This window comes from Salinifilum aidingensis (genome assembly GCF_054782015.1).
The window spans coordinates 1-115,343 of record NZ_BAAGTH010000003.1 but is presented as its reverse complement, the minus strand read 5'-3'; the positions used below and the strand labels follow the sequence as shown (position 1 = coordinate 115,343).

91 protein-coding genes are annotated in these 115,343 nt (G+C 73.2%); 50 read left to right on the top strand and 41 right to left on the bottom strand.

Annotation, left to right across the window (positions count from 1 at the left end; genetic code table 11):
• Nucleotides 1-15: 15 nt before the first annotated feature.
• Complete coding sequence (locus tag ACYVJE_RS05610; protein ID WP_461143601.1) at nt 16-1,353, bottom strand: aminotransferase-like domain-containing protein; 1,338 nt, start codon at nt 1,351-1,353, stop codon at nt 16-18.
• A gap of 446 nt (nt 1,354-1,799) precedes the next feature.
• Here ACYVJE_RS05610 and ACYVJE_RS05605 point away from each other — a divergent pair, with 446 nt between their 5' ends.
• Entirely contained in the window at nt 1,800-2,429 is a 630-nt protein-coding gene (locus ACYVJE_RS05605) for a GNAT family N-acetyltransferase (protein WP_461143600.1), read from the top strand.
• A gap of 34 nt (nt 2,430-2,463) precedes the next feature.
• Here the strand turns inward: ACYVJE_RS05605 and ACYVJE_RS05600 are convergent, their stop codons facing one another.
• The 9 genes from ACYVJE_RS05600 to ACYVJE_RS05560 form a co-directional block, all read right to left on the bottom strand.
• Nucleotides 2,464-3,612, bottom strand: a complete 1,149-nt coding sequence (locus ACYVJE_RS05600) for an N-acetylmuramoyl-L-alanine amidase (RefSeq protein WP_461143784.1) — start codon at nt 3,610-3,612, stop codon at nt 2,464-2,466.
• 343 nt (nt 3,613-3,955) lie between these two features.
• The gene (gene trxA / locus ACYVJE_RS05595; protein WP_459157774.1) at nt 3,956-4,282 is read right to left on the bottom strand and encodes a thioredoxin; all 327 of its coding nucleotides are present in this window, start codon (nt 4,280-4,282) and stop codon (nt 3,956-3,958) included.
• Nucleotides 4,283-4,320: 38 nt separating this feature from the next.
• The gene (gene trxB, locus ACYVJE_RS05590) at nt 4,321-5,313 is read right to left on the bottom strand and encodes a thioredoxin-disulfide reductase (protein ID WP_459157773.1); all 993 of its coding nucleotides are present in this window, start codon (nt 5,311-5,313) and stop codon (nt 4,321-4,323) included.
• Nucleotides 5,314-5,577: 264 nt separating this feature from the next.
• On the bottom strand, nt 5,578-6,492 hold the full coding sequence (locus ACYVJE_RS05585; protein WP_461143599.1) for an anti-sigma factor: 915 nt from the start codon (nt 6,490-6,492) through the stop codon (nt 5,578-5,580).
• On the bottom strand, nt 6,489-7,115 hold the full coding sequence (gene sigM / locus ACYVJE_RS05580) for an RNA polymerase sigma factor SigM (RefSeq protein ID WP_461143598.1): 627 nt from the start codon (nt 7,113-7,115) through the stop codon (nt 6,489-6,491). The genes ACYVJE_RS05585 and sigM overlap by 4 nt, the downstream gene beginning before the upstream one ends.
• A gap of 82 nt (nt 7,116-7,197) precedes the next feature.
• The gene (locus ACYVJE_RS05575) at nt 7,198-8,754 is read right to left on the bottom strand and encodes a protein kinase family protein (RefSeq protein WP_461143597.1); all 1,557 of its coding nucleotides are present in this window, start codon (nt 8,752-8,754) and stop codon (nt 7,198-7,200) included.
• 104 nt (nt 8,755-8,858) lie between these two features.
• Nucleotides 8,859-10,550 (bottom strand): murein biosynthesis integral membrane protein MurJ, encoded by a 1,692-nt coding sequence (murJ, locus tag ACYVJE_RS05570; RefSeq protein WP_461143596.1) that lies wholly within the window; start codon nt 10,548-10,550, stop codon nt 8,859-8,861.
• Nucleotides 10,551-10,871: 321 nt separating this feature from the next.
• Entirely contained in the window at nt 10,872-13,091 is a 2,220-nt protein-coding gene (locus ACYVJE_RS05565) for a DUF6049 family protein (RefSeq protein ID WP_461143595.1), read from the bottom strand.
• Entirely contained in the window at nt 13,088-13,672 is a 585-nt protein-coding gene (locus ACYVJE_RS05560) for an NUDIX hydrolase (RefSeq protein ID WP_459157767.1), read from the bottom strand. The genes ACYVJE_RS05565 and ACYVJE_RS05560 overlap by 4 nt, the downstream gene beginning before the upstream one ends.
• On the opposite strand from ACYVJE_RS05560, the gene ACYVJE_RS05555 reads away from it, so the two are divergent.
• Complete coding sequence (locus ACYVJE_RS05555) at nt 13,671-15,257, top strand: CCA tRNA nucleotidyltransferase (RefSeq protein ID WP_461143594.1); 1,587 nt, start codon at nt 13,671-13,673, stop codon at nt 15,255-15,257. The two genes, ACYVJE_RS05560 and ACYVJE_RS05555, sit on opposite strands and share 2 nt — an antisense overlap.
• Nucleotides 15,258-15,937: 680 nt before the next feature.
• A complete protein-coding gene (locus ACYVJE_RS05550; protein WP_461143593.1) occupies nt 15,938-16,510 on the top strand; it encodes a YqgE/AlgH family protein in 573 nt (190 codons plus the stop codon).
• Nucleotides 16,511-16,595: 85 nt separating this feature from the next.
• Here the strand turns inward: ACYVJE_RS05550 and ACYVJE_RS05545 are convergent, their stop codons facing one another.
• Entirely contained in the window at nt 16,596-17,036 is a 441-nt protein-coding gene (locus ACYVJE_RS05545; protein ID WP_459160111.1) for an SdpI family protein, read from the bottom strand.
• 206 nt (nt 17,037-17,242) lie between these two features.
• Entirely contained in the window at nt 17,243-17,887 is a 645-nt protein-coding gene (locus ACYVJE_RS05540; RefSeq protein ID WP_461143592.1) for a class I SAM-dependent methyltransferase, read from the bottom strand.
• 235 nt (nt 17,888-18,122) lie between these two features.
• Here ACYVJE_RS05540 and leuS point away from each other — a divergent pair, with 235 nt between their 5' ends.
• The 8 genes from leuS to ACYVJE_RS05500 all read left to right on the top strand — a co-directional run bounded on the left by leuS (nt 18,123) and on the right by ACYVJE_RS05500 (nt 30,163).
• The gene (gene leuS / locus ACYVJE_RS05535; RefSeq protein ID WP_461143591.1) at nt 18,123-21,008 is read left to right on the top strand and encodes a leucine--tRNA ligase; all 2,886 of its coding nucleotides are present in this window, start codon (nt 18,123-18,125) and stop codon (nt 21,006-21,008) included.
• A gap of 395 nt (nt 21,009-21,403) precedes the next feature.
• Nucleotides 21,404-23,305, top strand: a complete 1,902-nt coding sequence (locus tag ACYVJE_RS05530) for an acyl-CoA dehydrogenase family protein (RefSeq protein ID WP_461143590.1) — start codon at nt 21,404-21,406, stop codon at nt 23,303-23,305.
• A gap of 823 nt (nt 23,306-24,128) precedes the next feature.
• Complete coding sequence (locus ACYVJE_RS05525; protein WP_461143589.1) at nt 24,129-24,890, top strand: DeoR/GlpR family DNA-binding transcription regulator; 762 nt, start codon at nt 24,129-24,131, stop codon at nt 24,888-24,890.
• Nucleotides 24,887-25,840 (top strand): 1-phosphofructokinase, encoded by a 954-nt coding sequence (gene pfkB, locus ACYVJE_RS05520; RefSeq protein ID WP_459157760.1) that lies wholly within the window; start codon nt 24,887-24,889, stop codon nt 25,838-25,840. Before ACYVJE_RS05525 ends, pfkB begins: the two co-directional genes overlap by 4 nt.
• Complete coding sequence (locus ACYVJE_RS05515; protein WP_461143588.1) at nt 25,837-26,295, top strand: PTS sugar transporter subunit IIA; 459 nt, start codon at nt 25,837-25,839, stop codon at nt 26,293-26,295. Before pfkB ends, ACYVJE_RS05515 begins: the two co-directional genes overlap by 4 nt.
• On the top strand, nt 26,292-27,791 hold the full coding sequence (locus tag ACYVJE_RS05510) for a PTS fructose transporter subunit IIC (protein WP_461143587.1): 1,500 nt from the start codon (nt 26,292-26,294) through the stop codon (nt 27,789-27,791). The genes ACYVJE_RS05515 and ACYVJE_RS05510 overlap by 4 nt, the downstream gene beginning before the upstream one ends.
• Before the next feature lie 182 nt (nt 27,792-27,973).
• The gene (locus ACYVJE_RS05505; protein WP_459157757.1) at nt 27,974-28,255 is read left to right on the top strand and encodes an HPr family phosphocarrier protein; all 282 of its coding nucleotides are present in this window, start codon (nt 27,974-27,976) and stop codon (nt 28,253-28,255) included.
• A 336-nt stretch (nt 28,256-28,591) separates the two neighbouring features.
• Nucleotides 28,592-30,163: a glycoside hydrolase family 32 protein gene (locus tag ACYVJE_RS05500; protein WP_461143783.1), complete on the top strand. Its 1,572-nt coding sequence runs from the start codon at nt 28,592-28,594 to the stop codon at nt 30,161-30,163.
• Between the two features lie 347 nt (nt 30,164-30,510).
• On the opposite strand, the gene ACYVJE_RS05495 is transcribed toward ACYVJE_RS05500, so the two are convergent.
• Nucleotides 30,511-30,753 carry a hypothetical protein gene (locus ACYVJE_RS05495; protein WP_461143586.1) on the bottom strand — a complete coding sequence of 81 codons (243 nt, stop codon included), beginning with the start codon at nt 30,751-30,753 and terminating at the stop codon, nt 30,511-30,513.
• Nucleotides 30,754-30,912: 159 nt separating this feature from the next.
• On the opposite strand from ACYVJE_RS05495, the gene ptsP reads away from it, so the two are divergent.
• The gene (gene ptsP / locus ACYVJE_RS05490) at nt 30,913-32,529 is read left to right on the top strand and encodes a phosphoenolpyruvate--protein phosphotransferase (RefSeq protein ID WP_461143585.1); all 1,617 of its coding nucleotides are present in this window, start codon (nt 30,913-30,915) and stop codon (nt 32,527-32,529) included.
• Between the two features lie 101 nt (nt 32,530-32,630).
• On the opposite strand, the gene ACYVJE_RS05485 is transcribed toward ptsP, so the two are convergent.
• From ACYVJE_RS05485 to ACYVJE_RS05475, 3 genes are all read right to left on the bottom strand, one after another.
• Nucleotides 32,631-33,326, bottom strand: a complete 696-nt coding sequence (locus ACYVJE_RS05485) for a response regulator (RefSeq protein ID WP_459157754.1) — start codon at nt 33,324-33,326, stop codon at nt 32,631-32,633.
• Complete coding sequence (gene macS, locus ACYVJE_RS05480; RefSeq protein ID WP_461143584.1) at nt 33,323-34,528, bottom strand: MacS family sensor histidine kinase; 1,206 nt, start codon at nt 34,526-34,528, stop codon at nt 33,323-33,325. Before macS ends, ACYVJE_RS05485 begins: the two co-directional genes overlap by 4 nt.
• Nucleotides 34,529-34,612: 84 nt before the next feature.
• Nucleotides 34,613-35,773 carry an AI-2E family transporter gene (locus tag ACYVJE_RS05475; protein WP_459157752.1) on the bottom strand — a complete coding sequence of 387 codons (1,161 nt, stop codon included), beginning with the start codon at nt 35,771-35,773 and terminating at the stop codon, nt 34,613-34,615.
• A gap of 256 nt (nt 35,774-36,029) precedes the next feature.
• Between ACYVJE_RS05475 and ACYVJE_RS05470 the strand changes: the two genes are divergently transcribed.
• Nucleotides 36,030-37,352, top strand: a complete 1,323-nt coding sequence (locus ACYVJE_RS05470) for a DNA polymerase III subunit gamma/tau domain-containing protein (protein ID WP_461143583.1) — start codon at nt 36,030-36,032, stop codon at nt 37,350-37,352.
• A 123-nt stretch (nt 37,353-37,475) separates the two neighbouring features.
• Complete coding sequence (locus tag ACYVJE_RS05465; protein ID WP_461143582.1) at nt 37,476-38,996, top strand: hypothetical protein; 1,521 nt, start codon at nt 37,476-37,478, stop codon at nt 38,994-38,996.
• Between the two features lie 76 nt (nt 38,997-39,072).
• Here ACYVJE_RS05465 and ACYVJE_RS05460 read toward each other — a convergent pair whose 3' ends face one another.
• Complete coding sequence (locus ACYVJE_RS05460) at nt 39,073-40,398, bottom strand: glycosyltransferase 87 family protein (protein ID WP_459157749.1); 1,326 nt, start codon at nt 40,396-40,398, stop codon at nt 39,073-39,075.
• Between the two features lie 482 nt (nt 40,399-40,880).
• Here ACYVJE_RS05460 and ACYVJE_RS05455 point away from each other — a divergent pair, with 482 nt between their 5' ends.
• The gene (locus ACYVJE_RS05455) at nt 40,881-41,699 is read left to right on the top strand and encodes a GGDEF domain-containing protein (protein WP_459157748.1); all 819 of its coding nucleotides are present in this window, start codon (nt 40,881-40,883) and stop codon (nt 41,697-41,699) included.
• Nucleotides 41,700-41,893: 194 nt separating this feature from the next.
• Here the strand turns inward: ACYVJE_RS05455 and ACYVJE_RS05450 are convergent, their stop codons facing one another.
• On the bottom strand, nt 41,894-42,973 hold the full coding sequence (locus tag ACYVJE_RS05450; protein ID WP_461143581.1) for an inositol-3-phosphate synthase: 1,080 nt from the start codon (nt 42,971-42,973) through the stop codon (nt 41,894-41,896).
• A 20-nt stretch (nt 42,974-42,993) separates the two neighbouring features.
• Nucleotides 42,994-43,566, bottom strand: coding sequence for a PadR family transcriptional regulator (locus ACYVJE_RS05445; RefSeq protein WP_461143580.1), 573 nt, complete (start codon nt 43,564-43,566; stop codon nt 42,994-42,996).
• 199 nt (nt 43,567-43,765) lie between these two features.
• Here ACYVJE_RS05445 and ACYVJE_RS05440 point away from each other — a divergent pair, with 199 nt between their 5' ends.
• The gene (locus tag ACYVJE_RS05440) at nt 43,766-44,170 is read left to right on the top strand and encodes a DUF5318 family protein (protein WP_459157745.1); all 405 of its coding nucleotides are present in this window, start codon (nt 43,766-43,768) and stop codon (nt 44,168-44,170) included.
• A 501-nt stretch (nt 44,171-44,671) separates the two neighbouring features.
• On the opposite strand, the gene ACYVJE_RS05435 is transcribed toward ACYVJE_RS05440, so the two are convergent.
• On the bottom strand, nt 44,672-45,589 hold the full coding sequence (locus ACYVJE_RS05435; RefSeq protein WP_461143579.1) for a hypothetical protein: 918 nt from the start codon (nt 45,587-45,589) through the stop codon (nt 44,672-44,674).
• On the opposite strand from ACYVJE_RS05435, the gene ACYVJE_RS05430 reads away from it, so the two are divergent.
• From ACYVJE_RS05430 to ACYVJE_RS05390, 9 genes are all read left to right on the top strand, one after another.
• On the top strand, nt 45,581-47,971 hold the full coding sequence (locus ACYVJE_RS05430; protein WP_461143578.1) for a transglycosylase domain-containing protein: 2,391 nt from the start codon (nt 45,581-45,583) through the stop codon (nt 47,969-47,971). The two genes, ACYVJE_RS05435 and ACYVJE_RS05430, sit on opposite strands and share 9 nt — an antisense overlap.
• A gap of 99 nt (nt 47,972-48,070) precedes the next feature.
• Nucleotides 48,071-49,702: a glycosyltransferase family 87 protein gene (locus ACYVJE_RS05425; RefSeq protein WP_461143577.1), complete on the top strand. Its 1,632-nt coding sequence runs from the start codon at nt 48,071-48,073 to the stop codon at nt 49,700-49,702.
• A gap of 95 nt (nt 49,703-49,797) precedes the next feature.
• Nucleotides 49,798-50,898 carry a hypothetical protein gene (locus ACYVJE_RS05420; RefSeq protein ID WP_461143576.1) on the top strand — a complete coding sequence of 367 codons (1,101 nt, stop codon included), beginning with the start codon at nt 49,798-49,800 and terminating at the stop codon, nt 50,896-50,898.
• A gap of 364 nt (nt 50,899-51,262) precedes the next feature.
• Nucleotides 51,263-51,592, top strand: a complete 330-nt coding sequence (gene rpsF / locus ACYVJE_RS05415; RefSeq protein ID WP_459157740.1) for a 30S ribosomal protein S6 — start codon at nt 51,263-51,265, stop codon at nt 51,590-51,592.
• 57 nt (nt 51,593-51,649) lie between these two features.
• The gene (locus ACYVJE_RS05410; RefSeq protein ID WP_459157739.1) at nt 51,650-52,129 is read left to right on the top strand and encodes a single-stranded DNA-binding protein; all 480 of its coding nucleotides are present in this window, start codon (nt 51,650-51,652) and stop codon (nt 52,127-52,129) included.
• A 54-nt stretch (nt 52,130-52,183) separates the two neighbouring features.
• Nucleotides 52,184-52,423, top strand: a complete 240-nt coding sequence (gene rpsR, locus ACYVJE_RS05405; RefSeq protein ID WP_459157738.1) for a 30S ribosomal protein S18 — start codon at nt 52,184-52,186, stop codon at nt 52,421-52,423.
• Between the two features lie 28 nt (nt 52,424-52,451).
• Nucleotides 52,452-52,904 carry a 50S ribosomal protein L9 gene (gene rplI, locus ACYVJE_RS05400; RefSeq protein ID WP_459157737.1) on the top strand — a complete coding sequence of 151 codons (453 nt, stop codon included), beginning with the start codon at nt 52,452-52,454 and terminating at the stop codon, nt 52,902-52,904.
• Between the two features lie 583 nt (nt 52,905-53,487).
• Nucleotides 53,488-55,296 carry a replicative DNA helicase gene (gene dnaB / locus ACYVJE_RS05395; RefSeq protein WP_461143575.1) on the top strand — a complete coding sequence of 603 codons (1,809 nt, stop codon included), beginning with the start codon at nt 53,488-53,490 and terminating at the stop codon, nt 55,294-55,296.
• A 182-nt stretch (nt 55,297-55,478) separates the two neighbouring features.
• On the top strand, nt 55,479-57,851 hold the full coding sequence (locus tag ACYVJE_RS05390; protein WP_461143782.1) for an ATP-binding protein: 2,373 nt from the start codon (nt 55,479-55,481) through the stop codon (nt 57,849-57,851).
• Between the two features lie 413 nt (nt 57,852-58,264).
• Here the strand turns inward: ACYVJE_RS05390 and ACYVJE_RS05385 are convergent, their stop codons facing one another.
• Complete coding sequence (locus ACYVJE_RS05385; RefSeq protein WP_461143574.1) at nt 58,265-59,692, bottom strand: M20/M25/M40 family metallo-hydrolase; 1,428 nt, start codon at nt 59,690-59,692, stop codon at nt 58,265-58,267.
• Nucleotides 59,693-59,746: 54 nt separating this feature from the next.
• Entirely contained in the window at nt 59,747-60,403 is a 657-nt protein-coding gene (locus ACYVJE_RS05380) for a GOLPH3/VPS74 family protein (protein ID WP_459157734.1), read from the bottom strand.
• A 328-nt stretch (nt 60,404-60,731) separates the two neighbouring features.
• Between ACYVJE_RS05380 and pdhA the strand changes: the two genes are divergently transcribed.
• The 5 genes from pdhA to ACYVJE_RS05355 all read left to right on the top strand — a co-directional run bounded on the left by pdhA (nt 60,732) and on the right by ACYVJE_RS05355 (nt 66,271).
• Complete coding sequence (pdhA, locus tag ACYVJE_RS05375) at nt 60,732-61,958, top strand: pyruvate dehydrogenase (acetyl-transferring) E1 component subunit alpha (protein ID WP_459157733.1); 1,227 nt, start codon at nt 60,732-60,734, stop codon at nt 61,956-61,958.
• Nucleotides 61,958-62,977, top strand: coding sequence for an alpha-ketoacid dehydrogenase subunit beta (locus tag ACYVJE_RS05370; RefSeq protein WP_461143573.1), 1,020 nt, complete (start codon nt 61,958-61,960; stop codon nt 62,975-62,977). The genes pdhA and ACYVJE_RS05370 overlap by 1 nt, the downstream gene beginning before the upstream one ends.
• Nucleotides 62,978-62,988: 11 nt before the next feature.
• Entirely contained in the window at nt 62,989-64,524 is a 1,536-nt protein-coding gene (locus ACYVJE_RS05365) for a dihydrolipoamide acetyltransferase family protein (protein WP_461143572.1), read from the top strand.
• Nucleotides 64,525-64,703: 179 nt separating this feature from the next.
• On the top strand, nt 64,704-65,579 hold the full coding sequence (locus ACYVJE_RS05360) for an SAM-dependent methyltransferase (protein WP_461143571.1): 876 nt from the start codon (nt 64,704-64,706) through the stop codon (nt 65,577-65,579).
• 266 nt (nt 65,580-65,845) lie between these two features.
• Nucleotides 65,846-66,271, top strand: coding sequence for a VOC family protein (locus ACYVJE_RS05355; RefSeq protein ID WP_459157729.1), 426 nt, complete (start codon nt 65,846-65,848; stop codon nt 66,269-66,271).
• Nucleotides 66,272-66,375: 104 nt separating this feature from the next.
• On the opposite strand, the gene ACYVJE_RS05350 is transcribed toward ACYVJE_RS05355, so the two are convergent.
• From ACYVJE_RS05350 to ACYVJE_RS05335, 4 genes are all read right to left on the bottom strand, one after another.
• Nucleotides 66,376-67,404, bottom strand: coding sequence for a CapA family protein (locus tag ACYVJE_RS05350; protein ID WP_461143570.1), 1,029 nt, complete (start codon nt 67,402-67,404; stop codon nt 66,376-66,378).
• A 362-nt stretch (nt 67,405-67,766) separates the two neighbouring features.
• Nucleotides 67,767-68,159, bottom strand: coding sequence for a hypothetical protein (locus tag ACYVJE_RS05345; protein ID WP_461143569.1), 393 nt, complete (start codon nt 68,157-68,159; stop codon nt 67,767-67,769).
• A gap of 389 nt (nt 68,160-68,548) precedes the next feature.
• A complete protein-coding gene (locus ACYVJE_RS05340) occupies nt 68,549-69,757 on the bottom strand; it encodes an acyl-CoA dehydrogenase family protein (protein WP_461143568.1) in 1,209 nt (402 codons plus the stop codon).
• 2 nt (nt 69,758-69,759) lie between these two features.
• The gene (locus tag ACYVJE_RS05335; protein WP_461143567.1) at nt 69,760-70,317 is read right to left on the bottom strand and encodes an SCP2 sterol-binding domain-containing protein; all 558 of its coding nucleotides are present in this window, start codon (nt 70,315-70,317) and stop codon (nt 69,760-69,762) included.
• 177 nt (nt 70,318-70,494) lie between these two features.
• Between ACYVJE_RS05335 and ACYVJE_RS05330 the strand changes: the two genes are divergently transcribed.
• Complete coding sequence (locus ACYVJE_RS05330; RefSeq protein ID WP_461143566.1) at nt 70,495-71,154, top strand: TetR/AcrR family transcriptional regulator; 660 nt, start codon at nt 70,495-70,497, stop codon at nt 71,152-71,154.
• A 586-nt stretch (nt 71,155-71,740) separates the two neighbouring features.
• Here ACYVJE_RS05330 and ACYVJE_RS05325 read toward each other — a convergent pair.
• Together ACYVJE_RS05325 and ACYVJE_RS05320 are read right to left on the bottom strand one after the other, a co-directional pair.
• Entirely contained in the window at nt 71,741-72,571 is an 831-nt protein-coding gene (locus tag ACYVJE_RS05325) for a MaoC family dehydratase (RefSeq protein ID WP_461143565.1), read from the bottom strand.
• 1 nt (nt 72,572) lies between these two features.
• Entirely contained in the window at nt 72,573-73,919 is a 1,347-nt protein-coding gene (locus ACYVJE_RS05320) for a 3-oxoacyl-ACP reductase (RefSeq protein ID WP_461143564.1), read from the bottom strand.
• A gap of 236 nt (nt 73,920-74,155) precedes the next feature.
• Between ACYVJE_RS05320 and ACYVJE_RS05315 the strand changes: the two genes are divergently transcribed.
• Both ACYVJE_RS05315 and ACYVJE_RS05310 read left to right on the top strand, forming a co-directional pair.
• Entirely contained in the window at nt 74,156-75,448 is a 1,293-nt protein-coding gene (locus ACYVJE_RS05315) for an acetyl-CoA C-acetyltransferase (RefSeq protein WP_461143563.1), read from the top strand.
• A gap of 298 nt (nt 75,449-75,746) precedes the next feature.
• Nucleotides 75,747-76,754 (top strand): pentapeptide repeat-containing protein, encoded by a 1,008-nt coding sequence (locus ACYVJE_RS05310; RefSeq protein WP_461143562.1) that lies wholly within the window; start codon nt 75,747-75,749, stop codon nt 76,752-76,754.
• Nucleotides 76,755-77,514: 760 nt separating this feature from the next.
• Here ACYVJE_RS05310 and ACYVJE_RS05305 read toward each other — a convergent pair.
• On the bottom strand, nt 77,515-78,504 hold the full coding sequence (locus tag ACYVJE_RS05305; RefSeq protein WP_461143561.1) for a pirin family protein: 990 nt from the start codon (nt 78,502-78,504) through the stop codon (nt 77,515-77,517).
• The gene (locus ACYVJE_RS05300) at nt 78,501-78,914 is read right to left on the bottom strand and encodes a MarR family winged helix-turn-helix transcriptional regulator (RefSeq protein ID WP_461143781.1); all 414 of its coding nucleotides are present in this window, start codon (nt 78,912-78,914) and stop codon (nt 78,501-78,503) included. The genes ACYVJE_RS05305 and ACYVJE_RS05300 overlap by 4 nt, the downstream gene beginning before the upstream one ends.
• Nucleotides 78,915-79,171: 257 nt before the next feature.
• Here ACYVJE_RS05300 and ACYVJE_RS05295 point away from each other — a divergent pair, with 257 nt between their 5' ends.
• Both ACYVJE_RS05295 and ACYVJE_RS05290 read left to right on the top strand, forming a co-directional pair.
• The gene (locus ACYVJE_RS05295; RefSeq protein WP_461143560.1) at nt 79,172-80,149 is read left to right on the top strand and encodes a ring-cleaving dioxygenase; all 978 of its coding nucleotides are present in this window, start codon (nt 79,172-79,174) and stop codon (nt 80,147-80,149) included.
• Nucleotides 80,146-80,772, top strand: coding sequence for an alpha/beta hydrolase (locus ACYVJE_RS05290; protein WP_461143559.1), 627 nt, complete (start codon nt 80,146-80,148; stop codon nt 80,770-80,772). Before ACYVJE_RS05295 ends, ACYVJE_RS05290 begins: the two co-directional genes overlap by 4 nt.
• Before the next feature lie 212 nt (nt 80,773-80,984).
• Here ACYVJE_RS05290 and ACYVJE_RS05285 read toward each other — a convergent pair whose 3' ends face one another.
• Nucleotides 80,985-81,932: a phosphotransferase gene (locus ACYVJE_RS05285; RefSeq protein ID WP_461143558.1), complete on the bottom strand. Its 948-nt coding sequence runs from the start codon at nt 81,930-81,932 to the stop codon at nt 80,985-80,987.
• 442 nt (nt 81,933-82,374) lie between these two features.
• Here ACYVJE_RS05285 and ACYVJE_RS05280 point away from each other — a divergent pair, with 442 nt between their 5' ends.
• The 4 genes from ACYVJE_RS05280 (at nt 82,375) to ACYVJE_RS05265 (ending at nt 89,760) form a co-directional block, all read left to right on the top strand.
• Complete coding sequence (locus ACYVJE_RS05280) at nt 82,375-84,240, top strand: NHL domain-containing thioredoxin family protein (RefSeq protein ID WP_461143557.1); 1,866 nt, start codon at nt 82,375-82,377, stop codon at nt 84,238-84,240.
• 123 nt (nt 84,241-84,363) lie between these two features.
• Nucleotides 84,364-84,684, top strand: a complete 321-nt coding sequence (locus tag ACYVJE_RS05275; protein ID WP_459157710.1) for a GroES family chaperonin — start codon at nt 84,364-84,366, stop codon at nt 84,682-84,684.
• Nucleotides 84,685-84,980: 296 nt separating this feature from the next.
• Nucleotides 84,981-87,290: a VanW family protein gene (locus ACYVJE_RS05270; protein WP_461143556.1), complete on the top strand. Its 2,310-nt coding sequence runs from the start codon at nt 84,981-84,983 to the stop codon at nt 87,288-87,290.
• A gap of 187 nt (nt 87,291-87,477) precedes the next feature.
• Complete coding sequence (locus tag ACYVJE_RS05265; RefSeq protein WP_461143555.1) at nt 87,478-89,760, top strand: AsmA family protein; 2,283 nt, start codon at nt 87,478-87,480, stop codon at nt 89,758-89,760.
• 230 nt (nt 89,761-89,990) lie between these two features.
• On the opposite strand, the gene ACYVJE_RS05260 is transcribed toward ACYVJE_RS05265, so the two are convergent.
• From ACYVJE_RS05260 to ACYVJE_RS05240, 5 genes are all read right to left on the bottom strand, one after another.
• Nucleotides 89,991-91,220: an ROK family transcriptional regulator gene (locus ACYVJE_RS05260; RefSeq protein ID WP_459157707.1), complete on the bottom strand. Its 1,230-nt coding sequence runs from the start codon at nt 91,218-91,220 to the stop codon at nt 89,991-89,993.
• A gap of 724 nt (nt 91,221-91,944) precedes the next feature.
• Nucleotides 91,945-93,762 (bottom strand): phosphoenolpyruvate carboxykinase (GTP), encoded by a 1,818-nt coding sequence (locus ACYVJE_RS05255; RefSeq protein WP_461143554.1) that lies wholly within the window; start codon nt 93,760-93,762, stop codon nt 91,945-91,947.
• Nucleotides 93,763-94,257: 495 nt separating this feature from the next.
• Nucleotides 94,258-95,205, bottom strand: coding sequence for a DUF6802 family protein (locus tag ACYVJE_RS05250; protein ID WP_461143553.1), 948 nt, complete (start codon nt 95,203-95,205; stop codon nt 94,258-94,260).
• Nucleotides 95,206-95,458: 253 nt separating this feature from the next.
• Nucleotides 95,459-97,438 (bottom strand): dynamin family protein, encoded by a 1,980-nt coding sequence (locus tag ACYVJE_RS05245; RefSeq protein ID WP_461143552.1) that lies wholly within the window; start codon nt 97,436-97,438, stop codon nt 95,459-95,461.
• Nucleotides 97,439-97,553: 115 nt separating this feature from the next.
• Nucleotides 97,554-98,054: a MarR family winged helix-turn-helix transcriptional regulator gene (locus tag ACYVJE_RS05240; protein WP_459157703.1), complete on the bottom strand. Its 501-nt coding sequence runs from the start codon at nt 98,052-98,054 to the stop codon at nt 97,554-97,556.
• Between the two features lie 53 nt (nt 98,055-98,107).
• Here ACYVJE_RS05240 and ACYVJE_RS05235 point away from each other — a divergent pair, with 53 nt between their 5' ends.
• Nucleotides 98,108-99,490 (top strand): chloride channel protein, encoded by a 1,383-nt coding sequence (locus ACYVJE_RS05235; protein WP_461143551.1) that lies wholly within the window; start codon nt 98,108-98,110, stop codon nt 99,488-99,490.
• Between the two features lie 61 nt (nt 99,491-99,551).
• Here the strand turns inward: ACYVJE_RS05235 and ACYVJE_RS05230 are convergent, their stop codons facing one another.
• Nucleotides 99,552-99,977: a nucleotide exchange factor GrpE gene (locus ACYVJE_RS05230; protein ID WP_461143550.1), complete on the bottom strand. Its 426-nt coding sequence runs from the start codon at nt 99,975-99,977 to the stop codon at nt 99,552-99,554.
• Between the two features lie 87 nt (nt 99,978-100,064).
• Nucleotides 100,065-101,624, bottom strand: a complete 1,560-nt coding sequence (locus ACYVJE_RS05225) for a dynamin family protein (RefSeq protein WP_461143549.1) — start codon at nt 101,622-101,624, stop codon at nt 100,065-100,067.
• 257 nt (nt 101,625-101,881) lie between these two features.
• Here ACYVJE_RS05225 and ACYVJE_RS05220 point away from each other — a divergent pair, with 257 nt between their 5' ends.
• The 5 genes from ACYVJE_RS05220 (at nt 101,882) to ACYVJE_RS05200 (ending at nt 106,632) form a co-directional block, all read left to right on the top strand.
• Nucleotides 101,882-103,099, top strand: a complete 1,218-nt coding sequence (locus ACYVJE_RS05220; RefSeq protein ID WP_461143548.1) for a sensor histidine kinase — start codon at nt 101,882-101,884, stop codon at nt 103,097-103,099.
• A gap of 100 nt (nt 103,100-103,199) precedes the next feature.
• Nucleotides 103,200-103,856: a response regulator gene (locus tag ACYVJE_RS05215; protein WP_459157698.1), complete on the top strand. Its 657-nt coding sequence runs from the start codon at nt 103,200-103,202 to the stop codon at nt 103,854-103,856.
• Between the two features lie 37 nt (nt 103,857-103,893).
• Complete coding sequence (locus tag ACYVJE_RS05210; RefSeq protein WP_459157697.1) at nt 103,894-104,676, top strand: HAD family hydrolase; 783 nt, start codon at nt 103,894-103,896, stop codon at nt 104,674-104,676.
• 278 nt (nt 104,677-104,954) lie between these two features.
• Nucleotides 104,955-105,896, top strand: a complete 942-nt coding sequence (locus tag ACYVJE_RS05205) for an ABC transporter ATP-binding protein (RefSeq protein WP_461143547.1) — start codon at nt 104,955-104,957, stop codon at nt 105,894-105,896.
• 1 nt (nt 105,897) lies between these two features.
• A complete protein-coding gene (locus ACYVJE_RS05200; RefSeq protein ID WP_459157695.1) occupies nt 105,898-106,632 on the top strand; it encodes a hypothetical protein in 735 nt (244 codons plus the stop codon).
• A 436-nt stretch (nt 106,633-107,068) separates the two neighbouring features.
• Here the strand turns inward: ACYVJE_RS05200 and ACYVJE_RS05195 are convergent, their stop codons facing one another.
• Nucleotides 107,069-107,533, bottom strand: a complete 465-nt coding sequence (locus tag ACYVJE_RS05195; protein ID WP_461143546.1) for a universal stress protein — start codon at nt 107,531-107,533, stop codon at nt 107,069-107,071.
• Between the two features lie 235 nt (nt 107,534-107,768).
• Between ACYVJE_RS05195 and ACYVJE_RS05190 the strand changes: the two genes are divergently transcribed.
• Both ACYVJE_RS05190 and trmB read left to right on the top strand, forming a co-directional pair.
• Nucleotides 107,769-108,359 (top strand): hypothetical protein, encoded by a 591-nt coding sequence (locus ACYVJE_RS05190; protein ID WP_459157693.1) that lies wholly within the window; start codon nt 107,769-107,771, stop codon nt 108,357-108,359.
• 192 nt (nt 108,360-108,551) lie between these two features.
• Entirely contained in the window at nt 108,552-109,196 is a 645-nt protein-coding gene (gene trmB / locus ACYVJE_RS05185) for a tRNA (guanosine(46)-N7)-methyltransferase TrmB (RefSeq protein WP_459157692.1), read from the top strand.
• Between the two features lie 20 nt (nt 109,197-109,216).
• Here the strand turns inward: trmB and ACYVJE_RS05180 are convergent, their stop codons facing one another.
• Nucleotides 109,217-109,357, bottom strand: coding sequence for a hypothetical protein (locus tag ACYVJE_RS05180; protein WP_459157691.1), 141 nt, complete (start codon nt 109,355-109,357; stop codon nt 109,217-109,219).
• Nucleotides 109,358-109,770: 413 nt separating this feature from the next.
• Here ACYVJE_RS05180 and ACYVJE_RS05175 point away from each other — a divergent pair, with 413 nt between their 5' ends.
• The 3 genes from ACYVJE_RS05175 to ACYVJE_RS05165 all read left to right on the top strand — a co-directional run bounded on the left by ACYVJE_RS05175 (nt 109,771) and on the right by ACYVJE_RS05165 (nt 113,870).
• Nucleotides 109,771-111,621, top strand: coding sequence for a sensor histidine kinase (locus ACYVJE_RS05175; protein ID WP_461143545.1), 1,851 nt, complete (start codon nt 109,771-109,773; stop codon nt 111,619-111,621).
• Entirely contained in the window at nt 111,618-112,274 is a 657-nt protein-coding gene (locus tag ACYVJE_RS05170) for a response regulator (RefSeq protein ID WP_461143544.1), read from the top strand. The genes ACYVJE_RS05175 and ACYVJE_RS05170 overlap by 4 nt, the downstream gene beginning before the upstream one ends.
• Before the next feature lie 261 nt (nt 112,275-112,535).
• Nucleotides 112,536-113,870 carry an amidohydrolase family protein gene (locus ACYVJE_RS05165; RefSeq protein ID WP_461143543.1) on the top strand — a complete coding sequence of 445 codons (1,335 nt, stop codon included), beginning with the start codon at nt 112,536-112,538 and terminating at the stop codon, nt 113,868-113,870.
• A 53-nt stretch (nt 113,871-113,923) separates the two neighbouring features.
• Here the strand turns inward: ACYVJE_RS05165 and ACYVJE_RS05160 are convergent, their stop codons facing one another.
• Nucleotides 113,924-114,607, bottom strand: a complete 684-nt coding sequence (locus tag ACYVJE_RS05160; protein WP_461143542.1) for an SDR family oxidoreductase — start codon at nt 114,605-114,607, stop codon at nt 113,924-113,926.
• Nucleotides 114,608-115,343: the final 736 nt, after the last annotated feature.

Below are 115,343 nucleotides of genomic sequence, written 5' to 3'. Positions count from 1 at the left end.
TGGCGGGCGTTCGCACTACGCGGTGTCCGGGGAGGGCGCCTGGGGGCCGCGCCGCGGACCACCCTGCGCCGAGGTTCCGAACGTGCGCACCAGATCGAGCTCCTCGGAGATCGTGTGCGCCAACCGCCGCACTCCTTCGCGGATCCGCTCGGGAGTCGGGTAGCAGAACGCCAGCCGCATCTGCTGGCCGCCGCTCCCGTCGGTGTAGAAACCCGTTCCGGAGGTGTAGGCCACGCGCTCGTTGATCGCGCGGGGCAGCATCTCCTTGGTGTTCACGCCCTCCGGGGCGGTGCACCAGACGAAGAAGCCGCCTTCCGGCACGGTCCACGTCGTGCCCCGGGGCATGTGCTGCTCCAGCGCGGAGAGCATGGCATCGCGCCGCTGGCGGTACTGCTCCTGGAAGGCCTTGATCTGCCCCTTCCAGTCGTGCGTGCTCAGGTACCGCGACACGATCATCTGGTTCAGCGTCGGCGGGCACAGCGTGGCCGACTCCGCCGCGAGCACGAGCTTCTCGCGCACCGCCGGCGGCGCGAGCACCCAGCCGACCCGCAGGCCCGAGGCGAGGACCTTCGAGAACGAGCCGAGGTAGACCACGTTGTCCGGGTCCAGGCTGCGCAGCGCCGGGTGCGTCTGCCCGTCGAAACCGAGCAGGCCGTAGGGGTTGTCCTCGAGCACGAGGATGCCGTTGCGCGAGCAGATCTCGAGGACCTCGGCCCGCCGGTGATCGGCCAGCGTCACGCCGCCCGGGTTGTGGAAGTTCGGGATGGTGTAGAGCAGCTTGATCCGCTTGCCCGCGGAGCGCAGCTCGTCGATCGTCTGCTCGAGCAGGTCGGGCCGCAGGCCCTCGTCGTCCATGGGCACGTGGGCGACCTCGGCCTGGTAGGCGGAGAAGGAGCTCAGCGCGCCGACGTACGAGGGGCCTTCGGCCAGGACCACGTCGCCCGGGTCGCAGAAGATCCGCGTGACCATGTCCAGCGCCATCTGCGAACCGACGGTCACCATCACGTCGTCCGCGTGCGCCTCGATGCCCTCCAGGGACATGACCTCGCAGATCTGCTCGCGCAGCTCGGGAACACCGTGCGCGGAGCCGTACTGCAGGGCGCTCTGGCCCTCGCGGGCCACGAGATCGCCGATCTCGGCGGAAAGGGAGTCCAGCGGGAGGTCCGCGAGGTTCGGCATCCCCCCGGCCAGCGACACCACCTCGGGGCGGTTGGCCACGGCGAACAGCGCGCGCACCTCGGAGGCGGTCATCCCGGTCGCTCGCTGCGCGTACAGCGCGCGGTGCGCGTCGAGGTTGCGGGCCGGGGAGTCTTTGTCCGGTGTGCCCTCCGGCTGACTTTCCTGATCAGACATGTCCCGCTCCGATCCGATGTGTGCGCCGTGCTCGGTATGCTACCGGCGGCGGTGGTGGCGTGATTCTAGTCTTCCTATCGCTGCACCTTGTTCAGGTGTGACACGGGTTCAGGTGTGACACGGGTCGAGCTGCGACACGGGTCGAGCTGCGACACGGGCCGGCGCGCGGCACGGCTCCTGGTGCGCCCGGGCCTCGCGCACCCGGCGCCCCGGCTGCGCGACCGCTCCCCCGCAGGTCGAGCGCGGTGTCCCGGTGCGACACGGAGCCATGGTGCGCCCGTCCGCCGGCGCCCGCCCGCGCGGCCGTGCGTGCGCCCGCACCGTCTCACTCCATCGGGGCCGGTGGGCACTGCGCGCGACTTTCCCGTGGTGAAAGCCACATCGTATGCTGTGCCCTGCGCGGTTCGTGCCGGCGATCGCCCGCATCGCCATCCCTGGGAGGTTCGGTGTCCCGACGTGTTGTCGAGGTCACGCTGGACAACCTCGACCAGCTGCCGCCGCGGTGCCGTCGTTGCGTGTTCTGGGAGCTCGGCAGCACCGGTCAGCAGGCCGAGGAGTTCGGCGCGACCGAACTGGAGAAGGAGGCGTGGGTCTCCGGTGTGCTGCTGGACTGGGGCGTCTGCGGCCACCAGCTGCTCCTCGGCGACACCCCTGCCGGCTACGCCTTCTACGCGCCCCCGGCGCGGGTGCCGGCGGCGGGGACCTTCCCCACGGCGCCGGTCAGCGCGGACGCGGTGCTGCTGACCGCGCTGCACGTGGTGCCGGAGCGGCGGCGCCTCGGCCTCGGGACGCTGCTGGTGCGCAACGTCGCGCGCGAGCTGAGCCGCCGGGGGGTGCGCGCGGTGGAGGCCTTCGCGGACGCCGCGGGCGAGCGCTCGTGCGTGATCCCCGCGGACTTCCTGCAGCGGGTCGGGTTCCACACGGTGCGGGCACACGAGCAGTGGCCGCGGATGCGGATGGAGCTGCCGGAGGAGCCGACGTGGAAGGCGGACGTGGACGCGGCGCTGCAGAACCTCACCGCCACGATGACGGTCTCCACCGCCCGGCCGCACGCGGAGCCGTCCACGTGCCGCTGAGCCGCCCGCACGGGCCCGCGGCCGGAACTCCGGGTCAGGCGCCCTCGGCGCGGGCGTACTCGTAGCGCAGCAGGTCGTCGAAGGTGAACGTGCCGGTCGGCTGGTCGTTCTGCCCCAGCAGGTACAGCCGCTTGATCGCCACGAGCAGCCCCTCGGCGACCACGTCGCGGAAGCCGGGGTCGAGCAGCCGGTACCGGTCCTGGGCGTTGCTCAGGTAGCCGATCTCCATGCGCACCGCGGGCATCCGGGTCAGGCGCAGCACGTCCCACGTCTTCGGGTGGGTCTTGCAGTCGGTCATGCCGGTGCGGGCGACGAGCTCGCGCTGCAGGAACCCGGCCAGCGCCTCCCCGACGGTGGAGGTGGTGCCGTTGCCCGTGCCGAAGTGGAACCCGGCCACGCCCTGCGCCAGCGCCGAGCGGTTCGCGTCGATGTGCAGCGACAGGAACATGTCCGCGCCCGCCTCGTTGGCGAACCGCGCGCGGTCGGCGTCGGGCGGGCAGCCGTGCGGGCCGCGCGTGATGAGCGCTTCCATGCCGGTGGCGATCATCCGGCCCTCGAGGCGGCGCGCGAGGTCCCAGGTCAGGTCCGCCTCGCTGACCGAGCCCCACTGGGCGCCGCGCTCGGGCCCGCCGTGCCCGGGGTCGATGACGATGCGCTTGCCGCTCAGCCGCGGGCCGGAGCGGCGCACCTTCTCCTGCTCGCGCAGGTACACGGGCCGGCCGCCGCGCACCTTCGGGGCGAGCTGCTTCAGCGCGCGCAGCGTGCTCGGGCCGCAGATGCCGTCCGCGTTCAGGCCGTAGTCGCGCTGGAAGCTGCGCAGGGCCTGGTCGGTTTCGCGCCCGAAGATCCCGTCGGGACGCCCCGCGTCGTAGCCCAGTTCGAGCAGCCGTTCCTGGAGGGTGAACACGTCGTCGCCGCTCATGGGCTTGCTCACGAGGAAGGTCAGCGAGCGGTCGCCGAGCTGCCAGCGCGCGTCGGTCAGCGCCCGGTAGGTCGCGGGGCCGACGACGCCGTCGGTGATCAGACCGCGCTGCTGCTGGAAGATCCGCACCGCGTGCTCCACCGCCTCGTCGAACACGGTGGCACCGCGCCCGTCCTGGGCGGGCAGGAGTCCCAGCGTGGCCAGCGTGTTTCTGATCTCGGTGACGCCCGGGCCGACGTCACCGCGGCGGAGCAGCTGCATGCACTCCTCGCTCGTGTCCGGCGCCGATGAGTGCATCGGCGCGAATGGATGATCGTGCCTCTCCCCGTTCGCGTGGTGCTCGTCCGGGCAACGGGTGGCACAACGCCGATTCCACCTATCTGGGCAGTCATTGTGCCTTGCTCGTCCGGCACCGGCGTTGCGGGCCGAGATCGACACCGCGGCGGCGGGGTCCGCTTCCGCGGAGGTGCGTCGATTCAGCTGAGCAAAAACGCGGCCCCGCCGTCGCTGTGTTCATCGACAGGACGGCGGGGCCGCGTTATTCGGTTGCACGCGGGAGGAGTGCGAACTCACACCCCTCCGCGGGGTCCCGCGGGGCTCGCGGTCACAGGTACTCGGAGAGCTCCTCGAGCATCGCGGCCTTCGGCTTGGCGCCGACGATCTGCTTGACGGGCTCGCCCTGGTTGAACAGCAGCATCGTCGGAACGGACATCACCTGGTAGTCCCGCTGCAGGGTCGGGTTCTGGTCGATGTCCAGCTTGGCGATGGTGATCTGCTCCGGGTACTCGTCGGCGATCTCCTCGAGCACCGGGGCGACCATCTTGCACGGTCCGCACCAGGTGGCCCAGAAGTCCACGAGCACCGGCTTGTCGCTGTTCAGAACGACGGACTTGAAGCTGTCGGCGTCCACGGTCACGGTGTTGCCGGCCATGTCTACTCCCTTGCTCGATCAGTGGGGACGGGGGGCGGTCAGTTCACGTCCGGGCCGTAGCCGCCGCCGACGAGCTCGGCGGCCTTCTCGGCCTGCGACACGGACTCCTGCTCGGCGAGCCACCGCTCGGCGTCGATGGCCGCGGAGCAGCCGGTCCCGGCGGCCGTCACGGCTTGCCGGTAGGTGCGGTCGACCAGGTCGCCCGCGGCGAACACACCGGGGATCTCGGTGCGCGTGGAGGGCGTGTCCACCTGCAGGTAGCCCTCCTCGTCGGTGGCCAGCTGGCCCCGGACCAGTCCGCTGCGCGGGTCGTGCCCGATGGCCAGGAACATGCCGGTCACGTCCAGCTCCGACTCCTGGCCGGTGGCGGTGTCGCGCAGCCGCAGTCCGCTGACCGTGCCCTCCCCCAGCACCTCGGTCGGCGCGGTGCTGGTCAGCCACTTGATCTTCTCGTTGCTGCGGGCGCGCTCCAGCATGATCTTGGAGGCGCGGAACTCCTCCCGCCGGTGGATGATCGTCACCGACCGGGCGAAGCGGGTCAGGAAGGTGGCCTCCTCCATCGCGGAGTCGCCGCCGCCGACGACGGCGATGTCCTGGTCCCGGAAGAAGAACCCGTCGCAGGTGGCGCAGGAGGACACGCCGCGGCCGAGCAGCCGTTCCTCACCGGGGATGCCCAGGTAGCGCGGGGCCGCGCCCATGGACAGGACCACCGCGCGCGCCTGGTACGTCCGGCCGTTGGCCCGCACGGTCTTGACGTCCGCACCGAGGTCCAGCTCCTCGACGTCCTCGGCGCGCAGCTCCGCGCCGAACCGCTCGGACTGGGACCGCATCTGCTGCATCAGGTCCGGGCCCATGACGCCGTCGGTGAAGCCCGGGTAGTTCTCCACCTCGGTGGTGTTCATCAGTTCGCCGCCGAACTGGGTTCCCTCGAAGACCAACGGTTCGAGCTCGGCCCGCGCGGCGTACACCGCTGCGGTGTAGCCGGCCGGTCCCGAGCCGACGATGATCACGTTGCGCACGTCGCCAGTCACCGCGCCCCTTCCGTCGTCGCGTGCTCGCCCGCTTCCCGCGCGCGAGCCTACTCGGCACAACACGGGCGGGGCGTGGCGTGTTCCCGCGCACCACCGAGGGGTGCGGCACCGCACACCGCGCCGGTTCCGGTGCCGTTGCGCAGCTGTTTCCGCCGGATCCGGGGCACCGGAGCGGATGCGCGCCGCTGCACCGCGCCCGCTCCCCGCCTGCTTCGACCACCGTACTGGCGGCGGCGGTTCACACACGAGTGCGATGCGCGGCCGTCATCCGCCGTAGGTGGCCTCGGAGATCGTGGCGGGGTCGTCCGGCCCGCAGTCCGGGCCGACGGCGAGCAGGTGGAACCGGCCGATCTCCCCGGTGGAGAGCACGAACAGCTGGGCCGGCTTCCCGTCGAGGGTGATGGCGTGCGCGCCGAGCGGTTGCTCGCCGCCGGTGCCGTTGGCCCGCAGGCAGCCCGGCCACTGCCGCTCCTCGCGCAGCCCGTCGTAGTTCTGCGCGCGCATCACCCGGGTGAACTGCTCGCCGGTGAGGTCGACCTCGGGACCGGTGAGCGCGAGGGGGGCGGAATCACCGGGTGCGGGGGGCAGACCGGTCTGCGGTTGCTGCCCCGGAGGGGGCTGCTGGGTCGATGGGGGTTGTTGGGCCTGCTGCTGCGTCCTCGGCCAGGGCGAGAGCACGAGGACGAGGACCGCGGCCACCGAGGCCGCGGCGGCGACCGCCGCCACCGCCCAGGCGGAGCGGACGCGGCGACGTCTGCGCGCGGAGAGGTCGACCGCGGGGGCCGGCCGCGCAGCCGTCCCGCCCGCCGGGGCGCCGTCCGCGGTGGGCCGCTCCGCGGCGGGGGCTGCGGGGCCGTGCGGTAGGCGCGGTCCGGGCTGCTGCCCCGCCGGCCGGGCCGTCGGCTGCGGGGCGTGCCGCTCGTGCGCGGCCTCGCGCAGCGCCCCGTCGATGCGCGAGGCGACCGCCTCCGGGACGGGTTCGGCGCCGAGCTCGCCGAGCTGCTCTGTGGTGGTCCGCAGCGCGGCGAGCACCTCCCGGGCCGCCGGGTCCGCGGAGACCTGCTGCCGCAGCTGCTGCGCCGCGTCCTCGTCGAGCGCCCCGGCGTGCAGGTCGGCCAGCGACTCCGGGGACCACGACGGGTCCTGCGGCGCGGATCCGCGCCGGTCGTGACCGCTCATCGCCCCTCCCCTTGCTGCTTCGACTCCGCTCGTGCCGGAGCACCCGCGGGACCTGGGACGTCCGGGTGCGCGCTCGGGTTCCGCAGATGCCCGAGAAGTTTCGCCATGCGCAGCCGTCCCCGCGCGCAGCGGCTCTTCACCGTGCCGGAGGCGACGCCCAGCATCGCGGCCGCTTCGGCCACCGAGCAGCCCTCGACGTCCACCAGGACGATGGGGGCCCGTTGATCCTCCGGCAAGCTGGCCAGCGCGTCGCGCACCTCCATCCGCGTGTCCTGGACGGCGAAATCATCTCGTTGCACGGCGGGCTCGCCCGGTCCGGTTTCGGCGAGGGGGACGCTGGGGCGTGCGCGGCGGCGCCGCATGCGGTCGACGCAGGCGTTCACCACGATGCGGTGCAGCCACGTGGTGACCTGGGATTCGGAGCGGAACGATGCGGCGTTGCGGAAGGCCGACAGCATCGCGTCCTGCAGCGCGTCGGCGGCTTCCTCGGGGTCGCGCATCGTGCGCAGCGCCACGGCCCACAGCCGGTCGCGATGCCGGCGGAACAGCTCGGAGAACGCGTGCGGATCTCCGCCGAGGTGCGCCGCGAGAAGATCGGCATCCGAACTGACAGGCACAGACACGATCTCGCACTGTACTGTTCACGCGACGGAGAATGATCCCCCGTGTTCCGCAACCTCGATCGTGCCTGCTCACCTGGGCGGTTCAGCCCGCGGAACCGGTCACCTCGATCTCGCCGATCTCCGCGCTGTAGTTCCCGCCGGACTCGGCGAGCTTGGTCAGCACCACGAGCACGCGGTCGGTGGGCTGGGCCGCCTCGATCGGGATCGTCGTCCGCCCGTCCTGCAGCGTCGCCGAGCCGAGCACCCGACCGCCGTCCAGGGCGGGTTCGCCGTCGACCGTGCGGATCTCGACCTGCGCGCCCCCGCTGGGGGAGTTGATGGTGACCTCGCCCAGCACGGCGGGCCGGTCGAGGGTGAGCACCGCACCGGTGCCGTTGCTGATCCCGCCCGGGCCGAGCTGCTGGAAGTAGTCGAAGGTCTTCCACGCGGTGCTCGGGTCGCCGTCGTAGAGGTTCGGGATCCGGTGCGGCGCATCGGGTTCGCCGTTGTCGTTGTACGCGGTGCCCTGGCTGACCGCGAGCGGTTCCGCCGGTGGCGGGGGTTGCGTGGAGGTGCCGTCGTTCGCGTTGCCGGACTCGTCGATGACCTGGCTGTCGCCGGGGTTGACCGGGTCGGTGAACACGCCGATGAGGCTGGCCGCGATCCAGCCGACCACCAGCAGCGTGGCGACGCCGAGCACGCTCACGCTGAGCACGAGCTTCTTGCGCTTCGCCCGGTCGGGTTTGGGGTCGTCGGTGCTCCACACCGCGGTGCTCGACGCGCCGGCGTTGGCGACGGCCGCGGAGTGCTCGTCGGTGGCGTGCTGCTCCAGCACGCGCAGCACGGCCGCGCCGGTGCGCACTCCGCCGGTGGTGCCGGAGTTGTCCGCCGGGCCGAGCGCCCGGGAAGCCACTGTGGACAGTTCCATGGGGACGGTCGGGCGCAGCGTGCGCGGCGGCACGACGCCGCCGTCCTGGCCGAGCGGGGCGGAGCTGAGGCCACCGGGGGCACCGGCCAGGGGCCAGCGCGCCGTCAGCATCAGGTACAGCACCGCGCCGAGCCCGGCGACGTCCTCGTTCGACGTCGCGTGCGCCAGCGGGCCGGGGAAGGCCATCCGCACCTCGCCCTCCGGGGTGACCCGGATGCGCTGCGGGTGGTCCACGCCGAGGACGAGCCCCGCGTGGTGGCCGGCCTCCACGGCCGCGGCCAGCGGTTGCAGCAGCCGCGCCGCCGTGCCCGGAGCCAGCGGGCCGTTCTCGACGAGTTCCACGAGGTCGGTCCCGTGGGTCCACTCGGCGATGACGATGCCGAGCACGCCGTCGGGATCGCCGGGGGACGGTGCGACCACGTCGAGCACGCGGGCCACGCCGAGGTGGTTGAAGGTGCTCGCGTGCATGGCGCGTTCCAGGGTCCGGCGCGCGCCGGCCGCCGCGTCCGTGTCGGAGCGGTCGCCGACGAGGACCGTCAGCGCCACGTCCCGGCCGAGGACGCCGTCCTTCGCCCGCCACAGCTGGGCGTTGCAGCGCGTGTCCGCGCCGACCTGGGCGAGCAGCCGGTACCGGCCGTGGTCGAGCACCGTCCCGGGAGTGAGGTTCACCCCGCTCCCGCCGGCGTCCCCGTCGTCCTCCGGCGTCATCTGCTCGGTCTGTTCGCTGGTCACCTTCCCTCTCCCGCTCCTTCCGGTCCGCTCTCGGGGGCTGGAGGCGCCCCTGACTACTCCCCCACGGAAGGAGACTTCCACGACGAGGGTACGTGACGCGTGTGTCAGCGACGACGCAGCAGACCGGCGAGCCGCCCGATCGCGGGGTTCATCTCGCGCACGCGCAGCAGCGCCATGCCGCCGAACGCGACGGCGAGCCCGGCGAGGCCGCCGAACACCAGCTGCAGCCAGCCCGTGCCGCCGCCGGCCTCGCCGGGGACGGCCGCACCGATCGCCAGCGTCACCAGCCACGCCACCGCACCCCCGACCGCGGAGGCCAGCAGCGTCTTGCCCAGCGTGACGGCGAACCGCCCCGTGCCGAGGGGGCCGAGCCGGTGCCGCAGCCAGAGCTCGCCGATGATCCAGCCGACGAGGAAGCTCGCCGAGTTGATGATCGACAGCGCGTACAGCACGTCCTCGGTGCTGCCCAGCGTTCCCGCCCACATCGACGCGGGGATCTTGAACGCCGTCATCAGCACCATGATCAGCGTGGGCGTGCGCGCGTCCTTGAGGGTGTAGAACACGCGCATCTGCAGCATCGTCAGCGCGTAGGGCAGCACGCCGAACGCGCTCACCGCCAGCGCCGTGCCGACGGTGCCCGCGTCCCCGGCGCTGCGGCCGAGGGAGAACAGCGCCAGCCCCAGCGGCGGCCCCACAGCGGCCATGACCGCGCTGACGGGCAGCAGGCTCACCGTGGACAGCCGGTTGCCGAGCGAGAGGTCGTCGATGACGCGCTGGTGGTCGCCGTCGGCCGCTGCGGCGCTCATCCGCGGCAGGATCGCGGTCATCACGGAGAAGCCCAGCACGCCGTAGGGCAGCTGCAGCAGCATCCAGACGTACTGGTACATCGACCAGGCCCCGGCCTCGGTGCCGGCCTTGCTCATCGCCATCAGCCCCAGCTGGCTGACCGCGACGTAGCCGACCATCCACGCGGCCAGGCCGCCGAACTCGGTCAGGCGCGAGTCCCAGCCCCAGCGCCACCGCAGCCGGATCCCCGCCCTGCGCAGCGCGGGCAGCTGGATCGCGGCCTGCGTCAGCACGCCGAACGTGACGCCGATGCCCAGGGTGAGCAGGTGCGCGTCACCCATCTCCACCGGGTCGAAGGTCAACCGGCCGGGGATGAGCCAGTACGCGCCGAGCGTGGCGATGACGACGAGGTTGTTCATCACCGGCGCCCAGGCGGGCACGGCGAACTTCTCCTTCGACTGCAGGATCGCGCCGATGAGCGCGCTGATCCCGTAGAAGAAGATCTGCGGCAGCAGCAGGTAGGCGAACGCCGTCGCCAGCTCCGGATTTCCCGAGCCCTCGTCGGCCGCGTAGCGGGCGACCAGCCACGAGGCGCCGACCAGGGACAGCGCGGTGCCGACGCCGAGCACCACCACCGACAGCGTCAGCAGGCGCTGGATGTACCCCTCGCCCCCGTCGGGATCGGACTTCTGCGCGCGCACCAGCACGGGCACGATCACGCTGGTCAGCACCCCGCCGAGGAGCAGCTCGAAGATGCTGTTCGGCAGGTTGTTGGCGACCATGAACGAGTCGTTGACCACGCCGTAGCCGATCGCCCAGGCCAGCATCACCTTCCACAGGAATCCCGTGAGGCGGCTGAACAGCGTGGCCACGGCCATCGAGCCCGTGGCGCGCAGCAGCGACCTTCCGCCGCGGCCGGACTCCTCCGCGCCGCCGGGGACGGGGTGGATGACCTGCGTCCGGTCCGAGACGTGCTCGGTGGCCTGGTCGATGCCCGGTTCCGGGGGCACGGTCGGGATCGGCTCGGTCGGAGCGGCGTGCCACCCCCGGGCCGCCTGCGCGTTCGGGCGGGTGCTCTCGGGGTCGGACGCGCCCGGTGGACGCGTGGACGCGGTGGGTGCGCCGGACGGGTGCTGCTCGGTCCCGGGTGCCGGTGCCGCCCCGTTCCCGGTGGCGGGAGGCATCCGCCGCGTCCCGGCCGGGGTCGGCCTCGCGGGCCGCTGTCCGTTCTCTCGCACTCCTCGCGTCCCTTCCTCAACGGTCACCGCGCGACCCGCTGCCGCGGGGTCGCGCGGGGTGCCGGAGCACCGGAGGATGACCGCGCCAGGATCTCAGTTCCCGGTTCGATCGCCGTCCGCGGTGGCGTCACCGGGCGGAAACTCGGTGGTGGGCGTTTCGTCCGGCGTCCCCCCGCGTCCGGCGCGCATGCGCCGCACGATGCGCATCGCGGACAGCACGACGAGCAGACCGCCCGCGGTGATCGTGATCGCCGGGATCAGCGGGCCGTAGGCGCTGGAGTCGACCTGCAACCGCTTCGGGCGCCCGAGGGGCGTGCCGCCCTCGGTCACGGCCGCGACGTCGAGGTTGAACTCGCCGACGCGGTGCACCGAGACCTCGGGCCAGAACTGCCGCCTGCTGTGCGCGGGGATGCGCAGCGTCCCCAGGTCCGACACCTCCACGCCGGGCGTCGGACCGACGCGCAACCGCAGGCTGACCGTAACCGGCAGGTCGTTGACCACCGTCAACGGGATGGCGCTGTTGGAGGAGGCCAGTGCGATCTTGCCCTGGAACTCCTCGATGTAGACGTGCGAGAGGGTGTTGCGCACCGCCGCTCGCCCGAGGCCGGTCCAGCGGCGCGCCCCCGTCGGGTCGCCGCGCCACGCGCTCGACACGCCGCGCAGCAGGCCGTTGCGCAGCGGAGTGGTGACTTGGGCCGGGTCGACGTGGCGTGCCTGCTCCTCCGAGGAGGACCGGTACAGGTCGCCGACCGCGTAGTTGGCGCGCGCCAGCGTGCGCAGCACCGGCTGCGGGATCTCGGCGCTCGCCGCGGTGTCCGGGTAGGTCAGCTCCGCTTCGGGCAGGCGGCCGCCGGGGTGCGGCAGCGCGGTGGGTTCGACGTAGCCGGCGTCGGTGAGCGCGCGCATCCCGTCGAGCAGGCCGCGCAGCTGCTCGCCGTTGATGTTCCACCGGCGCGGTGGGGCGAGCACGGAGGTCGAGTCGGGCAGCGAGCCGAGGGTGGAGCGGAACAGCAGCGAGCCGAGCGCGTCCTGCGCGGTGGCCGACTCCTCCGTCGGCGGGGACTTCGCCGAGGACTGCCGCGGCGTGCCGCGGAGCGGGTTGAGCGCGCTGCTCAGCAGCGGGTCGAGCGGTTGGGCGGTCAGGTCGGTGCCCCGGATCCTGGCCGGTGCCAGCGTGCCCGCGGGCACGTCCAGCGAGCGGGTGTCGAGCAGGGCCGTCTCCGTGCGGGGGAGGTCCGCTGCGGTGCGCTGGTCGAGCGCACCGGAGATCGGCCAGGTGGCGGGGCGCGGGTCCACCGTGGCGTTGCCGCCCTCGTTGAGGATGCGGCCGACGACCCGGCTGCCGTCCACCGCTCCCCTGGTCACGTCGGGCAGCCCCGCCCTGCTGAGCGCGACCAGGTCGGCGTCGGCGTAGGGCAGCGCGAGCACGCAGCGCCCGTCGACGGCTTCGCGCAGCTTGCTCAGCCACAGCCCGGCCGCCTCGCCGCCGATGCCGGGTTCGGTGCCGCCGTTGGAGGTGCGCACCAGGTACCCCTCGGAGCGGCTCATCGCCTTGGCGGTGGCCAGCAGGTCCGGGTCGATGGCGAAGCACAGCGCGCTGCCCAGCGGTGATCCGTTGTTGACGCGCTCGTTGACGGCCTGCACCAGCTCGTAGAGCCGCCCGCCGGGGGAGAGCTCGCCCGCCAGCCGGTCGTCGGTGAGGATCGCGCGGTTGCCCGGGGAGGTGGAGCGCTCCATCCGCGGGTAGTCGACCAGCGGCACGAGCAGCGAGGTGGGGGTCGGTGCTGGCGGCGGTTGCGGGGTGCCGCCGGGCGGGGCCTGCACCGGCAGCAGGAAGTTCGCCTCGGCGATGCGGGCCCGCGAGCTCGACTCGGGCTGGCCGTTGACGTTGACCAGCAGCGGGTACGTGCCCGGTTCGGTGATGTCCAGCGAGTCGGGGCCGGAGAAGGGGATGCGGATCTCCACCGGCACCTGCTCACCCGGGCGGATCCGGTCGACGACCGGGGTGAACTGCGGGTCGGTGGTGATGTTCGCCTCGCCGCGGAGGGCCTGCTGGACCCCGGGCTCGGTGGTCGGGGCCTCGCCGCGCTGGACGCGGGCCTCGACGTCGTCGATGACGTGGTCGCTGGTGTTGGTGAGCCGCCCGCTGACGACCAGTTCGCCCGGAGCGCGCTCGGTCACCACGTTCGGAGCGACCCCGGTCACCTCGAATCGGGTGAGCTGCTGGGCCTGCGCGTGCGCGCGGGGCGCCGGGACAGCCGGCAGCAGCGCGAACACGAGCGCGGCGACCAGCGCGGCCAGTAGAAACCTCACCCCGGCTCCGTTCCACTACCTCGTGCCGGTTCGATGCGAAAACCGCCCACCGGTCCCCGCGGGCCGGACGTCCGGGGGCCGCGCGCGCCGCGGTGCTCGTCGCGGTCCAGGGCCCGCCGCACGAGCCGCCGCTCGTCGGTGTAGGCCAGGACCTCGTCGAGCTCGCCCAGCGGCACCCACGCCACCTCGGTGACCTCCACATCCTCGTCGGACAGCTCGCCGCCCACCGCTTCCAGCAGGAAGTGGTGCACGGTCTTGTGCACGCGCCGGTTGCCCGCCACGAACCAGTAGTCGATCGTGCCGATCGGAGCCACCACGCTGCCGGTGATGCCCGTCTCCTCGGCGACTTCCCGCGCCGCCGCCTGCTCCGGGGTCTCACCGGCCTCGATGTGGCCCTTGGGCAGCGACCACAGCAGTCGCCCCTTCCGATCCAGCCGCCCGATGATCGCAGCCATCCCCTCGCCGCCGGCGATCACCAGCCCACCCGCCGATGTTTCCTCGAACGTCCGCAGCCGACGCCGGCGGCGTCGGTTCCGACGCCCCGGTTGGCTACCGCCGGAGCGGCCGGGCGACGGGGGCATGCCGCCGATACTAGGCCGTTCACTCAACTGGTCGGCGTTCCGGCGGGCCGACACGCCACGGGGTCCGAGGAGCCGCCCAGTACCCTGGAGAGCCGTGTCCAGTTCGGAGTACGACGCCACCTCGACCGCAGGCGCACCGCCGGTGAACAGCCGCTCCCGGGAGCAGGCCGTGGACGACATGCTGCGCGCGGCGCCGCTGGCGGGCGAGCTCGGCGAGCTCTTCGCGGCCGCGGGCCACCAGCTGTACCTGGTGGGCGGCAGCGTGCGCGACGCGCTGCTCGGACGTCTCGGCACCGACCTGGACTTCACCACCGACGCCCGCCCCGAGCGGATGCGCGAGCTGCTGACCGGCTGGGCCGAGACCATCTGGGACACCGGCGTCGAGTTCGGCACGCTCGGCGCGCACAAGCGCGGCACCACCGTGGAGATCACCACGTTCCGGGCGGACCAGTACGACCGCGTCGGCCGGAACCCGCAGGTCGCGTTCGGCGACAGCATCGAGGGCGACCTGCTGCGGCGGGATTTCGCCGTCAACGCCATGGCCGTCGACGTGATCGACCGGACCTTCGTGGATCCGCACGGGGGCATGGCCGACCTCACCGCCAACCGGTTGGACACCCCGGCCACCCCGGAGGAGTCCTTCGCCGACGATCCGCTGCGGATGCTGCGCGCCGTCCGGTTCGTCTCCCAGCTCGGCCTGCGGCCGGCCGAGCGCGTGCTGACCGCGCTGCACGAGATGTCCGGCGAGATCGCGCGGATCACCGCGGAGCGCGTGCAGGTGGAACTGTCCAAGCTCGTCTGCGGGGAGCACCCGCGGCGCGGTGTGGAGATGCTCGTCGACACCGGCCTGGCCGAGCACGTGCTGCCCGAGGTGCCCGGCATGCGGCTGACCATCGACGAGCACCACCAGCACAAGGACGTCTACGGGCACTCGCTGAAGGTGCTCGAGCAGGCCGTCGACCTGGAACGCGCCGCCGATCCCGGCGGGCCGCCGGACCTCGTGCTGCGCCTGGCCGCGCTGCTGCACGACATCGGCAAGCCGGCCACCCGGCGGTTCGAGTCCGGCGGCGGGGTGAGCTTCCACCACCACGAGGTCGTCGGCGCGAAGATGGCCCGCAAGCGGCTGCGCGCCCTGCGCTACTCGAAGGACGTCGTCAACGAGGTGTCCGATCTGGTGTACCTGCACCTGCGGTTCCACGGTTACGGCGACGGGCAGTGGACCGACTCCGCGGTGCGGCGCTACGTCAACGACGCCGGTCACCTGCTGCAGCGGTTGCACAAGCTCGTGCGGGCCGACTGCACCACGCGCAACCGGCGCAAGGCGGCCGCGCTGCAGCGCGCCTACGACGACCTGGAAGCGCGGATCGCGCGCATCGCCGAGGAGGAGGACCTGGCGAAGGTCCGCCCCGACCTCGACGGCAACGAGATCATGCAGCTCCTCGACCTCCCGCCCGGTCCGGTGGTCGGTCGTGCCTGGCGGCACCTCAAGGAGATCCGCCTCGACCGCGGGCCGATGGAGCGCGACGAGGCCGTGGCCGAGCTGAAGCGGTGGGCCCGGGAGGACGAGGGCCTGGAGGTCCCGTAGCGCCGGCGATCCTGTAGCGCCGGCCCCGGGGAGGGCGAGCGCTTGATCGCCTCGCCGGCACTGCGAGGCCGCCCCGCCGGGCCCTGCCGGCCCCGGGCTCCCCCGCCGGACCCCCGAACCCCCGGACCCTCCGGACCCTCCGGACCCTCCGGACCTGGGCGATCACCCCACCTGCCCTGCTTCTCCGACGGGCAAGGCCCTCCGCTCAATCTGGACTCGTTCCAGAGAGCGCAATTTTCATGAAAATTGTGAACCATCCCCACACGGATGGGGGACGGGGCATCCACAAGATGCGGCGCGTCGGGCTGGAGTTGCCCCTGGGCCGGGCGAGTCGGGCGGGGCGACGCGGTGGCGGCGCGGGTGCGCGAGGCGGAGGCGGTGGACGAGCTTGTCCTCGTGGTGCGTGCCGCTGCCGCCACATGGCCCCTGCCGCCACATGGCCGCTGCCGCTGCTGCAGATGAGCGCTGCTGCCACATGGCCGCTGCTGCGGGTGGTCACTGCTGCAGCTGGCCGCTGCCCGGGGCGCGTGAGCGCGGAAGCGGATCGTTGCCTCGAATAGTAATACTCGTCGTTATTGTCAGGCATTGCCATTGAAGCGCTGCCTCGGGCGAACCCCGTGGGCACGGCTTTCTTGGTGTTGCCGGATTCGTGCGTGGGCAATGAGTGCGATCATGGGGGCGTGGCATCGGACGCGGACGTGGAACCGGGGACGCTGTTGGTCGCGGCCCCGAAGTTGTTGGACAGCAACTTCCAGCGCGCCGTCGTGTACGTGATCCACCACCGGCGGGAGGGCACGCTCGGTGTCGTGCTCAACCGCCCGAGCGAGGTGTCGGTGGAGGAAGTGCTGCCGAACTGGGCGCCGCACGCCACGCAGCCCCCGTCGCTGTTCGTCGGCGGCCCCGTCGAGCAGCGCACCGCGATCTGCCTCGGCGCGTTCCGCGCCGGCCAGGACGTGGACGCGATGGACGGCGTGGTCGGCGTGCGCGGGCCGGTGGGGCTGGTCGACCTGGACTGCGATCCCGAGCAGCTGGCGCCGCGCGCCCGGGGGCTGCGGTTCTTCGCGGGCTACGCCGGGTGGGAATCCGGCCAGCTCGGCGGGGAGATCGACCGGGGCGACTGGTACGTGGTGCCGGCGCTGCCGGACGACGTGCTCGCGGGCAGCGCGGAGCGCCTGTGGAGCCAGGTGCTGCGCCGCCAGGGACTGCCGCTGGCCCTGCTGGCCACCCACCCGGGCGACGTGAAGCTGAACTGATCCGCGGGGCGGGCCGACTCACCGGGGGCGGGCCGACTCAGCGGGGCGGGGCAACGCCGGTGCCCGCGGCGTGAGCCCGCGCGGCTCAGTCGCCGCAGATCCCGCCGCCGCACCCGGGCGTCGCGGACGCGCCCCGGCACGCACCGGCGAGCGCGCAGCCCCCGCACGGCCCCGCGGGCGCGGGATCGGGCAGCGTCGCCGCGGCCCGGTGACCGGCCACACCGCCCAGGGTCATCAGCGCGAACGCGCCGCCGAACCCCAGCACCGCCACGAGCACCACGCTCACCACCGAGGCCAGCGCGGGCATCGCGGCACCGGCGAGCAGGGCGGCACCACCGCCGGCGAGCAGCGCCGGACCCGCCGCGCGGTTGGCCAGCGCGAAGGCCTGGTCGCTGCGCATGGCCTCCGGGGTGCGCACCCCGGCGTAGCGGTTGCGGGGCAGGGTGCCGCGCGTTCCGCGCAGCCCGACGAACACCAGCCCCGCCCCGGCGAGGACGAGGACCGCGCAGAGGAACACCTGAGCCATCAGCACGCGCCCAGCCTATGCCGTGCCGCGGTGGGCACCGAGCCGGCGGCGCCCGGCCGTGCCCCGGGGCACACCTCCGGGGCGCACCTCGTGCTGCTGCGCACGGCCGGATCGCGGTCCCCGGCCCCGCGGCGGTGCCCCGCGGTCCCCGCTCCCCGAGCGCACCCCGCCCCCGCGGGACCGCGAAGCCCGCCGGGACGCGCGGGTCAGAGGCGGCGCACCCGCGCGAACCACCCGCCGAGGCCCGTCCGCTGCCCGGGCGGGACGCCGAACCGCTCCGCCGTGCGTTCGGTGGCGATGCCGTTCAGCGCGGTCGCGCGCAGCTCCTCGACCTCCCAGCCGGCGCCGAACGCCGCGCGCAGTTCCTCCTCGGTGACCTGGGGCGGCCCGTCGGCCCCCGCGCCGGGGTGGTCGGGCGGCGGGGGCGCGGCGACGAGCACGTGCACCCGCCCGCCGGGGCGGCACAGCCGGTGCAGGTTCGCCACGTACTCCACCCGGTCCTGCCCGCCGAACACGTGGAACAGCGCGCTGTCCACGATCGTGTCGAACGCGTTCGGGCGGTCGAACCGGAGCGCGTCGGCGACCTCGAAGCGGGCCCGCACCGAGCGCGCGGCGGCGTTGTCCCGGGCCCGCCGGATCGCCTGCTCGGAGAAGTCGACGCCGAGCACCTCGTAGCCGCGCTCGGCGAGGTGCAGGGTGTTGTCGCCGGAGCCGCAACCGATGTCGAGCACGCTGCCGCGGATCGCCCCGGCTCGTTCCTGCCGGACGATCTCGGGTTGCGCCTCGCCCAGCACCCACGGCGCGTCGTGCTGGGCGTAGATGTCGTCGAACCACGTCTTGTCGCTGATCATGGCACGAGCGTGATCCATCGAGTGCGCTCGAAGTCAATGCCGCGACCCCACCCTTCTGCGACGGCGGGGGAGCCGGGCAGGCACACTGAACGGTGGAGGTCATCGGACCACGAGCCGGCCGCGTTCACCTGGTTGACGCAGTCAGCCGCCGACCGGGGGGTGCCCGCCACCAACACCGGTGCCGGTGCAGCGCGCGGCGGGAGCCGAAGCTGAGCACAGGGAAGGAACGCACGCGATGAGTGGCCAGGACGGGGCGACGGACGGGACCGCGAACGAGGAGGTCCCGCCTTACCGCTACACGGCGCGGATGGCCGCCGAGATCGAGCAGCGCTGGCAGCGCCGGTGGTCCGAGCTCGGCAGCTTCCACGCCCCGAACCCGGCCGGTCCGCTCCGCGGGGAGGTGCCGGCGGGGAAGCTGTTCGTGCAGGACATGTTCCCGTACCCGTCCGGGGCCGGGCTGCACGTGGGGCATCCGCTGGGCTTCATCGGCACGGACGTCTACGCCCGCTTCAACCGGATGCTGGGCTACAACGTGCTGCACACGATGGGCTTCGACGCCTTCGGACTGCCGGCCGAGCAGTACGCGGCGCAGACGGGCACCCACCCGCGCACGACGACCGAGGAGAACATCGAGCGGTACCTGGCGCAGGTCCGCCGGCTGGGGCTCGGCCACGACGAGCGGCGCCGGATCGCGACGACCGACATCGAGTTCTACCGCTGGACGCAGTGGATCTTCCTGCAGATCTTCAACGCCTGGTACGACTTCGACGCCGACGGCGGCCGCGGGCGGGCGCGCCCGATCGGCGAGCTGCAGCGGCAGTTCGCCGCGGGCGAGCGGGCCGCGCCGGACGGCCGCGCCTGGGCGGAGCTGTCCGACGTGGAGCAGCGCGAACTGCTCGACTCGCACCGCCTGGCCTACCTGTCCGAGGCGCCGGTGAACTGGGCACCGGGGTTGGGCACCGTGGTGGCCAACGAGGAAGTCACCTCCGAGGGACTCACCGAGCGGGGCAACTTCCCGGTGTTCCGCCGCGACCTCAAGCAGTGGATGATGCGGATCACCGCCTACGCCGACCGCCTGGTCGACGACCTGGACCGGCTGGACTGGCCGGACAAGGTCAAGACGATGCAGCGCAACTGGATCGGCCGCTCGCGCGGCGCCAACGTCCGCTTCGAGGTGGAGGGCCTCGACGAGGCGATCGACGTGTTCACCACCCGGCCGGACACGCTGTTCGGCGCCACGTTCATGGCGCTGGCCCCGGAGAGCCCGCTGGTGGACCGGCTCCTCGCCGAGGAGTGGCCCGCCGGTGCGGACGAGCGGTGGACGAACGGTGCCGCGACCCCGGCCGAGGCCGTTGCGCAGTACCGGCGCCGCGCGTCCACGAAGTCCGAACTGGACCGGCAGGAGAGCCGGGAGAAGACGGGCGTCTTCACCGGCGCCTGGGCGGTCAACCCGGTCAACGGGCGGCGCATCCCCGTGTTCGTCGCCGACTACGTGCTCATGGCCTACGGCACGGGTGCGGTCATGGCGGTGCCCGGCCAGGACGAGCGCGACTGGGAGTTCGCCGAGGTCCTCGGCCTGCCGATCGTGCGCACGGTGCAGCCGCCCGCGGACTTCGCGGGGAAGGCCTACACCGGTGACGGCCCGGCGATCAACTCCTCCTCGGCGGAGACGGGGCTGAACATCGACGGCATGGACGTGGCCGCCGCGAAGGACGCGGTCATCGACTGGCTGGGTGAGCACGGCCACGGCAGCGCCAGCGTGCAGTACAAGCTGCGGGACTGGCTGTTCGCCCGCCAGCGCTACTGGGGCGAGCCGTTCCCGATCGTCTACGACGAGCACGGCCTGCCGCACGCGCTGCCGGAGGAGCACCTGCCGGTGCAGCTGCCCGAGGTCGCCGACTACTCGCCGCGCACCTTCGACCCGGAGGACGCGGACAGCGTGCCGGAACCGCCGCTGTCGAAGTCCACCGAGTGGGTCGAGGTGGAGCTGGACCTGGGCGACGGGCCCAAGACCTACCGCCGCGACACCAACGTCATGCCGCAGTGGGCGGGTTCGTGCTGGTACCAGCTGCGCTACATCGACCCGGACAACGACGAGCGCTTCGTCGACCCGGAGAACGAGCGCTACTGGATGGGCCCGCGGCCCGCGGAGCACGGCCCCGACGACCCGGGCGGTGTGGACCTGTACGTCGGCGGTGTGGAGCACGCGGTGCTGCACCTGCTGTACTCGCGCTTCTGGCACAAGGTGCTCTACGACCTGGGCTGGCTGTCCTCCGAGGAGCCGTACCGCAAGCTGTACAACCAGGGCTACATCCAGGCCTACGCCTACACCGACGCGCGCGGCGTGTACGTCCCCGCCGAGGAGGTCACCGAGTCCGGCGGCCGCTACTACTGGGACGGCCAGGAGGTGTTCCAGGAGTACGGCAAGATGGGCAAGAGCCTGAAGAACTCGGTCTCGCCGGACGAGATGGCCGACTCCTACGGCGCGGACACGCTGCGGCTGTACGAGATGAGCATGGGGCCGCTGGACGCCTCCCGCCCGTGGGCGACCAAGGACGTCGTCGGGGCGCACCGGTTCCTGCAGCGGCTGTGGCGCAACGTCGTCGACGAGCACGGCGGGGAGCTGCGCGTGGTCGACGAGCGGCCGGACGACGAGCTGCTGCGCGCGCTGCACAAGACGATCGCCACGGTGCGCGCGGAGTACTCCGAGCTGCGCTTCAACACCGCGGTGGCCAAGCTGATCGAGCTGAACAACCGGGTGACCAAGACCTGCGCGGGCGCGGGCACGCCGCGCGAGGTCGTCGAGGCGATGGTGCTCATGGTCGCGCCGGTGACGCCGCACGTCGCCGAGGAGATGTGGGCGCGGCTCGGCCACGCCGGCAGTCTGGTGCACGTGCCGTTCCCGCAGGCCGAGGAGGACTACCTCGTCGAGGAGACCGTCGAGTACCCGATCCAGGTCAACGGCAAGGTGCGCTCGCGGGTGACCGTGCCGGCCTCGGCCGACGACGAGGCGGTGCGCGCGGCCGCGCTGTCCGACGAGCGGGTCGCCTCGGAGCTCGACGGCGGTGAGCCGCGCAAGGTCATCGTCGTGCCCGGCCGGCTGGTCAACGTCGTGGCGTGACTCCCGCGGGGCCGGTCGGGAGGGGCGGACTTCTCCTGGCCGGGCGGTCCCGTCCGCGGGCGGCCGGGTCCGGGCAGGGAGGTCCGGCGATCGGGCGGTCCCCGGGTTCGAGCGGAGGGGGATCGCTGCGGGGTGCCGTTCCCGCCGCGACCTCGTCGCGTTCTCGGGCCGGCCCCGCCGTGGCCGGGTGGGTCCTCCGCCGAGCGCGCTCGCGCCGCCGGGGCTGCGGGCGCGGTCGGCGGGCTGCGGCCGCCCCGCCCGGGCGCCGCGGCCGCCGGGTACCCGCGTGCTGGTGGTCCCCGCGGCGCGGAGGCGGAGTCGCGAATGCCACAGTGGCGAAGTTACTCAGTGGTAACTACGCTCGGGGCAGCAGGCCCTGACGTGTGGAGGTCCTCATGACCACGCCGAACACCCCGCGTGCATTCGACACCGCGGCGCTCGCCGACCTGTTCGACGGACGTTGGGCGGACGTGCGCGCGCAGGTCCGCGCGGGCCTCGCCCACGTCGACCTGGCGCCGGACACGGCGGCCGACACCGAGACGCAGCGCACCCGCACCCTCGAGCAGCTGGGGATGCTGGCCAAGACGGGCGTGCAGGAGCTCGGTTTCCCCGCCGAGCACGGCGGCGGCTCCGACGTGGGCGGCTCGGTGGTCTCGCTGGAGATGCTGCCCGGCAACCTCTCGCTCATGGTCAAGGCCGGGGTGCAGTGGGGCCTGTTCGGCGGTGCGGTCGTGGCCCTCGGCACGGAGCGGCACCACGAGCGCTACCTGCGCGACATCATGGGACTCGACCTGCTCGGCTGCTTCGCCATGACCGAGCGCGGCCACGGCTCCGACGTGCAGAGCGTGCGCACCACGGCCGGCTACGACGCCGACACCGGCGAGTTCGTCGTGCACACGCCGGACGAGTCGGCGATGAAGGAGTTCATCGGCAACGCCGCGCGCGACGGGCGGATGGCCGTCGTGTTCGCGCAGCTGCACACCCCCGACGGCGGCGAGCACGGGGTGCACGCGCTGCTGGTGCCGATCCGCGACCGCGACGGCGCCGTGCTGCCCGGCGTGCGCATCGGCGACTGCGGGCACAAGGCCGGCCTCAACGGGGTGGACAACGGCACCCTGACGTTCGACCAGGTGCGCGTGCCGCGGGAGAACCTGCTCAACCGCTACGGCGACGTCGCCGTCGACGGAACCTACTCCAGCCCGATCGACAAGCCGACCAAGCGCTTCTTCACCATGCTCGGCACGCTCATCCGCGGGCGCGTGTCCGTCGCCGGAACCGCGGGCGGCGCGACGAAGCTCGCACTGGAGATCGCGCTGCGCTACGGCGAGCACCGGCGGCAGTTCACCCGGCCGGACACCGGGCAGGAAGTGTCCATCATGGACTACCTGGGGCACCAGCGGAAACTCCTGCCCGCGCTGGCGAAGACCTGCGCGCTGCACTTCGCCCACACCGACCTCGTCGAGACGATGCACGACCTGACCGGCTCCGGCGACGAAGCCGGTCAGCGCAAGCTCGAGAGCGACGTCGCCGGGTTCAAGGCCGTGGCCACGTGGCACGCCACGCGCACGATCCAGACCTGCCGCGAGGCCTGCGGCGGTGCCGGCTACCTGGCCGAGAACCAGCTCGCGCAGCTGAAGGCCGACACGGACGTGTTCACCACGTTCGAAGGCGACAACACGGTGCTGCTGCAGCTGCTGGCCAAGGGCATGCTCACGAACTACAAGGAGCAGTTCGACGAGCTCGGGACCCTCGGCATGGCGCGGTTCATCGCCGACCAGTTCATCGAGGCGGTGGCCGAGCGCACCGCGGCCCGCAACCTCGTGCAGCAGCTCATCAGCTCGGGCAAGGACGACGTGCACGACCGCGGGTGGCAGCTGAAGCAGTTCGAGGAGCGGGAGAAGCACAGCCTCGACGGGCTGGCCCGGCGGCTGCGCCGCGCGGGCGGGGCCAACGCCTTCGACGTGTTCAACGGGGCCCAGGACCACGTGCTGCTGACCGCGCGTGCGCACGTCGACCGGATGGTGCTCGAGTCGTTCGTCGGCGCCATCGACCGCTGCGCCGACGGCGGCACGCGGCAGCTGCTCGAGCGGGTCTGCGATCTCTACGCGCTGTCCACGATCGAGGAGGAGCGCGGGTGGTTCCTCGAGCACGAGAGGATCAGCCCGCGGCGCTCGAAGGAGGTCACGCAGGCCGTCAACGCGCTGTGCCAGTCGCTGCGCCCGCACGCCGTGGACATCGTGCAGGCCTTCGGCATCCCCCGCGAGTGGGTGATGGCCCCCATCGTCGACCGCGGCTGACGGAGCTGTCCGCAGGTGGGCGGGTTGTCCACAACCCGTCCTCCGACAGCTGCGCCGCACGGGCGCGCGTGTGCACGTTGGGAACACGACGCAACGCCGTTGCACCGGGACGAGGGCTCCCCTCGCCTCGTCACCCGCCGGGAAGCGCTCGCCGCGGGGTGGACGGACCAGGACCTCCGCCGGAGCGCGGACATCTACCGCGTGATCCGCGGCGTGTACGCACCGGTGCCGGTCCCCTGACGCACCGCCTCGGAGGCGAGGCCGCAGCGAAGTGCTTTCCGCCGGAAGCCGTCATCACCGGGCGTTCTGCCGCTGTGCTGCACGAGGATCCCGACGGCGTGCTCAGCGGAGTTCGTGACCTGCTGCGATGGCGTCGTCGGTGAACATTCCGCGGGAAATGCACGCACCCCCTCGGGAGCGGAGCCGGTGTTGCGCGGCGCCCGGTAGTCCCCGCTGCTGAGCACTGCGACCCCGCGGGGCGGCGGGTGCGCGGGTGCTTCGAGCGCGGGGCGTTCCCGGAGACCGACCGCACGGGGGGCGTTGCGGTCGGTCCCGGTGAGCCGGCGGTTTGTCGTCGGTTGGCGCGAACCCTGGCAATCCGCGGCACGGCCATTGCAACCCGCCGCCCGTGCTCGGTGGCCGTTTCCGGATCAAGTTCCTACGAACGATGGATCAACGATGCCCGGTGTTGCCCGGTTCCCCCGGGGTGTGGCGGCTCGTGCTGCGGAAACGAGCAGTGGCGCGCAGGCAGCACGCCCTTGACAAGCACGCAAAAAAGGGCAGAATCTCTCAACAACCAACAAGCAATCGGAGGACATCGGGCATGTACGGGGCGGAGCGGCAGCAACTGCTCACGCAGCGGGCCCGGCAGCAGGGCCGGGTCGACGTGGCGGCCACGGCCACCGAGCTCGAGGTGGCTCCGGAGACGATCCGCCGGGACCTCGCCGCGCTGGAACGGCGCGGCATCGTCCGCCGCGTGTACGGCGGTGCGATCCCGGTGGAGCGCCTCGACTTCGAACCGGGCGTGTCCCTGCGGGACCAGACCAACGCCGCCGACAAGGAACGGATCGCCAAGGCCGCGGTCGACCTGCTGCCCGACCGGGGGACGGTGCTGCTCGACGCGGGGACCACCACCGGCCGGCTGGCCACGCACATGCCGCTGGACCGCGAGCTCACGGTGGTCACCAACGCCCTGCCCGCAGCGCAGCAGCTGGCCAGCCGCAGCAACATCACGCTGCACCTGCTCGGGGGGCGCGTGCGGTCGACGACGCTGGCCGCCGTCGAGTCCTGGGCGCTGGACGTGCTCGACGGCCTCACCGTCGAGGTCGGGTTCTTCGGCACCAACGGCTTCTCGGCCGGACGCGGCTGCACCACCCCCGATCCGGCCGAATCCGCGGTCAAGGCCGCCATGGTGCGCGCCTGCCGCCGCCGCGTGCTGCTCGCCGACCCCGCCAAGTACGGCGACGACCAGTTCAGCCGCTTCGCCGAGCTGGCCGAGATGGACACCATCGTCACCGGTGCGGACCTGGACGACTCCGCGCGGGAGGAACTCGACCGCGCCGACACGGAAGTGGTGCTCGCGTGATCGTCACCATCACCCCGAACCCCAGCCTCGACCGCACGATCCAGGTCGACAGCCTCGTGCCCGGCGGCGTCCACCGCGCCGAGCAGGTGCAGCTCGACCCGGGCGGCAAGGGCGTCAACGTCGCGCGGGCGCTCGCCGCGGCCGAGGTGCCGACCGCTGCGGTGCTCCCCTTCGGCGGGGCCGAGGGGCGGCGGCTGGCCGAGCTGCTCAGCCCCGAATCCGTGCCCGTCGTGGAAGTGCCGCTGCGCACGCGCACGCGCAGCAACGTGACCGTGGTGGACCAGGACGGGGTCACCAGCAAGTTCAACGAACCCGGCCCGCAGCTGGACGAGTCCGAGGTGGGCGAGCTGGAGCGCACCGCCGGGGAGCTGGCCGGCACCGCGGACTGGGTCGTCAGCAGCGGCAGCCTGCCCACCGGCTGTTCCGCGGACCTGCACGCGCGGCTGGTCCGCGCCGCGCGCGCGGCGGGCGCGCGCACCGCCGTGGACGCCTCCGGCGCCGCCCTGCGGGGGGCCGTCGCGGCGGGCCCCGACCTGATCAAGCCGAACCTCGACGAACTGGCCGAGCTGGCCGGGCGGGACCTCGCCGACCTCGGCGAGGTGGTCGACGTGGCCCGCGGACTGCGCGACCGCGGCGTCGGTGCCGTGCTCGTGAGCCTCGGCGAACTCGGTGCGGTGCTGGTGGACGAGCACGGCGGCCTGCACGCCACCAGCCCGGTCGCGGAGGTGCGCAGCACGGTCGGCGCGGGCGATGCCGTGCTCGCCGGGTTCCTGCGGGCCGACGCGGCGGGGTGGGGCCGCGGGGAAACCCTGCGCACGGCCGTGGCCTACGGCGCAGCGGCGGTGGGGCTGGCCGGGAGCCGGATGCCGGCCCCCGGGGACGCGCTCGGTCACCGGGTGCGTGTGGACACAGTGGACGAAACAGTGAGCCTGAGTGGAGTGGCGGCATGAGCACCGAGCTGATCACAGCGGACCTGGTGGACCTCGACCTCGACCGGCACGGCGCTGACAAGGACAAGGCCGTGCGCGCGCTGGCCGAGCGGCTCACCGCGGCCGGACGCGTCACCGACCTGGAGCAGTTCCTCGCCGACGTGCGGGAGCGGGAGAGCCAGATGCCCACCGGCATGGAGGGCGGCATCGGCATCCCGCACTGCCGGTCCACCGCGGTCACCGCGCCGACCCTGGCCTTCGGCCGCAGCGCGGGCGGCGTGGACTTCGGCGCCGAGGACGGCCCGGCGCACCTGGTGTTCCTCATCGCCGCGCCGGAAGGCGGCGACTCCGACCACATGACGGTGCTGGCGGCGCTGGCCCGCCGGCTCGTGCGCGCGCAGTTCAAGCAGACGCTGCTGGACACCACCGATCCCGCCGCGGTCGCGGCGTTCATCAGCACGGAGGTAGCGTCATGAGATTCGTCGCGGTGACCGCGTGCCCCACGGGGATCGCGCACACCTACATGGCCGCGGAGGCGCTGGAGCAGGCCGCTGCCGACGCGGGGCACGACATCCAGGTCGAAACCCAGGGCTCCGCCGGGTCCGCAGCGTTGTCCGAAGAGGACATCGGCGCGGCGGACGCGGTGATCTTCGCCGCGGACGTGGGCGTGCGCGACCGCGACCGGTTCGCGGGCAAACCCCTCGTCGAAGGTGGCGTCAAGCAGGCCATCAACGACGCGGCCGGGCTCGTCGAGCAGGCGGGCGCCGCGGCCGGCACGCCCGCCGCGGACGCGGCGGAGTCCGCCCGGACCGAGCCGGCGGCAGCGGCCCCCGGCGGCGGGGGATCCGCCGGTGGAACCAGCTCCGGCCGCCTCGCCGGCTGGGGCGGCCGCCTGCGGCAGTGGTTGATGACCGGCGTCAGCTACATGATCCCGTTCGTCGCCGCGGGCGGGCTGCTCATGGCCCTGAGCTACGCGCTCGGCGGCTACGCGATCACCGAAGCCCCCGACGTGACCGAGCAGTTCGACCCGGCGAGCCTGACCAGCTGGGCGGCGTTGGCCAACCAGACGGGTGAGACCGCGTTCGAGTTCCTCGTGCCCGTGCTGGCCGGGTTCATCGCCTACGCCATGGCCGACCGGGCGGGCATCGCGCCCGGGTTCGTCGCCGGCGCCGTGGCCTCCGCGGTCGGGGCCGGTTTCCTCGGCGGCCTCGTCGGCGGTCTGCTCGCCGGTGGCGTCGTCGCCGGCCTGCGGCGCATCCCCGTGCCCCGCGCGGTCGCCGGGATCATGCCGGTGGTGGTGCTGCCGCTGTTCGGCTCCGCGATCGTCGGCGTTCTCATGTACGTCGTGATCGGACAGCCGATCGCGCTGGTCATGTCCGGCCTGACCGACTGGCTCAACGGTCTGTCCGGCGCCAACGCGGCACTGCTCGGCGCGCTGCTCGGCGGGATGATCGCGCTGGACATGGGCGGTCCGGTGAACAAGGTCGCCTACACCTTCGCCGTCGGCGGGCTGTCCACCGGCACCACGGCCTCGCTGGAGATCATGGCGGCGGTGATGGCCGCGGGCATGGTGCCGCCGCTGGCGGCCGCGCTGGCCACGGCCGTGCGCGGTTCCCGGTTCACCGATTCCGAACGCGCCAGCGGGCGCACCGCCTGGCTGCTGGGCGCCTCCTTCGTCACCGAGGGCGCCATCCCGTTCGCCGCGGCCGATCCGCTGCGCGTCATCCCCTCGGTGATGCTCGGCTCGATCACGACCGGAGCGCTGTCGGTGGGCCTCGGCGCGACGGTGCGGGCCCCGCACGGCGGGCTGTTCGTGCTGCCGCTGGTCGGCGGACCGCTGCAGTACCTGCTGGCCATCGCCGTCGGAACGGTGCTGTCGGCCGCGGCGCTGCTCGTGGTCAAACGGGCGACGGCCGCGTCGCCGCAGAGGAGCACGGCAGCGGAGGCCAGCGGCACCGCCGTGGCCGCCTGAACCGGGGCCTGCCGCGCGGCGCCGGCGTTCCCGCACCGCGCGGCCGAGCCCGCACCACCGGCACCGCGCCGGTCACCCGCGCGGGACGTCCCGCCGCCTGCGCAGCCACACCGGTCCGATCCGGGCCGGTTCCCGAGACCTGACAGCCGACCCCGCACACCGGGGAGAGCGGAGGAGTTGCCATGCGCCGCCGAGTCACCGTCGCCTCGCGCGTCGGACTGCACGCCCGCCCGGCCGGGCTGCTCGCCCAGACCGTGGCCGGCCAGGCCGCACCCGTGCGCATCGCCAAGGTCGCCGACGGCGCCGTCGGCGAGTTCGTCGACGCCGCCAGCGTGCTCGGCCTCATGACCCTCGGTGCCGAGCACGGCGCCGAGGTCGAGCTCGATTCCACCGACGAGGCGGCGCTCGACGCGGCCGCCGCCGCCATCGCCACCGACCAGGACGCCGAAGCCCCCGCGCAGTAAGGGAGTCCGCGGATCGGCCGGCGTTGCGGGTCGGGTGGGAGAACCCCCAGCGGCTCGGTCTGCCTGCGCGGGAAGGGAAGCGGCTCCGGCCGCTTAGGGAGTCCGCGGATTGGCCGGCGTCGTGGGGCCGGTAGCTGGGAGGAACCTCCCGCGGCGGGGCGCTCTGCGTACGTGGCGATGAAGCGGCTGCGCCGCTTGCCTGACGGGCCGGTGCGGTCGAGAACGTGGCCGCCAATCCGCGCGGCCCCCTGAGTCCCCGCTGGTCGGGCCACCCGAACAGCGGAACATCGAGCAGCCCGGGCTGCCCGCCCTGGGGAGTGGAAGGAGATCGACGTGATGTCACAGGACGAGCAGCGGCCGCTCCGGCCGCACCGCAGGGCGTTCCTGACGGGTGCCGGTGCCGTGGCCGGGTTGGGGTTGGTTTCGGCGGCGACCGGTTCGGGCGGCCTCTTCGCACGTGCGGAGCGGGGTGCGCGCTCCGCGCAGGCGACGGAGCAGTGGCGGCCCCGCGTCCGGTTCGCCCCCGCGCGCAACTGGATGAACGACCCCAACGGCATGGTGTGGTTCGACGGCGAATACCACCTGTTCTTCCAGCACAACCCGTACGGCAGCGATCACGACAACATGAGCTGGGGTCACGCCGTCAGCACCGACCTCGTGCGGTGGGAGCAACTGCCGGTCGCGCTGCACCCGGACGAGCTGGGAGCGGTCTTCTCGGGCGGCGCGGTCGTGGACGAGCACGACACCAGCGGCTTCTTCGGCGGCGAAGCCGGTCTGGTCGCCTTTTACACCGCCGACGGGGAGAGCCAGACGCAGTGCCTGGCCCACAGCGCCGACCGCGGCAGGAGCTGGACGAAGTACGAAGGCAACCCGGTGATCGACAACCCGGGGATCGAGGACTTCCGCGATCCCAAGGTGATCCGGCACGAAGCCACCGGCAGGTGGGTGCTCATGCTCGCGGCCGGCGACCGGATCATGTTCTACGGCTCCTCCGATCTCGTGCGCTGGGAGCTGCTGAGCGAGTTCGGCGCCGAGCGGGGCGCGCACGGCGGCGTCTGGGAGTGCCCCGAGCTGTTCGAGCTCCCGGTCGACGGGGGTGGACGCAGCCGGTGGGTGCTCATCGTCAGCATCAACCCCGGTGGCCCCGCGGGCGGTTCCGCGGCGCAGTACTTCCTCGGCGACTTCGACGGCACCACGTTCACCCCGGACGACGACGAGGTGCGGTGGGTGGACCGCGGCGCCGACTTCTACGCGGCGCAGACGTGGTCGGACGAACCGGACGGCCGCCGGCTGTGGGTCGGCTGGCTGAGCAACTGGGACTACGCCGAGCAGGTGCCCACCGAACCGTGGCGGGGATCGATGAGCGTTCCGCGGGAGCTCGGGCTCACCGAGCGCAGCGGTGCCGTCGAACTGGTGCAGCGGCCGGTCCGCGAGTTGGAAGCGGTGCGCGGCAGGCGGCACGGGTGGCGCGGAGCCGTGCGCGGCGAGCAGGAGATCCCCGGGTTGTCCGGTGGTTGCCTCGACATCGACGCGACGTTCCGCCTTCCCGGGGGCAGCGGTGGCGCGTTCGGACTCGACGTGTTCGCCACCGGGAACCACCGGACCCGCGTCGGCTACGACGCGGACGCCGGTGAGCTGTTCACGGATCGGACGGCTTCCGGATCCGCGCAGGTGCATCCGGACTTCCCCGCCCGCCACGGCACGCCGTTGACGTTGCCGGACGGCGGACAACTGCGGATCCGCCTCGTGCTGGACCGCAGCAGCGTGGAAGTGTTCGCCGATGACGGGCGGGCGGTGCTGACGCACCTGGTGCTGCCCGACGCTCCGGAGGAGTCGGTGGTGCGCCTGTTCGCCACCGGTCGCGGAGTCAGCGCGGACGTGCAGGCCTGGGAGCTCGCCGTCGAGTAGGGCGGTCGAGCAGGGGGCCGTCGAGCAGGGCGGGCGCCGCCTTCGCCGAGGTCGCGGCGTCCGCGCGCTCGGCCGGAGCGGCCGGGGCTGTTCCCCGGCCGCGCGGCCCCGAGCCGGTGCGGCGCACGGATGTCGAACCGGCGCGGGGAGAGCGGGCACGTCCGGGTCCACTTGTCTGGACTCGTTCCAGAGAGCGCAATTTTCATGAAAATTGGAACCCATCCCCACACGGGCGGGTGACAAGTTGTCCACAACGAACGTCGTGTCGGGCTTGCCTCGCCGGTTTCGGGGCCCACCGGGTCCCGGAGCACCGGTTCCCGGGGGCATCGGGTCCCCGGGAACCGGTGCTAGGGGGAGAAGCTCGTGTCGACCGGTTCTCCGGGTATCCGCCCACCGGTGCGGCCTCCCCCGCTCGTCCCGGGAGCGCCGGTGCCGCCGGGCACCGGACCGCGGCCGAAGGCGGGAGGGGTGTTCGGCAGGGCGGCGGGCATCATGGTGCCGTGCTGCGCGGTCGCGGGCTGTGCGGTCGCGGGCTGTGCGGTCGCGGGCTGTGCGGTCGCGGGCTGCGCGCTCGTGAACTGCGTGGTCATGGGCACAGCCTGCGGCGTGCCGGGGTGTCCCGGAATCAGTACGCGTACTCAGGTGTTACTCAGCAGTAATCGCCGCGGTGGGCAGTGAGTACCGGAGCGGGCGGCACCGTAGAAGTCCGCTCCGGTCGGTGAAACACCAGGAAAGGTTTGGTCGAACCCATGTCGCGTTTGCGTGGTGTCGGAGTCAGCCCGGGCATCGCCGCCGGACCCGCCGTCCGCGTCACCGAGGCGCTCGGCGAGCCAGCGTCGGGACCGTCCCCGGCCGATGCGGAAGCCGAGGCGGCGCGCATCAGGCCCGCCGCCGACGCCGTCGCCCAGCAGCTGTTCCAGCGCGCCGCGCGCGCCGAGGGCGACGCCAAGACCGTCCTCGAGACCACGGCCGCCATGGCCATGGACCCCGCGCTGCTGTCGCAGGCCGAGCAGCGCGTGCACAGCGGCCTCCCCGCCGCGCGCGCCGTGCACGACGCGGCCGGGGGCTTCACCGAAGCGCTGCGCTCCGCAGGCGACTACCTCGCCGAGCGCGTCCGCGACGTGCAGGACGTGCGCGACCGGATCGTCGCCGAGCTCCTCGGCACCACCCCGCCGGGCGTGCCCGACCTGGACCGGCCGTCCGTGCTGCTCGCCCGGGACCTGGCGCCGGCCGACACGGCCGCGCTCGACCCCGAGCACGTGCTCGCCCTCGTGACCGAGGAGGGCGGTCCCACCAGCCACACCGCCATCCTCGCCCGCTCCCTCGGCATCCCCGCCGTCGTCGCCGTGCGCGACCTGCTGATCACCGGGGGCGTCGGCATCACAGTCGACGGTGGCACCGGCGAGGTGGTGCTCTCCGCCGAACCCGTCACCACCCGCGCGGCCGAGCGGCGGAGCGCGGCGGCGTGGGACGGCACCGGCGCCACCGCCGACGGCCACCCGGTCAAGGTGCTGGCCAACATCGGCTCGGCCGCCGACGCCCGCGCCGCAGCCGAGGCCGGGGCCGAAGGCGTCGGCCTGTTCCGCACCGAGTTCTGCTACCTCGACGCGAGCACCGAACCCGACGTGGCCACGCAGCGCGCCGCCTACGCCGAGGCGCTGACGCCGTTCGCCGGGAAACCCGTCGTCGTCCGCACGCTCGACGCCGGGGCGGACAAACCCCTGCCGTTCCTCGACATGGGAGCCGAGCCCAACCCGGCGCTCGGCGTGCGCGGGCTGCGCATCGCCTTCGACCGCCCCGAACTGCTCGACCGGCAGCTCGAAGCCGTCGCCGCCGCGGCCGCCGACAGCGGAGCCGAGGTCTCCGTCATGGCCCCCATGGTCGCCACTCCGGAGGAGGCGGCCTGGTTCGCCGAGCGGGTCCGCGGCGGCACCGGGCTGCGCGCCGGCGCGATGGTCGAGGTCCCCGCCGCGGCGCTGTACGCCGACGAGCTGTGCCGGGCGGTCGACTTCGTCAGCATCGGCACCAACGACCTCGCGCAGTACCTGTTCGCCGCCGACCGGATGACCGGCGCGCTCGCCGAGCTCAACGACCCGTGGCACCCGGCGCTGCTGCGGCTGATCGAGCGCATCGCCGAAGCCGGGCAGCGCCTCGGCACGCCCGTCGGGGTCTGCGGCGAAGCCGCCGCGGACCCGCGGCTGGCCGGCGTGCTCACCGGGCTCGGCGTGACCAGCCTGTCCGTGGCCGCGGCGGCGGTGGGCGGCGTCGGTGCGGAACTCGCCCGGCACCCGCTGCCCGCGTGGCAGCAGACCGCGCGGCGAGCGGTCGACGCGCCCGATCCGCGGACGGCCCGCACCGCGGGCTGATCCCGTCCCGCTGCCGCGGTGCGCCCCGGAGACCGCCGAGCGGCACCGCCGGCGGCAGCCTCGTCGGGGAGCCCGCGGCTCGCGCAACGCGCGGTCGAGCGTCAACCGGGCTGCTCGCCCCGCTCGTCCTGCGCCGCCTCGGCGCCTTCGGCGAGCCCGTGCTCGATGGCGTAGCGCGCCAGCTCGACGCGGTTGTGCAGCTGGAGCTTCCGCAGCGTCGACTGCACGTGGTTCTCCACCGTGCGGTGCGAGATCACCAGCCGGTTCGCGATCTGCCGCGCCGTCATCCCCTTGGCGACCAGGCGCAGCACCTCCGTTTCCCGGTCGGTCAGCTGCGGCGCCTGCGGCTCGTCCTCCGGTGTCGCGGCCATCCGCCGGTACTCCCCGAGCACCAACCCGGCCAGGCCCGCGGTGAACACGGCGTCACCCGCCGCCGTGCGGTGCACCGCGTCCACCAGCTCCTCCACCGAGGCGGACTTCACCAGGTAGCCGGAGGCCCCCGCCTTCACCGCTTCGAGGACGTCGCTGTGCTCCCCGCTGGCCGACAGCACGAGCACCCGCGTGCCCGGGATCTCCTCGGTGATGTGGCGGGTCGCGGCGACCCCCGAGCTGTCGCCCAGGTTCAGGTCCATCAGCACCACGTCCGGGGTCACCGCGCGGGCGATCCGCAGCGCCGAGGTGGCGTTGTCCGACGTGGCGGGAACCTCGAAGCCGCGCTCGGTGAGATCCCGAGCCACCCCGTCCCGCCACATCGGGTGGTCGTCGACCACCATCACCGACACGGGCGGCCCGCTCATCGAACTCCTCCTTCGGAACCTTCTGCTGCCGATGCTCCGCGTTTCGCCGCGGACGGCGACTGCGGCCGCGGAAGCCGCACCTCCCACTCGGTGCCCTCGCCGGCGGCCGTGTCGAGGTTGAGCTCACCGCCCATCTCGCGCACCCGTCCGCGGATCGACTGGGCCACGCCCATGCGCCCCTCGGCGGCGGCCTGCTGCAGCCGGCCCTCCGGGATGCCCGGACCGTCGTCGCGGACGCACACGACGACCTCCTCCGGCAGCTCCTCCAGCAGCACCCAGCCCTGGGCGTCCCCGCCGGCGTGCTTGGCGACGTTGTTCAGCGCCTCCCGCACCACGGAGAACAGGTCCGAGTTCAGCGGTTCCGGCAGCCACACGGGCGTGGCCGGCACGGACACGTGGGTCCGGCTGGTGCGCAGCACCTGCAGCCGGGCGGCGAAGTCGGTCTCCGCGTCCGAAGTGGACTCCTGCGGCGCGGTCGCGATCAGCGCCCGCAGCGCGATCTCCTGCTCCCCGGCCAGCTTCGCCAGCTCGGCGGCCTCCCCGCCGAGCGCCGAGCCGCGCTGCCGCACCCGCGCCAGCACCTGCAGCACGCTGTCGTGGATGGACCGCGCCAGGCGCTCCCGCTCGGCCGTGGCGGCTTCGACCCGCATCGCCTGCGCCAACCGCTCGGTCGAACGCCGCGCCGTGTTCGACGCCAGGCCGACGACGACGCCCGCCCCGACCAGCAGGACCGCGTCGAACCACATCGACGAGTCGACGTAGCGGCGGATGAGGAAGTCGCACGCCGAGGCCAGCAGCCCGGAGGACACGCCGCCGGGCATCCCCCACCGGGCGGCCGCGGCGGTGACCATCGTGGAGTGCCACACCGTGGTCACCGACGTGTCCCCGCCGAGGCGCTGCGCCTCGCTGAGGACCCACTCGTTGCTCAGCACCAGCGCGGTGACCACGACGAGGTCCGCCGAGACCATCCGGTTCGTCCGGCCGGAGGGGTACCAGTAGCGCCAGACCGTCAGCGCCGTCCACGCCCCCATGGCGGTGATCGTCACCACGGCGAGCCACGGCAGGTCGTAGTCGTCGAACTGCACCGCGACCCACACGCACGCGTAGAGGTACGTCACCACGCGGTACACGTTGTGCGCCCGCCACAGCGGTGTCGCCCCGTCGGTGGGGCGCTGGCTGCGCGTCGTCGCCGTACTCGTCACGATCGTGCTCCTTCCCGGCGGACATCCTCTCCCATTCGGGGCGGGTGCCACGACCGCCGGACCGAGCACGGCGCGTGGCAGTGATCACCGCGCGGGATCGGCGGGGGGTTCCTCCGGATCCCCGTCCGCCGGGCCGGTGCTCGCACCGGCCGGTTCCGGTGGCGCCGTCGGGTCGGGGGACTCCTCGCCGGAGGTGAGCGACCGGACCGCCGAGTTGAGCACCGCCACCACCGGAACGGCCAGCAGCGCGCCGACGATGCCCGCGATGACCACGCCGACGCTGATCGCCAGCACGACGCCGAGCGCGTGGATGCGCACCGCGCGCCCGAGCAGCAGCGGCTGGAGCACGTTGCCCTCCAGCTGCTGCACCAGCAGCACCACGCCGAGCACGATCACGGCGACCAGCCAGCCCTTGGTGACCAGCGCGACGAGCACGGCCACCGTGCCGGAGGCGACCGCGCCGATGATCGGCACGAACGCGCCGAGGAACACCAGCGCGGCCAGCGGAACGGCCAGCGGCACGTTGAGCACGGCCAGACCGATGCCGATGCCGATCGAGTCGATGCAGGCCACGAGCAGCGTGGCGCGGACGAAACCGACGAGCGAACCGAAGCCGCGGCGGCCGGCGAGGTCCACCCTGCCGCGGACCTCGCCGGGCGCGAGCCGCAGCAGGAACGTCCACACGCCGCGCCCGTCGTAGAGGAAGAAGATCAGCGTGAACAGCGCCAGGATCAGGCCCGTGAGGAACTGGCCGAAGGTGCCGGCGGTGGAGAGCGCCCCGCTGGTCAGCCACTCCTGGTTGTTCTCCAGCCAGATCCGCGCCTGCTGCACCAGGTCGTCGATCTGCCGCTGGTTCAGGTGCAGCGGCCCGGTGGTCACCCACGCCCGCAGCGTGGCCAGGCTGCGCAGGACCTGGGCCTGCAGGTCGCCGAAACCCACGATGAACTGGTTGATCACGAAGGTCAGCACGCCGCCGACGGCGGAGACGCCGGCGACCAGGGCGATCGCCGTGCCCAGCGGGCGGGGGATCCGCGCGCGGTTGAGCAGTGACACCAGTGGTTCCAGCAGGGCCGCCAGCAGCAGCGCGATCGCGACCGGGATCACGACGACGTAGAGGCTGGACAGCACCCTCGCCAGCACGTAGACCGCACCGGCGATGACGAGCAGGCGCCAGCACAGCGCTGCCGCGATCCGCAGCGGACGGGGCAGCTCGGCGGCGGCGTTCCCCGGGGGCTCCTCGCTCACGTGGACTCCGATCGGTGGTGGTTTGCCGCCAAGTCTATGGATCACCGGTCGCAGGTCGATGGTCGCTCCCCTCCGGCGGGCGCGCGTCGGGCTCGTGCGGCCGCGCGCGAGGCGCGTAACACGATGTGGCGATCCTGATGCGCAGTGCGTGCGTCGACGAGCGGCGCTCTGGAAGAGTGCCCTCTCGTGATCGGATCGCCATCCGGTCACGCCGGAGACGGGGAGTCGCATCCACCGGAGAAGGAGCGGACCGCGGATGTCGCACCGCGACCAGGAAACACCGGGCCGGTGCCGCCGCGCACTGGTTCGCGGTGCGGTCGCTGCCGGCGCGGTGTTCGCCGGTTCCCTCCTCGCGTGGCTGGTCGGCTCCGGCAGCCCCGTCAGCGCCGAACAGCTCTCGCGACCCGCTCCGCCCGCGGACACCGTGACCGATCGCACCGTGGCCGATCACGCCGCGGCGGTGGTGCGCACCGCCTCGTCGGCGCTCGGGCCCGATGCCGCGGAGGGCTCGGCGCCCGGTGCTCCCGGAGCCGACCGCACCACCGGTGCCGGCACCGCCGAGCCGACCACCGCGCCCGCCGGCCCCGGCGCGGGCCAGTCCGAAACGACGCACTCCGGGACGGCGCCCGGCCCCGGGGAGGGGCAGCACGCAACAGCCCGGCCTGAAATCGTCCAGCCGGAAGCCGTGCAGCCGGAAGCCGTGCAGCCGGAAGCCGTGCAGCCGGAAGCCGTGCAGCCCGCTGCCGAACCCGCTCCTGACCGCGCGGCCCCGCAGTCCGAGCCCGCGCCCGTTGCCGCCCCGTCCGCGGAGCACATGACCGAGTCGCCCGGGGCCGCATCGACCGGAGCCGCCACCGGACCGTCCGAGCCCGCGCAGCCCGGCCCCGCGCACGCCGAAGCCGCCCCAGCCGAAGGCGTCCCAGCCGAAGCAGCCCCAGCCGAAGCAGCCCCAGCCGAACCCGCGACGCGGAGCGGGCCGGTGCGCGGTCTGACCGACGTCGTGGCGGAGACGGACCTCACCGGTGATCAGGGCCTGCTCGGCCGCAGCGCGCTGCCGCTGGCGCAGGAGCTGCTCGACGGGTCGCAGGGCCTGCTCGACGATCGGGGGGCTGTCGGCGCGCTGCTCGCGCCCGTCGAAGGCGCGCTGCACCCGCCGCGTCCCGCGGAGGCCTCCTCCCCGCAGCTCGCACCGGTCGCACCGCAGCGGACGGTGCCGGCGGCCGAAGCGCCGCGGGAGGCACCGAGCGCCCGTGCGAGCGCGGTGCAGCAGGTCCCCACCGGCACTGCGCAGCCGCTGATGCACGCCGCACCCGCGCAGCGCACCGCCGCGGGCGATGCCGTCGTGCCCCGGCATGCCCCGCCGCAGCAGCAGGACCGGAACGCCCCCGCGCCGCTGCCCGCCCCGGCACCACCGGCCCCGGTGGGCAGCGAGGACGCGACCCCGCCGCTCGCGCCGGCGTTCCTCGCCCGGAACACCGCGGTGCCGGGATCCGACGCGGGCGCGCGTCCGACCGCGCGGCGCGGCACTCCCGGACCGCACGGTGCTCCCGCACCGCAGCCGGGCACGACCCCCGACTGAACCCGCAGCGCGCAGCCGAAACCCGTCCGATGTGAACCCCTCGCCGCACGTCGCCCGGCCGTGGCGGCACGCGTCACCTGAGTCGTTCTCCGCGCGGCGGTACCCACCGCGCGGGGAAGACCCGTGAAGGAGAGAGAAGCCATGCAGAACTGGGCCAAGCGGAGCATGCGAGCCGCGCTGGTCACCGGTGGTGTCCTCGCCGTCGGTACCAGCGGTGTCGCCTCCGCCGAGGACGAGTCCGAGCAGCCGACCCTCGGTGACGGGCAGCTGACCTGGGACGAGATCCGGCAGGCGGGCAGCCCGTTCACCCAGCCCGGCTCCACCGTCACCCGCATCAGCGGCACGCTCGACTCCGAGCGCGACCTGCTGCCCGCGGTGGAGAACGACGTCACCCGCGAGATCCCCGCCATCACCGACGATGGGGAGCTCCGCCCGGCCGGTCCCGCCCGCACCTCCTCTCGCGCCGCCTCCGCCGGGCCGCGGCACCGCTTGCAGGAGCCGGTCACCGCACCCGACGCGGAAACGCTGGTGCTGCCCCGGATCGACGCCGTCGAACCCCCCGCGGGTGACGCGGCCCCGGCGGAAGCGGCCCCGGCGGAAGCGGCGGAGAGGAGCGCTGCTTCCCGGGGCGGGCAGCACCGCAGGGAACCCGCGCAACCGACCGAGCGCGCAGCCGCGACCCCGGCCTCCGCGGAGGCCACCCCGGCCACCCCGGCCACCCCGGCCGCCGCGGAGGCCCGGCGGCCGCTGCCGGACGGATCGCCGGCCCGGGGCGTCTACCGCTCGATGAGCTGGACCGGACCGATCGGGGACGTGGTGCGCGGGGGCAGCTCCTCCGCCAGCACCGCAGCCTCCGGTGGCCCGGTGCTCGCGGAACCGCTGATCACCCCGAGCGAGGAGATCGTCTACGCGGACGGCTTCGAGGACTTCGGCCGGTCGACGCGCCCCGCGGGGCCCGACGCGGCCCGGCAGCCGTCCGGCGCGGTTCAGCAGCCCTCCGGCACGACCGGGGCCGAACGGGCCACCGCGCAGCCGGCGCGCGCGAACCCGCCCGCCGGCGGGCTGCTCGGCGGGCTGCTCGACCCGTCCGGCCAGGACCTCACCACCGCCGACCTCTCCCGCGCGACGAAGCTCCACCCCGTGCCGCACGCCGTGCTCAACAAGGCGCTGGCCACGACGGCTCCCCGCTCGGCCGCCCCCTCCGAGCCGCGCACGCTCACGGTGCCGGGGGAGTACCAGGACCGGGTGGACGAGCTGCCCGGTCTGCGCGGGTTGGACAGGGCGCCGCGCGCCGCCGCGATCCCGGAGGGCACCGCACCGCTGCGCGGCGTGGTCGAGGCCGCGTTGAGCGGGACCCTGCCGAGCGGCGCGGACGGGAGCGCCGATGCCGTGCGCTTCTCGCCCGACCCCTCGCGCTCCGCGGTATCGGTGACCACTTTGGACGAGTTGACCGCGGGGATGCCGGAGCGGAACTGGGTCGCCCGCAACCCGTTCCCCACCCGGAAGGCGCTGCCCGCGATGCCCGACCTCGGCATGGCGCTGCCGACGTTCTCGGCACCGCCGAACGCCGGAGCACCGGACGCCGGCCGACCGAGCACCGGCCAGAACGACGAGACGCTCGTCATGCCGGGTCAGCGCGCCTGATCCCGACCAGCGCCGATCCGCGGAGTCCCGCATCCGGCCCCGCGCCCCGCCCGGCGGAGCGCGGGGCCGGTGCGCATCAGCGGTGGGCCGCGCTGCGCAGGGACCCCGGTGCCTCGGCGGGGCCCGACCCGGCGTCCTCGGCGGAGCGCAGCCCCGCGCCGCTCCGGTCGTGCCACCACCGCACGGCCATGTACACCAGCAGCGCCACGCCCAGGTACACGTAGGAATTGCCGAGGGCGTGCTGGAGCACGTTCCACTCCAGCTCCAGGCCGTCGCCCTGCGGCACTCCCCAGTGCGGTCCGATCAGCGCGATCGCCGCGGCCACTCCGGTGGTCAGCAGCAGCGCCCAGTTGCGCGCCGCGAAGGCCGAGCCCGTCAGCAGCACCAGCGCCGGCACCGCCCACGACCAGTGGTGCGACCACGAGATCGGCGAGGCGAGCAGTCCGAACACGGCGTTGATCATCACCGCCATCGGCAGGTCGCCGCGCCGCATCGCGCCGCGCATGCCCAGCACGGTGAGCACGAGCAGCAGCGCCAGCAGCACGGCCAGCACCGCGGACGGCGCCGGGACGTGCGCCTGGACCAGGAACGAGCGCAGCGACTGGTTGCCCGCGTAGACCGAGGCGTCGCCGGTGAACATCGGGCCGAAGGACACGTTGCTGGTCGCCCAGACCTCCCGCGTCCAGAACGTCGCCGCGTCGCGGAAGGTCACCGCGAATCCGAGCGCGGCGGTGGCCGCGAACGTCAGCACGCTGACGGCGATCGTGCGCACGTCCTTGCGCAGCAGCGGGAACAGCAGGAACACCAGCGGGGTCAGCTTGATGCCCGCGGCGATGCCGATGAGCGCCCCGCGCGGGTACGGCAGCGAGCGCGCTCCGCCCGTGCGCCACAGCAGGTCCACCGCCACCAGGGCGATGAGCACGAGGTTGATCTGCGCGTAGGTGAGCGTCTCCACGACCGGTTCGGTCAGCGTGAGCAGCGGCAGCGCCACCGCCGTGCCGAGCAGGATCCGGTCGCGGTTCGCGCGGGTGAACGGCGCCGCGGCGAGCACCACGTAAAGCGTCGTCAGCAGTGCGAGGTGGCTGACCAGCATGATCGCCGCGATGGCGGCCGCTTTCGGCACGTACGCCAGCGGGGCGAACAGCAGCGCGGCGAACGGCGGGTAGATGAACGGCAGGTGCAGCCCGCCTTCGGTGGCGGGCAGGTCGTCGTAGACGGACTGGCCGGACACGAGCGTCCGCGCGCCGAGCTGGTACACCTCGCCGTCGACGTGGGCGTGCGGGTTGATGGTGCCGGTGTACAGCAGGGCGATCAGTTCGGCGAGCGCGATCGCGACCAGCAGCCCGCGCTGTTCGCGCATCCTGGCCCGCAGGCCGAGCTCGGCGCCTCGCGTGGTCGGCACGTGTCACCGTCCCCTGGTGCATCGGATCGGCCGCGGCCCGCGGCGCTCGGTCTGGCGTGCTCGCTGACCACCTTAGAAGGCGGTGGCCGCTCCGGTGAGCCCGGTGCTCCCGCGACGGCTATGGGCGGGATGCCGGGATCAGCGCGTGGTCACGTGATGTGACTCGCTCTCGTGCCAGGACGAATTCCCCTGTCCGGACCAAGAAGGGCGGACCGAGACTCGGAAAAGTCCACATTGTCACGGTTCCCCGGCAACGGGGGGACGGTGCGTGTCACGCGCTCGGCGCAGCGCTCCCCGCTCAGGGGTTCTCATCGGCCGAACCGGGACGGTGCGTGATGCGAGCAGAGTAATACCACCATTACGGGTGGTAGCTGATCTCTTGAATTTCGCCCAGCTGTCAGAGGAACCTCGAACGGGACTGCTCCGTTCGGAGGGGAGGGGAGGGCCGAATGAGTGTCCTCGACATAACCGCACCATCCCCGTTGACACCGGTTTGGGACGAGCTGATCACGGGGCTCACCATGGGGGTCGTCATCGCCGACGAGCGCGGCCAGGTGCACGCCACCAACGACATCGCCGCTGACCTGATGCGCCTCGACAAATCGGATCTTCTCACGGGGAACCGCCCCGACGGCTGGCAGGTGTGGGACGACACCGGAGCGCCGCTGCCGGACTGGGCGGACCTCATCGGCCAGGTGCTCCGCGCCGACGTCCCGATGTCCACGCCGATGATGATCGTCCGCCACGGGCAGCCGACGAGCCGCATCTGGGCCGATTACCGCGCCGTGCGCATCCAGGGCCGCAAACGCGTGCTCATCCTGCTGCAAGCCGTGCAGACCGACGTCGCCCACAACCGCGGGCTCATGGACACGCTCACCGGGCTGCCGGGACGCGTGCTGCTGCTGGACAGGCTCGAGCAGGCCCTGGCGCGGGCCCGCACGCACGGCGTGCTCACCACGCTGGTGCTCATGGACGTGCACCGGCTGGCCGCGTTCAACGCCGAGCACGGCTTCGCCCGGGGCGACGAACTGCTCACCACCCTCGCCGGCAGGCTCCGGGAGGGGCTCGCCGACGACCACACCGTTTCCCGCTACGGCGGTGACGAGTTCGCCGTGATCGCCGAGCACACCGGCGGCGCGGGGGAGGCGCTCGCCGAGCACGCGCGCGAGATCGCGAACTGGCCGATGCGCATCGGGGGCGCGCGCATCCGCCCCGGACTGCGGGTGTCCTGGGTCACCTCCGACGGGCACGCCTCGGTGCATTCCGTCCTCAACCGAGCCGAGCAGCAGCTGCGCCGCTGAGCACCCGGGCGCCCGGATGTTCAACGGGCGCACGGCCCCGGCCCGGCCCCGGAACGCGGCACCGACGACCGCGGAACGTCGGGGTGGGAACGCCGGGCGCGGGAGCCGAGCGAGCACCACCCGAGGAGCGCCCCGGGCCGCGCGGGCAGCCCGGGGCGCGATCGTGCTGGGGGGGCATCGCGCCGGGCGCCGCTTCAGCTCCCGGCGATGAACTCCTCCACCGCCTGGTAGGCCTCCGAGTCGGAGTACTGCTCCGGCGGGGACTTCATGAAGTAGGACGAGGCCGACAGCACCGGCCCGCCGTGCCCGCGGTCCGCGGCGATCTTCGCCGCGCGGATCGCGTCGATGATGATCCCCGCCGAGTTCGGCGAGTCCCACACCTCGAGCTTGTACTCCAGGCTCAGCGGCACGTCGCCGAAAGCCCGGCCCTCCAGCCGCACGTAGGCCCACTTGCGGTCGTCCAGCCACGGCACGTAGTCGGACGGTCCGATGTGCACGGAGTCGTCGTTCATCTGCCGGCCGACCTGGGAGGTCACCGACTGCGTCTTGGAGGTCTTCTTCGACTCCAGCCGGTCGAGCTCCTTCATGTTCAGGAAGTCCATGTTGCCGCCGACGTTGAGCTGCATCGTCCGGTCCAGGTGCACACCCCGGTCGGAGAACAGCTTCGTCAGCACCCGGTGGGTGATCGTCGCGCCCACCTGGGACTTGATGTCGTCGCCGACGATCGGCACGCCCGCAGCGGTGAACTTCTGCGCCCACTCCGGGTCGGAGGCGATGAACACCGGAAGCGCGTTGACGAAGGCCACACCGGCCTGCAGCGCGCAGTCCGCGTAGAACTTCGCGCTCTCCTCCGAGCCCACCGGCAGGTAGGACACCAGCACGTCGGCCCCGGACTCGCGCAGCGCCCGCACCACGTCGACCGGCTCCTCGTCCGACTCCTCGATCGTGTCGCGGTAGAACTGGCCGAGCGCGTCGAACGTGTGCCCCCGCTGCACGGGGACGTCCAGCGGGGGGACGTCGCAGATGTTGATCGTGTTGTTCTCGCTGGCGACGATCGCCTCGGAGAGGTCGCGGCCCACCTTCTTGGCGTCCACGTCGAACGCTGCGACGAAGCGCACGTCCCGCACGTGGTAGTCGCCGAACTGGACGTGCATCAGCCCCGGGACCCGCGCGTCCGGGTTCGCACCGGCGTAGTAGTGGACCCCCTGCACCAGCGACGCCGCGCAGTTGCCGACGCCGACGATCGCCACGCGGACGGGTCGATCTTCGCTCATGGCAGGGGCCTCCTTCTTGGTCATGTGTCGTTCCCTCGCTGCTGTTCCGCGGCCGCTGGGGCGCCCGTCGCGGCGCACTCCCGCTCGCGCTCGATGACCGAGTCGAGCCAGCGGACCTCTTGTTCGCTGTGGTCCAGCCGCAGCCGGTGGAGCTGGCGCAGGTACCCGCTGTCGTCCTCGCAGCACGACAGCGCGGTGCGCAGCGCCTCACCCCGCTGCTGCAGGCGGCGCCGCCGCGCCTGCAGGACGCGCAGCCGCACCTCGGCGGGGGTGTGTGCGAAAAACGCCACGTGCACGCCGAACATCGTGTCGTCGCAGGCCTGCGGACCGCAGGACCCGACGAGTTCGGTGAACCGGTGGTGCCCGCGCTCGGTGAGGCAGTAGACGCGGCGGCCGCGGCGCCCCCAGCCGCGGGAGGAGGCGTCCGACTCGTCGGCGATGAGCCCGTCGCGCAGCATCCGGCGCAGGGTCGGATACAGCGTTCCGTACGACAGCGTCCGGAACACACCGAGTGTCTCGCGCAGTCTTTTTCGCAGCTCGTAGCCGTGCATCGGTGCTCGTTGCAGGAGGCCGAGCACGGCGAGCTCGAGCATGTGCCCCCTCCGCTCGACGGGTGCGAATGGACCGCGAGCGATTGTATCGGGCCGATGCATCGCGCTCGCCGGCAGCCGAGCGCGCCGCCCGGCCGCGGACCACGCCCCACCAGGGGGTCGCCCCGGGCGGGGCGGGCCGCGCGCCCACCTGCCCTGAACGGCGCATGGAGCACACGTCGCGGACACGTACCCTGAGGGCGTGCGGACCCAACGGCATGTGGTCGACTACGCGCTGCGCCGCCGAGCGCTGCTGGCGCAGCTGCGGTCGGGCCGCGTCGACAGGATGGAGGTCTGCGACGCCGACCCGTACCTGCTGCGGGCTGCGGAGTTCCACGGCCAGTCCAGCCAGGTGACCTGCCCCGTCTGCCGGCGGGCGAAGCTCACCATGGTGTCCTGGGTGTTCGGTGACGAGCTCAACAGCGCGTCCAACACGGCGCGCGAACCGGTGGAGCTCGAGCGGATGGCGGCCGTGTTCAAGGAGTTCAGCGTGTACGTCGTAGAGGTATGCCGCGCATGTAGTTGGAACCACCTCGTGCAGTCCTACGTGCTGGGAACCGGCGGGTTGAACAATCCCGGTCGCCGGAGCAAGACTGCTGCCGAGTGAATCCGGCCGCGTCCCCGAGCGGCCGGGCGCCCGGTGCGGCGCACCCCCGACGTAACCGCATCGCTGGCGTCGTGCGCGACGCCTGTCCGAAAGGCCCGACACGTGAACGACGAGCGTGACCAACGCCCGCGCGATGACCGGTATTCCCAGGATGACCGGAATTCGGATCGCGAGGGGCACACCCCCGACTCCGGGTCTGGTCAGCCCAACGGCGCGGACCGGGGCGCACCCCCGCCGCCGGGACAGCCCGGTGGGCCGGCGCAGCCGCCGCAGTCCGGCGGGCCGGCGCAGCCGCCCGGCAACCAACAGCAGCGCGGCAACCAGCCGCCACCCGGCAACCAACAGCAGCGCGGTCCGCAGCAGCCGCCGCAGCCGCCTCCTCCCGGTGCCGCGCCCCGGCCGCCGCGTCCGCACGACACCGGGCAACCCCCCCAAGCTTCGCAAGGGGCACAACCCCCTCCGAACCCGGCGGGCCCTCCGCCGAACCCGCCGCCCGCCGGGTCACCACCTGCCGGGCCCCCGCCCGCAGGCGGTCAGCAGCGGCCCGGGCCGCCGCAGCCGGGGAACCAGCCCGGCCAGGGGCAGCCCGGCCAGGGGCAGCCCGGAGAAGCTCAGCACGCCCCGGGGGCGCAGCCCCCGGGGCCGCACGCGCAGCGCCCGGACCAGCAGCGTCCGGACCAGCCGGGGCAGGCCCGCCCGGCTCCACCCGGCCCCGGCGGCGCGCCGCAGGCGCCCGGAACCGGCGCGCCCGGACGCCCCGGTGCGCCGCAACCGCCGGCCGAGGGCGGACAGCGGCAGGAGAGCCCCGCCGGGGAACCGGGGTGGCCGCAGACCGACCAGGGCTCCGGCGACGATTCCGGTGGGCAGCGTTCCTCGCTGATCAGCAGGCTCACCGGCGAGGACGACCCGGAGGCCACGAACGCGGGGCCGAGCGCTCCCCCGCCGACCGCTCCGCCGCCGATCGACTCGCACACGCGGCAGGCACCCCCGCCCGGTCAGCAGCCGCAGTCCCAGCCGCCGCAGGGCGCTCAGCAGGGTGGCCAACCGCCGCAGGGCCGGCCGGTTCCGCCGCCTCCGGGTGGTCAGCAGCCCGGACCACCGCGTGCGCAGCAGCCCGACGCGGGCGGGAGGCCGCACGGCGCCGCCGAGCCCGGTGCCGGTGACGGGCAACCGCCGCGGCCGCCCGCGGCCGGCCCGCCTCCCGGCGGACCACCACCCGGTGGGCAGCAGCCCGGCGGACCATCGCCTGGTGGACAGCAGCCCGGCGGGCAGCAGCGCCCCGACCAGGGGCAGGACGGCCCAGGCCGGGCGGCTGCAGCAGGTGCCGCAGGCGCAGGAGGTGCCGCAGGCGCGGGAGCAGCAGGAGCGGGTGCCGGTGGCTCGGGCGCCGCGGGGCGCGACCCCGGCCTGGTGACGCACGGCGTCGGCGGGTACGACTACTACGCCGCGGCCGGCGAGGGGCCGGACGACGACCCCTACGGCCCCGCGTCCGACGAACCCGGGCCCGGCGACCCCGGGCCCGACGAGGAAGCGACGCACGTCGCGCACTCCCCGCCACCCGGTGATCCCGCGCGCCGGTCCGCGGCCGGGTCGGGCGCGAAGGCCGCGCGGCGCCGGGCGCTGTGGCGGCGCGTGCGCCGCAGCTGCTACGTCGCCGCGTGCCTCATGTTCGTCGTGCCCGTGCTGGTGTTCGTCTACGGCTACTTCAGCTGGAAGACGCCGACCCAGGAGGACATCACCTCGCAGAAGCAGCCGATCCAGATCAACTACTCCGACGGGAGCCGGCTGACCACGGTCGAGGACGAGGGCTCGCGGCGCATGATCAACAGCCTCCAGGACGTCGCGCCGTCCGTGCGCAACGCCACGATCTCGGCCGAGGACGACACGTTCTACAGCAACCCCGGCTTCGACATCATGGGCATCCTGCGCTCGGCGTTCTTCCTGGTGAGCGGCACCGGCAGCGGCGGCGGATCGACCCTGACCCAGCAGTTCATCAAGCTGCACCTGGAGCTCAACGAGAAGAACTCGGACTACGTCCGCAAGGTCAAGGAGATCGTCCTCGCCTACAAGATGACCCAGCAGCAGGACAAGGACGACATCCTCAAGGCCTACCTGAACACCGCCTACTACGGCCGCGGCGCCACCGGCATCACCGCGGCCTCCGAGGCGTACTTCGGCAAGGCCCCCGACCAGCTCACCCCCTCCGAGGCCGCCGTCCTCGCGGGCACGGTCCAACGCCCCTACGACAACGACCCGCGCGGCAACCGCGAGCAGGCGCAGCAGCGCTGGGACTACGTCATGGGGCGGATGGTCGCCAACGGGTTCATGTCGCAGCAGGACCGCGAGCAGGCCGCCATGCCGCAGACGCGGGACCGCACCGAGTGGCGCAAGGACAACCGGCTCACCCCGGTGCAGTCGGCGATCAAGAACCGCGTCCTCGACGAGCTGGAGCGCGAGGGCTACAACCAGCAGACGCTGTCGACCGGCGGGTACAGCGTCACCACCACCATCGACCCGAAGGCGCAGCAGGCCGCCGAACGCGCGGTGCAGGAGACGCTGCAGGGCGAACCGGAGAGCATCCGCACCTCGCTGGTGGCCGTCGACCCGAAGAACGGGGCCGTGCGCGCGTACAACGGCGGCTCCACCGAGGTCGAAGGGCTCGACTACGCCGACCAGCCGCAGCAACCGGGCTCCTCGTTCAAGCCCTTCGTGGCCGTGGCGGGCCTGCAGCAGGGCCAGGGCATCGGCCGGTTCTACGACGGCACCGCGCCGCAGGAGATCGCGGGCACCGTCTTCGACAACTCGGAAGGCGTGGCCTGCGACGTGCCCGAGCACTGCGGCGTGCGCGAGGCCATGACGAAATCGGTGAACACGGCGTTCGTGAACATGGCCACCCAGTTCGGCCCGGGCAAGGTCGCCGAGGCCGCGCACCAGGCCGGAATCCCCCGCAAGTACGGGGAGAACCCGACGCTGCAGAGCCCGAACGGCGGCGTCGAGTCGGGCATCGCCCTGGGCATGTACCCGGTGCGGCCGACCGACATGGCCGCGAGCTACGCGACCTTCGCCAACGACGGCATGCGGGTCGATCCGCACTTGGTGCAGTCGATCTCGCACAAGGTGGAGGGCGAGAAGCAGAAGACCCAGCTGCACACGGCCCAGCCGCAGCCCGCCTACGCGTCGAACCCGGCCGAGAGCAAGAACATCGCGGCCAACGCGGCCGAGGCGATGATGAAGGTCGCCGAGCACTCCAAGATCCCCCTCGCGGGCGGCCGCCCGGTGGCCTCCAAGACCGGTACGCACCAGTTCGGCGACACCGACGACAACCGGAACGCGTGGATGATCGGCGCCACCCCGCAGATCTCCTCGTCGGTGAGCATGCTCGCCGAGAACGAGCAGGGCGAACCGGTCCCGCTGACCGACAGCTCCGGCTCGATGGTCTACGGCTCCGGCCTGCCCGGCGAGACGTGGCAGCGGTTCATGAACTCCTACCACGAGGGACTGCCGATCGAGCACTTCCCGAAGCCGGACCCCATCGGCCAGTTCCAGGACGTGCCGCCGTCCACGCCGGAGACGAGCTCGACGCCGCCGTCCTCGTCGAGCAGCCCGCCGCCGACGTCCTCGCAACCGCCGACGTCCTCGCAGCCGCCGTCGGAGTCGGAGAGCGAGGAGCCGACCTCCTCGGAGCCGTCCGAGGACAACTGCGGCATCTTCGGCTGCCCGGAGGGCGGCGAGGAGCCCGCCGGCCCGCCCGGCATGTCGCAGCAGCAGCAGCCGAGCCGGACCGGACGGGAAGAGGAGTGACCTCCGCCGGCTGACCGGGGTGCGCGGCGCGTCCGCACGGGCGCGCCGCGCACGACCCCGTCGCGGGGGCGGGGCTCCGCCTGCCAGTAGCATCCGGGCGTGTCCACCTCGCGCGAGCCCGCGCCCCCCGCGGGAACCGGCCCCGCCGAGTCGTTCGTGGACGACGACTCGCTCGGCCCGGAAGACCGGTTCGCCGCCACGTGGACACAACCGCTCGCGGCCGCGGCCGGCCGCATCACCGGAGGCCGCCTCGGCCGGCACGCGCAGGTCGGGCGCCAGTGGTTCTGGACCCCGCTGCGCGTCGTCCTGCTGCTCGCGGTGCTGACCCTCACCGCGGCCTGGCTGTTCAAAGCGCCCTGCCAGGTCACCACCGACACCGGCAGCGGACCCCGGCTCAACTGGGACGACCAGCGCCAGTACTCGGCGATGTGCTACAGCGACATCATCCCCCGCTACGGCATGGGGGACCTGGCCGAGCAGGGCACCTTCCCCTACAAGACCTCGTGGGTGGAGAACCCGGGCACCCCCCAGGAGCAGGTCCGCTACATGGAGTACCCGGTGATCACCGGGCTGTTCCAGTGGGTCAACGCCAAGACCGCCGACGGCTGGGCCACGCTCGCCGAGCACGGCTTGCTGCCGGGCGGGCTGAGCAGCGTGCTCTACTTCAACATCAGCACCCTGTGGCTCGGCGCCGCCTGGCTGGTCACCATCTGGGCCCTGGTCGGACTGTGCCGCAGACGCGTGTGGGACGTGGCGATCGCCGCGATCTCCCCGCTGGTGTTCGTGCACGCCTTCACCAACTTCGACGCGCTGGCCACCGCCCTGGGCACCACGGCCCTGCTGGCCTGGGCGCGCCGCCGCACCGCGCTCGCGGGCGTGCTGCTGGGGCTGGGCGGTGCGGCCAAGTTGTACCCGCTGTTCTTCCTCGGACCGCTGCTCGTGGTCTGCCTGCGCGCGGGCCGGCTGCGCGAGGGGGTGCGCACCACGGCGGCCGCGGTGGCCTCGTGGCTCGCGGTGAACCTGCCGATCATGCTCGCCTACCCGGCCGGGTGGGCCGAGTTCTTCCGCCTCAACAGCACGCGACCCGCGGATCCGGACTCGCTGTACAACGCGCTGATGTACTTCACCGGCTGGGCCGGCTTCGACGGCCCGCTCGCCGAGGGGCAGCCCCCGAGCGTGCTCAACGCGGTCAGCACGGTGCTGTTCCTGGCGCTGTGCCTGGCCGTCGGCTGGCTCGGCCTGGCCGCGCCGCAGCGCCCCCGGCTGGCCCAGCTGTGCTTCCTCGTGGTCGCGGCGTTCCTGCTCACCAACAAGGTGTGGAGCCCGCAGTACTCGCTGTGGCTCGTGCCGCTGGCCGTGCTCGCGCTGCCGCGGTGGCGGCTGCTGCTGGCGTGGATGGCCGTGGACGCGGCCGTGTGGGCACCGCGCATGTACTACTACCTCGGCCCCGGCAACGGCGGTCTGCCGGAGGGCTGGTTCCTGGGGGCGGTGCTCGTCCGCGACGCCGTCGTCGTGGCCCTGTGCGTGCTCGTCGTGCGCGAGGTCCTCCGGCCGCGCACCGATGCGGTGCGGCGCGACCTCCGCGTGCCGGGCCGGCGCGTGCCGGACGCCGCCGACGACCCGACCGGCGGGGTGTGCGACGGCCTACCGGACCGGGTGCGCCTGCCCCTCCCGCGGCGCCCCCGACAGGTGACCGTTGCCCCGGGAGTCGACCCGGCTGTGCAACGCTGAGTAGCCTTCCCCGCGGCACCGTTACTCGAACCGGTGTTGCCCCGTTGAAAGATCTGACAGAGTCGACACGACCCGATCGACGCCGGAGGCCCACGATGGAGCGTTCCTCACGGCCGGCGGACGGCCCCGCCGGGCGGCGCGCCAAGCGCACCCTCGCCACCAGCACCGCGGCGGTCGCGTTCGGCGCGAGCGTGTTCGCCGGTGCCGGGGCCGCCCAGGCCGAGCCCTCCACCGAACCGCTCGTCGTGGACAGGTCCCTGGCCGTCGTCGACGCCACCGTCGGCCAGCCCGTCGCCATCGACCCGGCGACGATGGACTTCAAGGTCCGCGAAGCGGTCCTGCTGGCCCTCCCCCTGGCCTTCGACCAGGCCGACGCGGCCAGCAGCCGCTTCGCCGAGCTCGCCCCCATCTCCCTGGACCGGGCCCAGGAGGGCAGCACCTTCTACTCCGGTTCCGAGATCGCCGAGGCCGCCGCGCCGCAGCTGTCCGAGATCGGCCTGCCCGCGGACAAGGTCGAGGACGTGCGCCGGCACTTCGACAACCTCGTCAGCCTCGGCAACGGGATCACCGTGCGCGGCGAGCAGCCCGCGGAACCGGAGGAACCGGCGCCCGCCCCGGACGAGGGGGAGGAGCCCGCGCCGCCGCCCTCGGAGCAGCCGCCGTCCTCGGAACCGTCCGAACCGGCCGAACCCTCCGAACCGGCCCGGCCGCCGGAGTCGTCCGAACCGGCCGAGCCGGAACCGCGCCCGGACGCGCAGCCCGAACCGCGGACGTCCGAGCCCGCTCCGGCCACCCCGGTCGAGTCGCGCCCGGACGCGCAGCTGCCCGCCTGGGCGCGCGGCGGCCAGGGCGTCACGAGCATCCAGCCGGACATGAGCACTCCTCCCTCCGCGGGCGAGCTGCCCGATCTCGGCGAGCTGCTGGGAGGCAGCGGTGATGCGCCGACCACGCCCGCGCCGGAGAGCTCGCAGGAGGACGGCGCGCGCGGTGCCGCGGGCGGTCAGGACCGGACGAGCGGGCAGGACCCGGGTGCGCAGGACCGCCAGCAGGCCGACGCGCGCGCCGCGGGCCGGGCAGAGGCGGTTCCGACGAGCGCGTCCACCCCGAGCATCACCACGCCGGTCGTGCTCGCCGCGGCCGCGTTGGCCGTGGTCAGCGCCGGTCTGGTGCGCACCTGGGTGCTGCGCCGCCAGTGACCGCCGGTGCGCCACCGGTGATCCGCCGGTGCGCCGGCAGCGCGCCGCCGACGATCCGGCAGTGAGCGGCGGTGCACCCGCCGACGAGGTCGAGCGGTGGACATGTCGCGAGAAATGTCCACCAACTCCGCTCAGGTGAGGTTCTCGCGCAGCCGGGGCAGCGCTGTTCTCCGATGCTGATCACCCGTGCTGATCAGCGGGAACGCCCGTCGGGGCCGGGGTGCGGCGCCGGATCGCGGCAGCCGGGGGTCCGCGGGCCCCCGCGGTGCGGGCGGCGCGTCCTGCCTTGCTAGCCTTGACGGGTTCGTCGATAGACGAGCCTCCTGCCACGGAACGTCCGTGGCCGCGAGTCCATGGGAGGTGAATGGTCTTTATGCGTCCTTACGAGCTCATGGTCATTCTTGACCCGAGCCTCGACGAGCGAAACGTCGGCAAGTCGATGGACCAGTTCCTCGAGGTCGTGCGCAACGGTGGCGGCAGCGTCGAGCAGGTCGACGTGTGGGGCCGTCGGCGGTTGTCCTACGAGATCAACAAGCACGCCGAGGGCATCTACGTGGTGCTGGACGTCAACAGCGAGCCGGCCACGGTCGCCGAGCTCGACCGCCAGCTGAACCTGAACGACTCGGTGCTGCGCACGAAGATGCTGCGGAAGGTCGAGCCGCGCAAGTCCAAGGCCAAGAAGAGCAAGGCCTGACGCCGGTTCGCAGCCCGCGCAGGCGAATCCGCATCCGACTACTGGAGTCTGAAGGCCATGGCTGGTGAAACCGTCATCACGGTCGTCGGCAACCTCACCGCCGACCCGGAACTGCGCTTCACACCGTCCGGTGCCGCGGTCGCCAACTTCACGGTCGCCTCGACACCCCGCACCTACGACCGCCAGGCCGGGGAGTGGAAGGACGGCGAGGCGCTGTTCCTGCGCTGCAACATTTGGCGGCAGGCCGCGGAGAACGTGGCCGAGTCGCTCACCCGCGGCATGCGCGTGGTGGTGCAGGGCCGGTTGCGGCAGCGGTCCTTCGAGACGAAGGAAGGCGAGAAGCGCACCGTGGTGGAGCTGGAGGTCGACGAGATCGGCCCGTCCCTGCGCTTCGCGACGGCCAAGGTCAACAAGGTCGGCCGGGGCGGTTCCTCCGGCGGCGGTGGCGGCGGGGGCTTCGGCGCCTCCGACGACCCGTGGGGCTCGGCCCCGCCTGCGGGCTCCGGCGGCGGATTCAGCGACGAGCCGCCCTTCTAGGCGCGGCTCCCCTCGACACTTGACGACGTTTTTCTCGCACAGGAGGAACAACCGATGGCCAAGGCGCCCGTGCGCAAGCCGAAGAAGAAGGTTTGCGTTTTCTGCACCGACAAGAGCGCGCCGCTGATCGACTACAAGGACACGACGCTGCTGCGGAAGTTCATCTCGGATCGCGGCAAGATCCGCGCGCGTCGGGTGACCGGCAACTGCAGCCAGCACCAGCGCGACGTGGCCACTGCCGTGAAGAACGCGCGGGAGATGGCGCTGCTGCCCTACACCTCGACCGCCCGCTGATCCGCGAGACTGGACAAGGAGACACGTCGTGAAGATCATTCTGACCGCTGACGTGGCGGGTCTCGGCGAGTCCGGTGACATCGTCGAGGTCAAGCCCGGCTACGCGCGCAACTACCTGCTGCCCCAGGAGAAGGCCATCGTGGCCACCGCGGGCGCGGAGAAGCAGGTGCACAACCTGCGGCGCGTCCAGGAGTCCCGCCGCGTGCGGAACCTGGAGAACGCGCAGCAGCTGCGCGAGCAGCTGCAGGAGCTCGGGGACGTCAAGCTGATCGCGAAGGTCTCCCCGAAGGGCAAGCTGTTCGGCTCCGTCACCGCGGCCGACGTGGCCAACGCGGTGCGCGAGGCCGGCGGTCCGCCGCTGGACCGCCGCACGCTCACCCCGCGCGAGCACATGAAGGCCCTCGGCAAGTACACGGTGGACGTGAACCTGCACCCCGACGTGCAGACCACCCTGCGGGTGGAGGTCACCACCGCCAAGTGAGGGCGAACCGGTTCCGGCCGCAGTGCGCTCCGCACCGCGGCCGGAACCGGAGCATCTCCGGCTCGGTCCGGCTCCGCAGAACACCGCGAGCCTGCTTGTGGACAACTCGGGACGGCGTCCCCAAGGAATCCCCAAGGGCGTCCACAGGGTTATCCACAGGGTTTGACCTGCGGTCTCGGCGTTCGACCTGCGCATATCCGCAGTCGATCCCCATCTGATCCGGTGAAGCACCGAATTGTCCCCAGAGTTGTCCACAAGGGGGTCGCACCGGTGGGGACATGTGTCCGCAGCCCCGAGCGCGCACATCCGGACACGTGTGTCGCCGTGCCCGTCCACCCCCGTGGTCCCGCCCGGCCCGGCGGCCCCGTCCCCACCGGTGATGCGCACCGCGCGGCGCAGCAACCCCCCGCGGCTCCCGCGCGCGACAATCGGAGTCGCACACCCGTGCGCCTCGGGGACCGGCTCGCACCGCGGTCCGCCGGCGCACTCCCCCCGGACGCCGCTGAGCGCACCGCGCGGTCGGCGGGTCCGACCCGGATCGACCACGTGGCCACGACACGCCACCAGGAGGTGACCGGTTCCGGTGGCATCGCCTGACTCCCCCGAGACTCTCCCCCCCGAACCGGGCGGCGACAACGGCTCCTTCGACCGCCAGCCGCCGCAGGACATCGCCGCGGAGCAGTCCGTGCTCGGCGGCATGATGCTGAGCAAGGACGCGATCGCCGACGTCGTCGAGGTCGTCCGCCCGAACGACTTCTACCGCCCCGCGCACCAGGCGATCTACGACTGCGTCCTCGACCTGTACGGGCGCGGCGAACCCGCCGACGCGGTGACCGTCTCGCACGACCTCGACCGGCGCCAGCAGCTGCAGAAGGTCGGCGGCGCACCGTACCTGCACACGCTGCTGGCCACCGTGCCCACGGCGGCCAACGCCGGGTACTACGCCGAGATCGTCGCCGAGAAGGCCGTGCTGCGCCGTCTCGTCGAGGCCGGCACCCGCGTGGTCCAGCTCGGCTACCAGGGCGGTGAGGGCGCCGAGATCGACGAGGTCGTCGACCGCGCCCAGGCCGCCGTCTACGACGTCACCGAGCGCCGCGTCAACGAGGACTACGCCGCGCTGGAAGACCTGCTGCAGCCGACGATGGACGAGATCGACGCCATCGCCTCGCGCGGCGGGGAGTCCCAGGGCATCCCGAGCGGGTTCGCCGACCTGGACGACGTCACCAACGGCCTGCACGCGGGGCAGATGATCATCGTCGCCGCCCGGCCCGGTGTCGGCAAGGCGCTCGCCCTGGACACGCCGCTGCCCACGCCGGGCGGTTGGACCACCATGGGCGAGGTCGCCGTCGGCGAGCAGCTGCTCGGCGCGGACGGCTCGCCCACGGCGGTCGTGGACGCGACCGGGGTGCTCACCGAGCGCAGCTGCTACAGCGTCGAGTTCTCCGACGGCGCGGCCATCACCGCCGACGCCGAACACCGCTGGGCCCTGGACGGCGGGCGCGTGCTCACCACCGCCGAGCTCGCCCGGGTCCTCGGCGACGTCCCGGGCGGCGATACCCCGAACGACGAGGCCCCGGTGATCGCCGGCCGCCCGGAGCTGGCGGTCACCGCCGTGCACCCGGTGGACAGCGTGCCGGTGCGCTGCGTGCAGGTCGACGCGCCCGACCGGCTCTACCGGGCCGGCCCCACCGGCATCCCCACGCACAACTCGACGCTCGGCCTGGACTTCGCCCGCGCCGCCTCCATCAAGCACCACATGGGCAGCGTCATCTTCTCCCTGGAGATGGGGCGCACCGAGATCGTCATGCGCATGCTCTCGGCCGAGGCCCGCATCCGGTTGGCCGACATGCGCGGCGGCTCGATGAGCGACGAGGACTGGACCCGGCTGGCGCGGCGGATGAGCGAGATCAGCGAGGCGCCGCTGTTCATCGACGACTCGCCGAACCTGACGATGATGGAGATCCGCGCCAAGGCGCGGCGGCTCAAGCAGCGCCACGACATCCAGCTCGTCGTCGTGGACTACATGCAGCTGATGACCTCCGGCAAGAAGGTCGAGTCCCGGCAGCAGGAGGTCTCCGAGTTCTCCCGGAACCTCAAGCTGCTCGCCAAGGAGCTGGAGATCCCGGTCGTGGCGATCTCCCAGCTCAACCGCGGCCCGGAGCAGCGCAACGACAAGAAGCCCCAGCTGGCCGATCTTCGCGAATCGGGTTCCCTGGAACAGGATGCGGACATGGTCATCCTGATCCACCGGCCGGACGCGTTCGAGCGGGACGACCCGCGCATGGGCGAGGTGGACCTGATGCTGGCCAAGCACCGCGCCGGCCCGACCTCGACGGTGACCGTGGCGCACCAGCTGCACTACAGCCGCTTCGTCGACATGGCCTCCGAGTAGTGGCGCACCAGCTGCCGCCGGCGGCACCCGCGCCGCCGGCACCACCCGCCCGGCCCGGGCCGCGCCCCGCTCCCGGCACGCCTGCGGACAACCCCGCGGACAGCTGAAGCGGAGCTGCTCGGGACGGGCACGAACCGGAGTTCACCGCCTACACTGCGAGCAGAGCTCTGCTGAGGCGGGTGATGGTCATGTCGTCCAGCCGCGAACGCACGATCGAGCCCGGGACGTCCCGGCTCGGGCACGAGGCGGAGCTGACGAGCTTCGTGGGGCGACGTGGTGCCGTCAGCGGGATCAAGCGACTGCTGTCGAACTCGCGCCTGGTGACGCTGACCGGCACGCCCGGGGTCGGCAAGACGCGGCTCGCCCGGCGCGCCGCGCACGACGTGCGCAGGGCCTTCCCCGGTGGTGTGCGCTTCGTCGAACTGGCCGACCTGCCGGAGCCGGCCGATGTCGCCGTCGCGGTGCTCGCCGGGCTCGACCAGGACGCGGAACCGCACCACCCCGTCCCGGGCGGGCGCGCGTCCACCCCCGCTCGCCCGGCCGCCGGGGAGCCGGCCGATGCGGAGACCTGGCTGGCGCGGCACCTGTCCGGGCCGCGCGTGCTGCTCGTCCTCGACGGCTGCGAGCAGCTTGTCGAGGACTGCGGTGATCTCGTGCGCGAGCTGCTCGCCGCGGTGCCCTCGCTGCGGGTGCTGGTCACCAGCCGCAGCCCGCTCGGCATCGCGGGCGAGCAGGTGTGGACGGTGTCGCCGCTGAGCCTGCCAGGGTTCGAGCGCTCGGGCGAGATCGCCGCCTCGGAGGCGGTGCGGTTGTTCACCGCGCGGGCCTCGGCGGTGGCGCCCGGTTTCACGTTGAACGCGGACAACGAGCGGCGCGTGGCCCGGGTGTGCCGCCAGCTCGACGGGTTGCCGCTGGCCATCGAGCTGGCCGCGGGCTGGATGCGCTCGCTGTCGATGGACGACCTGATCGAGCGGCTCGCCGACCCCTACGCCCTGCTGAGCGCGGGGGCCCGGGACGCGCCACCGCGGCACCGCTCGCTGCGGGCCGCGGTGGAGGCGAGCTACGCCCTGTGCACCCCGGTGGAGCAGGCCGTGTGGGCGCGGCTGTCGGTGTTCACCGGCGGGTTCGAGCTGGAGGCGGCCGAGGAGGTCTGCGCCGGGGACGGGTTGAACCGCTCGGACGTGTTCTCCGCGGTGGCGGGGCTGGTGGACAAGTCGGTGCTGCAACCGGAGCCGCAGGACGACCGCGCCCGGTACCGGCTGCTGCGCACGATCGGCGAGTACGGGCGCCACCGCCTGGGCTCCGGGCCGGTGCGCGAGCGGTTGCGGCGGCGGCACCGGGACTACTACCTGCACCTGGCCGAGGACGTCGACGTGGCCTGGCTCGGGCCGAACCAGGTGGAGTGGCTGGGGCGGCTGCGCGCCGACCGGGGCAACTTCGACGCGGCGCTGGACTACAGCGTGACCGAGCCGGGCGAGTCGGACGAGGCGCTGCGGCTGGCGGCGGCGCTGTGGTTCGCCTGGATCGCCAGCGGGGAGCTGCGCGCCGGCTGGGAGTGGTTGACCCGCGCGTGGGAGGCGGCCGACGAGCCGAGTTCCCCCGGGGACGCGGTGGCGGCGCGAGCGGCGGTGGTCACGGCGCTGATCGCGGCGCTGTCGGGGGATGTCGCGGCGTGCCGGCAGGCGTGCGCGGGGGCGCGTGCGGTCGGGGCGAGCGATGACGACCTGGCGCAGGCCACGGGGCTGGCCTCGTTGCTGGAGGGGGATGCTGACGAGGCGTGGCGGTGGCTGTCGCTGGCCGTGTCGCGCTCCCGGGAGCGCGCGGTCAGCGGCGCGCTGGGGATGCCGAACCTGGCGCTGGCCGCCGTGGTGCGCGGGGAACCGGAGCGGGCGCGCGAGCTGTGCGAGCGGTGCCAGGAGCTGTGCGCCGAGCACGGCGAGCTGTGGTGCTGGTCGTGGGCGGATGTGGTGCTCGGGCTGGTCGAGTGGTCGGTGGGGGACGTGGCCGCGGCGTTGACGCGGCTGCGGGAGGCGCTGCGGGTGAAGTACCTGTTCCGGGACGTGCTGGGCATCGTCACCTGCCTGGAGGCGGTGGCGTGGGTGGAGGTCGGCCGCGGCCGGGCCGTGCGGGCGGAGCGGCTGTTCGCGGCGGTGACCGAGCTGGCCCCGGTGGCGGGTGGTTATCCGTTCGCGCTGGGGGCGTTCCGCGCGTGGCGCGCGGAGGCGGTGCAGCGGGTGCGCGCGGCGCTGGCGGAGCGCGATCGGGCTTCGGCGGCGGAGCGGGGCGCCCGGTGCACGGTCGACGAGGCGGTGCGGTTCGCCCTGGGCGGTCGCCGGGCCGATTCCGGTGCGGAGGTCCCGGCGCAGCTGACGCCGCGGGAGCGGGAGGTCGCGCGGTTGGTGGCGCGGGGGTTGTCGAACCGGGAGATCGCCGAGCGGTTGGTGATCGCCAAGCGCACGTCGGACAGCCACGTGGAGCACATCCTGGCGAAGCTGGGGTTCACGTCCCGGGCGCAGATCGCGGCGTGGGTGGCCGAGCAGCGCGTCGAGGCCTGAGAGCCCGTTCCTCGACCTCGCGTACCTGCTGCGCGGGGCCGGGCCGGGGGCCGCGGGATCGCTCGGGGAGGTCATCCGGGACGTCTCGGTATGGATATCGGTACTTCGACCGGTTCCGCCGCGCGGCCGCGAGGGGCGAGTGTGGAGTCACCCGGCGAAGCCGGGTTTCACGTTCCGAGAAGGCGGTACCCGCCTCGGGTGAGGCGCGTGCAGCCAGCACGTTCCGGTCACCGCGACCGCCGGGTGCCCAGCTGTGTACGAGGAGGTACGTGCTCGACCACTGGCCGAGCGGCGGCACCTGCCCCAGCCATCCCGCCGCCGGCCGTCCTGGCAGCGGGGTGGATGCGCAGCATCGACGGCGATGACGGGAATCGCCCCATCCGCCCCGCTGCTCTCATGTCCGCACCCGCGCCTCACTCCTGGGGGCGGTGCGCGTGCGCGTCGAGGACGTGGCCGATCGCCGAGGTGACCTTGGCCGCGAACGGCAGGTTGAGGGCTTCGTCGGGCACGTGCGCGTTGCTTCCCGGGCCGAGCGCGCCGGTGACGACGAACTGCGCGTTCGGGTAGGTGCGCTGCAGCAGGCCCATGAACGGGATGGATCCGCCGAGGCCCATGGTGCGCCAGTCGGCTCCGAACACCTCGCTGCTGGCGGTGTCGAGGGCGGTGCGCAGCCACGGTTGCGGGTCCGGGGCGTTCCAGCCGAGGCCTGCCTCGGTGTGGTCGATGGTGACGTGCGCGCCGGAGGGCACGTCGGTGGTCAGCGCGTCGGTGACGGCCCGCAGCGCGGCGTCCGGGTCGGCGGTGGGCGGCAGGCGGAAGCTGAGCAGCAGCGTGGTCCAGGGCCGCAGCACGTTGCCCGCGTTCACGGGCAGCGGCAGGCCGTCGGCGCCGGTGACGGACAGGGTGGGGCGCCAGGTGTTGTTCAGGTTGAGCTCGGTTTCGTCCTCGGTCACGGGGCGCACGCCGTCGGGCAGGGCGATGGCGTCGCGGACGAGTCCGGGGGCGGCTTCGACGGCGGCGCGGGCTTCGGCGGCGCGGTTGTCCGGGATGGTGACGTTGAGCTCCGGCAGCAGCAGTTCGCCGGTGCGGGAGTCCTCGATGCGGTCGAGCAGCTGGCGCAGCACGCGGAAGGAGCCGGGCACGATGCCGCTGGCGGTGCCGGAGTGCTGGCCGGCGTCGAGCACGCGGACGCTGACCTCGACCTGGGCGAGGCCGCGCAGCGAGGTGGTCAGCCACAGCCGGTCGTAGTCGCCCGCGCCGGAGTCGAGGCAGATGACGAGGCCGACGTCGCCGAGCCGGTCGGCGAGGTGCTCGAGGTAGGCGGGCAGGTCGGGGCTGCCGGACTCCTCGCCGGTCTCCAGCAGCACGACGCAGCGCTGGTGGGCGCCGCCGTGGGCGCGGACGGCTTCGAGGGCGGTCAGCGCGGCGTAGCCGGCGTATCCGTCGTCGACGGCGCCGCGGCCGTGCAGGCGGTCGCCGCGGACGACGGGGGTCCACGGGTCGAGGCCGTCCGACCAGCCGCCGGCCGGGGGCTGCTTGTCCAGGTGGCCGTAGAGCAGGACGGTTTCCTCGCCGGAGGCGCCGCCGTGCGCGGGGACGTCGATGAGCAGCAGCGGGGTGCGCTCGGGCAGGTGCACCACGTCGATGGTGGCGTCGGGCAGGTCGCGTCCGGCCGCCCAGCGGCGCAGGTGCTCGACGGCCGCGTCGAGGTGCCCGCTGGTCTCCCAGTCGGGGTCGAACGCGGGCGAGACGGCGGGGATGCGGACGAAGTCGGACAGGCTCGGCAGGACGTCCGCGTCCCAGGTGTTCTGCACGGTGTTGTTCAGCGCTGCGCGATCCACACCGCGATCCTATGCCCGCCCGCGGCTGCGCGGCCCGTCGCTTCGGGATCTCGCCTACTGGCTGCCGAGGGCGGTGGGGACGACGGCCGCGGCCATGGTGGTGGTGATGGTGCTGTCGATGTGCGCGGGCAGGTTCTCGGCCTTCGCGATGGAGCGCAGCGCGGCGGTCTCGTCGCGGGTGAGGCCGAGGGAGTGGCCGATGCCGGTGCGCTGGACGAGGGCGCACAGCAGCGCTGTGCGGTCGTCGATGGTCTCGGGGTGGGCCAGTGCGGTGCGGATGTCGTTGATGCTCCGGTCCCGGTTGCCCTCGTCCGGGTAGTAGCGGTCGTCGGGGATGAGTCCGAGGAACCGCTTGGGCACGTGCCGCAGCAGGCCGTTCTCGACGAGGTTGTGCCGGTGCGTGCGCAGGGTGCGGGAGCGGTTGGCCAGCCACCAGGACAGGTCGGTGCGCGCGGTGCCGTTCCTGGTGCGCTCGGCCAGTTCGGTGATGATCGCGTCGAGCCAGGGCAGTCCGGTCGTGCCGGTGTCGTGCAGGGCGAGGTCGTGCCCGGTGCGGTGGCGGTGCAGGGTGACGTGCCCGCGCAGCACGAGTTCGCCGATCTGGGCGGCGGCGACGGTGCTGTCGGCGGCCGGGGTGAGGTACTGCGCGCCGTCGGGCTTGTGCAGCAGCAGCGTGATCTCGTCGGGCACGGTGGGGAAGTCGCGGCTCACGGGCACAGTATGCGTCGTGCTGGACGCGGGCGGTAGTCGTTGCTCGTGCGATGGTCGGCCCCCGCGTTAGTCGGATCTCCATTGCTTTGATGACCTGCGGATTCCCCGTCGCCGCGGGGGGCCTACGGTGGCGTCGCCGAACCGTTCAGGACGGGCGGTTCTTGTGGCAGGCCTCACGGAAGCGGCCGAGTTCGTGCAAGGATGGCGGAAAGCGATCCAAGCCCCGGATCGCCCGGCGGAGGGCCCACAGGCCGTCTCCGGCGGCGGTCCGGGGTGTGTCGGAACGGTCGCCACAAGCGGCCTGACCGGCGTGAGCTGAGGAGGCAACATGTCCCCCGAACGTTGGACGCGTGACGGCACCGCCGATCCCGGGAGTTCCGGCCCACCTGCCGCGACCGCAGCAGTACCCACAGGGGAGCAGGTGATCGCCGGTTTGCGGGCGACGAGTGAAGGTGGAGCTGCCCTGGTGCAGCTCCTGACGCCGGAGGGCCAGCGGGTCAGCCCGAGCGATTGGAGCTTGGACGTCTCCGCGGACGAGTTGCGCGGGTTGTACCGCGACATGGTCCTGGTCCGCCGGTTCGACGTGGAGGGCAACGCGCTGCAGCGGCAGGGCCAGCTGGGCATCTGGGTGCCGCTGCTGGGGCAGGAGGCCGCGCAGATCGGTGCGGGCCGCGCGCTGGGGCCGTCCGACATGGCGTTCCCGAGCTACCGCGAGCACGGGGTGGCCTGGTGCCGCGGCATCGACCCGACGGAGCTGCTGGGCATCTTCCGCGGTGTCGACCACGGCAGCTGGGACCCGTTCGAGCGGGGCATGCACCTGTACACGATCGTCATCGGCAACCAGTGCGTGAACGCCGCCGGCTACGCCATGGGGCAGCGGTTCGACGGGCGCGTCGGCGACGACGAGGGCGAAGCGACGATGGCGTTCTTCGGTGACGGCGCGACGAGCCAGGGCGACGTGCACGAGGCGATGGTGTGGGCCTCGGTGTACGAGGCGCCGGTGGTGTTCTTCTGCCAGAACAACCAGTGGGCGATCTCCGAGCCGGTGGAGCGGCAGACGCGCGCTCCGCTGTACCACCGGGCCAGCGGTTACGGCTTCCCCGGTGTGCGGGTGGACGGCAACGACGTGCTGGCGTGCCTGGCCGTGTCGCGGTGGGCGCTGCGCGAGTGCCGCCAGGGCGGCGGTCCGGTGTTCGTCGAGGCGGTCACCTACCGCATGGGGGCGCACACGACCTCGGACGACCCGTCGCGCTACCGGATGGCCGACGAGGCGGAGACGTGGAAGCTCAAGGACCCGATCGAGCGGTTGCGGGTGCACCTGTCGCGGGAGCACCTGGCCGGGCAGGAGTTCTTCGACTCGGTGCAGGCCGAGGCCGACGAGTTGGCGGAGCGGTTCCGCGACCACTGCACGCGGTTGCCGGATCCGGCGCCGGAGCGCATGTTCTCGGAGGTGTACGCCCAGGAGAGCCCGCGGGTGGCGGAGCAGCGGGAGGAGTACCTGCGCTACCTCGCCGGGTTCGCCGATGCCGAGGCGACCGCGGGAGGTGGTCGGTGATGGCCGCTCCGACGACGGGTGCGCAGACGCAGGCGGCGTCCGCGCAGCAGTCGGTGACGCTGGCGAAGGCGTTGAACATGGCGCTGCGCTCGCGGATGGAGGCCGATCCGCGGGTGCTGGTGATGGGTGAGGACGTCGGCCAGCTGGGTGGTGTCTTCCGCATCACCGACGGGCTGCACAAGGACTTCGGGGCGAGCCGCGTGCTGGACACCCCGCTGTCCGAGTCGGGGATCGTGGGCACGGCGATCGGGTTGGCCATGCGCGGCTACCGGCCGGTGTGCGAGATCCAGTTCGACGGGTTCATCTTCCCCGGTTTCGACCAGATCGTGTCGCAGTTGGCGAAGATGCGGTTCCGCTCCCAGGGCAAGGTGCCGATGCCGGTGGTGATCCGGGTGCCGTTCGGCGGCGGCATCGGCGCGGTGGAGCACCACTCGGAGTCGCCGGAGAGCCTGTTCGCGCACGTGGCCGGGTTGAAGGTGGTGGCCTGCTCGAACCCGGTGGACGCCTACTGGATGCTGCAGCAGGCGATCGACTCGGACGACCCGGTGCTGTTCTTCGAGCCGAAGCGCCGCTACTACGAGAAGGCGGAGCTGGACGTGGCGGCGGCTCCGGTGCCGCTGGAGTCGGCGCGGGTGCTGCGCTCGGGCACGTCGGCGACGCTGGCGACCTACGGGCCGATGGTGCGCACGTGCCTGGACGCGGCGTCCGCGGCCGCGGAGGAGGGCACCGAGCTGGAAGTGGTCGACCTGCGCTCGCTGTCGCCGCTGGACCTGGAGCCGGTGTTCGCGTCGGTGCGGCGCACGGGGCGCCTGGTGGCCGTGTCCGAGGCCCCCGGCGAGTCCTCGGTGACCTCGGAGGTCGTTTCGCTGGTGCAGCGGCGCTGCTTCTACTCGCTGGAGGCGCCGGTGCTGCGGGTGACCGGTTTCGACACGCCGTACCCGCCGAGCAAGGCCGAGGACGGCTACCTGCCGGATCTCGACCGCGTGCTGGCCGCCGTCGACGAGGCCCTGGCCTACTGAAGGGGAGTGGCATGATCAAGCGTTTTCCGCTGCCCGACGTGGGCGAGGGGCTGACGGAAGCGGAGGTCCTCGGTTGGCGGGTGAGTCCCGGCGACGAGGTGAGCGTCAACCAGACGATCGTGGAGATCGAAACGGCCAAGGCCACGGTGGAGCTGCCCTGCCCGTGGGAGGGCACGGTCTCCGAGCTGCTGGCCGAACCGGGCCAGACCGTCGCGGTGGGTGCGCCGATCGTGGCGATCGACGTGGCCGGGGAGGCGGGTTCCGAGGAGGCCTCCTCGGAACCGGCCGCGGCGGGGTCGGCGAGCGCGGGCGAGGGCAACAACGGCTCGGTGGCCACGCTCGTCGGTTACGGGCCGCGGGAGAGCTCGACGAAGCGCCGGCCGCGGAAGCGCTCCGGTGCGGCCGGGACTTCCCCGACCGGCCCCGCCGGCAGCGGTCCGGCCGGGAGTGAGGCCGCCGGCAGCGGTCCTGCCGGCAGCAGCACCGCCGGTAGCGGTCCGGCCGGGAGCGACGCCGCCGGCGGCACCGGCAGTGCGGGGGTCGAGCAGCCCCCGGCTGCGGGGGGTTCCGGCGGCGCGGCTGCGCAGGACGGGGTCGCCGCGGGAGCTGCCGCGGCGGGGTCCGGCGGTGCGGCCTCCGGGCGGGACGGCACGGGTCCCGCCGCGGTGCAGGAGGTGCCGCTGGCCAAGCCCCCGGTGCGCAAGCTCGCGCGCGACCTGGGCGTGGACCTGCGGCAGGTGACCGGTTCGGGTGCGGGTGGTGTGATCACCCGCTCCGACGTGCAGGCCGCAGCCGCTCCTGCCGCGGAACCCGCGGCGGCTGCGCCGGAGTCCGCTGTGGACTCCGGGCGTCGCGAGCACCGGGTCCCGGTCAAGGGCGTGCGCAAGGCCACCGCGCAGGCCATGGTGGACAGCGCGTTCACCGCGCCGCACGTCACCGAGTTCCTCGCGGTGGACGTGACCGAGTTGATGCGGTTGCGCGAGCGGCTGCAGGCGCGGTCGGACTTCTCCGAGGTGAAGCTCACGCCGCTGGCCTTCGCCGCGAAGGCGGTGTGCCTGGCGCGGACGCGCACGCCGGACGTGAACGCCGCGTGGGACGAGCAGTCCGGTGAGATCGTGTACAAGGACTACGTGCACCTGGGGATCGCCGCGGCGACCCCGCGGGGGCTCGTGGTGCCGAAGGTGCGCGATGCCGACCGGATGTCGCTGGTCGAGCTGGCGCGGTCCGTGCAGGAGCTGACCGGGACCGCGCGGCAGGGCGCGACCCGCCCGGAGGACATGCTCGGCGGCACGTTCACGATCACCAACGTCGGCGTGTTCGGCGTGGACGCGGGTACGCCGATCATCAATCCGGGCGAGTCGGCGATCCTCGCGCTCGGCGCGGTCCGGGAGATGCCGTGGGTCGTGGACGGCGCCGTGGTGCCGCGGCAGGTGTGCCAGCTGGCGCTGAGCTTCGACCACCGGGTGGTCGACGGCGAGCAGGGGTCGCGGTTCCTGGCCGACGTGGGGGCGCTGCTCTCCGATCCCGGGGTGGCGCTGACGTACTGAGGGAGTCCACCGATGTGGACGATCTCCGTCCGTTTTCTGGCGCGGTGACTGGAATTGCTGGTCACAGCGCCAGAAAACCTCTCCCGGGTGCTGTGTGTGATGCCACAGACGCGGGATGTGCGGTGCCGGTGCATCCGAAACTAGTTCGTGATGCTCACGAACAGTGGAGGAGGTTCGCGGTGACCGCGCAGCACGAGCAGTGGGACATCGTGCACGGTGTCGGCCTCACGGCCCTGGCCGTGGCCGCAGGCCGCGCACTCGAAACCGCACGTCCCGGGGGGATGATCACCGACCGGTACGCCGCGGAGCTGGTCCGCGCGGCGGAACCCCCGGTGCCGATGCCGACCGACCCCCGGCAGGTCTCGGACAACGCCGATCTCTGGGAGTTCCTCTCCGTCCACATGGGTCTGCGCACCCGCTTCCTCGACGGCGTCTGCGAACGCGCCGCCGCCGGCGGCGCCGAGCAAGCGGTCATCCTCGCCGCCGGGCTGGACGCCCGGGCGTTCCGCCTGGAGTGGCCGGAGAAGGCCGCGGTGTTCGAAGTGGACCAGCCCGCCGTGCTGGACTTCAAGGACCGGGCGCTCGGCGAGCTCGACGCCGTCCCGGCCTGCGCGCGGACCAGCGTGCGCGCGGACCTGCGCGAGGACTGGATCGGCGCGCTGACCGAAGCGGGCTTCGACCCGCAGCGGCCCACGATCTGGCTGGCCGAGGGGCTGCTGCCGTACCTGCCCGCGGAGGCCGAGCAGCGGCTGCTGCGGCTCGTCCACGACTCCTCCGCACCCGGCAGCACCCTCGCCGTCGAAGGCGGCTCGCCGAGCGCGTGGCTGGACCACCCGGAGTTCCAGCGCGCGTCCGACTCGTTCGGCATCGACATGGCCGACCTGCTCCACGACGACGAACGCGCCGCCCCCGACGCGCAGTTGGGCGAGCTCGGCTGGCGGACCGCCCGCACCACGATCGGCGAGCTCGGCCGCGACGCGGAACGCGGCACGAACGAGCTCGTGGCGCAGGTGGCCGACTCCCACTACTTCGTCACCGCGGACCTCCCGGGGTGATCCACGGTGCTGCGGGGCCGCGCGCGGCAGCGCTCCGAGGAGCCGTAGGCACCACCCGGGCGGGTCGCAGTCACCCCGCGAGGACGCCCCCGGTGACCCCGAGCGGTTCGCCGCACCCCACCTGACCAGGGGTTTGTGCACTTCCCGAGAAATGCGCGGCGACCTCGACCAGGTGAGCTGCTCGCGCGCCGGGGTGCGCCGCGCACGCAGCGATCCCGCCGACGCGGGGCTACGCTGCGGAAGAACTGTTCCGAGGGGAGCGCACCATGGGTTCTCGGCTCAATCCGTACCTCACCTTCGACGGCACCACGCGGCAGGCGATGGAGTTCTACCGGGAGGTCTTCGGCGGGCGGCTGGACATGAGCACGTTCGGCGAGTTCGGCGTCGGCCGGCACGCCGAGGCGGACAAGGTCATGCACGCCATGCTCGACACCGACCTCGGGTTCACGCTCATGGCCTCGGACGTTCCGGAGGGCATGGAGCTCAAGCCGGGGGACAACATCGCCATCGCCGTCAACGGCGACGACGTCGCAGCGCTGCGGGGCTACTGGGAGCGGCTCGTCGCGGACGGCACGGTCACGATGCCCCTGGAGAAGCAGGTGTGGGGCGACGAGTTCGGCATGTGCACCGACCGGTTCGGCATCCAGTGGATGATCGACATCGGCACTGCCGAGAACTCGCCCTCGTCCTGAGGCCCGACTCCCCGGGCGGGCCGTCGGGCGCTGACCGGCGGGCACCGCGACGCCGGTGCGCGCACGGGGGACCGCCGGCGGGGCGGCGCGCCGCGGCAGCTCCGTCAGTCGCTGCCGAGAACCGACAACCCCGCTTCTGCCCCGCCGCGGCTCTCCACCACCTCGGTGGTGCGCGCCATGGCTTCCTCGAGCCGAGCAGCGCCGGCCGTGCCGACGTCCCCGCCGTCGAGCCCCGCGGCGACGTCGAGCACTTCGAGCGGTGGTTCGTCGGTCTGGTGGAGGGGCAGGTATTCGGCGTCGGTGACGGCGAACTCCCCGGTGCTGACGTCTTCGGTGAACGTGAAGCTGGTCAGCAGTCCCTCGGACTTGGGGCCTTCCGGCTCGGAGTGGTTGGCCACGAGGTTGCCCATGCCGTACACCACCCACTGGCCGTCGAAGTTCTCGATCGGCTGCACGACGTGGGCGTGGTGCCCCAGGAGCAGGTCGATGTCCGGTGACGCGATCAGCTCCGGGGCGAGTGCGCGTTGCTGCCCGTTGGGCTCGTGCTGGTACTCGCCGCCCCAGTGCATCGCGGTGACGACCACCTCGGCGCCCTCCTGCCGGGCGGCCGCGGCATCGTCGAGGATCTTCGCCTCGTCGATCTCGTCGCTCCGCCAGGTTTCGCCGTCCGGGTGCGAAGCGCCGTTGAACCCGAACGTGTAGGAGAGCAGCGCGACCTGCACCGATCCCGATCCGGCGGGGACGTCGAGCATGGTCGTCCGGTCGGCTTCCTGCGCGGTCCGCGCCGAGCCGGCGTGCGCGATGCCGGCTGCGTCCAGCGTGTCGAGGGTGCGGTCCACGCCCGCGGCGCCCTGGTCGAAGGTGTGGTTGGAGGCCGTGGTGCAGGCGTCGTACCCGGTGTCCGCCAGCGCGGTGGCCACCTGCGGCGGGCCGGCGAACCTCGGGTAGCCCTCGTACGGGCCGCCTCCGGCTGCCAGCGGCACTTCGAGGTGGCAGACCGCCACGTCGGCGGCTTCGACGACGGGGGCGATGCCCGCCAGCTGCGGGGCGAAGTTCATCCCCTCGCCGGCACCGGCGTCGCGCTCGGCCTGGTGCCACAGCGGTTCGTGCAGCAGCACGTCACCGGTGCCCACCAGAGTGAACTCCCTGGGCCCTGGACTGGTGCCGGGGTGGGCCGCGGCGCCACGTCCGCCGGCGGGAGTGCGAGCGACCCCCCTGGTTCGTCGGCAGTGCAGCTCGCGGCGGACAGCACGACGACGGCGAGGACGGGCGCGGTGCGACGCCTGGTGAACATTCCGGGGAACGTACCGGCACGTCAGCGGTGGTGCAGGGCAGTGCGCGGGCGTCCCCGACCCCGGCGGTGCTCGAGCTGGCGTCGCGCGGGTCCGGCCAGCACGAGCACGCACGAGCGCTCGACCTCCCCCGGTTCCTCCGCGGGGCCCTCCCCGCTCCGGGGTGCCCGCCCGGCGGGATCAGTTGCGAGCTCGGGGGCCGGTCACCGCCCCTCCTTGCGGCGGCGGCCGCCCTTGCGCGGCGCGGAGTCGTCCTGCTGCTCCCCCCGGGCCTGCTCGCCCGGCGTCTGCTCGTCCTGGGCCTGGTCCCCCGGGGCCTGCTCCAGCGGTTCCGCCACCTCCGGGGTCCGCTCGGCCGGCTCCGCGACGACGCCGAGCTCCGGTCCGGCGGACGGTTCCGCCCGCTCTTCGCCGTCCGCGGTGGTGGGGCCGTCCGCGGTGGTGGGCTCGGGCTGCGCCGCCGCGGGCTCCGCGCCGTCGTTCAGGAACCCGAAGGCGTGCTCCGTGAAGTCGTGGACGTCGATCTCCGGGAGCTCGCCGAGTTCGGCGTTGATCTCCTGGAAGATCGGGGTTTCCGAGTCGGGGATGGTCTGCACGCTTCGCCCTCCCGTGTTGCTTCGCACGCTGCACCGGGCCCGTGAACGCTTCGCGGGTCCGGCCGCCGAACCGCGGGCCACGCCGCCCGGGCTCGGATGACGCGGTGGCCCCCGGGGGCCGCTGGTGGGAACCGCGGGGGTCGCATCACATCATGGGTCACCCCGTGGGGACGCGCACGGATGTTCGGCGTGACGCGACACCACGAGGTTAACTCGTCCGTGTAAACACTCCTGTGCGTACGAGGCCGCACAGGCCCAGGGCATGATGCATTCCCGCGGCGCCGTCCGCTGGGCGGTTGTGCGATTCGGCACCGTGTCAATCGACACGTAACGCGCCGTTCATCTGCCGGTTGCCCCGGGAGGGCGCACCGGCAGTTCCGCGCGGCCGCTCAGTCGATGTGCCGGCCGGAGAGGGCGCGGGCGATGACCAGCTGCTGGATCTGCTCGGTGCCCTCGAAGATGTCGTAGACCTTCGCGTCCCGGTGCATCCGCTCCACCGGGTACTCGCGGGTGTAGCCGTTGCCGCCGAGGATCTGGATCGCCCGCTCGGTCGCCCACGTCGCCACGCGCCCGGCCTTGAGCTTGGACATCGAGCCCTCGCCGTGCTGGAAGCCCTCGTTGCGGCCCTGCCAGGCCGCCCGCCACACGAGCAGGCGCGCCGCGTCGATCTCCGTGCGCATGTCGGCGAGGGTGAACGCGATCGACTGGTTGTCGATGATCGGGCGGCCGAAGGTCTCGCGCTGGCAGGCGTAGCCGAGCGCGTGCTCGTAGGCGGCGCGGGCGATGCCCAGGGCCTGGGCGCCGACCGCGGGCCGGGAGAGCTCGAAGGTCTTCATCGCCGCCTGCTGGGAGGCGCGGGTGCCCTCGCGGGCCCGGGCGAGCCGCTCGTCGAGCTTCTCCTTCTCCCCGAGCAGGCACCGGCCCGGCAGGCGCACGTCGTCGAGGAAGACCTCCGCGGTGTGCGAGGCGCGCAGCCCGTGCTTGCGCAGCTTGCCGGGGGAGCTCAGCCCCTTCGCGCCCGGTGGGACGACGAACGCCGCCTGCCCGCGCGAGCCGAGCTCGGGGTCGACCGCGGCCTGCACGACGTGCACGTTGGCGATGCCGCCGTTGGTCGCCCAGGCCTTCTGGCCGTTGAGCACCCACTCGTCGGTGGCCTCGTCGTAGGTGGCGCGGGTGCGCATCGCGGAGACGTCCGAGCCCGCGCCCGGTTCGGACGAGCAGAACGCGGCGACCTGCGGTTCGTCCTCGTCGCCGTAGCACTGCGGCACCCACTCGGCGAGCTGGTCGGGCGTGCCGGCGGCGAAGATGCCGGCCACGGCCAGCGTGGTGCCGAAGATGGCCATGCCGACGCCGGCGTCGCCCCAGAACAGCTCCTCGTTCGCGAGCGGCAGCGACAATCCGGTGTCGTCGGCCCAGAACGTGGCCAGGGACTCGAAGCCGTAGAGGCCGATCTTGGCCGCCTCCTGGATGACCGGCCAGGGCGTTTCCTCGCGCTCGTCCCACTCCGCGGCGGCGGGGCGGATCGTCTGCTCGGCGAACCCGCGCACCCACTCGCGCAGGTCGCGCTGCTCTTCGCTGAGTTCGAGGGAGAAGGTCATCGCTACGCCTTCGGGATCTGGAACAGTTTGGTCAGGCCGGCGGCGAACCCGAGGTCGCCGGCGACCTTGAGCTTGCCCTTCATGAACAGGGCCGGCGGGGAGGCGTTGCCGGAGGCCAGTTTCAGGAAGTCGGTGCCGCCGAGGGTGATCGTCGCGCGCGGGTCGTGCTGCGGCTCGCGGTTGACCGTGCACTGCCCGCCGCTGAGCACGCACTCGTAGCGGCGGTGCTCCGCGGCCGAGGGCGGGCCGATGCGCCAGCGGATGACCGCTTCGGTGCCGGCTCCCGCCTTGTCGGCGCGGTAGTGCTCGCTCATGCGCCGGAAGACCTCGTCGAGGATCCGGTCGGCGAGGTCGGGGCGCGCCATGACCGCGTCGATCTGCTCGGTCGAGGCGCGGGAGATGAGGCGGGCGAACTGCTCCGGGGGGAGCGTGCTGAGGTCGACGCCGGCGTCGTCGCGGGCGGCCTCGGAGGCGGCTTGCAGCAGGGCGACGAACCGTTCCTGGTCGACCTGTCGGGGGTCGAGGTCGCCGAGAGCGGTGATCGGACCGGGTTCGGGCATGCCCACCTCCATTACCTACTCGCGAGTAAGACTACGTTCGAGTAAGTTGACGTGCAAGCGGGGATCGAGATCCGGTGATCGGCGCCCCGCGCAGCACGCTGCGCTGCTGCGAGCGCGCGTCACCGCGGTGGCGCCCCCGCTGGGCCGAGGATCCGCGCGCCGAACGAATGGGATGGGATGTCCGAACCCGTCGAACGGGCCAAGCCCCGCACCCGCCGCCTGCCGCGCGCCGTGCGCGAACGCCAGATCCTGGACGCGGCGGTGCACGTGTTCGCGGTGCACGGCTTCCACCCGGCCTCGATGGACGAGATCTCGGAGAGGGCCGGCGTGTCCAAACCGATGCTCTACTCCTACCTCGGGGCCAAGGACGAGCTGTTCCTCGCGTGCCTGCGCCGCGAGGGCGCCCGCCTCACCGAGGAGATCAACGCCGCGGTCGACACCGAGCTGGGGGTGGCCGAGCAGCTCTGGCGCGGTCTGCGGACCCTGTTCGAGCACGTGCGGGACAACCCCGACGGCTGGACCCTGCTGCGGCGGCAGACCAACGCCCAGGGCGACCCGTTCCTCGCCGAGCTCGCCCAGTGGCGGCAGAGCATCGTCCGGCTCATCGCCGAGATGCTCGCCCGCGCCACCGAGGGCGGCACCACCCCGCGCAGCCCCGAGCAGCTCGAGCCGTTCTCGGCCGCCCTGGTCGGGGCCAGCGAGTCGCTGGCGAACTGGTGGTTCGAGCACCCCGACCACACCGCCGACGGCATGGCGCGCCGGTTGATGAACATGGTGTGGATGGGGTTCGGCGACCTCGTCGAGGGCAACTACTGGGAGCCGCCGCAGGAGCGGTGAACCGCCCGGCTCCCGCGCCGCGAGGTGCGCTGCGCACGGGAGCGGGCGGGTGGCCGAACACCGCCGGGCCGTGCCGCTCGCGGGGCCGTTCCGGGGAGCGCGGGTGGCTCAGCCGTGCGCCGCTCGCCAGCGGGTGATGCGCCAGGCGGCGAGGAGCAGCAGCAGCGCGAGGGCGGCGCAGCGGCCGAACTCGACGAGCTGGAACGTCTCCAGGCGCGCGGCGGGCTGGTAGTCCTGGTAGTGGGCGGCGACCCCGTGCTGCCGCAGGCACGCGTCGGAGCCACCACCACCGCGATCGAGGCCAGCACCGGGGTTTTGCCGAGGAGCCAGCGAGTGGGCGAGACGTCCTGGATGAAGGTCAGCAGGCGGGTGCGCTGCTCGTGCTCGCGCGCCAGCAGCGGCCCGGCCCAGAACATGGCGATCACCGCGGAGCAGCAGGACGGGGCCGAAGGTCAGCAGGGCGGCCGGCGTCCCCGCACCGGAGCGCAGCGCTCCGCGGCGGCGAGCCGGCAGTGCCCGGGTGCCGACCCGGCGAGCGGGCGTCGCGCCAGCGCTGCACCGGGGTCGGCACCCGCCGCGGGGAGGATCAGTTCCGCAGCGTTCCCACCAGGTGCGGTTTCCCGGAGCGGGAATACACGCCGAAGTCGAAACCGCCGTCCTGCTCGCGCGCAGCGAAGTCCACCGTGGACGGGATCAGGAGCGGTTTGCCGAACTCCACCGAGATCGCGCCGGTCGCGGGCGCGCGCCCCTGCAGGGCGCCCAGGCACCGCGCCAGCGTCCACATGCCGTGCGCGATCGCCCGGTTGAAACCGAAGACCTTGGCGCTGAGCGGGTGCAGGTGGATCGGGTTGCGGTCGCCGGACACCGCCGCGTAGCGGCGTCCGATGTCACCGGGCACGCGCCACTGCGCCGTCGGTTCGCCCGGGTCGACCTCCGCCCGCTCGCCGCGCTGCCCGGAACCGCCGCCGCGGCGCAGGTACGTGCTGCGCTCGCGCCACACGAGTTCGCCGTCCACAGTGGTCTCGGTGCGCACGTCGAACTGCGTGCCCTTCGGGTGCGGGCGCTCGTTGTCCACCCGCACCCGCTGCGTGGGCAGTTCGGTGACCCTCAGCGGGCGGAACTGCTCGATGGTGTTGGCCACGTGCACCAGCCCGACCAGCGGGTGCGGGAACCCGCGGTCGGTCATCAGCTGCACCGACAGCGGGAACGACAGGACGTGCGGGTAGGTCGCGGGGACCTCGTCGCGCACGCCGAAACCGCAGACCCGGTTGTACGCGGCCAGGTGCTCGAGGTCGATCGGCACGTCGCGGCGCACGTACTCCGCGTCCGGCAGGCCGCCCCCGCGGCGGAGCGGCGTGGTGACCGCGGCCTTCGCGTACAGCGCGGCCAGGTTCGGGGCTTTCGTCAGCTCGGTCATGTCAGGCTCCCAGCAGGCTCTGTCCGCACACGCGCACGAGGTTGCCGTTGACCCCGGCCGAGGCCGGGTGGGCGTACCAGGCCACCGTCTCGGCCACGTCCACCGGCAGCCCGCCCTGCGACATGCTGTTCATCCGGCGGCCGGCTTCGCGCACCACCAGCGGGACCGCCGCGGTCATCTTCGTCTCGATGAAGCCGGGGGCGACGGCGTTGATCGTGGCGCTGCGCCGAGCGGCGCGCTCCCCGTGGGCGCGGACGTAGCCGATCACGCCGGCCTTCGAGGTCGCGTAGTTCGCCTGGCCCACGTTGCCGGCGATGCCGGCGATCGAGGAGACGCCGATGATGCGGCCGTCGGCGCGCAGCGGCGAGTCCTCGGCGGTGAGCAGCTGCTCGTTGATGCGCTCCGGGGCGGTGAGGTTGACCCGCAGCACGGCGTCCCACTGCTCGCGGGTCATGCGCTTGAGCGTCTTGTCCCGCGTGATGCCCGCGTTGTGCACCACGACGTCCAGCCCGCCGTGCCGCTCGGCGAAGTGCTCGGAGATGCGCTGCGGCGCGTCCTCGGCGGTGATGTCCAGCTGCAGCGCGGAACCGCCGACCCGGTTGGCCACGGTGGCCAGCTCGCCGCCCTGGGCGGGCACGTCCAGGCACACCACGTGCGCGCCGTCGCGGGACAGCGTCTCGGCGATGGACGCCCCGATGCCGCGGGAGGCGCCGGTGACCAGGGCGGTCTTGCCGCGCAGCGGGGTCTCGTCGGCGAGGTCGCCGGCCACCTCGCCGCGGGCGCCGACGCGCACCACCTGGCCGGAGACGTAGGCCGAGCGCGCCGACAGCAGGAACCGCGCGGTCGAACCGATCGCGCCCTCCCCGCCCTCGGAGACGAGCACCAGCTGGGCCGTGGCGCCGCCGCCGATCTCCTTGCCGACGGTGCGCACGAAGCCCTCCAGGGCGCGCTGGGCGGTGGCCGCGCGGGCGTCGTCGAGCTCCTCGGGCGGCGTGCCGAACACGACGACGCGGCCGCAGCGCCGCACCTGGCGGATCGCGCCGTGCACGAACTCGTACAGCTGCCACAGGTCCTCGCTGGACGTGATGCCCGTGGCGTCGAAGAGGAGGCCGGCGTAGGAGTGCTCGTCCTCGCGGGTCTCGGCGGTCTCCGCGGAGAGCGCGCGCAGCACGCCGCGCAGGCTGTCGCCGAGGCGGCCGTTCGCGGCGCTGCCGAGCAGCACCGGGCCCTGCACCGCGGGCGCGCCGGGCCGGTGCCGCTGCAGCGGGGCGGGTGTCGGCAGGCCCAGCCGCTTGGCGAGCGGACGTCCCAGGGAGGAGGAGGTGAACTGCTGGTACCGGTCGGTCATGCGTTTCTCCTGCGAACGGTTCACGGCGCGGTGCTCGCCGGTGTGGTGGGGTGCTCCGGTGCGCGGGTTCCCTCCGCGGATGCCGCTGCGCGGAACTGGCGCACCATAAGCTACCCATCAGTAGGTTAGTCTGTCGTCGCGGGTCGCACCAGACCGACCGGCGGCTGCCGGCGGCACCGCCCGGCATCCGGTCAGGTGCGCGCGCCACATCGTTCGGCACGCACAAGGAGCCAGGGATGTCCCCACAGCGAGTCGCCATCGTCGGCGGCAACCGGATCCCCTTCGCCCGATCCGGTGGGCCGTACGCGCACGCGTCCAACCAGGACATGCTCACCGTCGCCCTGGACGGACTGATCGCCCGCTACGGGCTGGCCGGGCAGCGGCTCGGCGAGTTCGCCGCCGGGGCGGTGCTCAAGCACAGCCGCGACTTCAACCTCGCGCGCGAGACCGTGCTGGGCTCGCAGCTCGATCCGCGCACCCCGGCGCACGACGTGCAGATGGCCTGCGCGACCGGCCTCGAATCGGTGATCTCGGTGGCGAGCAAGATCGCGCTGGGCAAGATCGACGTCGGCGTGGCCGGCGGCGTCGACTCCGCCAGCGACGCCCCGATCCAGGTCAACGAGGACCTGCGCCGAGTGCTGCTGGACGTCAACCACGCGCGCGGCCTCGGCGGCCGGCTCAAGGCGCTGACCGGCCTGCGGCCCGGGCAGGTCGTGCCGGAGATCCCGCGCAACGCCGAACCGCGCACCGGGCTGTCCATGGGCGAGCACGCCGCGCGCACCGCGCTGGCCTGGGGCGTCTCGCGCGAGGCGCAGGACGAGCTGGCCGCGCGCAGCCACCAGCGCCTCGCCGCCGCCTACGACCGCGGGTTCTTCGACGACCTGGTCACGCCCTTCCACGGGCTCGTCCGCGATCAGAACCTGCGCCCGGACTCCACCGCGGAGAAGCTCGCCGGGCTCAAGCCCGTCTTCGGCGCGGGATCCGGGTCCGGCGAGGGCGCGGGGGCCACGATGACGGCGGGCAACTCCACCCCGCTGTCCGACGGGGCCGCCACGGTGCTGCTGACCAGCGAGGACTGGGCGCGCGAGCACCGGCTGCCCGTGCTGGCCTACCTCAGCGACTTCGAATCGGCGGCCGTGGACTACGTCGACGGCACCGACGGGCTGCTCATGGCCCCGGTGTACGCGGTGCCGCGGATGCTGGAGCGCGCCGGCCTCGGCCTCGGCGACTTCGACTTCTGCGAGATGCACGAGGCCTTCGCCTCGCAGGTGCTGTCCACGCTGCAGGCCTGGCAGGACCCCGAGTTCTGCCGCGAGCGGCTCGAGCGGGGCGCGCCGCTGGGCGAGGTCGACCCGGACCGGCTCAACGTCAACGGCTCGTCGCTGGCGGCCGGGCACCCGTTCGCCGCCACCGGCGGGCGCATCGTCGCCACCCTCGGCAAGCTGCTCTCCGAGAAGGGTTCCGGCCGCGGGTTGATCTCGGTGTGCGCAGCGGGCGGCCAGGGAACCGCGGCCGTGCTCGAGCGGTGAGCGGCGGAGCTCCGCCCCCGGGCGTTCCCCGGTGCGCGCACCACCAATGATGGTGACTCGTGTCACACTCCGGTGAGTGTGTAACGCCCGCCGCGGGGCTGGCGATACACAGGATGACCCCGCGGTGCTGTCGGACCCCCGACCTGGCAGCGCCGCGGGGTTCTCCACGTCCGAGTCCCGTTGCGAGCGGTCTCCGGACTCGTGCGGCCTGGTCCCGGGCGCCCGGCGCGGAGCCCGCCGCGGCTCCGCGGAGCGGAACGCTCCCCGGCTGCGCCGCGCGGCTGCCAAGATCGACCCCATGGAACGATCCGGGCAGTCGAAGGTGAACCCGCCGGTGCTGAGCACGCGGACGATCGCGATCAGCGCCGCCGTCGTCGCGCTCGGCACGCTCGCCGCCGCCACCGCCCTGTTCCTCGTCTACCCGCCGGCGAAGAGCTCGGAGGCCCTCGACATCATCCGCACCGCGGCGGGGCTGGGCGCGGGCACGGGCGGCATCGCCGGGTTGGTCCTGACCGCCCGGCGGCAGCAGTCCACCGAGATCGCCAACCAGGACTCCCGGCACGACGCGCGGGAAACGCGCGTCACGGACCTGTACTTCCGGGCAGCGGAGCAGCTCGACAGCGACCGGGCGCTGGTGCGCTCGGCGGGCATCTTCGCGCTGGAGCGGCTCGCGCAGGAACACCCCTCGCACCGGCAGACCGTGGTGGACCTGCTGTGCCTGTACCTGCGCACCCCGCCCGAGCGGGCCGCGGACGCGGCAGCGGAGACGCCGGTTCGCGCGCAGGAGTGGGAAGTCAGGCAAACGGTGCAGGAAGTGCTCATCGCGCACCTGAGCGATCCGGGCGGCGAGTCGGGCGGCAACTCGCCCGGTGAGCCGGACCGGTTCTGGCCGGACATCCGCGTGGACCTCAACGGGGCGCAGCTGCACCGGTTCCTGTTCACCCACTGCCGCGTGCGTTCGGCGGTGTTCACCGGTGCCCGGTTCACCGGCCCCGCGGTGTTCCGCGGCAGCGTCTTCGACGGCCAGGCGGACTTCCGGGAAGCCGCTTTCGACGGGCTCGCCGACTTCCGCCGCGTCCGGTTCACCGGGCAGGACGAGACGTTCCGCGGCGCGCGGTTCGCCGGTGAAGTGGATTTCGGTACGCACACCGCGGCGAACCTGACCGGTGCGGCCACGTCGACCGGTCAGGAGACGCGGCGGAAGTGGCCGGTCGGCTGGCTGGAGGGATCGCCGGACGTGGCGGGGTGGAGCGTGCTCACGCGCGCCGCCGCGTCGGAGGCGACCGTTCCTGGCGCGGTCGGGTAGCGGTGAATCCTTCCGGCGCGCGGTGGAACCGGAACCGGGATGCGTGCGTCCCAGGGGAGTGCGGTCGATCGCCAGACCGCACCGATCGGAAGGAGAGTTCGCATGCGATGCGGGGTAGCAGCGCCGATCCGATCGGCGTGCTCGCTCGATCGCGCGCTATCGCTCGAGAGTCGGGTGATCTCGCGCAGGGCGGCGAGGGATGTCCCGAAGACGTCGCAGATCGCGAACCCGTTCCGGTGATGCCGCTGCGCGGCTTGGTGGTTGCGTGAAGGCTCGCCGGGCGGTTCGGGGACCTGTCCGGCGTTCGAGTGGACATCCGCGCGGTGTCGTCCGTCGCGGCAGCGCGGCCGACGGGTGGTCGGAGGCGGGTGTCCGCGCGGCTTGGGGGTCGTAGCGCATTCGTCATCCGACTGCACGCGGTGGCGCCCGCGGCGGGCGTGCCGCCGGCACGCGCCCAGATCCAGCCTCCTCCCAGGGCCCCTTCCACCCGGGCCCGGCGCAGGATCTCGCGGGTGGCCGGGGTGTCCCGCGGTGCGCGGGGGCGGTGCGTGTTCCCCCACTCTGGACTCATTCCAGAGAGCGCAATTTTCATGAAAATTGGAAGCCGTCCCCACACGGGTGGAGCACATGTTGTCCACAGGGGTGCGGGTTGTCCCCAGGGTTCCGGCGTGTCGGCGGGGGCACGATCGGGTGTTGTGCTGGGCGCCGTGCCGGCGGCGGAGCTGCCGGGTGCGTCCGCGCTCGGCGGGGCTGACCCGGTTCAGCGCTCCGAACCGCGGGGCTTGAGCCGCGCGGTGGGCAGCTCCGGGGCGGGCAGCGTGCTCTCCCAGGCCGCGGGGAACGCGCCGAAGCGGCCGCCGGCGCTCGGCGCGGCGCGCTCGGTCTGCCACTGCTCGCGGTAGGCGGCGATGTCGTCGTGGCTGCGCCCGACGAAGTTCCACCACATGACGATCCGCTCGTCGAGCGGTGCACCGCCGAGCAGCAGCACCCGCGCTTCGCCCGCGGCCCCCGCGCGCACCGGCAGCACGCGCGCGCCGGCGGACTGGTGGACGAGCTCACCTGCGGTGGCGTCCACGCCGGCTGCGGTGACGTCGCCGGTGTCGACGAGCACGCCGTGCTCGAACCCCGGGTCGACGTCGAGGTCGAGCCGCTGGCCGGGACGCAGGGTGAGCTCCGCGCCGAGCAGCGGGGTCCAGGTGGCCACCGGCGAGGTGTGCCCGAGCAGCGAGCCGAGGAAGACGCGCGCGCGGGCGCCGTCGCGCTCGAGCAGCGGCGGCGCGTGGTGCTCGAAGGCGGGTGCGGTGTGCCGGTGCTGCTCGGGCAGGGCGACCCACAGCTGGACGCCGTGCAGCGTGCTCGTGTCCGCGGTGGAGTGCTCGGAGTGCGCGATGCCCCGGCCCGCGGTCATGAGGTTGAGCTCGCCGGGGAGGACCCGGGCGTGGGCGCCGGTGGTGTCGCGGTGCTCGATGGCGCCGCTGAACAGCCAGGACACGGTCTGCAGTCCCACGTGCGGGTGGCCGGGCACGCGCATGCCGCCGCTGGTGGAGACGTCGTCGGGGCCGTAGTGATCGACGAAGCACCAGGCGCCGGTGAGCGAGCGCGCCCGCTGCGGCAGCGTGCGCCGCACGCGCATGGCGCGGGGGCCGCCGAGGGGGACGTCGCGGGGCTCGATGAGCTGGGCGCGGGGGTGGGTGCCCTCCCGCTCGGTGGTGCAGGTCACCTCGGACGGTGCGGTCTCCAGGTTGCTCAACGGCCCTCCTCCGGGGCGGGGTCCAACCGCTCGAGGACGCGGTCGGCGATGGTTCCGAGGGTATCGACCTCCTCGGCCGTGAGGTGGTCGAACACGAGGCTCCGCACGGTTTCCACGTGGGCCGGGGCGGCCTGCTCGATCGCCGCGCGCCCCGCGTCGGTGAGCGCGATGTAGGCGCCGCGGGCGTCGTCGGCGCACTCCTCGCGGACGACCAGGCCGCGCCGCTGCATGCGGGCCAGGTGGTGCGACAGCCGGCTCTTCTCCCACTGCAGGACTTCGGCGAGTTCGCCGATGCGCATGCGCGGGTCGTTCTGATCGGTGAGCTGGACCAGCACGTCGAAGTCGCTCAGCGAGAGTCCGGCGTCGGCCTGCAGCTGGCGGTGCAGGCGTGCGGTGAGGCGGGCGTTCATGTCGAGGTAGCGGCGCCAGGCGTGTTGCTCGCGCGGGTCGAGCCAGCGGGTCTCCGTCACGCGTCCATCCTATCGAGTTAGTTGACGCATCACCAACTACCGTGCAACATGTATGTGACGCATCAACGAGATGCTCGTGGCGGACCGCGCGCAACGGCCCCGGTCCGCACCGCGACGGGAACGCCGGGAGCTCGCCCACCACGGGGGGCGGTGGGCGCACCCGGCGCACACGTCCCCGGACCCGAAGGAGGCTGGCGATGGCGCTGGCGACCAGCGGACTGCACCACGTGACGGCGATCGCCGGGAATCCGCAGCGCAACGCGGAGTTCTACCTCCGCGCGCTGGGGCTTCGCCTGGTCAAGACCACGGTGAACTTCGACGCCCCGGACACCTACCACCTCTACTACGGCGACGAGGCCGGACGGCCGGGCACGCTGCTGACGTTCTTCCCGTTCGACGGGGCGCCGGCCGGGCGGCGCGGAACCGGGCAGGCCACCACGACGTCCTTCTCCGTGCCCGCCGCCTCGATCGGGTGGTGGCGGCAGCACCTGCAGGGCCTCGGCGTCGAGGTCGGCGAGGTCGCCGAACGCGCCGGCGAAGCCGCGCTGACCTTCCACGACCCGGACGGGCTGGAGATCTCGCTCGTCGCGCACCCGCAACCGGACCCGCGCGCCCCGTGGGACAACGGCGTCATCCCGCCCGAGCACGGCATCCGCGGTCTGCACTCGGTCACCCTGTCCACCGCCGACGAGGACGGCACCGCAGCGATGCTGGAGGAGCTCGGGCTGCGCAGCGCCGGGCGCGAGGGCGACCGCCTGCGCTACGCCGCAGGTGAGGGCGGTCCGGGATCCCTGGTGGACGTGCTGGTCACCCCCGGTGCCGAGCGCGGGCTCGTCGCCGGCGGCACGGTGCACCACGTCGCCTGGCGCGTGCCGGACGAGGCCACCCAGGAGGAGTGGCGCGCCGAGCTCGTCGAGCGCGGGGCCGAGGTGACCGCGATCCTGGACCGGCAGTACTTCCGGTCGATCTACTTCCGCGAACCCGGCGGCACGCTGCTCGAGATCGCCACCGACGAGCCCGGGTTCAACGTGGACGAACCGCTGCTGGAGCTCGGCCGCGCGCTGAAGCTGCCGCCGTGGATGGAGCCCGACCGCGAGCAGATCGCCGCGGCGCTGCCGGCGCTGTCGCTGCCGCAGGAGAACAACCCGGAACTGGCCGGGAGGAGGTCGGCATGACGGCTGCGCTCGACCGCCCGCACGTCTGGCTGCCCGGTGCCGCGGGCACGGCCGAGGCGCCGCTGTTGCTGCTGCACGGCACCGGCGGGGACGAGAACGACCTCCTGCCGCTGCGCGAGCACCTCGCCCCCGCCGCACCGGTGCTGTCCGTGCGCGGCAGCGTGCTGGAGAACGGGATGCCCCGGTTCTTCCGGCGGCTGCGCGAAGGCGTCTTCGACCAGGACGACCTGCGCTCCCGCGTCGACGAGCTCGCCGCGTTCCTCGCGGAGGCCGAGCGCGAGTACGGCGTCGGTCCCGGCACGTGGCGCGCCGTCGGGTTCTCGAACGGCGCGAACATCGCCGCGGCGCTGATGCTGCTGCGGCCCGCCGCGCTGTCCGCGGCGGTGCTGCTGGCCGGCATGGTGCCGTTCTCCGAGCGGCCCGCGGTCGAGCTGGCGGGCAAGCGCGTCGCCGTGGTCAACGGCGCGGCCGACCCGATGGCCACCCCGGAGCACACGGCCGCGCTCACCGCGTGGTTCTCCGAGAGCGGCGCCGAGGTGGCCCGGTTCGACCACGGCGGCGGGCACACCGTCGACCCGGGGCGGCTGCCGGAGGTGGCGGCGTTCCTGGCGCCGCGGGGCTGACGGAGCCGGCGGGACGGACGGTGGTGTCGCTGCGGACTCGTCGGCGGTTCGGCAGCCTTGCGGGAAGCTGCCGGCGAGCGCCGCTCGTGTGAATCGAGGCCGAAAACCTGCAGCGTGCCGGCTCTTTCCGTGCTTCGCGAGCAGCCTCGGCGCTGAGCCCTGCAGAACGCCGGACCCTGCAGGTCGTCGGGCCGATCGAACCACCGGGCCGGTCAGGTCGTCGGGTCGGTCAGACCGCCGGCGAACGGCATCGTGCGCCACTGCTCGATGGCGGGTTTCAGCGCTTCCGCGAGCACGGGCAGCTGTGGCACCAGCGCCAGGCACGCCACTGTCCGGGACATGCCCACGGCGTTGGCAACGCGCAGCGCGCTCTCGTCCAGCTGACGCAGACCCCGGCGCTGTGCGGCGGAGTTGTAGGCGGCCGCGCAATCGGGACCGAGCAACGCCAAGTCCCATTCGACCGGTCCGAGGGTGGCGAGCTCGAAGTCGGAGTACAACGCGCCGCCCGGAGTGGTGACGATGTTGGCCGCAGGGGCGTCGCCGTGGATCGGCTGCAAGTCGATTGCCGGGAACGCCGCCTCGAATTCCGCGCGCGAGCGCACGATCGGTTCCAGGACCTCCCACTCTCGCCGTGCGCGGTCGAGGTCATCCGGGTCGATGAGGCCGGGGAGCTCTTCGAGGGCGGCAAGACCTTCCGAAACCATCCTCGGTTCGGCCGATGACAGGAACGACAGCTCGCCCGGGTAGTCGCGCAGCACGGCGTGCAGATCGGCGGTCAGGCGGGCGTTGCGCACGAGGTCGAGCTCGACGCCGTCGTCCTGTTCGACGAACTGCCAGCACGTCATCGAGAAACCGTTGCGCTGCACGGGTTCCCGCGGCACGAGCGGACTCGGCGGGATCACCGGCTGGCCCCGCTCGGCGAGCCGTGCCACCACGTCGAGCTCCGCCTGCTGCCGCGCCGCCTGGGATTCGAGGTCGGTGTACGAGGGCAGGACGGTGGGCACCCGGACCACCACCGGTGACGGGGCGAGATGCACCACGACGGAAAACATGTCGTGGAGCACTCCCGCGTCGGAGGCCGCGAGGCCGAGATCCCGACCCGCGGCGACGGCCGCGTCGAAAGCGCGTGATGTGCGAGCCGCGAGCTGGTCGGCTGTCATGGCTGCTGGCACTGCGCGATGGTCGCACGCCGCCGCACGGGTTGGCAGCCAGGTTGCAGGTGCGCAGCGAGATCCTCGATGCGGCCCGTGCGGAGCGGGACGAGCAGCCGCACCGCTGGCGCGGCACTCGGCTTTCGGCGCGCGAGCACCCGGCTCTCGAATGCCGGATGCGGCCTCACCCGTCCTGCCCGGGACTCGCAGCGGGAAAACGTTGAGCTGCGGAACCCAGCAATCGGCGGTCGTACGTCACGAACGTGATCTCCTCGTCCGCGCCGTCGAGCAGCTGCGCGGTCGCGAGGTGGATCGCGTCGAGATCACGTCCATGCGACCGCTGCAGAACGAATCGTTCTACATCCCCGTCCCCTCCGCGCGCCGTCCTCTGCTCGCGTGAGCCGGCCCGCCCCGCGGAACACGCGTGCCGCCGGTGTTGTTGACTGCGGACATGAGCACCGCGCAGCAGGAGCAGCAATCCCGGTCCCGCGTCCGAGCCCCCGAGCTCGTCGGCCGACGGTGGTTGAACACCGAGGGCGCGGACTACTCGATCAAGGACTTCCGCGGCAAGGTCGTGCTGCTGGACTTCTGGACGTTCTGCTGCATCAACTGCCTGCACGTCCTCGACGAGCTGCGCCCGCTGGAGGAGGAGTTCGCCGCGGAGCTCGTCACGGTCGGCGTGCACTCGCCCAAGTTCGAGCACGAGCGGCGCGAGCAGGCCGTCGCCGCCGCCACCGAGCGCTACGGCGTGCACCACCCGGTGCTCGACGACCCGAACCTCGAGACCTGGCAGGCCTACGCCGTCAAGGCCTGGCCCACGCTGGTCGTCGTCGACCCGGAGGGCTACGTGGTGCACGTCGCCGCCGGCGAGGGCCACGTGGAGACGTTGCGCAGCGTCATCGCCGATCTCGTCGCCGAGCACGACGCCAAGGGCACGCTGCACCGCGGTGACGGCCCGTACGTGCCGCCGGAGCCGGCCGGGACCGCGCTGCGCTTCCCCAGCGAGGCCATCGCCCTGGACAGCGGGCACCTGCTCGTCGCCGACGCCGCGCACCACTCGCTGGTCGAGTTCGACGCCGACGCGGAGACGCCGCTGCGCCGCATCGGCACCGGTGAGCGCGGCGCGGCGGACGGTGCCGGCGAGGAGGCGAGCTTCTCCGAACCCGCCGGTCTGACCGCGCTGCCCGCGGAGGTCGCCGCGCGCGTCGGCTACGACGTGGTCGTGGCCGACACGGTCAACCACCTGCTGCGCGGCGTGCGCCTGGCGGACGGTCAGGTGACCACCGTGGCCGGCACCGGCCGCCAGTGGCGCGACGAACCCGACGCCGGCGCCGCCACCGAGGTCGCCCTGACCAGTCCGTGGGACGTGGCCTGGTGGGAACCCGCCGGTGGTGTCGCGGTCGCCATGGCGGGCAACCACACGCTGAGCCTGTTCGACCCGCAGCGCGGGACGATCCGCCGGCTCGCCGGCACCACCGTGGAAGGCCTGCGCGACGGTGCTGCGGAGGAGGCGTTCTTCGCGCAGCCGTCCGGTCTCGCCGCGCACGGCGAGCAGCTGTGGCTGGCCGATGCGGAGACCTCGGCGCTGCGGCGGCTCGAGCACGGGGCGGACGGTTGCACCGTGCGCACCGAGATCGGCACGGGCCTGTTCGACTTCGGCCACGCCGACGGACCCGCCGAAACCGCCCTGCTGCAACACCCGCTGGGCGTTGCGGTGCTGCCGGACGGGTCGGTGGCGATCAGCGACACCTACAACGGGGCGGTGCGGCGGTTCGACCCGGCCGCGCGCGAGGTGTCCACGCTGGCCGCGGACCTGGCCGAACCGTCCGGCGGGGCGGTGCTCGACGGGGAGCTCGTCGTGGTCGCCTCCGCCGCGCACCGCCTGGAACGCCCGGTGCCGCCGGGGACGTCGGCCGAGATCGTGCGGGGCGCGAACCAGCAGGTGGCGCGCCCGTCCAGCGACATCGCCCCGGGTGAGGTGGAGCTGGCCGTGGTCTTCACCCCGCCGCCGGGCACGAAGCTGGACGAGCGCTACGGGCCCTCCACCCGCGTCGAGGTCAGCGCGAGTCCGGAGCACCTGCTCGTCGAGGGCGCGGGCGCGGGCACCGAGCTGGCGCGGCGGCTGGTGATCGACGGTGCTGTCGGCGAGGGCGTGCTGCACGTGGTGGCGCAGGCGGCCAGCTGCACCGACGACCCGGAGGTGGAGCACCCCACGTGCCAGCTGAGCAGGCAGGACTGGGGTGTGCCGGTGCGCGTGACCGCTGACGGGCCGCGCCGGTTGCCGCTGGTGATGGGCGGTCTCGACACCGGCCGGTGATCCCGGGCAGCGGCGCCGGTGCCGTGCGGTGCCGGCGCCCGCCCGGGTGCTCGCGCGCCCGGTCCCGGCGCGTCGGGCGGGCCGGGACCGCGCGCCGCTGGCCACGGCGAGTAAACTTTTCGGGTGACCGATGCCAAGCTTGAGATCCAGATGCTGCACGACCGGGTCATGGTGCTCGTGTCGCAGGAATCCGGGGAACGCCGCAGCAGCGGTGGCATCGTGATCCCGGCCACCGCCCAGATGGCCAAGCGGCTCATCTGGGGCGAGGTGTACGGGGTCGGTAGCCACGTGCGCAACGTCCAAGTCGGCGACCAGGTGCTGTTCAACCCCGAGGAGCAGTACGAGGTCGAGGTCCAGGGCCAGGAGTACCTGGTGATGCGGGAGCGGGACCTGCACGCGGTGGCCACCGAGCAGACCGAGCAGGGCACCGGCCTGTACCTCTGATCCCCGGACTAGCCACGAGCGGGTGAACGTGTGCGGCGGCGTGCGGAAACGTGCGCACAGCGCGCGCTTTCGCGGGGCCGCTCGGTCGTTCCCCGGTTTTCGCCGTTTGCGCGGCGGCGCGAACCTTGGTGGAGAACACCGGTGTTGTCCATTTCGGCGCTCGAACGGAGCGCTGTTTATGCAGGTCACGCGGCTTCTTTGGAGTAATGTGCCCCCTGGCCGGGGGAAGTGAGTGCGCACGGCATCCTGGAACGCGGTGCATTCGCACCGCGGGGCCAGCGGATGAAGGGGAAGCGGTGCCGGACAACCACGACGAACGACGCGGTGACGAGCAGTACACCGACCGGGTGTCACCCGAGTCGGGCGAGACCGCGGGTGCTCAGGGCGGTGCGGGCACGCCGGCCTCCGAGACCGCCGCGGAGGCGCCGGCCTCCGAGCACGGCTCGGACACCGTGCGCCTGTCCGGGGCGCTCGACGCCGGGGCGGGCGAGGCCGAGCAGGGTGCCGGCGACAGCACCGCGCGCACGAGCGCGAGCGGCCGCTCCGCCGGTGGCGAGGACGCTTCCGGCCAGGACGCGGCCGGTGGCGACGAGGCCGCGAGCGGTGCGAGCGCTGCCGACGGCACCGCCACGAGCGGCGGGGACGTCGGCGAGGAGAGCACCGAGCGGAACAGCCCGGTGGAGGCGTTCTCCTGGCCCGGTGAGCAGGAGGCCGCGCCGAGCGCGGAACCCGCCGAGTCCGACGCCGAACGGACCGCGCAGATCGCGGCGCTGCCCTCCGACTTCCCCAACCTCTCCGAGACGACGCAGAGCATCCCGGCCGTTCCGGCGGGCACGGCGGTGCACGAACCGCAGCCGGCCGCGGAAACCGGTCCGGCGGGCGGTGCGGACGGCGAGCGCCGCCGCGGCCTCCTGCGCGGCGGGATCATCGCCGGTGCCGTGGTGCTCGTGCTGGGGCTGCTCTACATCGGGGACGTCGTGTTCAGCAGCGGCACCGTGCCGCGCGGCACCGTCGTCGCCGACGTGGACATCGGCGGGATGCAGCCCGCCGCGGCCGAGAAGAAGCTGCGCGAGCAGCTCGGCCCGGAGCTGCACGGGCCGGTCGAGGTCCGCGCGGGCGACAACGTCACCACGCTCGACCCGGACTCCTCGGGGCTGCGGATGGACTGGCAGTCGACCGTGTCCAAGGCCGGTGACCAGCCGCTCAACCCCTTCACCCGGGTGACCTCGTTCTTCAGCGACCGCGAAGTCGCCCCGGTCAGCACCGGCGACCGCCAGCAGGTGGCGGCTGCGCTGCAGCGCATCAAACCGCAGTTGGACCGCGAGGCCCGGGAGGGCACGGTCCGCTTCGAGGGCGCCGAACCGGTGCCCGTGCTGCCGGTGAGCGGGCGCCACGTGGACGTGGAGCAGGCCACCGACGCGGTCATGTCGGACTGGGCGAAGTCCGGGCCGGTGGACGTGCCGTTCGACGAGAACCCGGTGCGCACCACCGCCGAAGGCGTGCAGCGGACGGTCCGGGAGATCAAGCAGGGGCCGCTGGCCGGTCCGGTGCAGGTCACCGGCGAGGGTGCGCAGGCCTCCCTCGACCGGGGGGCGATCGCCGCGGCGCTGCGGTTCGAACCCGGCGCCAACGGCAGCCTCGACTGGCACCTGGACGTCCCCGCCGCGGCGGAGGCGCTCGAACCGCAGCTGGCCGGGACGCTGCGACCGCCGAAGAACGCCGAGGTCGTCCTCGAGGGCGGCAAGCCCACCGTCCGCCCGTCGAAGGCCGGGCGCGGCGTCGACTGGGAGAAGAGCTTCGCGAACATCTCCGAGGTGTTCTCCCGCGACCAGGACCGCTCGGTGCAGGCGGTGTACGAGGAGGTCCCGCCGGAGTTCACCACCAAGCAGGCCCGCGACCTGGGGATCCGCGAAGTGGTCGGGGAGTTCCAGACCGGCGGGTTCGAGAAGGCCTCCGGCGTCAACATCAGGCGCGTGGCCGAGCAGGTCAACGGCGCGATCATCAAACCGGGCGAGACGTTCAGCCTCAACGGCCACACCGGCCGCCGCGGCAAGGCGCAGGGCTACGTCGAGTCCGGCGTGATCGAGGACGGCCGGCCGCAGAAGGCCGTCGGCGGCGGCATCTCCCAGTTCGCCACGACGCTGTTCAACGCCTCGTACTTCGCCGGGATGCAGGACGTCGAGCACAAGGAGCACAGCTACTACATCAGCCGGTACCCGGCCGGGCGGGAAGCCACCGTGTTCCAGGGCGAGGACGGCACGAGCATCATCGACGTCAAGTTCAAGAACGTCTCCGACAGCGGCATCATGATCACCACCGAGTGGACGCCGCAGTCGATCAACGTGAAGCTGTGGGGCACCAAGCAGTTCGAGGTGCAGTCGCAGACCAGCGACAAGCGGAACATCACCCCGCCGCACGAGCAGGTGATCCCGCCCGGCGAGCCGTGCAGCCAGAGCTCCGGCACGCCCGGCTTCACCGTGGTGAACACCCGGACGATCAAGGACCTCAAGGACGGCGGGACCAGCAAGGAGCGGGAGAAGACGGTGTACGAGCCGCAGCCGATCATCCACTGCGGCGCGCCGCCGCCACCCCCGCCGGGCCGCTGAGGCGCCGGCCGGAGCACGGCCGCAGCGGGGCGGGCCGCCAGGCCCGCCCCGCTGCTGTTTTCGGAGGAATTTCCGGCGCGCAAGCGGATCACACCGGTCTCCTGCGCAACCGCAGCCCCGCCGCGGACGTCACCATGAACACGAGTTCGCGGAGGAACTCGCCGGTGCACCTGCGAACGGGGGAGCTGTGCAGGGCAGGAGCAGAGACCACCACGGCGCGCTGACCGAGGCGGAGCGGCGCGTCGACGAGGCGTTGCGCGACCGCAGCGGAGCGGAGTCGCACCACCCCAGGTTGGACGTGCACGCGGCCGAGTTCGACGGCCAGTGCACCGTGCGCGGCGAGTACCTCGCCCGCCGGCTCGTCGAGTCCACCGATGACGGCGGGTGGTGGCCGTTCTCGCGGCGCTCCGGGCGCAGACCGGTGGCCGTGGTGGAGGACGCGGTCATCACCGGCTGCCTCGACCTGCGGGCGATGGAGCTGCCGCACCTGCTGCAGTTCGTCCGCTGCCGCTTCGACAACCCGCCGGACCTGCGGCAGGCCACGCTGCCCGGGGTGATGTTCGGCGAGTGCCGGCTGCCGGGGCTGGAGGCCAGGAACCTGCGCACCGCGCACGACACGGTGCTGCGGAGCTCGCTGTGCGACGGCGTGCTCAACCTCGCCGACGCCGAGTGCGGGGGTTCGCTGCTGCTGGACGACTCGGAACTGCACCGGCCCGGGCGGCGCGCCCTGTACGGCGACCGGCTGTCGGTGGCGGGCGCGCTGCTGGGCCAGCGCCTCAGCGCCACCGGGGAGCTGCGCATGCCCGGCGCGAAGATCGGCGGCAACCTGAACTTCTCGGGCGGTCGCCTGCACCGTCCCGGCGGGCTCGTGCTCAACGCCAACGGTGCGCACATCGGCGGCAGCCTGCGGCTCGACCGGGACCCGCGCAGCGCCGAACCCGCGCGCGCCATCGGGCTGCTGTACCTGCCGAGCGCGCACATCGCCGGCGACATCCGGATGGCCGGGGCGGTGCTCGACCCCGGGGTGCGCCCGTCGTCCCGCGACGAATCGCGCTACGACGACCCGTCGAGCACGCTCGTCGCGGACCGGGCCGACGTCCGGGGCGGCGTGCTGATGCGCGACGGGTTCCGCAGCAAGGGCACGTTGCGCGCCGTCAGCGCCTCCATCGGCGGCGACGTGCGCATGGGCGGTGCCCGGGTGGACCTGACCTGGTCGCGCTCGCCGAGCGAGTTCGCCGTCGACCCGCTGCGCGCGCTGCACTGGGACGGCACGGTCATCCGCGGCAACGTGGAGGCCGAGCGGGCGGAACTGCGCGGCCAGCTCCGGCTCAGCGATCTGCACGTGCACGGGAGCTTCCTGCTCACCGGTGCGCGGGTGCACGCCCCGCGCACGGACGTGATCCGCGCCGGTCGCCTGCAGCTCGGGGGCGATCTCGACGGCCGCTCCGCGGAGGTCACCGGAACCCTGCACCTGCAGGGCGCGCGGATCGGGGCGAGCGTCGACATGCGCGGGGCGCGGCTCGGCAAACCCGCCTGGCATCCGCACCGGTTGAGCTACAAGCCCTCGATCGACCTGCGCACCGCCCGCGTCGAGCGGGACCTCGTCTGCGCCGCGGGCGACCGCCCGTTCAGCGCCGAGGGCGAGGTGCAGCTGCGCCGCGCGGAGATCGGGCGGCAGGCCAATTTCTGGGGGTGCGAGCTGGGCGAGGTCGGCACGGCCACGGCGCTCAACGCGTTCGGCCTGCTGGCCCAGGAGCTGACGCTGCTGCCGGCGGGAGCCCCGGTCGGACGGGTCGTGCTGCGCCAGGCGCAGTGCGAGCTGCTGTCCGACAACGCGGAGCTGTGGTCCGCTTCGGGCGGGGTGCGTGCCGAGGACTTCCGCTTCGACACGTTCAGCACGCCGATCGAGCCCACCGACCGGGCGCGGGTGGTGGAGCGGCTGCGCTGGCTGCGCACCAGCCGCCGCAGGTACGCGCCCGAGCCGTACGACCAGCTCGCCCAGGTGTTCCGGCAGAACGGCACCGAGCAGCACGCCTCGGTGGTGCTCATCGAGAAGCAGCGGCGGCGCTACCAGGCGATCGCGGCCTCCGCGCCGGCACCGCTGCGGTGGACGGTGCGGCTGTGGAGCTTCCTGCAGCGGGCCACCGTCAGCTACGGCTACCGGCCTTCACGCGCGGTGCTGTGGATCCTGGTGCTCGTCGCGCTGGGCACGGCCTGGTTCGCCGAGCACCCGCTGCAGCCGGCCAACCCGCGCGAGCGGCTCGTGTGGAACCCGTTCCTGTACACGCTCGACCACATGATCCCGGTGGTGAACCTGGGGCACGAGACCGTCTGGCGCGCGACCGGGGCCTCGCAGTGGATCACGGTGGCGCTCGTCGCCACCGGCTGGCTGCTGGCCACCACCGCCGCGACCGGCATCACCCGCACCCTCCGGCGCACCGACGGCGGTGACACCCGCTCGCGACCGTAGCGGGACCCGCTCGCGCGGCACCGGACCGCGCCGGCCCCGGAACGGGCCGACCGGTGACCGGGAAACCTCGGCACCGGGACGTACCGGCACCGGGCGGCGCCGGCCAGGCCGAACCCGGGCGCGGCGCGCGGGTCTCGCCTGCCGCGCGGTGCCGCGGGGCGTGCGTTTCCGAGAAATGCACGCCCCGCGGGTGGGGACGGGCGGTGGGAGGCAGCGTGCCGGTGCGGGGGTCACTCCTCGCGGTGCCGGTCCGCCGAGGTCCCGAGCAGCGCGGCGACCTGCGGGGAGTAGGCGTGGTCGAGCACGAGGGCGGCCGCGCCGATCGTGCCCGCGTCGGAACCGGTGGCGGCTGTCTCGACGGTGACCGGGCGGATGTCGGCTGCCCAGGCCACCTCGGCGATCGCCTCCGAGACCTCGTCGCGGACGAGGCCCTCGACCTGGCAGACCCCCGGCCCCCCGAGCACCACCCGGTCCACGTCGAGGACGCTGACCACGGAGGCGAGCGTGCGGCCGAGCCGGTTGGACGCGCGGCGCAGCACGCGGACCGCGGTGCTGTCGCCCGCGGCGGCAGTGCGGCACAGCTGCGCGTAGCCGGTGCTGACGCTGCTGCTCTTCGGATTGCCGCCCGCGGCGCGCCAGTCGGCGAGGATCGCGGGCATGGAGCAGTAGGCGTCGAGGCAGCCGCGCTTGCCGCAGCGGCACCGGCGCCGCCCGCCGTGCGGCACGTGCCCGATCTCGCCGGCGTTGCTGCTGGCGCCGCGGTGCACCTGGTCGTCGAGCACGATGCCGACGCCGACGTTGCCGCCGAGGTAGGCGTAGACGAACGAGCCGCTGCGCACGCCGTTGCCGGACCAGCGCTCCCCGGTCGCGGCGGCGGTGGCGTCGTTGTCCATCACCACCGGCACGGCGGCGCGCTCCTGCACCGTGTCGGCCAGGGCGACTTCGTCCCACCCGTCGAGTCCGGGCGGGGACAGCACGTGCCGCTGGCCGGGGTCGAGCGGGCCGGGCACGGCCAGGCCGAGTCCGAGCACGCGTTCGGCGCCGTCGGTGAGGTAGCGGTAGGTGTGCTCGAGCGCGGTGACCACGGTGCTGGGCCGCGCGTGCGGGGACGTGCGGCGGTGGCTGCGCGCGCGCACGGTGCCGGTGAGGTCGACGAGCGCGCCGTGCACCCGGTCGCCTTCGACGTGCAGCCCGACCGCGTAGGAGGCCTCGGGCACGATGCTCAGCAGCACGCGGCGCTTTCCCCCGGTCGAGGGACCGTTGCCGGTTTCGCGGACGAGGCCGTCGTCGATGAGTTCGCGGACGATGTTCGACATGGTCTGCGGGGTGAGCTGGGTGGCTCGGGCGAGTTCGACGCGGCTGACCTCGCCGTTGCGGCGGATGGCGTCGAGAACCACCGCGCGGTTGAAGTCGCCGACCCGCGGCAGGTTCGTGCCGTGCAAGGACTCTGCGCGCCCCATCGTGGCTCCCTTGTGTCCGTGGCATGCGGGTTGTGTGCTCGCAGACGCGTGGGCCGGTCGACCGGTGGAGCGCTTCATCGAATGGACGAAGCTCACAGGAGTGTGATGCAGATCTCCGCAGCGGCGCAAGCGTTGATCGGGGATCGCTCGCGGCGGCGCTGCGGACGCGGATCCGGGTGTCCACTTTCACTCTACAGTGGACTGGGGGTGACGTGGGTGAACGCGCAGAGCGGGCGCGGAGGACCGGGTTGGGGCGCGCGGTGCGCGGGTACCCCGCGGGCGCGGCGGTGTTCCGCCGCCGGTCCGCGAACCGTGGAGGTGCGCCGTGGAAGACATCGCCTTATGCGTGCTCGTCGCCGTCGCGGTCGTCGCCCTGTTCATGGCGTTGCGCAGCGACGAGGATCCCCGGCCCCGGCGCAGGCGGCTCCCGGGGCCCGGGGCCCGGAGGAACCCGCGCAGGACGCACCGGCGCGTCCGCCGCCCGGGTGTCGGGGGAGCCTGAGCGCGGGAACCGGTCGTCGTCCCCGCGGGGGCCGCGCGGCTCGCGCCGGCCGAACACGACCGGCCGGACGCGGGGCCGGCGGAGCACGAGCCGCGGACTCCCCGCGCGTCCGACGCACGCGCGGGGAGTCCACGGCTGCTCGAGCGGGCTCCGGAGCTCCTCGCGGGACCCGGACCGCGGTCCCCGGTCAGGACTCCCGCGGGGGAGCAGGGCCTCAGCCGGTCAGGAGTTCAGGCGCTGCTTGAGGGCCTCCAGCTCGTCGCGCATCGACGTCGGCAGCGCGTCGCCGATCGTGTCGAACCACTCCTCCACGAGCGGGATTTCGGCCTGCCACTCGGAACGGTCCACGTGCAGCGAGGTTTCCACGTCCTCGCGGGTGCAGTCCAGACCGGACAGGTCCAGTTCCTCGGCGGAGGGGACCCGGCCGACCGGGGTTTCCGAGGCGGCGGCCTTGCCCTCGATCCGGTCGACGATCCACTTGAGCACCCGGCAGTTCTCGCCGAAGCCCGGCCACACGATCTTCTTGCCGGACTCGTCGCGGCGGAACCAGTTCACGTAGAAGATGCTGGGCAGCTTGGTCGAGTCCGCGCTCTTGCCGACGTCGACCCAGTGCTGGAAGTAGTCGCCGACGTTGTAGCCGATGAACGGGAGCATGGCCATCGGGTCGCGGCGCACCTCGCCGACCTTGCCCGCCGCGGCGGCGGTCTTCTCGGAGGAGAGCGTCGCACCCATGAACACGCCGTGCTGCCAGTCGAACGCCTCGTTCACCAGCGGGACGGTGGTCTTGCGGCGGCCGCCGAACAGGATCGCCGACAGCGGCACGCCCTGCGGGTCGTCCCACTCCGGCGCCAGGATCGGGCACTGGCTCATCGGCGTGCAGTAGCGGGAGTTCGGGTGCGCGGCGGGCTCGTCCGAGTCGGGAGTCCAGTCGCGGCCCTTCCAGTCGGTGCAGTGCTCCGGCTGGTTCTCCATCTCCTCCCACCAGACGTCCCCGTCATCGGTGAGCGCGACGTTGGTGAAGATGGAGTTGCCCTTCTCGATGGTGCGCATCGCGTTCGGGTTCGTCTTCCAGTTCGTCCCCGGTGCGACGCCGAAGAACCCGGCTTCCGGGTTCACCGCGTACAGCCGCCCGTCGGAACCGAACCGCAGCCAGGCGATGTCGTCGCCCAGCGTTTCGACGCGCCAGCCCGGAATCGTCGGCTCGAGCATCGCCAGGTTCGTCTTCCCGCACGCCGAGGGGAAGGCGGCGGCGACGTAGTGCACCTTGTTCTCGGGCGAGATGAGCTTGAGGATGAGCATGTGCTCGGCCAGCCATCCCTCGTCGCGGGCCATCGCCGAGGCGATCCGCAGCGAGTAGCACTTCTTGCCGAGCAGCGCGTTGCCGCCGTAGCCCGAACCGAAGCTCCAGATCATGCGCTCTTCGGGGAAGTGCGTGATGTACTTCGTGTCGTTGCAGGGCCACTGCACGTCCTGCTGGCCGGGTTCGAGCGGAGCGCCGACCGAGTGCAGCGCGGGGACGAACTCGCCGTCGCTGCCGAGCCGGTCCAGCACCTTCCGGCCCATGCGGGTCATGATGTGCATGGACACCACGACGTACTCGGAATCCGTGATTTCCACGCCGATTCGCGGCTCGTCCGCGTGCAGCGGTCCCATGCAGAATGGGATGACGTACATCGTGCGGCCACGCATGGAGCCCCGGTAGAGCTCGGTCATGATGGCCTTCATCTCAGCGGGGTCCATCCAGTTGTTGGTGACCCCCGCGTCCTTTTTCTCCCGCGAGCAAATGAACGTGCGTTCTTCGACCCGGGCGACGTCGCTCGGGGCTGAGGCGGCGTAGAACGAATTCGGCTTGTTCTCCACCCGGGTGAAAGTTCCCGCCTCGACCAGACGATCAGTCAGTCGCTGCCATTCATCGGGCGATCCGTCGCACCAGACGACCTGCTCGGGCGTGGTCAGCTCGGCTACGTCGCGTACCCAGGCCAGCAGGTCCTCGTGCTGTGTCGGTGCCTGGTCGAGTCCCGGAATGGTCACTGCGGTCATCGCGTCTTGTCTCCTGACTGGGCGCCACAGCCCGGAATCATGTCGACGGCGTGCCGTCGACGCTTTCTCAGGGAATGCTTCGCCCGCCGGCGTTGCCGGACGAAGCGGGAAGGGATGCACCGAGGTTAACGGGGCAGCGGTGGCAATACGCAGATCAGCCGTGTTCGTTCGATCACAGGAACGATAAGGGGATCGATTCAGTTCCCGGGGCGGACCGGAAATCCGGGCGACCGCACGAGGGTGCGGCGGAGAATTTCCGGCGAAGCGCCGGTGAACCCGCGACCGGGGTCACCGGCGGTGTTCGCCCGTTCGGCGGTCGCGGGAGCGCGGCCCCGCTTCACCCGCGCGGGTGGCTCAGGCAGCACGGGTGGGTGACGTGTGGAACTTTTCTCGAGAAACGTCCGGAAACCGGCGCGGGCGCGCACCTCCGCCGCGGGGGCTGTTCCGGGGCGCGGGGGCTGGCGAGCGCGCCGGCTCCGGGGCAGCGGACCTGCGTCAGCGGGGAGGGGCCCCGGGCTGCGCACCGCGCACGTCGGGGCCGCCGCCGGGGGTGTCGCGGTTCTCGCCGGTCGCGCCGCCGGGGGTCTCGTGGCTTTCGCCGGTCACGGCCCCGCTGGCGCGGCCGCGCTCACCGGCCGCCGGGTCCTGCCCGGGTGCCGAGTCCTGACCGGTCCTCGGGTCCTGCCCGGCGCTCTGCTCCTGGGCCGGTGGCGTTTCCCGGGCCGCCCTCCGCTCCTCGGCGGGCTCCGGTTCCGCGGCGGGTGTCGATTCCTGCCCGGCCGTCGGCTCCTGGGCGGGACCGCCGCCACCGCCGGCCTCGGCGCCCGGCGGTGGGCCGAGGTCCCAGGCGGCGTCGTCGGTGAGCTCCGCCCCCTCGGAGGCGAAGCGCCCCTGCTCGTCGAGGCGACCGCGGTCGACCACGGTCCACTCCCCCGAACCGGTGTGGTGGGAGACGGTGACCGCGCCGTCGGAGGTGATGCGCACGAGCTGGTCGGCGCGGCCGTCGCCGTCCACGTCGGTGGCCAGCATCGTTCCGCTCTCCGTGGCCACGATGCTCGTGTCCGGCCGGCCGTCGTGGTTGGTGTCCTCGGTGGGCGGGCCGATCTCGTGCGGTCCGTCCGGTGCGTGCAGCACCATCGACTCCCCGGCCGGGCGCGGATCGCCGGTGTTCTGCTCGGGCGCTTCGGCCACCCACGTGCCCGCGGTGGCGTCGAAGCGCGCCTGGCCGGTGACCACGCCGTCGGTGTCGACGTGCCGCATCACGTCCGCGCGGCCGTCGGCGTCGGAGTCGACGTAGGCGACGAAGCCGTCGTCGGTCATGATCGTGACGGCCTCGTCGATCCCGTCGCCGTCCAGGTCGCGGTTGGCTTCGGCCGTGTACTCGGCGCCGTCGACGGGGATCGTGATGTCGCCGTCGCCCGGGCCCTGGTCCTCCAGGTACAACCTCGGTACCCCCTCGTGCCGTCGTGTCGCCGTGGTGCTCGTGCCGGGCCGCTGCGCGCGGGGGCCGGCGGTGCGCACCGGCAGTGCCGCTCGCGGCGGCGGACCCCGCACCGGGGAACACGCCCTGGGCACCCGCGGTGCCCCGCCCTGCGGTGTTCCAGGCCCTCGCGGTGTTCCAGTGACGCAGTGTTCCAGTTCTGACGAGCCCGCGGGAGCGCCGGTTCCGCGGGGCCGACGCCCGCGTCCGGTGGGGTCACGCACCGGGTGCGTCCGCGCCGCCCCGCACCGGTGCGGCGCTGCCCGCCGGGGCGTCCTGCCCGCCGTCCGGCGCAGCACCGCCCTGCCCGCCGTCCGGCGCCGGGGTGCCCGCGCGCAGCGCCGCCGCCTCGTGCCCGTCGCGCAGGTTGCGGATGCCGGCCAGCAGGTGCTCCGCCTTCTCCCGACCGGAACGCGCCTGGTCCACGCGCTGCTTGATCTCCCGCGCCTGCCGGCCGCGTTCGGCCGCGTCCATCCGCAGCGCCCGGTCGACCTCGCGCAGCTCCTCGTCGATCGCCTCGATGCGCCGGGTGAGCACGTCGTCCAGGGCCAGCAGCAGCTGTTGCTCGGCCTCGATGAGCTGTTCGGCCACAAGCTGGTCCAGGGCGGAGCGGGCGTCGGTGATGGCTTCGGTGAGCCACTGCTTGAGGTGCTGCTTGTCCGCCGCGTGCCGCCGCGTGCGCGCCATCCACCACCCGGCGCCGAGCCCCAGCGCGATCGACACGGGCAGCACGACCGGGGTCAGCGTCCCGGCGCCGAGCCCCAGCCACGGCAGGGCCACCGCCACGCGGCCGAGCCCCAGCCCGCTCGAGATGCCCATGACCACCAGCAGCTTGTCCTCGGCGGTCGGCGGTCGCTTGTCCGGGGTGCGCAGGGTGACCGGCGGGTGCGCGCCGCGGGCGAACTGGGAGCGGATGACGTCGAGCTCCTCGGCGGAGAACAGCTCGACCAGCGACCTCTCCGCCACCCCCGCCAGCCTGCCGGACAGCAGCGAGGCGGTGCGCGAGGCGACGAGCTGCAGCGCGGAGTCGGCCTGCGCGGGCAGTTCGGCCAGCTCGGCGCGGTCGGCGGCGTCGATGGCGCGGCGGAACCGGGTCTGCACCTGGCGCACCTGGTTGGCCACCTCGTGCCCGATCTCCGCGCGGGCGCGCTGGATCTCCCCGCGCAGCCGCACCTGCCAGCCGCGCGTGGAGGAGCGGCGCGCTGCCTGCAGCTCGTCGCGCCGGCTGCGCAGCGATTCGGCCTCGTGCTCGCCGCAGGTCAGCGCGCGGTGCTCGGCTTCCCAGCGGCCGATCAGCTCGCCGAGGACCGTGGACAGCGCGCGCAGCGTGTTCGCCTCGCCGAGCATGGCCGAGCGGTCGGTGATCGCCGCGCGCACCGCGGTGCTCAGTTCGCCGATGCCGGACTTGCCGCGCAGCAGCTCGCGCGCGTGCTCGTGCGGTGCGGCTTCGGCCTGGTGCAGCATCCGCGCGGACACCGGGTGGATCGGCGCGTGGGCGAACCGCGGTGCGTGCTCGGCCAGCAGCCGCCGGTTCTCCTCCCGGATCTCCCGCCAGCCCCGGTGCCGGTCGGTCTTCGTCAGCGCGAAGAGCACGGTTTCCACGCGCGCGGCGACGGTGTTGAGGAATTCCAGCTCACCGCACGTGATCGGGGCGGAGGCGTCCGAGACGAACAGCAGCGCCGTGGCGGATCCGGCGGCTTCCAGCGCCAGCTCGCCGTGCTCGGCCCGCAGGCCGCCGACGCCGGGGGTGTCCACCACGGTGATCTCGTCCAGCGCGGGCAGCGGGGCGCGCACGCGGACCCGGCGCGGCGGGACGTGCCCCGCGGTGTCCGGGGCGACGACGGTCCAGTCGGCCAGGGCGTCGAAGTCCACGGGCACGGGCTCCTGCCCGGGGTAGCAGGCGTGGGCCTGCCACTGCTCGCCGCGCTCGAACCACAGGTGCGTGGCCGTGGCCCCGCCCGCGTCCGCGCTCGACAGGCCGTCGTGCCCGAGGAGGGCGTTGACCAGCGAGCTCTTGCCCCGGTTGGTCTCGCCGACGACGACCACGGTGGGTTTGTCCGGTCGCGCCCGGCGGATGTCGTCGACCCACGCGGCGACGTCCGGGGCGGTGTCGCGCAGCAGCGTGAACAGCCGGTCGCGGGTCTGCCGGACCTGCTGCGGCAGCGCGGCCGTGAAGGCCACGTCCGGAGAGGTCATGCGTGCACCCCCTGGTCGGTGTCCGCGCGCATTCTCCAGCAGTGCGGTGCGGTCGGTGCACCGTCGGGGTTACCGCCGGGTCACCACTGGGCGCCGGGGGCGGCTGCCCCGGCGCTCACCGCCAGCGGGTCCAGCCGGCGTCGTAGGGGGAGACCCGCGTGGGCGGTTCGCCGCCGGCTTCGCTGAACGCCTGCAGCGCCCGCACGAGCCCTTGGCGCTGCTCGTGCGGGATGCGCTCCACGATCGCCTCGATCTCGCTGCGCCGGTAGTCGGTGACCTGCTCGACGAGGTCGTGGCCGCTGCGGGTCAGCGCGATGGTGACTTCCCGGCGCGATTCGGGGTTGCTCTGCCGCTGCACCCAGCCGGCGTTGACGAGCCGGTCGACGGTGCGCGTGGCCGTCGAGGGGTTCACCCCGAGCAGCTCGGCGAGGGCGACGAGCTTCAGCGGCCCCCGGGAGTCCAGCGCCACCAGCAGCCGGAACTGCGGGAGCGTGATGCTCCCGGCGACGGCGGCGACGGACTTCGCCGACACGCCCACCAGGAGCCGGGAGGCGGTCAGCACGGCCTCGGTGATCGCGTCCACCTCGTCACTGCCGGGGGACTCCGCGGTGCTCATGTCGCCATTGTCACATTGACTTGCAGTGAGCAAGTGTTGCATCATGCAAATCGATGGATCGCGCACAGGTCCTAGCAACGGCCCGCCGATCGCTCACCACCCAGCTGCGGGAGCGCGGCGGCGGCCTGCTCGTCCTGTCCCTGCTCATCGGCCTCGGCGCCGGCCTCGGCGCCGTCGTGTTCCGCTGGCTCGTCGTCACCGCCACCCGGTTCTTCACCGGCCGGGACGAGTACACGACGGCCCCCGGCGCGGCGCACGCCTGGCTCCCCGCGCTCGGTCCGTGGTTCCTGCTGCTGGCCCCCGTCGTGGCCGGGCTGCTGTACGGACCGCTCGTCGCCTGGCTCGCCCCCGAGGCCAAGGGGCACGGCGTCCCCGAGGTGATGTACGCCGTCTCCGAGCGCGGCGGGCACATCACCCCGCAGGTCAGCCTCGTCAAAGCCCTCGCCTCGGCCCTGTGCATCGGCTCCGGCGGATCCGTCGGCCGCGAAGGCCCGATCGTGCAGATCGCCTCCGCGCTCGGCTCCACGCTCGGCCGCATCACCCGGCTCGACGACCGGCGGATGCGGGTGCTCGTGGCCTGCGGCGCGGCGGGCGGCATCTCCGCGACCTTCAACGCCCCGCTGGCCGGGGTGTTCTTCGCGATGGAGCTCATCCTGCGCGCCTTCACCGTCGACGCGTTCGTCGCCGTGGTGATCGCCAGCGTCTCCGCCGACGTCGTCGGCCGGGCCGTGTTCGGCAACGAGGCCTTCCTGACGCTGCCCGCGTTCCACCCGGACAACCCGAGCCAGTTCGCGCTGTTCGCCGCGCTGGGCCTGGTCGTCGGCGCGGTCGGCGTGCTGTTCTGCAAGGTCCTGTACCGCGTCGAGAACTTCTGCGACCGGATCTGGCCCGGCCCCGAGTGGCTGCGGCCCGCCGTCGGCGGGCTCGTGCTCGGCCTGGTGCTGCTCGTGCTGCCGCAGATGTACGGCGTCGGTTACCCCGTGCTCGGCCACGCCGTCGCCGGCGACTACGCGTTCGGCTTCCTGCTCGTCCTGCTCGCCGGCAAGATGCTGGCCACCAGCCTGACCATGGGCATCGGCGGCTCCGGCGGGGTGTTCGCGCCCTCGCTGTTCGTCGGCGCCACCGCGGGCAGCGCGTTCGGCGTCCTCGCGCAGGAGGTGCTGCCCGGCGTCACCGGCTCCCCCGGGCTGTACGGGCTGCTCGGCATGGGCGCGGCCTTCGCCGGCGCGACGCGCGCACCGATGACCGCGGTGATCACGCTGTTCGAGCTGACCGGGCAGTACTCGATCATCCTGCCGCTGATGTTCGCGGTCGCCCTGGCCACGGCGATCAGCCGCGCGCTCAGCCGCGACACGATCTACACCGAGAAGCTCAGCCGCCGCGGCATCGACCTGGACGCCCCGCCCACGCTGATCGCCGCCCACCGGAGGGCGTGAGCTCTGCGGGCCCGTTCCCCGACGTCGCGGCGGGGGAGGTCGGGGAACGGGCCCCGAGCGGTCAGGGCCGGAAGCGGTACACCGTCACCGCCGGTGCGCGCAGCACCTGCGCGCGGTCGGTGAAGCCGGGGACCTCGGTGCCCGCGATCACCCCGTCGAGCGCGGGATCGGCGGTGTCGACCGTGCCGACCGCCTCGTGCTGCGCGGGATCGAACCACGCGCCGTCCGGCCGCAGCGCCACCACGCCGACCTCAGCCAACCCCAGGGTCAGCCGCTCGACCACACCGGCCGAGCGGGCCCGGTCCACCGCGTACAGGCACAGCTCGATCAACCGGGCGCGCTCCTGCACCGCCGAGTCCCACCCGGCCGGTTCCCACCCGGCCGGTTCCCACCCGGCCGGTTCCCGCGGCTGTTCGGCACCGCAGCCCGGCGCGGCGAACGGCAGCACCACCCGGTCCGTGGAGGCATCGCTGGTCGTGGCGGTCATCTCGGTGCCCCTTCCGGTGTCGACGTGCCGATCCCGCCCCTCGGACGTGGCGGGCACCGCCGCGGTTCCCGCGGGCCCGCACCCGCCTCAGGCCCGACCCGACAGCCGCCGCCACAGCAGGAAGTACGCCCGGTGCACCACGTGCGCGACCCGCGACTGCGCCGGCGTCGCCCCGAACGTGGCGAACGAGCGCCACCACTTCGCGCGCTCCAGCGCTGCCGCGGCCACCTCCGGCCGACCCGCCCCGGGCAGTCCCACCCGCTCGGCGTCCGTGGTCGCGCCGCCCAGCCGCAGCACCTCGTCGACGAGGTCCTCCGGGAACTGCACCCCGCCCGAGGACACCAGCGTCAGCGCCTCCAGCACCCGCAGCTGGTGCGCCTCCGGGCGGGCCAGCAGCGCCTCCAGCGCGTCGTGCGCGGCCCGCCACTCCTCCGGATCACCCGACTCGTGCACCAGCGAGGTCAGCGAAGCCAGCGCGGCAGCCGCCTTCAACCCGTCCGCGCGCTCGCGGAACACCGCCGCCACCCGAGCGCGCAGCTCCGCCAGCCCCGAGGCGGTGCCGAGGGCGCGCCGCAGGTCCCCGGCGCTCGCCTCGGAGCAGCGGTCCAGCTCCTGCAGCGCGCACCGGATGCCGTGGAGGTCCAGCCGCTCCACCAGCCGCGTGCGCGCGCTCACCGGAACCGCGCACTCCCACTCGGTGAACAGGTCCGCCGACAGCAGCATCGTCTCGCGCGTGTCCCGGTCCAACCGGGCCAGCTGCCGCAGCGCGTCCGCATCGGCGGCGGTGAACCCGCCGGTCTCGGTGGTCTCCGCGAGCAGCCCCAGCACCGGCAGCACGTCCGCCACCCGCGGGCGCAGCACGCGCGCCTGGCCCTCGGCGAGGATCGACGCGGCCCGCCACACGTCGCCGTCCGCGCCCGCGACCGACTCCGGCTCCACCGCGTCCGCCTTGTTCAGCACGGCCACCGCGTTCACCGGACCGGCGTCCCGGCTGGCCGTGGCGGCGCTGAACGCGGCCAGCGCCTGCTCGTCGTCGGCGCGCACCGCCTGGGTCACCACGTACAGCACGGCCTCCGCCCCGGCCACCGCGCCCCGCGAGACCGGGTCCAGCTCCTCGTCCTCGCCCGCCCCCGGCGGCCGCTCCGCGCCCAGCAGCCGCTCCGCGCGGGTCCTCGCGGTCTCGTTCAACGAGCCCAGCCCCGGGGTGTCGATCACCGTGAGGTCGCGCAGCACCGCGTTGGTCAGGTACGCCTCGACGTGCGACACGCGCTCCAGGTCCACCCCCAGGTCGGCGGGCAGCCCGCCGTCCGGCGCGCAGGGCACCGCCTGCCGCGAGCCGTCGTGGCCGACGACCTCGATGCGGTCGACCGTGCCGTACTGGAACCGCGTGACCAGCCTGGTGCACTCGCCCACGTCCGTCGGCGCCACGCGGCGGCCGATCAGCGCGTTGACCAGCGTCGACTTGCCCGACTTCACCCGGCCCACCACGGCCAGCTGCAGCGGTGCCGACAGGCGCTGCAGCACGCGGTCGATGCCCGCGGCGGTGCCCTCGGACACCTGCTCGCGCAGGTCGCCGCAGAGACGGGCCACGGACTCCGACAGCGGGCCGGGCGCCGCCGGGTCCCCGGGCTGCGTGCGCGAACTCACCGCTGTCCTCTCCGCTCGACCGCGTTCCCGCTCGACCGCGTCCTGGTCCACCGGGGCGCGGCGCCCGGCGGCGGGCCCCGCCGACGACCGCGCCGCGCCACCGCTCCGACGAGCACCCATCCTGCCACGGAGGGCACCACGAGCAGCGCGCACAGTGTTCCCCTCGTCCGGAGGGCTCCCTACGACCTGAGGGGGACGGGCGGTCTCGCGCCGCGGGACGACGCAGCGCAACGGACCGGACGCCTAACCTCGAAGCCGTGCGCCGACTCAGCCTCTGGTTCCGTTCCCACCCGCTGGCCGGTGACGTGCTGCTGGCCGCGTCCGTGGCGCTGTTCGCGCTGTTCGTGTGGCGCCTGTACGCGCCGAGCGACGCCGAGTCGCTCGCCCAGCCGGTGAACTGGCTGCTGTGCTCCCTGCCGCTCGTCGTCCGGCGGTGGTACCCGCTGCCGGCCGCCTACCTGGTGCTGGCGGGAGGGGTGGTCATCTCCTGGATGCACGCCCCCGTGTACGTCGCCGAGCTGAGCACGGCGATCATGCTCTACACGCTCGTGGTGGAGGTGGGCCGGCGGCAGGCGGCGCTGTACGCGGCGTGCCTGGCGGGCATGTCCGCGGTGCGGCCGCTCATCGCGGACTCACCGCTCGGGGTGCTGCCGTTCTTCCTGCTCCTCTCCGGGCTGATCATCGGCACCGCCTGGTCCCTCGGCGAGTTCGTGGGCGCCCGCCGCAGTTACCACGCGGCCGTGGAGCAGCGCGTGCGCAGCCTCGAGTTCGAACGCGACCAGCGGGCGCGGATCGCGGTGGCCGAGGAGCGCAACCGCATCGCCCGCGAGATCCACGACGTGCTCGCGCACTCGGTCAGCGTCATGATCAGCCAGGCCGACGGTGCCACCTACGCCCTGCGCGGTGACCCGAAGGTGGCCGAGCAGGCGCTGCAGTCGATCGGCGACACCGGGCGGAGCTCGCTGAGCGAGCTGCGCAACCTGCTGCGCGTGCTGCGCAACCCCGAGGACGACGCGCAGGCCCCGCGCCCGGACAGCGGCGGGCTGCGCGACCTCGTCGACGGGGTGCGGCGCCTCGGCCTGCGCGTGCAGCTCGACCTGGAGGGCGACTTCGACGAGCTGCCCGCCGGGGTCGTGCTGAGCGTGTACCGCATCGTGCAGGAGTCCCTGACCAACACGCTCAAGCACGGCGGGCAGGCCACCGCGGCCGTCGTCACCGCCCGCAACGACGGCCGGCACGTGGTGCTGGAGGTCACCGACGACGGCGCGCCCGGTGCCGACCCGATCGCCGGGGTCGAGCGGACCGAGCAGGGCTCGGGGCACGGCGTGCTGGGCATGCGCGAGCGGGCCGCGCTCTACGGCGGCGACCTCGAGGCCGGACCCCGTCCGGAGGGCGGCTGGCGGGTGCGCGCCCGACTGCCCCTGCGCTCGGAGAACGCCTGGGACCCGGAGTCGGGAGCCCTGGGGAACACCTGAGCCCCGGGAAGCCGGGCCGCTCCGCCGGAGTGGGGAACGCCACCCGGGCGCAGTGCGCGGGGACCCGCCGCGGCCGCGGCGAGGTCCTATCCTGGGAGGTGTGCTCCGCGTGCTCCTCGTCGACGACCAGCAGCTCATGCGCATGGGTTGGCGCATGGTGCTCGAGGCGCAGGAGGACATGAGCATCGCCGGTGAAGCAGCCGACGGGACCGAGGCGGTCTCCCTGGCCGCCGAGCACCGGCCCGACGTGGTGCTCATGGACGTGCGCATGCCCGGTGTCGACGGGGTCGAGGCCACCCGCCGGATCCTCCGCGAGGACACCGCGCGGGTGCTGGTCATGACGACCTTCGACTTCGACGAGTACGTCCTGTCCGCCCTGCGCGCCGGAGCCAGCGGGTTCCTGCTCAAGGACGTGCCGCCGGAAGGGCTCGTCTCCGCGGTGCGGTCGGTCGCGCAGGGCGATGCGGCCGTGTCGCCGAGCGTCACCCGGCGGCTGCTGGACCGTTTCCTCGGTGCCGACCACGCCCCGTCCCGCGATCCCGAGGTGCTGCGGGCGCTGACCGAGCGCGAGCGGGAGGTGCTCCGCCTGGTCGCCACCGGCCTGACCAACACCGAGATCGCCGAGGCGCTGGTCGTGTCCGAGGCCACGGTGAAGACCCACGTCGGTCGCGTGCTGTCCAAGCTGGAACTGCGGGACCGCGTGCAAGCCGTGGTCCTCGCGTACGAAACCGGCCTGGTGCGACCAGGGGCGGCGTGAGCGCCGCCGAAGCATCCCGACGACGAAGGTGGCTGATGTGTCCGCTCCGCAACTAGTCGCGCTCGACATCGACGGCACCGTGCTCGACCCGGAGACGCAGCGCGTGTCCGCTCCGGTGCGCGAGGCGGTCCGGCGCGTCGTCGCGGCGGGCAGCCACCTCGTCGTCGCCACGGGCCGCAGCTTCCTCGGCACCGTGCCGATCCTCGACGAGCTGGACCTCGACGGCGGTGTCGCGCTGTGCTCGAACGGTGCGATCACCGTGGACGTGGCCACGCGGGAGGTGCTCTCCGTCGAGACCTTCGACCCCTCCGCCGCGCTGCCGGAGCTCACCCGGCGCCTGCCGGGAGCCCGCTACGCCGCCGAGCAGATCGGTTCGGAGAGCCTCGTCACCGAACCGTTCCGCACCGACGAGCTGCACGGGCACCAGCGTGCGGCCACTGTGGAGGAAATCGGGCAGCGGCCGGTACCGCGGCTGATCGCCTACTGGACGGGGCACAGCCCCGAGCAGGCCCGCGCGGCGCTGAGCGGAGCCCGGCTGCCGTGCACCGTCACCATCGACCACGAGTCGGCGTGGGTGACGCTCGTGCCCGAGGGCATCACCAAGGGCAGTGCGCTGGAGAAGCTGCGGGTCGAGCTGGGCATCGACGGCGAGGCGACGTTCGCCGCGGGGGACGGCGACAACGACATCCAGATGCTGCAGTGGGCCGCGCACGGCGTCGCCATGGGGCAGGCTCCCGCGGAGGTGCGGGTCGCGGCGAACGAGGTCGCCGGGCCGGTCGCCGCCGACGGGCTGGTCGACGTCCTCGCCCGCTGGTTCTGAGGGATTCCGTTCTGGGCGTCCCCGTTCTGGGGCCGGAAGGCGCGGGGCGCGTGCCGGCGCGGTGACGTGCGCCGGGAGCCCGCCCCCGGGGAGGTCTCCGGGGCGTCTACGACCTGGGGAGGACGCGGATTCCCGTCCGCAGGCCGATGTCCGCGGAGCGGTGCGTTCGGCATCGTGGGTCCCGATGGCGGTGGCGCGCCGCGGAGGCGGGACCATCGGCGGAACTCGACTCGGGCAGCGCGAGTGACGACGGCCCAGCGAGAAACGGAGAGCAGACCATGATCGAGGCTAACGGCCTCACGAAGCGCTACGGCGACAAGACCGTGGTGCGCGACCTGAGCTTCACCGTGCGGCCGGGCAGAGTGACCGGATTCCTCGGACCGAACGGTGCGGGCAAGTCCACCACGATGCGCATGATCCTCGGGCTCGACCGGCCCACCGCCGGTGACGTGCGCGTGGACGGTGAGCACTACCGGGACCTGAAGCATCCACTGCGGACGATCGGCGCCCTGCTCGACGCGAAGTGGGTGCACCCCAACCGCTCCGCGCGCACCCACCTGCGCTGGCTGGCGCGCAGCAACAGGATCCCGAACAGCCGCGTGGAGACCGTGCTGGAGCAGGTGGGGCTGTCCGAGGTGGCCGATCGCCGCGCCGGCGGGTTCTCCCTCGGCATGTCGCAGCGGCTCGGCATCGCGGGCGCGCTGCTCGGCGACCCGGGGATCCTCATGTTCGACGAGCCGGTCAACGGCCTCGACCCCGAGGGCATCCACTGGATCCGCCGGTTCATGCAGGGCCTGGCCGCCGAGGGGCGCACCGTGCTGGTGTCCAGCCACCTGCTGTCCGAGATGGCGCAGACGGCCGAGGAGCTCGTCGTCATCGGACGCGGCGAACTGCTCGCCCAGTGCCCCACGGAGGAGTTCGTGAACCAGGCGGGTGCGCAGGGCGTCGTCGTGCGCTCGCCCCAGGTGGACCGGCTCGCCGCGGCGCTGCGGAGCGCGGGGATCGCCGCGCAGTCCACCGGGGACAGCGCCCTGGAAGTGCGCGGGGCCAGCACCGACCAAGTGGGGGAGATCGCCGCGCAGCAGGGCTGCGTCGTGCACGAGCTGGCCACGCGGAGCGGATCGCTCGAGGACGCCTTCATGCGCATGACCAGCGAAGCGGTGGAGTACTCCAGCACCGAGGAACCGACCGGCGCGAGCGCGCTCAGCGGGGTGAAGTGACATGACGTTGTTGGCCGTGGAACGCACGAAGCTGTTCTCCACGCGCTCGCCGTGGTGGTGCGCGGTGGTCGCGCTCGCGCTCACCATCGGGTTCGCCGCGCTGCTGGCGGGCTATGCGCGCGGCCCCGTGCCGCTGCAGATGAGCCTCGCCGGTTACCAGCTCGGGATGATGGTCGTCATGGTGCTGGCGGCGCTGGCGGTGACCACCGAGTACCGCTTCGGCACGATCCGCGCCACGTTCCTCGCCGTTCCCGACCGCGTGTCCCCCCTGGTGGCGAAGACCGGCGTGGTCGCCGCGACCGCGTTCGTGATCGGTGAGCTGGCGGCGTTCGGGTCGCTCGGCGTCACCGCCCTGCTCGCGTCCGAATCGGACCTGGCGCTCAGCGGGGTCGGGGAGTGGCGGCAGGTGGCCGGTGTCGGGCTCGTGTACGCCTTCGCCGCCGTGCTCTCCGTGGGTGTCGGCGTGCTGCTGCGCCAGTCGGCCGGTGCCGTGACGCTGCTGCTGCTGTGGCCGTTGCTCGTCGAGTCGCTGGTGATGATGATCCCGCGCATCGGATCGGACCTGTACTCCTGGATGCCGTTCCACGTCGTCGACACGTTCCTCGGATCGGTGCACAGCGGGGGCATGGGCAGCGACGTGCCGTTCGGGCCGTGGGGAGCACTGGCCTACTTCGCCGGTTTCGCGGTGCTCGTGCTGCTCATCGGGCTCGGAGTGGTCCGCCGTCGCGATGCGTGAGCGACGCGAACCTTCCATGATCAACTGATCGAATGTCCTGGCGGGAGGGGTGATGACGAAACGTTACCCATCCCGGCCGAGAGGCTTGTCACGTTGGCCGATAGGATCAGCGCAGAGATCGCGCCAGTGATCTGCCCGTCCACAGTGGTGGGCCCGGAAGCACCGGGGTGAGCCCGGAGCGCCGGCTGGCGCGAAGAAGAACGACCGACTGCACCAGCGCTCGGGGGCGCCGGCGGTCGGACGGGGGAGGACCCGGGCTGTCATTCGGGGGACGGCCCGGGTCCACATTTTTCCGGGGGTGCCGGGCTTTCGAGGTGCCGGGCTTTTCGAGATGTCGGGCGGCGGCGGTGCTCGGTGGCTCAGGTGCTCCCCGCCGCCGCGGCGGGTGCGGGGAACCGGAGCCGGTTCAGGAGCTGCTGGGTCAAAAGCTGTTGTTTCAAAAGCTGGGGCGGGCGATGAGCACGGGGCAAGCGGCGTGCCGCACGCACTGCTCGGCGACCGAACCGAGCAGCAGGCCGGCGAACCCGCCGCGGCCGCGGTGCCCCACCACCAGCAGGTCCGCGTTGCGCGAGGCAGCCAGCAGTGCCTGCGGTGCCGGGGAGTGCACCACGTGGGTTCGCACCGCTGCCTCGGGCACTCCGATCGTCCCGCTGATGATGCGCTCGGTGTCCGCGCGCACCGTCTGCTCGAACTGCTCCATGCTCGGCATGACCTGGGCGGGCACGTCCGCCGGCCGCGGAGCGGTGCGGATGCTCCACGCGCGCAGCACGTGCAGCGCGGCCCCGCGCAGGCGCGCCTCCTCGGCGCCGAGCTCCAGCGCCCGCGCCGCGGAGGCCGACGTGTCCAGTCCGACGACCACACCGCCGTCGATGTGCACCCGTTCCACGGTTTGTTCCGCCATCCGTCCACTGCACCCGGGGCGAGCGGTGTTGTCGAGCGGAAACCCCCGGAGCCGCGACGTCGTTGCGAATCTGTGATTTTGGACACACGCATTTTCGCCGTGCCATGCTCGACTAACCTGGGGATGGGCGACAGCGCGCTCGCCCCAACAACTCCAGCGGCGGGACAACTTCAGCAACGGATCGAGCGCTGCCGCCGGGCACGCGCTCCGCGCCAACAGCAGACGGGGTGGACCGATGACGCGTTCGCGGGAATGGTCGAGAGCTCACGAGCGGCAGTTCGACGAGCACGAACGCCGCACGAGCACGACGGTCCAACTGGAACCGGTGCCCGAGCTGGAGTGGTCGCTGGCGACCGAGGAGCACCCCACCGCGCCCGCCGACTCCCGGCCGGGACCTGCGGCCGTGCGTCGCGGATGGATCCACACCGCCCCGGAGGCGCGCGTGCTCGCGCTCTACCGCGAACTCCGCGACCGCGAATCCGCCGAATCCCCCCTGCCCGCGCCCTGGTGGCTGCGCGCGCTGGACCGGGGCGCGCTCGGTTCCCGCCACGAGGGGTTCGCCTTCGAGGACGAGGTGCACGCGGTGCTGGGGCGGCGCGACGGCTGGGTGTTCGTTCCCTGGACGACCTCCGGCGACACCGGCTACTGGGAGTACGCCCCGTCCGACAGGGAGCCGCGGAAGGCGCCGACCACCGTGCTGTGCACCGACGAGCACCCCGGGTGGCTGAACGTGCTGCCGGCCCACGGTGATGTGGAGCCGCCGGCCGTCCCGCTGGACGGCATCAGCGGGTTGCTCTCGGCGGTCACCCGGATCGAGTCCTGGTGAGCCCGTCGCGCCGGGGTGGCGCGCCGAGGTGGCGGTCGGGGAGCTCGGCGCGTGCGCGGTCTGCCGGGCCGGCCTCCGGCGCGGCCGCCGCCGCGCCGGGCGCGTTTGTCATACTGGCTCCTTGTGAGTTCCTCCGACCAGCGAATTCGTCCTGCCCGATCGATCGTCAGCTACGTCCACCGCGGTGGGCGGATGACCACGGGCCAGCAACGAGCTTGGGACCAGCACTGGTCCGAGTGGGGGACGGAGATCACCGCCCTGCCCGAGGGGCCGGTGGACTTCGAGACCTGGTTCGGCCGGTCGGCACCCCTCGTGCTGGAGATCGGCTCGGGGATGGGGGAGACCACCGCGCAGCTCGTGGAGAACCGCCCCGACGTCAACTACGTGGCCGTCGAGGTCTACAAACCCGGTCTCGCCCAGCTGCTCTCCCGCGCGGTGAACGCGGGCCTGACCAACCTGCGGCTCCTGCGGGGTGACGCGCTGGAGCTGCTGCGGCACCACGTGCCGGAGGACTCGCTGAGCGAGGTGCTGATCTACTTCCCCGACCCGTGGCCGAAGAAGCGGCACCACAAGCGGCGGCTCGTGCAAGGGCCTGCGATGGCGCTGATCGCCTCGCGCATCGCGCCCGGGGGCGTGGTCCACCTCGCCACCGACTGGGAGAACTACGCCGAGCAGATGCGCGAGGTCTGCGATGCCGAACCGCTGCTGCGCAACCGCTACGCGCACGAGTCGGAGGGGTGGGCGCCCCGGCCGGAGTGGCGCCCGGTGACGAAGTTCGAGACGCGTGCTCAGGAGGAGGGGCGCGTCGTGCACGACCTCATCTACGAGCGCCGCTGAGAGCCGTCCGGCGTCGGCGCTCAGTCCTCGCGGCAGCGCGCGGGAGCGCGCCGGGCGGCCAACCACTCGCCCACGTCTGGGAGCGCGGCGCTGGCCGCCATGGCCACGAGGATGACCAGAGCGACCACGGTGCCGATCGCGGACAGGACCTGTACGAACATCGCGGTCTCCTTCAGCGCGCGTGCCCTGCCGGCCGCCGGGGCCGCCTCGTGCGGCTTCCGCGTGCCCGCTCCTGCGCGCTCCCGCGTCGCCGCTGCTCCCCGGTCTCCGGTGGTGCTCCCAGCGTCGCGCTCGGGGAGCTGTTGACGAATCGGCCGAACGGTCACAGGCGCTTGTCCGAAAGGACGGGACAGCGGGGCCGTTCCCCGGGCGCTGCTCCGGATGTGGGAACGGCCGCCCGGGTACCGGGCCTGCCGGGGACCGGCTGCTCCGCGGGGAGCGGGGGAGCGCACCGCGGGGAGGTGGGAGCGGTCTGCCGGACTCGTCCGAGCGGCCGGTGACGATGGCCGACTGGCCGGTGACGATGGCCGATCGGACGGGGTGGGAACCGCCCGGCTCCACTACCGTCGGTGCCGTGTTCAGGCATCCGCGTTCCGGGGCCCCCGCACCGCGGGGTTCTGCCCCGGGGGAGTCCGCACCGCCGGAGGGGAGCGCACCGAACGAGGCGGCCGCGCCGCGCAGCGGCCGCGGGAGGACCCCCGCGGTTCCCTCCGCCCGGCCGGGCCTCGGCTGGCTGGTGGCGCTGCTGCGCGAGCAGTGGATCTTCGCCGCGCTGCTCGGGCTGACCTGGTGCGGGGACGTGCTCCTGCTGGCGAGCGGCGGCGGTGCGCAACTGGTGATCGTTCCGGAGCTGACCGCCCTGGCGGTGCTGGCCCTGCTCGCCCGGCGCGCACCCGTGACGTGCGGGCTGGCGGGCGCGGTCGTGCTGGGCGGCGCGACGCTGCTCGTGCGCGCCGGCCTCCTCCCCGAGCCGGAGGCGTTCGGCCCGCTGCCGGTGCTGCTGGGGACCCGCCCGACGGAGAACCTCGCCGGGCTGCTGCTCGTGCTCGCGCTCTACCGCGGTGCCCCGCTGTCCCGCGCCCTGCCGGTGACCGCCGCGCTGGTGCTCGCCGCGCTCGGGGCGGTGGGCCTGCGCGGTGCGACCGGCTTCGGCATCGACCCGCTGTGGCTGGGGTTCCTCCAGCTCATCCTCGCCGCAGGCACCGGGTTGTACCTGCGCAGCGCGTTCAGCGGGCAGAGCGCCTTCGCCGTGCTGCTGCGGCAGCAGTGGCCCGTCATCGCCGCGCTGTGCATCCTGCTGTTCTTGCAGGTGGCGAGCGTGGAGGCCGGACCGTACACCGTCCTGACCCAACTGCTGGGCTGCGCGGTCATGGGGCTGTTCGCCGTGCTCGCCCCGACGCGCCCGATCGAGGCCTCCGTGCTCGCCGCGGCCGCGCTCGTGACGATGGTCGTGCTGCTGCGGCTGCTGGGCGAGCCGGCCACCGGTCTGCTCGGCCCGGTTCCGGCCACCGCGGTCGGTGCCGGAATGGTGCTGGTGGCCATCACCGTGCGCACCGTCGAACGGGCCCTGGCGGCACGAGTCGTCGCCGGCCTCGTCCTCGTGGCCCTGCTCGCCCTGTTCGGCCTCCCGGGGCGGTCGAACTACCTCGACCCGCGCGTGGCCGCGACCCCGCTGTTCCTCGGGGGCTTGCTGCTGGTGACCGCCATCGGCACCGGCATGTACTTCCGCTCGCGCGACGCGGACCGCGCCCGCTCGGTGGAGGCGGCGATCTCGCTCGCGCAGCAGAACGAGCGCATGGCGCTGGCGCGCGAACTGCACGACATCGTGGCCCACCACGTCACGGGGATCGTCGTGCAGGCCCAGGCCGCGCGCATGGTCGCCGAGCGCGATGCCGCGGCGGCCGGCCAGGCGCTCGACCGGATCGCCGACAGCGGCACCGAAGCGCTCACGGCGATGCGGCGGATCGTCGCGGGCATGCGCGAGGAGGGTGCCGGGGAGAGCGCGAGCACCGATCTCGACTCCGACGTGCGCGCGCTCGTCGACAGCACGCTGGGGCCGCAGGTGCGGCCACGCGTCTCGCTGGGCACGGAACTGGGGGAAACGGTGCCCCAGGAGGTCGCGCGTTCGGCCCTGCGCGTGGTCCAGGAGGCGTTGACGAACGCGGAGAAGCACGCGGCGGACGTCACGCACATCGATGTGCACCTGCGCACTGACGGCAACGACCTGCGCATCCGCGTGCGCGACGACGGCGCGGGGCAGCGGCGCCAACCGGCGGGTGGTTCGGGCGGCTACGGTCTGGTCGGGATGCGTGAACGCGTCGAGCTGCTCGGGGGCACGTTCGAGGCCGGTCCGGCCGAGGACGCCGGCTGGCGCGTCGACGCGGTGATGCCGTTGGCCGAGAAGGACGGGAACCGGGGTTCATGACCCGAGTGCTGATCGCGGATGACCAGGAGATGGTGCGCGCGGGCTTCCGCATGATCCTCGATTCCCAGGAGGACGTCGAAGTCGTCGGGGACGTGGGCGACGGGGTCGACGCCGTGCGCCTGGCCCGGGAGCTCCGCCCGGACGTGTGCCTGATGGACATCCGGATGCCCGGGATGGACGGGCTGGAGGCCACCAGGCAGCTCGCGGGCTCCGACGTCTCCGACCCGCTCAAGGTCGTGGTGGTCACGACCTTCGACCTCGACGAGTACGTCGAGCAGGCGCTCCGCAACGGAGCCAGCGGCTTCCTGCTCAAGGACGCCGGACCGGCCCTGCTGATCGAGGCGGTGCACGCGGCCGAGCGGGGTGACGCGCTGGTGTCCCCGCAGATCACCGTCCGGCTGCTGAAGCACTTCTCCGGCAAGCCGGAGCGGAGGACGCACGCGCCCCCGCCGTCCGAGGAGCTCACGGAGCGGGAACTGGACGTCGTCCGCGCCACGGCGCGGGGTCTGACCAACAGCGAGATCGGCCAAGAGCTGTACATGTCGCTGTCCACCGTGAAAACGCACCTCGCGGCGGCGCAGGGCAAGGTCGGTGCCCGCAACCGGGTGGAGACCGCGGCCTGGGCGTGGCGCCGCGGCCTCGTCGAGGAGTGACCGGCCGCTCCGGTCGCGCGGTTCTGGCCTTCCGGAGGAGGGGGATCAGCCGGAAAGCCGAGGTGCGAGTCCCGCGCAGACGACGATGCTGGAGGTATGCGACTGGGAACTCGTGATGGTGCGTACCTGGCAGTGATCCTGGGGCTGGCCGTGGCGGCAGGACTGGTGATGATGACGACGTTGTCCACGTTCCTCCCGTAGGCCGTGTTCGTCGCGCCAGCTCTCCGGGACCGGTTCGATCGATGCGGCACAATTGCTCCCATGTCGACCACACCTCTGCGTCTGCACGCTCCGCTGGTTCTGCCGTGCGACCAGGCCTGTTCGGTGATCCGGGATGCGGTTGTGGACGTCGATCAGGACGGGCGCGTCGCGTACTGCGGGCCGCGTACCGCGGCACCGGAGCGTTCGCGGGACGCCGCCGTCCAGGACTGCGACGGCATCCTGCTTCCGGGGTTGATCAACGCGCACGCCCACAGCCCGATGACGCTGCTGCGCGGCATGGGCGGAGACCTCCCGCTGCTGCGGTGGCTGCAGGAGGTCATCTGGCCGGCCGAGGCTCGCCTGCGCCCCGCCGACGTGCGCATCGGCATGGAACTCGGGTGCGTGGAAATGCTGCGCGCAGGAGTGACCACGAGCGCCGAGATGTACTTCGCCGGGGAGTCCGTGGTCGAGGGAGCGCTCGCGATCGGATCGCGCGTCGTGCTCGCCGGAGCGGTCATCGACCTGCCCGACCTCAGCGGTACCGGCGGCTGGAGCGGCATGCTCGAGCGGATCGACCGGTGGATCGACGCGGACGGACTCCGGTTCGGGCCGGGGCAGCGCATCGAGCTCGCCTACGGCCCGCACTCCGCGTACATGCTGCCGATGGAGGCCCTCGAAACGATCGGGGAAGCAGCGCAGCAGCGCAACGCGCTCGTGCACACGCACGTGGCGGAGACGGCGGACGAGGACGCGCAGCAGCGCGCCGAGTTCGGCTCGGTGCCCGCGCTGCTGGACAAGCTCGGCGTGCTCAACGGCCGGGTGCTCGCGGCGCACGGCGTGCACCTCTCAGCGGAGGACCGGGCGCTGCTCGCGCGCCGGGGCACCGGTGTCGCGCACTGCCCCGGGTCGAACGCGAAACTCGCCTCGGGGACTGCTTCGCTGGTGGAGCTGCTCGGCGCCGGTGTGCCCGTGGGCCTGGGCACCGACGGGCCGTCGAGCAACGACGACCTCGACCTGTGGGAGGAGATCCGCCTGGCCGGGCTGCTCTCGCGGACGGTGACGGGCGGTGCCACGGCGCTGAGCGCGAAGCAGGCGCTGCTCGCCGCGACGCGGGGCGGAGCGGAGGCGCTGCAGCGCGAGGACCTCGGGACGCTCGAACCGGGCCGCTGGGCGGATCTGGTGCACCTCGACGTGGACACGCCGGCGTTCGCCACCGGCCTGGACGCGCCGGACGAACAGGTGGTGGCGAACGTCGTGTGGGCAGCGGGCTCGCGGTGCGTCCGGGACGTGTGGGTCGCGGGTGAGCAGGTGCTGCACGACCAGGAACCGACCCGGGCGGACCGCCGCCACGTGCAGGCGGCGGCGCGCACGTCGGCGCAGTACATCCGCGGCTGAGCGGCCGCGCGCCGTCACCACCGGCAGCGCGGCCTGCCGTCGGCACCGGGTGCTCAGGCGGGGCGGAGCACGACCTCGGTCAGGTGCGTGTCCTCGTCCGCGTGCACGGACGAGACGATCGACCGGGCCACGGAGTCGGGCCGCAGGTAGCCCTCCGGCTCGAAGGTCCCGCCTTCCTGGCGGCGCACCTCGCGCTGCATGTCGGTCGCGACGCGCCCGGGGAAGATCGACGTGACCTTCACGCCGTGCTGCGACTCCTCCGCGCGCAGCGAGTCGGCGAAACCGCGGAGCGCGAACTTGCTCGCGGCGTAGGCGCCCCAGCCGGGTTTGGCGGACAGGCCCGCGCCCGAGTTGACGAGCACCACGTGCCCGCGCGCGGCGCGCAGCGCGGGCAGGAGCTGCCGGGTGAGCTCGGTGACGGCGAACAGGTTCACGCGGAAGGTGCGTTGCCACGTCTCCGCGGGGGTTTCCTCGATCGTGCCGAGGTCGGCGACTCCGGCGCTGTGCACGAGCGCGTCGAGGCGGTCGAACCGTTCGGCGGCCGCGGCGACGGCCGAGTGGTCGGTGAGCTCGACGGGCCACGCGGTGGTTCCGGGGATCTCCCGGGCGAGCTGCTCCAGCGTGGCGCTGTCACGACCTCCGAGAAGTACGTCGTGCGTTTCGGAGAGGGCACGCGCGGTCGCCGCGCCGATACCGCGGGATGCGCCCGTGACCAGGGCAAGCGGACGTTCGGTCATGGGGGGACGGTATCGCCGCGGGGGTGTTCCGGTGCGCGGACGGGGGATGCGTGTCGGCCGGGACGGTGCCGATCCCGGCGAGCGGGTGCGAGGCGGCGGCTCCTGCCGGGGCTCGCGGTGATCGCGCTCGCGCGGGCGGGACGCGAGCGGGAACGCGTGCGTCCTCGCTCGGGGCCCCGCGTTGGCGGCATCCGTTGCGGACCTGTTCGGATCGCGGAGGGACGCGGACGCGTCGCCGCGGTGACGCCCGCCTGAACGGCGGTGGGCGTCCACACGACAGGGTGTATTCGGATTGACCTGGGATTTCATTTTTCCGGGGGGTGGGTGTCGGTGGGGGTGCGGCGGTCGTGTAAATTGTTTCGTGCCGGCGACGGAGCGGGCCGATTCCCTGTGCGGCGTTTGGGTTTCCGGGTGGAAGCTCGGGCGTGCTGGGGTGTGGTCGGTGAGTTGTCCGGTGGGTTGTTTGAACAATGCGAGTGGAAATCGGTGGTGCCGTCTGGTGCCGCGGTGGTGGCCTCGTGGTGGGGTGCTGCTGGTGGTGCTGGGTGCGGGCGACCCCCCGGGTGTGGGGGGTGGTTGGCGGGTGCTAGGGTTTTTGCTCGGGAGATGCCGCCGGTTCGGTGGTGTGTTCTTTGAGAACTCGACAGCGGATGCTTGTTGAATGACGCGTGTGCGTGGTTCTTGTTTTTTGTTTGCTGGGATTTGTTGTTGGAGAGTTTGATCCTGGCTCAGGACG

Bases quoted from the DNA above. Each gene is read 5' to 3' on its own strand.
- ACYVJE_RS05295 (WP_461143560.1), top strand. From the start codon at position 79,172: ATGGCGCTGGCGACCAGCGGACTGCACCACGTGACGGCGATCGCCGGG.
- ACYVJE_RS05355 (WP_459157729.1), top strand. From the start codon at position 65,846: ATGGGTTCTCGGCTCAATCCGTACCTCACCTTCGACGGCACCACGCGG.
- ACYVJE_RS05515 (WP_461143588.1), top strand. From the start codon at position 25,837: ATGAGCACCGAGCTGATCACAGCGGACCTGGTGGACCTCGACCTCGAC.
- trxA (WP_459157774.1), bottom strand. From the start codon at position 4,282: ATGGCCGGCAACACCGTGACCGTGGACGCCGACAGCTTCAAGTCCGTC.
- ACYVJE_RS05500 (WP_461143783.1), top strand. From the start codon at position 28,592: ATGTCACAGGACGAGCAGCGGCCGCTCCGGCCGCACCGCAGGGCGTTC.
- ACYVJE_RS05370 (WP_461143573.1), top strand. From the start codon at position 61,958: ATGGCCGCTCCGACGACGGGTGCGCAGACGCAGGCGGCGTCCGCGCAG.
- pdhA (WP_459157733.1), top strand. From the start codon at position 60,732: ATGTCCCCCGAACGTTGGACGCGTGACGGCACCGCCGATCCCGGGAGT.
- ACYVJE_RS05545 (WP_459160111.1), bottom strand. From the start codon at position 17,036: ATGGCTCAGGTGTTCCTCTGCGCGGTCCTCGTCCTCGCCGGGGCGGGG.
- ACYVJE_RS05205 (WP_461143547.1), top strand. From the start codon at position 104,955: ATGATCGAGGCTAACGGCCTCACGAAGCGCTACGGCGACAAGACCGTG.
- ACYVJE_RS05320 (WP_461143564.1), bottom strand. From the start codon at position 73,919: ATGACCGACCGGTACCAGCAGTTCACCTCCTCCTCCCTGGGACGTCCG.
- ACYVJE_RS05290 (WP_461143559.1), top strand. From the start codon at position 80,146: ATGACGGCTGCGCTCGACCGCCCGCACGTCTGGCTGCCCGGTGCCGCG.
- ACYVJE_RS05230 (WP_461143550.1), bottom strand. From the start codon at position 99,977: ATGACCGCCACGACCAGCGATGCCTCCACGGACCGGGTGGTGCTGCCG.
- ACYVJE_RS05195 (WP_461143546.1), bottom strand. From the start codon at position 107,533: ATGGCGGAACAAACCGTGGAACGGGTGCACATCGACGGCGGTGTGGTC.
- ACYVJE_RS05170 (WP_461143544.1), top strand. From the start codon at position 111,618: ATGACCCGAGTGCTGATCGCGGATGACCAGGAGATGGTGCGCGCGGGC.
- ACYVJE_RS05340 (WP_461143568.1), bottom strand. From the start codon at position 69,757: ATGACCTTCTCCCTCGAACTCAGCGAAGAGCAGCGCGACCTGCGCGAG.
- leuS (WP_461143591.1), top strand. From the start codon at position 18,123: ATGAGTGGCCAGGACGGGGCGACGGACGGGACCGCGAACGAGGAGGTC.
- ACYVJE_RS05285 (WP_461143558.1), bottom strand. From the start codon at position 81,932: ATGACAGCCGACCAGCTCGCGGCTCGCACATCACGCGCTTTCGACGCG.
- ACYVJE_RS05255 (WP_461143554.1), bottom strand. From the start codon at position 93,762: ATGACCGCAGTGACCATTCCGGGACTCGACCAGGCACCGACACAGCAC.
- rpsF (WP_459157740.1), top strand. From the start codon at position 51,263: ATGGTCTTTATGCGTCCTTACGAGCTCATGGTCATTCTTGACCCGAGC.
- ACYVJE_RS05160 (WP_461143542.1), bottom strand. From the start codon at position 114,607: ATGACCGAACGTCCGCTTGCCCTGGTCACGGGCGCATCCCGCGGTATC.
- ACYVJE_RS05235 (WP_461143551.1), top strand. From the start codon at position 98,108: ATGGATCGCGCACAGGTCCTAGCAACGGCCCGCCGATCGCTCACCACC.
- ACYVJE_RS05420 (WP_461143576.1), top strand. From the start codon at position 49,798: ATGGAGCGTTCCTCACGGCCGGCGGACGGCCCCGCCGGGCGGCGCGCC.
- ACYVJE_RS05260 (WP_459157707.1), bottom strand. From the start codon at position 91,220: ATGGGGCGCGCAGAGTCCTTGCACGGCACGAACCTGCCGCGGGTCGGC.
- ACYVJE_RS05600 (WP_461143784.1), bottom strand. From the start codon at position 3,612: ATGCAGCTGCTCCGCCGCGGTGACGTCGGCCCGGGCGTCACCGAGATC.
- ACYVJE_RS05335 (WP_461143567.1), bottom strand. From the start codon at position 70,317: ATGCCCGAACCCGGTCCGATCACCGCTCTCGGCGACCTCGACCCCCGA.
- ACYVJE_RS05610 (WP_461143601.1), bottom strand. From the start codon at position 1,353: ATGTCTGATCAGGAAAGTCAGCCGGAGGGCACACCGGACAAAGACTCC.
- ACYVJE_RS05555 (WP_461143594.1), top strand. From the start codon at position 13,671: ATGCCGCCGATACTAGGCCGTTCACTCAACTGGTCGGCGTTCCGGCGG.
- ACYVJE_RS05165 (WP_461143543.1), top strand. From the start codon at position 112,536: ATGTCGACCACACCTCTGCGTCTGCACGCTCCGCTGGTTCTGCCGTGC.
- ACYVJE_RS05485 (WP_459157754.1), bottom strand. From the start codon at position 33,326: ATGAGCGGGCCGCCCGTGTCGGTGATGGTGGTCGACGACCACCCGATG.
- ACYVJE_RS05300 (WP_461143781.1), bottom strand. From the start codon at position 78,914: ATGAACGCCCGCCTCACCGCACGCCTGCACCGCCAGCTGCAGGCCGAC.
- ACYVJE_RS05445 (WP_461143580.1), bottom strand. From the start codon at position 43,566: ATGCTCGAGCTCGCCGTGCTCGGCCTCCTGCAACGAGCACCGATGCAC.
- ACYVJE_RS05325 (WP_461143565.1), bottom strand. From the start codon at position 72,571: ATGACCGAGCTGACGAAAGCCCCGAACCTGGCCGCGCTGTACGCGAAG.
- ACYVJE_RS05450 (WP_461143581.1), bottom strand. From the start codon at position 42,973: ATGAGCGAAGATCGACCCGTCCGCGTGGCGATCGTCGGCGTCGGCAAC.
- ACYVJE_RS05585 (WP_461143599.1), bottom strand. From the start codon at position 6,492: ATGAGCGGTCACGACCGGCGCGGATCCGCGCCGCAGGACCCGTCGTGG.
- ACYVJE_RS05310 (WP_461143562.1), top strand. From the start codon at position 75,747: ATGGAACGATCCGGGCAGTCGAAGGTGAACCCGCCGGTGCTGAGCACG.
- ACYVJE_RS05505 (WP_459157757.1), top strand. From the start codon at position 27,974: ATGCGCCGCCGAGTCACCGTCGCCTCGCGCGTCGGACTGCACGCCCGC.
- ACYVJE_RS05315 (WP_461143563.1), top strand. From the start codon at position 74,156: ATGTCCCCACAGCGAGTCGCCATCGTCGGCGGCAACCGGATCCCCTTC.
- ptsP (WP_461143585.1), top strand. From the start codon at position 30,913: ATGTCGCGTTTGCGTGGTGTCGGAGTCAGCCCGGGCATCGCCGCCGGA.
- ACYVJE_RS05245 (WP_461143552.1), bottom strand. From the start codon at position 97,438: ATGACCTCTCCGGACGTGGCCTTCACGGCCGCGCTGCCGCAGCAGGTC.
- ACYVJE_RS05180 (WP_459157691.1), bottom strand. From the start codon at position 109,357: ATGTTCGTACAGGTCCTGTCCGCGATCGGCACCGTGGTCGCTCTGGTC.
- ACYVJE_RS05510 (WP_461143587.1), top strand. From the start codon at position 26,292: ATGAGATTCGTCGCGGTGACCGCGTGCCCCACGGGGATCGCGCACACC.
- ACYVJE_RS05240 (WP_459157703.1), bottom strand. From the start codon at position 98,054: ATGAGCACCGCGGAGTCCCCCGGCAGTGACGAGGTGGACGCGATCACC.
- rpsR (WP_459157738.1), top strand. From the start codon at position 52,184: ATGGCCAAGGCGCCCGTGCGCAAGCCGAAGAAGAAGGTTTGCGTTTTC.
- ACYVJE_RS05280 (WP_461143557.1), top strand. From the start codon at position 82,375: ATGAGCACCGCGCAGCAGGAGCAGCAATCCCGGTCCCGCGTCCGAGCC.
- ACYVJE_RS05390 (WP_461143782.1), top strand. From the start codon at position 55,479: ATGGTCATGTCGTCCAGCCGCGAACGCACGATCGAGCCCGGGACGTCC.
- ACYVJE_RS05540 (WP_461143592.1), bottom strand. From the start codon at position 17,887: ATGATCAGCGACAAGACGTGGTTCGACGACATCTACGCCCAGCACGAC.
- ACYVJE_RS05495 (WP_461143586.1), bottom strand. From the start codon at position 30,753: ATGACCACGCAGTTCACGAGCGCGCAGCCCGCGACCGCACAGCCCGCG.
- ACYVJE_RS05410 (WP_459157739.1), top strand. From the start codon at position 51,650: ATGGCTGGTGAAACCGTCATCACGGTCGTCGGCAACCTCACCGCCGAC.
- ACYVJE_RS05525 (WP_461143589.1), top strand. From the start codon at position 24,129: ATGTACGGGGCGGAGCGGCAGCAACTGCTCACGCAGCGGGCCCGGCAG.
- ACYVJE_RS05530 (WP_461143590.1), top strand. From the start codon at position 21,404: ATGACCACGCCGAACACCCCGCGTGCATTCGACACCGCGGCGCTCGCC.
- ACYVJE_RS05560 (WP_459157767.1), bottom strand. From the start codon at position 13,672: ATGCCCCCGTCGCCCGGCCGCTCCGGCGGTAGCCAACCGGGGCGTCGG.
- ACYVJE_RS05365 (WP_461143572.1), top strand. From the start codon at position 62,989: ATGATCAAGCGTTTTCCGCTGCCCGACGTGGGCGAGGGGCTGACGGAA.
- ACYVJE_RS05190 (WP_459157693.1), top strand. From the start codon at position 107,769: ATGACGCGTTCGCGGGAATGGTCGAGAGCTCACGAGCGGCAGTTCGAC.
- trmB (WP_459157692.1), top strand. From the start codon at position 108,552: ATGACCACGGGCCAGCAACGAGCTTGGGACCAGCACTGGTCCGAGTGG.
- ACYVJE_RS05200 (WP_459157695.1), top strand. From the start codon at position 105,898: ATGACGTTGTTGGCCGTGGAACGCACGAAGCTGTTCTCCACGCGCTCG.
- ACYVJE_RS05470 (WP_461143583.1), top strand. From the start codon at position 36,030: ATGTCGCACCGCGACCAGGAAACACCGGGCCGGTGCCGCCGCGCACTG.
- ACYVJE_RS05330 (WP_461143566.1), top strand. From the start codon at position 70,495: ATGTCCGAACCCGTCGAACGGGCCAAGCCCCGCACCCGCCGCCTGCCG.